We start from the raw sequence: 86,207 nt of genomic DNA on the forward strand, positions 1-86,207 counted from the left end.
TCGGGTTCCGGCAGCCTTCAGTGGTCTTTGCAGAGTTAAGACAGGCGGCTTAGCGTTGCACTTCGAACTTGAATCCGCCGACTGCCAGAGCGGATAATCCACCGAATGGGGCTCTTTTTCGTTGACGATAACGGGTAGCGTGCTGACCGTCAGCACGGCGGAATATCCCTTGTGATTAAAGAAAATGCGGTTATTACGCAGCTGCTGCGGGTTGAACTCAATTAAACCGGACGAACTTTTCTGGCCGATTTGCACCAGTCCAGAGTGGTTTTTATTTATTTCTGCCGCCAGCTCAGTAATCCATTGCCCATCGGCATTACTGGCGGTAATCGCTTTTCTGATGTTAACCAAATCGCTGCCGCTGGCTTCGCCCATTAAGCGAAAAATAACGTTATCTCCGGCCTGTACGCGTTGAGTCGCGGCAAATTTACTGTACTCAAACCATTCCACCGGCGTGGAGTCATCCTGATGATGTTCGTGCAGGGGGGGCGGAAGAATATTGCTGCCACGTTCACTAATCACGACATCACTGCAACCATAGAATCCTTCCGTTTCCGGGGCTGCGCGCTGCCAGCGGGAAAATATAACGGCACGCCCGGTTCGGTCTGCGGGGATGGCGATATTGTATTCATCGTAGGCGGTATAAGGGGGTTTCATGCCGGATATATCAACGGTTTCGACGGAGGACGCAACACTGGCGAGAAGCTCCACATCATCCCAGCCGATCACTTTTTTCGTCGGGTCGACATCTTTCTTCGTGATATAGAACTCAATCCAGGATGGCGCATGGGGCTGAGTATAACCGTAACGCATTCTGACTTTGCCGTGGGCATCGGGTTTGAGCCGCGTGGTTTTCCAGCTGGCGCTGGCCAGATTAAAACCCGAACCTTTGGTGGTGCCGCTGCAAATTAAATGGTCAGGTATGGCTTTTTTCGCCTCTTCCGCACGCTGAGCGCCGCCCACAAAGCCGGTTAACTCCTGCCAGGTATAAATGGACTGGCCTCTGTCATGGCTTTTCTCGCTGGCTTCTTTGCAGATGCCGCTCAGTGTTCCCTGCTGAAAGCAGAGAACCTGACGGGCTGGCGGGTCGACCAAGGCACCATGAGAAAACGCGAGTGAGCTGGCAGTCAGTCCTGAAACAGACAATATCAGAGCGAGCGTATTATTCCGTTGTAACGTCATATTTCACTATCCTTAATAAAATTTATTTCGTGAGTAGTCTCCGTGGGTTTTTGTCAGCAATAAATGAGAGTTTTCCCGCCATTTTTCAGGCTGTGACGTTGCCGAATGGAGATATTTCTTTCGTCGTTAAACGATGGGTGGCGGTGATATTTAAATTTGTGATGATGGGTTTTCAGGAGGGATATAAGAATAGTTTGCGCCAGGTTCAGTTTTTGATGTCCGTTTGTTGCACTGATATTCAACCCGGGTCATCGTCATTCTGCCTTTTTTTACTGTGTGTACCTTAAACAAAAATATCCGAGGGAATCAGATGATAACAACAAAGAGTAATAATAAACTAACGTTATTAGCCGGGGCGATAATTACCTCTCTTTTTTCTCCACTCGTTAGTGCAAATATTACCCAGCCCGATCTTGGTGTGAAGAATAAGCCGTTACTGCATATCGGTAGTCTGACATTTAAAGATCTCAATCAGGATGGCAGACTGAATCCCTATGAAGACTGGCGTTTAACGCCGCAACAGCGCGCGCAGGATTTGGTTAAACGTATGACGCGGGCAGAGAAAGCCGGCTTAATGATGCATGGCTCTGCGCCGTCGCCAGGCAGCGTAATTGGCGCGGGATCGGTATATGATTTACCCGCCGCACAAAAAATGATTGTGCAGGAACAGGTACGCAGCCTGATTACCCGTCTTTCCGGGCGTAATCCGCAGCAAATGGCGGAAGAAAATAATAAACTGCAGCAAATTGCCGAATCATCGCGGCTGGGTATTCCACTGACGATCAGTTCTGATCCGCGCAATTCGTTTGAATATCTGACAGGCGCGTCCGTGGATGCCGGATTATTCAGTAAATGGCCGGAAACGCTCGGTATTGCTGCGGTGGGGGATGAAAGTCTGGCACGTCAGTATGGCGATATTATTCGTCAGGAGTATCGTGCGGTAGGGATTAATGAAGCGCTGTCGCCACAGGCGGATATTGCCACTGAGCCGCGCTGGGCGCGAATTAACGGCACCTTTGGTGAAGATGCGGAACTGACCAAACGTATGGTGCGCGGCTATATCACCGGTATTCAGAAGGGGACTTCGGGTGTCGGTAACGACAGTGTGGCGGCAATCGTGAAACACTGGGTCGGTTACGGTGCGGCAAAAGATGGCTGGGACAGCCATAACGCCTACGGTAAATATGCGGCGTTTAGCGGTGATCATCTGGAACGCCATATTTATCCGTTTACCGGCGCGTTTGAGGCCGGTGTTGCCGGAGTGATGCCGACCTACTCTATCCTGCAGGGTGCCAGCTGGCAGGGCAAAGCCATCGAACCCGTCGCCGCAGGTTTTAACCATTTCCTGCTGACCGGTTTACTGCGTGGCCAGTATCACTTTAACGGCATTATTCTCAGTGACTGGCTGATCACCAGCGACTGTAATCAGGTGTGTGAACAGGGCGCGCCAGCCGGAGAAAAACCAGTGCCGGAAGGGATGCCGTGGGGCATGGAAAACGCCACCGTGCAGCAGCGCTTTGTTAAAGCGGTGCAGGCCGGGGTTGATCAGTTTGGCGGTGTTACTGACTCCGCGGTGATTGTTGCCGCGGTGCAGCAGGGAGAGATTGCGCAGGCGCGTATTGATGCTTCCGTAGAGAAGCTGCTGACGCAAACCTTCGCTCTGGGTCTGTTTGAACAACCGTATGTTGATGCCGCGCGCGCCGCGCAGGTGGTCGGCAATCCGGCAGCACAGCAGGCGGCTGATGAAGCGCAGGCGCGTTCACTGGTGCTGTTGCAAAATCAGGGCGTGCTGCCACTGCGTCAGGGGATGAAAATCTGGTTGTCCGGGGTCGATAAACAGGCAGCGCAGCAGGCCGGGCTGGTGGTGGTGGATGAGCCGCAACAGGCAGACATTGCGCTGGTGCGTACCTCTGCGCCTTTTGAGCAGCCGCATCGCAACTACTTCTTTGGCAGCCGCCATCATGAAGGTTCACTGGCGTTTAAAGACGATAATGCCGACTATCAGAAGATTCAGCAGGTCAGCCGCGTGGTGCCAACCATTGTGACGGTCTATCTCGATCGCCCGGCGATACTGACCAATGTGCAAACGCTGAGCAAAGGGTTGATCGCTAACTTTGGTGTCAGTGATACGGTGCTGCTGCAGAAAATGCTGAGCCTGGAGGCCTGGCGCGGCCGGCTGCCGTTTGAGCTACCTTCTTCTATGGACGCGGTGCTGAAGCAGCAGTCAGATGTGGCGGCAGACAGTGAAAAGCCGTTGTACCCGTTAGGCTTTGGTCTGGCGCGTTAATTGGCACGACGCCCGCCGACGCTGCGGGCGTGATAACCATAATAGCGGTAAAACGCCATGCTGAAATTATTCGCATGGCGATAGCCCACCTGCCAGCCCGCCTGTGCGACCTGGTAGCCCGCTTCCAGCAACTGGTGTGCCTGCGTCATACGCAGCTGTAACAGGAGCTGCCCCGGCGTCGTGTTAAAGCGGTGCTGAAACCCCAGCTTCAGTTTGTAGTCACTCAGGCCCACCGACATTGCCAGCGCAGACAGGGAAAACGGCTCGGCCAGATTCTCCTTCATCCACGCATATGCCTGCTCCAGCCGTTGTTCATCCTGCGGGTGCTGAGGCTTCTCTCTGGCGGGCTGCAGCAGATGGCGGTGTAGCGCCAGCAAATTGAGCATCTGTACCTGCTGCATCAGTGGATCATGACGATGCTGCTCCAGCTGCGTCAGTTGCCAGCACGTCGCCGGGCTGAAAGGCAGATAAGCGTGGCGGGTTAACGTCTGCTGGCGGAATAATCCTGCATAACTCTCTTCGCCCAGATAATGACGCACACAGTCAGCATTCAGCACCAGTCGCAGCTGGTGCAGGGTTTCGCCCGCGCGATAGTGGCGCTCGCCGTCGCTGCCCTGAAAGCTGGTAATAGTCAGATGTTGCCGGCTGAAGTGGATATCGCCTCCCTGTCCGCTGTTATCGCGATACCAGGAGTCGCCCTCAAGGGCGAAGGTGAGCACCAGCAGCGGTTGTGTCGCGGGCTGGCATGTCTCTTCGATGAGTGGCCGTATCGGCTGATAGTGAGTGCGCGCCAGCATCAGACCGTCTCTGGCACGGGTAAAAGCAGAACTGCATGCGCCCACCGTCGCCGGTAATGTCGCCCGATCATCCGTGAACTGAATATCCTGACGACGTACACGATAAGTCGGTGTGCCCTGGAATACCTGCACCATCTTGTTCACCGTTTCGCAGAGGAAATCCGCCGCTTCGCAGATAAATGAGGATAATTATCATTATTGTTTATCGCTACGATGATTACCAGTGTAACGAGTTCAATAATGAAGAAGGGTAATCCATGACATTCCCGGTAACGCTGTTAAATGAGTTGGCCAGTAGTGCAGTGGTGGCGGATGCGGTTCACCTCGCGCTACAGGCCGGGGTCTTTGAACATCTGCAACAGCCACGGCAGCCTCAACAGGTGGCCACCACGCTGGACTGGCAGGCGGAGAAAACCGCACATTTACTTGAGCTGTTATGGAGTGTGGGCTTACTGACGCGGGAACATGGGCTGTATCAGACGACTACGGAGACGCGCACCTTCTTTTGCCGTGATGGCGGACACTTTATTGGCGATGCCTGGTGTTTTCGCCTGGAAAACTTTCGTCGCTTTGGTCAGCAGCTGGCGACAATACTGCCGCAGCCGTCAGACGTGTTTAGCGAACAGCACGAGTATGACGCGGCGTGGGCCGACGCCGCCAGACGACAGATTGCGCAGGAGCAGCAGGCGCTGACCGCCACCCGCGCCTGTGAAATCGCCGCCACGCTGGTGCAGTTTGACCGGCCAGCCACGCTGCTGGATATGGGCGGCGGGCCAGGGCTGGTCAGCATCGCACTGGCACAGCGTTATCCTCAGTTACGTGGCATGCTGAACGATCTGCCACTGACGGCGCAGGTGGCGCAGCAGAATTTTGTCGCGGCGGGCATTGCGGATCGTTTTTCTGCGGTCAGCGCGATCCCGGATGAACAACGTTTTGATGTGATCTGGTGTTCATCATTTCTCTATTTTGTTGCCGATCCGGCACAGATGCTGGCGCGCTTTTTCCGCCTGCTGAATCCGGGCGGGGTGCTGATCAGTGTGCATGGCGAAGTGCCTGCACAGCCGCAGCGGGCGGCGCAGATGCTGCCCGCCCATTTGCCGCTGATGATGCGCGGCAAACATGTCACTCATGAAGGTGAAATGCGTGCGCGACTGGATACTGCGGGGTTCGATCGTGTGGAACACATGCCGGGAACCTGTGTCTTCCCAATGTCGCCGTTAAGCGTACATCTGGCGTTTCGCTCTGGTGGCTCGTAAGGTGGGGAGCAACGCGGATAACGCGCCATTTCTGCTGCGCGGCTGATTAAACCATACATATTTTACGGGTATCACCACGGCAGAACCCGCCGCCGTTCTGCCGCTGGCTTTTTTTGCCGCCTTTTCATACTGCGTCTGTCGTCACAAAACTGTCATATTACGTACATTTTACTGTCACCAAACTGTCCTATTTTGCCTCCAGCAGCAATCATTAACCTAAATAAAACGGCATTGAGCCTGACTTTATTACACTCCCCTGGAGAAAGAATATGACACTGATGCATAGCACCTTAGCACGAATCGTCGCAGCAACCGTTTCACTGAGCGCAGCTTCTGCGATGGCAGCGGCAAGCCTGACTGGTGCGGGTGCGACCTTCCCTGCGCCGGTGTATGCCAAGTGGGCGGATACCTATCAGAAAGAAACTGGTAACAAGATTAACTACCAGGGTATCGGCTCATCAGGTGGCGTAAAACAGATTATTGCAAAAACTGTTGATTTCGGTGCCTCTGATGCCCCTCTGGCTGACGACAAACTGGCTGCCGATGGCCTGTTCCAGTTCCCAACCGTGATCGGTGGTATCGTGCTGGCTATCAACCTGCCAGGCGTGAAATCCGGTGAACTGACGCTGGACGGCAAAACCCTGGGTGATATCTACCTCGGCAACATCAAAAAGTGGAATGATGCCGCTATCGCCAAACTGAACCCGGGCGTAAAACTGCCAGACACCAACATCAACGTGGTGCGCCGCGCTGACGGTTCCGGTACTTCTTTCGTCTTCACCAGCTACCTGGCGAAAGTGAACGAAGAGTGGAACAGCAAGATTGGTAAAGGTAACACCGTTAACTGGCCAACCGGTCTGGGCGGTAAAGGTAACGACGGTATCGCGGCATTCGTTCAGCGTCTGCCAGGTTCTATCGGCTATGTTGAGTATGCTTATGCTAAGCAGAACAACCTGGCGTACACCAAACTGATCAGCGCTGACGGTAAGCCAGTCAGCCCAACCGAGAAGAGCTTCAGCAACGCGGCGAAAGGCGCAGAGTGGAGCAAATCTTTCGCTCAGGACCTGACTAACCAGAAAGGTGATGATGCGTGGCCAATCACCTCTACCACCTTTATCCTGGTACACAAAGAGCAGAGCAACCCAGCGCAGGGCGCTGAAGTGCTGAAGTTCTTTGACTGGGCATACAAAAACGGCGGTAAAGAAGCTAACGCGCTGGATTACTCAACACTGCCAGATTCACTGGTACAGCAGATCCGCGCAGCATGGAAAACCAACGTAAAAGACAGTTCTGGTAAAGCACTGTACTAAGTTGTGACAGGGGGCGAATCACTTCGCCCTCTCCTGTGGGGCGGCACGGTTTACGTGCCGCCTGTGTAATTTTTAAATATCGAGAACGCTATGGCTGAATCCAGGCCGACATTTAAAGCTCCCGGTAAGCAGGGCGATGTTATTTTCAGTGCGCTGGTGAAACTGGCTGCGCTGATTGTGCTATTGATGCTGGGTGGCATTATTGTCTCTCTGATTTTCTCCTCCTGGCCGAGTATCAGTAAATTTGGTTTTTCCTTCCTGTGGAACAAAGAGTGGGATGCGCCAAATGAAACCTTCGGTGCACTGGTGCCGATTTACGGTACGCTGGTCACCTCTTTTATCGCGTTGCTGATTGCTGTCCCAGTCAGCTTCGGTATTGCGCTGTTTCTGACGGAACTGGCGCCAGGCTGGCTGCGCCGTCCGCTGGGGACCGCGATTGAACTGCTGGCGGCGATCCCCAGTATTGTTTACGGCATGTGGGGGCTGTTTATTTTCGCGCCGCTGTTTGCCGAATATTTCCAGACTCCGGTCGGTGGCGTACTGTCCGCTATCCCGTTTGTTGGCGCGTTATTTGATGGCCCGGCATTCGGTATCGGTATTCTGGCGGCAGGTGTGATCCTGGCCATTATGATTATTCCTTACATCGCTTCGGTAATGCGTGATGTGTTTGAGCAGACACCCGTGATGATGAAAGAGTCTGCTTACGGCATCGGCTGCACCACCTGGGAAGTGATCTGGCGCATCGTGCTGCCCTTTACCCACAACGGCGTGATTGGTGGTGTGATGCTCGGTCTTGGTCGCGCACTGGGTGAGACCATGGCGGTGACCTTTATCATCGGCAATACCTACCAGCTCGACAGCGCATCGCTGTTTATGCCGGGTAACAGTATTACCTCGGCACTGGCGAACGAATTCGCGGAAGCGGAATCCGGACTGCATACTGCCGCGCTGATGGAGCTGGGGCTGATTCTGTTTGTAATCACCTTTATCGTGCTGGCGATTTCGAAATACATGGTGATGCGTTTAGCGAAAAATGAAGGAGCGCGCACATGACAACGCTTGAGCTACAGGCGCGCGAAGAGCTGGAAGTATCACGTCGCAAAATGCAGGCGCGTCGCCGGACCAAAAACCGTATCGCGCTGACCCTGTCAATGCTGACCATGGCCTTTGGTCTGTTCTGGCTGATCTGGATCCTGTTTTCCACCATCACGCGTGGCATCGACGGGATGTCACTGGCGCTGTTCACTGAAAATACGCCGCCACCGAATACCGCGGGTGGTGGTCTGGCGAATGCGTTGGCCGGGAGTGGCCTGTTAATTCTGTGGGCGACCATTTTTGGTACGCCACTGGGGATTATGGCGGGTATCTACCTGGCGGAATATGGCCGTAAATCCTGGCTGGCGGAAGTGATTCGCTTTATTAACGATATCCTGCTGTCTGCACCGTCGATTGTCGTCGGTCTGTTTGTTTACACCATCGTGGTGGCACAGATGGAGCACTTCTCTGGCTGGGCGGGCGTGATTGCGCTGGCGCTGCTGCAGGTGCCGATTGTGATTCGTACCACCGAGAACATGCTGAAACTGGTGCCGGATGGCCTGCGTGAAGCGGCTTATGCCCTTGGCACACCGAAGTGGAAAATGATCTCCGCGATTACGCTGAAAGCCTCTGTCTCCGGGATTATCACCGGGGTGCTGCTGGCGGTGGCGCGTATTGCGGGTGAAACGGCGCCGCTGCTGTTTACCTCATTGTCGAACCAGTTCTGGAGTACCGACATGATGCAGCCGATCGCTAACCTGCCGGTGACCATCTTCAAATTCGCCATGAGCCCGTTTGCCGAGTGGCAAAGCCTGGCCTGGGCAGGTGTGCTGATTATTACGCTGTGTGTGCTGTTACTGAACATTGCCGCACGTGTCATCTTTGCCAAAGGCAAACATTAATTGAACAGCGCGGCTGAGGCGGCGCTGCAGAAGAGAGAATAAGCATGAGTATGGTGAAAAACGCTCCCGGCAAAATTCAGGTTCGCGATCTGAACTTCTATTACGGGAAATTCCATGCCCTGAAGAATATCAATCTGGATATTGCGAAAAACCAGGTAACAGCATTTATCGGTCCGTCTGGGTGTGGTAAATCCACCCTGCTGCGCACCTTTAACAAGATGTTTTCGCTCTATCCTGAGCAGCGTGCGGAAGGTGAAATTCTGCTGGATGGCGAGAACATTCTGACCGCCAGCCAGGATATCGCCTTGCTGCGCGCGCGCGTCGGCATGGTGTTCCAGAAGCCAACGCCATTCCCGATGTCGATTTACGACAATATCGCCTTTGGCGTGCGTCTGTTTGAAAAGCTGTCGCGTGCGGATATGGATGAGCGTGTGCAGTGGGCGCTGACCAAAGCAGCACTGTGGAATGAAACCAAAGACAAGCTGCACCAGAGTGGCTACAGCCTCTCCGGTGGTCAGCAGCAGCGTCTGTGTATCGCCCGCGGAATTGCGATTCGCCCGGAAGTGCTGTTGCTGGATGAGCCTTGCTCAGCACTCGACCCAATTTCAACCGGTCGTATCGAAGAGCTGATTACGGAACTGAAGCAGGATTACACCGTGGTCATCGTGACGCATAATATGCAGCAGGCGGCACGTTGTTCTGACCATACTGCCTTTATGTATCTTGGTGAACTGATCGAATTTAGCGATACGGATACCCTGTTTACCAAGCCGCATCAGAAACAGACTGAAGATTATATTACCGGACGCTACGGCTGATTTGCCTGGAGAACTTATGGATAATTTAAATCTGAACAAACATATCTCCGGCCAGTTTAACGCCGAGCTGGAGCACATCCGCACCCAGGTGATGATCATGGGCGGGCTGGTGGAGCAGCAACTCACCGATGCCATTACCGCGATGCATAATCAGGATGCGGAACTGGCGCAGCAGGTGATTGATGGCGACCATAAGGTCAATATGATGGAAGTGGAGATTGATGAAGCCTGTGTGCGCATCATCGCCAAACGTCAGCCGACCGCCAGCGATTTGCGCCTGGTGATGGCCATCATCAAAACCATCTCTGAGCTGGAGCGTATTGGTGATGTGGCGGAGAAGATCAGCCGCACAGCGCTGGAGAAATTCAGCCAGCAACATCTGCCGCTGCTGGTCAGCCTGGAGTCACTGGGCCACCATACCGTGCAGATGCTGCATGATGTGCTGGATGCCTTTGCACGTATGGATCTGAATGAAGCTATCCAGATCTATCGTGAAGATAAAAAGGTCGACCAGGAGTATGAGGGCATCGTGCGTCAGCTGATGACGTATATGATGGAAGATCCGCGCACTATCCCAAGTGTGCTGACCGCCCTGTTCTGCGCGCGTGCCATCGAGCGTATCGGCGACCGCTGCCAGAACATCTGCGAAATTATTTTCTATTTCGTCAAAGGTCAGGACTTCCGTCATGTCGGCGGCGACCAGCTTGATAAGCTGCTGGCTGGTGACAACGGCGGCAGTAACCCCGCGTAATTTCCCCCGAGGCCGGATATCCGGCCTCTGCTTTTTCCCCCGCAGTGCTGTTTGCTGGTTGGATTGTGATCGCCGTCATCTTTATACTTGGCGCACAATTTTTTCTGCAAGGCCCTGAGACATGACTACTTCCCCCCAGCCAAAGCAAAGCGCCACGCCGGGCAAAGCGATGCTCGCCGCCGTCAGTGGCTATGCCATGGACGGTTTTGATCTGTTGATCCTCGGTTTTATGTTACCGGCTATTAGTGCCTCGTTGCTGTTAACGCCATCGGAAGCGGGGTCGCTGGTGACCTGGACGCTGATCGGCGCGGTACTCGGCGGGATTATCTTCGGCAACCTGAGTGACCGTTTTGGCCGCATCCGTATGCTGACGGTGACTATCCTGATGTTTTCCGTGTTTACCGGTCTGTGTGCCGTGGCGCAGGGTTACTGGGATCTGCTGGCGTATCGCACGCTGGCGGGTGTCGGTCTGGGCGGTGAGTTCGGTATCGGCATGGCGCTGATTGCTGAAGCCTGGCCCGCGAATAAGCGTAACCGTGCTTCGGCGTGGGTGGGGATTGGCTGGCAGTTGGGTGTATTGCTGGCGGCATTTATCACTCCGCTGCTGCTGGGTGTGATTGGCTGGCGTGGGATGTTCCTCGTCGGTCTGTTGCCGGCACTGGTCTCTTTCCTGATCCGCCGCAGTATGGGCGAGCCGGAAGCTTTTACCCGCCAGGCCGCCACGATGCCGTCGCTCTCTTTTGCGGCTCGTCTGAAACTGCTGTTTAAGGATGCGCAGACCGCGAAAGCCAGTCTGGGCATTCTGATCCTTTGTTCGGTGCAGAACTTCGGTTATTACGGCCTGATGATCTGGATGCCAAGCTATCTCTCCTCTAACTTTGGCTTCTCGCTGACCAAATCCGGTCTGTGGACGGCTGTGACGGTGGTGGGGATGACCTTCGGCATCTGGCTGTTTGGCGTGCTGGCAGACCGTTTCGCGCGCTGGAAGATTTTCCTGCTGTATCAGTTTGGAGCGGTGGTAATGGTAGTGGTGTACGCCCAGCTGAGTGACCCGACGGTGATGTTGTTTACCGGGGCGCTGATGGGGATGTTTGTTAATGGCATGATTGGCGGCTACGGCGCGCTGATCTCCGATACTTACCCGGTGCAGGTGCGGGCAACGGCGCAAAACGTGTTGTTTAATCTGGGACGCGGCGTGGGTGGTTTTGGTCCGCTGGTGATTGGTCTGCTGGTGGCGCAATGGTCATTCGGTGCGGCGATTACTCTGCTGGCGCTGATCTATCTGCTGGATATTGTCGCTACGCTGTTCCTGCTGCCAAAGCGTCAGGGTAAAGAGGATGCGTTAGGGGCGATTGGTTAGGGCGGTGCCTGGCATTGTGCCTGCTCCTGGGGCCGCTTTTAGTATGGTGATTTATTCAGGGGCATCGCTTTTCCTCCGCTGACCGTATTCCCTGCGCCTTGAGCTTGTGTGTTGCTGTAAGGTTTCAGATGCGCTGTGTTTCGTGCTTTGAATAGGTCAGCTATCTTTGCTGTTTATGCCGTAATCGACCAGCCACGTGCGCGCCACAGCGCGGGTAGCTGCGCCATATCGTCAAACGTGGTGACCAGCGGGTGATCGATCGGTTTGTTATGGGCATCGGCGCAGTAGTAAAACACCGGTATTCCGGCGGCAATGCCCGCGCTGGCGCCAGCTTCGGAGTCATCCACCAGGATGCAGCGTTCCAGCGGGACACGCATCTGTTTTGCCGCGTGAACCATTAGTTCCGGATCCGGTTTCCAGCGCTGGATATCGTAGCCGCTGTACAACCGGTCATCAAAATAAGGCAGCAGTTGTGTCAGGCCCAGCGAGTGCTGCATTTTTTTCACCGTGCCGTTTGATACCACGCACATCGGTATCTGCACCTGCGCCAGCAATTCCGGCGCACCGGCAATAGGGTGCAGGTTCTCTTCGAACAGTCGTGCGACTTCCTGGCGATAGGCGCTTTCCAGTTCATCGACGGGCGCATCCAGCTGATGCCGGGCACAGACATCGGCCACGATATCGTACAGCTTCACGCCTTTGTATTTTTCAAACATCTCCTGCAGCGACAGCTCCACGCCGTATTGCGCAAAGGTGTTCACATAGCCCTGGGTACAGATCAGCTCACTGTCCACCAGCGTGCCGTCACAATCGAAAAAGACACACTCCACACTCATCGCGCTGGTCCTTTTAGTATTGAAAGATATGTTTGCAACTCTCGGTACACTTTAACTAACTGTGTCTGGATTGCGACCAGTTAATGTCAATTACTGTTAATGGCGGGGTAAATCGGCAAAAACAACGCAATCGGTTGCGAAAAATCATTGTGATCGGCATCAAAAATCGGAATTTTGGTATAGGATAGCCAGCGACAATATTTTCCTTTCCCTGGAATCCAATAATGAACAAACAAGGTTTACTCCAGCGCCTGTTTAAACTGCAGGAGCATGGCACTACAGTGCGCACTGAAGTCATTGCGGGTATCACGACCTTCCTGACGATGGTGTATATCGTTTTCGTTAACCCGCAGATCCTCGGCGTGGCCGGTATGGATACCCAGGCGGTGTTTGTCACCACCTGCCTGATTGCGGCGTTCGGCAGCATTCTGATGGGTCTGGTGGCTAACCTGCCGGTAGCGCTGGCACCAGCCATGGGCCTGAACGCGTTCTTCGCCTTTGTGGTGGTGGGTGCGATGGGCGTTTCCTGGCAGGTCGGTATGGGCGCGATTTTCTGGGGCGCCGTCGGTCTGCTGCTGCTGACCCTGTTCCGTGTGCGTTACTGGATAATTGCCAATATTCCGGTGAGCCTGCGTGTGGGTATCTCCAGCGGCATCGGCCTGCTGATTGCGATGATCGGCCTGAAAAATGCCGGCATTATCGTGCCAAACAAAGACACGCTGGTCGCGGTCGGCGATCTGACCTCGCACAGCGTGCTGCTGGGCGCGCTGGGCTTCTTTATTATCGCCATTCTGGCATCACGTAACGTGCATATTGCCGTGCTGGTGTCGATTGTCATCACCACGCTGATTGGTATGGCGCTGGGCGATGTGAAGTTCACAGGCGTGTTCTCTGCTCCACCATCCGTGACCTCGGTGATTGGTCAGGTGGACCTGGTGGGCGCGTTTAATATTGGTATGGCGGGGATTATCTTCTCGTTTATGCTGGTTAACCTGTTTGACTCCTCCGGCACCCTGACAGGTGTGACCGACAAAGCCGGTCTGGCGGATGAGAAAGGTCACTTCCCGCGCATGAAGCAGGCTCTGTTTGTTGACAGCGCCAGTTCGGTAGCGGGCTCCTTTATCGGCACCTCTTCGGTGACCGCGTATATCGAAAGCTCTTCTGGCGTGTCCATTGGCGGCCGTACTGGCCTGGTGGCTGTCGTCACCGGCATCCTGTTCCTGCTGGTGATCTTCCTGTCGCCTCTGGCGGCGATGGTGCCCGCTTATGCCGCAGCAGGCGCGCTGATTTACGTTGGTGTGCTGATGACCTCCAGCCTGGCGCGCGTGAAGTGGGATGACCTCACTGAAGCAGTTCCGGCGTTCGTCACTGCCGCGATGATGCCATTCAGCTTCTCCATCACTGAAGGTATCGCACTGGGCTTTATCGCGTACTGCGTGATGAAGGCGGGCACCGGACGCTGGCGTGAAATCAGCCCATGCGTGGTGGTGGTTGCCCTGCTGTTTGTGCTGAAGATTGTATTTATCGACGCCCACTAAGGCGTTGCAGGCGGCGTCAGGATGCTCCTGACGCCGTGCTTAGTGCTGCAGCTGGCGTTCCGCTGGCATGCTGGTTAGTCGCAGTGCCCGCGGCCCCATATTCGGTTTATTCACTTCCACATCGCGCAGCGCGTGCCAGTTCCTGTCCGCATCGATCTCCCACAGACGCAAACGCTGGGTGCCTGGCGATAGCGCGCATGACCACACCATTAGCGGTTCCACATCGCAAATCGCCTGAATGTCGGGAAACGCACCTGAACGCAGTCGGCCGGACGCGGGATGCAGCCGTAACGAGTCGATATCCTGGCGCGCTTCGCCAGTCAGTTTCAGCACGCTCTGGCGCAGTGTCCAGATTTGCGTGGCGGCTTCAATCGGGTCCTGCTGGGCATTGATCCACGCTTTTTCGCCGGAGGAGAGGCACATCAGCTGGTTTTCTACCGTCTGACGGCTGTGGGCGCGGACAATTTCCATATCCAGTCCGGCGCGGCCACCTTCTTCCGCCAGCAAAACGCCGACCAGGCTACCGGCATAGGCGATGCTGAAATCAGGCAGATCGGTATCGGCAAAACAGGGACGACCAGTGCTGGTGGTAATCAGGGCGGGGAGCTGCTGCATGCCATAGACGCGCAGCATCAGTTCAGCCAGCAGCACGCGAGCGGCAAGAAAGCGTGTACGACGGCGCTCGGGCAGATTCCAGGAATCTTCTATTACTTTCTCGGGTAGTCGCTGCAAATATGCCGGTGTCCGGGCATACGCCCAGCGTACAAAATGACTTGCCATCTGTCGCTCCGTGAAAATGGTCGGATAATCATCAAGGCTATTGTAAGAATTTTCTTAGTGGATTTCATCTGACTTCTCCCTGCCAGGGCAAAATTAGGATTTTTGACTAGCGTCTCAGCGTGGTGAAGAAATTATTTTACGTTGTACATCTTTTATCCGTTGTGGGTTTGTTGCACAATCATGTTGTGCATGGAGTGGTGTGCCGTATAAGGACGGTAAGTTATGGCTGTCGAATTCAGGGATGAATGGCTCGAATCATTCTATGTGGATGATCGTGGACACAAAAAAATTCCTTCAACCATTGAAGGTGCTTTGTTTCGAAAACTCCAGATTTTGGATGCAGCGACGCAAGAATCGGACCTGCGAGTGCCACCAGGGAATCGTTTTGAGCATCTGGAAGGAAAAATGGCAGGCTGGTGCTCTGTTCGCGTTAATAAGCAATATCGTTTGATTTTCAGATGGAGTGATGGCATTGCCCATGACACCTGGCTGGATCCTCATATTTACAGAGGTTGATGGAGAATAAGCCCATGAAGAATACAAAACGTCGCCCGGTAACGGTGGGTCAGATGCTGGTGACTGAGTTTCTGGAGCCGATGAATATCGAGATCACCGAACTGGCGCAAGCCATGGGCGTGCACCGGAATACGCTAAGCAGAATTGTGAACGATAAAGGAACGCTGACTGCGCCGATGGCGATAAAACTTGCCGCTGCTTTAGGTAACACACCGGAATTTTGGCTGAACATTCAGCATGCTGTTGAACTTTGGGATGTGCGTCATAATGCCTGGGAACGTGAAGCAAGAGATGTGAAAAGAGTTTACCCGCATACTGAAGGGAAGGTGTTGCTGACTGACCCGCAATAACGTCTCTGCTTCTGCAAGATGGCCGCAGAAAAAGATAATCCTGACAGCACACTCACAGCCCAACAGACTGTTGGGCTGTGAGTTGTCTGATTACTTGCCAATACAAAAACTGGAAAAAATCCGTCCCAGCAGGTCATCGGAAGTAAACTCGCCAGTTATCTCGCTCAGCGCCTGCTGTGCCAGCCGCAGTTCTTCCGCCAGCAGTTCACCGGCCCATGCGCCCAGCAGTTGCTGTTTACCCTGTTGCAGATGGGTGGCGGCCAGCTCCAGTGCCTGCAGATGACGGCGACGTGCCAGGAAGCCGCCTTCCATATTGCCGGCAAAGCCCATGCTCTGTTTCAGATGGTCGCGCAGCACGTCGACACCCTCACCGGTACGCGCCGACAGGCGAATAAGTGAGTGGTTATTCACTTCGCTGATGCCCAGTGTTTCACCCGTGACATCGGCTTTATTGCGTACCACGGTAATCGGCAGGCTGTCAAGCAGACGGGCGATAAAATCAGGCCAGATGGCGGCAGGTTCGGTGGCATCCGTGGTGGTGCCATCTACCATAAACAGTACGCGGTCTGCTTGTTCAATCTCTTTCCACGCACGTTCGATGCCAATGCGCTCCACTTCATCACTGGCTTCACGTAAACCCGCGGTATCAATGATATGCAGTGGCATACCGTCGATATGAATATGCTCGCGCAACACATCGCGCGTGGTGCCCGCGATATCGGTGACAATTGCTGCCTCGCGTCCTGCTAACGCATTGAGCAGGCTTGATTTTCCGGCATTCGGGCGACCGGCGATCACCACTTTCATCCCTTCGCGCAGCAGGCTGCCCTGACGTGCCTCGGCGCGCACCGCGTCGAGATCGGCCATCACCGTGAGCAGCTGGGCTTCAATTTTGCCGTCAGAGAGGAAGTCTATCTCTTCGTCCGGGAAATCAATCGCGGCTTCGACGTAGATGCGCAGGTGAGTAAGTGCTTCCACCAGATGATTGACGCGTGAGGAGAACGCCCCCTGCAGCGAATTGAGCGCCGAACGGGCTGCCTGCTCGGAACTGGCGTCAATCAGGTCAGCAATCGCTTCTGCCTGCGCTAAATCGAGCTTATCGTTGAGGAAGGCGCGCTCGGAGAATTCTCCTGGCTGGGCGATACGTACGCCTGGCAGCGCGACAATGCGCTTCAGCAGCAGGTCGAGGATCACCGGTCCGCCGTGTCCCTGCAATTCCAGCACATCTTCACCGGTAAAGGAGTTCGGCCCCGGGAACCATAGCGCGATGCCCTGATCGAGTGCACTACCGTCCGTATCCAGGAACGGCAGATAATCAGCGTAACGCGGTTTCGGCAGTTTACCCAGCAGTTGCTGCGCCACCTCTGCCGCTTTAGCGCCAGAAACACGCAGGATGCCGACGCCGCCACGTCCCGGAGGTGTCGCCTGTGCAACGATGGTATCGCTATGGCTCATGTTTCACTCTCTTTTGTACCCATAAAGCAAAGGGCGGCATAAATGCCGCCCTCACAGTATCAGCGAATTCGTGAAGAATTACGCTTTCTTATCGCGGCTGTGCAGTCCACGTTTTTCCAGCCCACGGTAAATCAGTTGCTGCTGGAGGATGGTCACCAGGTTGCTGACGATGTAGTACAGCACCAGACCTGACGGGAACCACAGGAAGAACACGGTGAAGATAACCGGCATGTAGGTCATGATCTTCTGCTGCATTGGATCGGTGACGGTGGTCGGTGACATCTTCTGAATAAAGAACATGGTCACACCCATCAGGATCGGCAGGATGTAGTACGGGTCCTGCGCAGACAGGTCATGGATCCACAGTGCGAACGGCGCATGACGCAGTTCTACTGAGCCCATCAGCATATAGTACAGTGCCAGGAAGATTGGCATCTGGATCAGCAGCGGGAAGCAGCCGCCCAGTGGATTCACCTTCTCAGCTTTGTACAGCGCCATCATTTCCTGGCTCATACGCTGCTTGTCATCGCCTAAACGCTCACGCATTGCCTGCATTTTTGGCTGCAGCATGCGCATTTTCGCCATCGAGGTGTACTGCGCTTTGGTCAGCGGGTACATGATGCCGCGCACGATAAAGGTGATAACGATAATGGAGAAGCCCCAGTTACCGATAAAGCCGTGCAGGAATTTCAGCAGTTTGAACAGCGGCTGAGAGATAAACCACAGCCAGCCGTAATCTACGGTCAGGTCGAGATGTGGCGCAACCGCCGCCATTTTGTCCTGAATTTCCGGGCCAACCCACAGGGTTGCCGCCAGATTCTGCTGTGCGCCAGGCGCAACGGTCACCGGAGAAGATTTATAACCGACAGCTGCCACGCCGTTACCCAGGTTACTGGTGTACAGCGTGTTGTTGCCCGCGGTCATTGGCACCCATGCGGTGGCAAAGTACTGCTGCAGCATCGCCACCCAGCCGTTGCTGGTGCTGGTGTTCAGGTTTTCGTTATCGGCAATTTTGTCGAACGCGTATTTCTCATACTTCTCTTCACTGGTGGAGTAAGCCGCACCACGGAAAGTATGTAACGCAAAGTTGTTGCTGCCGGTATCACGGTGTTTTGGCAGTTCAGCGGTTTGCTTCAGCTGGCCAAACATCGCCACTTCCAGCGGCTGCTGGCTGGCGTTGTTCACCTGATATTCGACGTTGATGGCATATTCGCCGCGTTTCAGCACAAAGGTCTTGGTATAGACAGCGCCGTTTTCTGCGGTGAAGGTCATCGGGATACGCAATTCGTTCTGGCCCTGTGCCAGTTCGAAGTGGTCCTGCTCAGTGGCAAACAGCGGGCGGCCATTGGCTGCGCTGTCCGGGCCATCACGACCAATCAGGCCGCTCTGTGCCTGATACAGGAAAGCAGGGGTGGTTTCCAGCAGCTGGAATGGCTGGGCAGAACCCAGTTTATCCGGGTAAGTCAGCAGCTGGGCTTGTTCGATATCACCACCACGGGTGTTGATGTTTAAAGACAGCACATCCGTCTTAACGGTGATCGTCTTGCCCTGACCGCTGGCGGGAACGCCCTGACTGGCCGCATCACCGGCTACGCTGGTCGTGCTCTGTGTGGTCTGGGTCTGCTGTGGCTGCGGAGCATTATCCGTCTGCCAGGCCTGCCAGATCATAAAAGACACGAACAGAAAAGCGATGAGAAAAAGATTGCGTTGCGAATCCATCGTTAATGTTCTCTGTTATCGTCGGTTTTTGGTGGTACCGGATCGTCACCACCCGGGTGTAAAGGGTGGCATTTTAATACGCGTTTCATCGTCAACCAACTGCCTTTTATCACGCCAAACCTGCGCAATGCCTCAATACCGTATTGAGAGCAGGTTGGCTGAAAGCGGCAGTGGGGTCCTAACAGCGGACTGATGACGCGTTGATAAACGCGAATCAGCGCAATCAGGAGCCGCGAGCCAGGCGACAGTGACGACGCCATAATTTCTCCAACGCTTCCGTCAGCGACCGGTTATCGAGGTCAGCAGCCCCTTTTTTCGCCACGACCACAAAATCCATTGCGGGGAGTTCGTGCTGGCGCAGGCGAAAGCTTTCGCGGGTCAATCGCTTGATCCGGTTACGCTCATGCGCACGCTTAACATTTTTTTTCGCGACGGTAAGACCGATACGGGGATGCCCCAGCGTATTAAGGCGGCCGAGAATGGTAATTTGCGGCATGCCAGCCCGTTGTGGCTGCTGGAAGACGAAAGTGAAATGAGCGGGAGTTAACAAACGTAACTCCCTGGGAAATGCGAGCTTAACCACTCAGGGTTAGCTTTATTACTTAGAAACGGTCAGACGAGCGCGGCCTTTAGCACGACGACGTGCCAGAACCTGACGACCATTTTTAGTAGCCATACGAGCACGGAAGCCGTGAGAACGGTTACGCTTCAGTACGGACGGTTGAAAAGTGCGTTTCATGGCGATTTCTACCTAAACTTGAAAAATTTCACTTGGTGACGCGTTTTATGAGTCGTAAAACGACCAACGCCTCAGTGTATCTACAATAAAGAGGCGGGATTGTAATAATTGTACAGTCCGGAGTCAATTTACTTCGCATCGCATCACGTATCTGGATACCCGGTTTGACCCATAAACCAGCCAAAACGGGCCAGAGCGGAACAGGTCGGGGCGAGAATTATACGGCCTCTGTATGAAAGCGCAAGGATCGCCGGGATCTTCTGATGATCGTTTGCAGTAAAATTTCGGCGATAACGTGATGTGCCCGGGAAATTTCATCTAATGCAGACGATCCTGAATGCCTTTTGAGCGGGTTGGCGTACACTTATCTGCGCTATTCTGCCCTGTGGATAAAATGGATCAAAACTGTGTAGAAAGTGAAGATCTCTGGCGCGCTTTGCGCTATGATCCGCCGTTCCGCGAACGATCCGCCTTAACGATCGTTCGCGGACTAACCGCAGATAGCGGTTCGCATACTGATCTAAGCTATGCGTCAACAATGATTAATGTATCGTTCCAGCGCTTTTTTTCTTATCGATTTTGTTCGAGTGGAGTCCGCCGTGTCACTTTCGCTTTGGCAACAGTGTCTTGCCCGCTTGCAGGATGAGCTACCTGCCACAGAATTCAGCATGTGGATACGCCCGTTACAGGCCGAACTCAATGACAACACACTGGCCTTGTATGCACCAAATCGGTTTGTACTCGACTGGGTTCGTGATAAGTATCTGAATAATATCAACGGACTGCTCAATGATTTTTGTGGCACGGACGCGCCATTATTACGTTTTGAAGTCGGCAGCAAGCCGGTCACCCAGACGATCAGTCAGCCGGTTGCCGCTGCCGCCAGCGTAAGCGCGCCGCCTGTGACTGCAGGTGTGCGTGCGGCTCCGTTGCGCCCAAGCTGGGACAATGTGCCCGCACCTGCAGAGCTGTCTTACCGCTCGAACGTCAATACTAAACATAACTTCGACAACTTTGTTGAAGGTAAATCCAACCAGCTGGCGCGCGCGGCGGCGCGTCAGGTTGCCGACAATCCTGGCGGTGCTTACAACCCGCTGTTCCTGTATGGCGGCACCGGTCTGGGTAAAACCCACCTGTTGCACGCGGTCGGCAACGGCATTATGGCGCGTAAACCGAATGCCAAAGTGGTGTATATGCACTCTGAGCGCTTCGTGCAGGATATGGTCAAGGCGCTGCAAAACAATGCTATCGAAGAGTTTAAGCGTTATTATCGTTCGGTCGATGCGCTGCTGATCGATGACATTCAGTTCTTCGCGAATAAAGAGCGTTCCCAGGAAGAGTTTTTCCACACCTTTAATGCCCTGCTGGAAGGTAATCAGCAGATCATTCTGACCTCCGATCGCTATCCAAAAGAGATCAATGGTGTGGAAGATCGTCTGAAATCCCGCTTTGGCTGGGGCCTGACGGTGGCGATCGAGCCGCCGGAACTGGAAACCCGCGTCGCGATCCTGATGAAAAAAGCAGATGAAAACGACATTCGCCTGCCAGGTGAAGTGGCGTTCTTTATTGCCAAGCGTCTGCGTTCCAATGTGCGTGAGCTGGAAGGCGCGCTGAACCGTGTGATTGCTAACGCCAATTTTACCGGCCGGGCGATTACCATTGATTTCGTGCGTGAGGCGCTGCGCGATCTGCTGGCGCTGCAGGAAAAGCTGGTCACCATCGACAATATTCAGAAGACGGTGGCGGAGTATTATAAAATCAAGGTGGCCGATCTGCTCTCTAAACGCCGTTCCCGCTCAGTGGCGCGTCCGCGTCAGATGGCGATGGCGATGGCAAAAGAGCTGACCAACCACAGTTTGCCGGAAATCGGTGATGCTTTCGGGGGTCGCGACCATACGACCGTGCTGCATGCCTGCCGTAAAATAGAGCAGCTACGTGAAGAAAGTCACGACATTAAAGAAGATTTCTCAAATCTAATCAGAACATTATCTTCCTGACGCTATGAAATTTATTGTAGAACGCGAGCATTTACTCAAACCGTTACAGCAAGTGAGCAGCCCGTTAGGTGGCCGCCCGACGCTGCCGATTCTTGGCAACCTGCTGCTGCAGGTCAATGAAGACAGCTTGCTGCTGACCGGCACCGATTTAGAAATGGAAATGGTTGCCCGTGTGGCGCTGACGCAGTCGTGTGAGCCGGGCGCCACCACCGTGCCGGCGCGCAAATTCTTTGATATCTGCCGTGGCCTGCCGGAAGGCGCAGAGATCAATGTGACGCTGGAAGGCGACAGAATGCTGGTGCGTTCTGGCCGCAGCCGTTTCTCTCTGTCGACGCTGCCCGCCAGCGATTTCCCGAATCTGGATGACTGGCAGAGCGAAGTCGAATTCACCCTGCCGCAGGCGACGCTGAAGCGCCTGATTGAAGCCACACAGTTTTCCATGGCGCATCAGGATGTTCGCTATTACCTGAACGGCATGCTGTTTGAAACCGAAGGTGAAGATCTGCGCACGGTCGCAACCGATGGTCACCGTCTGGCGGTCTGTTCGATGAATATTGGTCAGGCATTGCCGAACCATTCGGTGATCGTGCCACGTAAAGGCGTGATTGAGCTGGTGCGTCTGCTGGATGGCGGCGACACGCCGCTGCAGGTGCAGATTGGCAGCAGCAATATCCGTGCTCATGTGGGCGACTTTATTTTCACCTCGAAACTGGTCGATGGTCGTTTCCCGGATTACCGTCGCGTGTTGCCGAAAAACCCGGATAAAACCCTCGAAGCGGGTTGCGATATCCTCAAACAGGCCTTTTCCCGTGCGGCGATTCTTTCCAATGAGAAATTCCGTGGTGTGCGCCTGTATATCAGTGAAAATCAGCTGAAAATCACCGCCAATAACCCGGAACAGGAAGAGGCGGAAGAGATTCTGGATGTCACATACGGCGGCGGTACTGAGCTGGAAATTGGCTTTAACGTCAGTTACGTGCTGGATGTGCTGAATGCGCTGAAATGCGAAAATGTGCGTCTGCTGCTGACGGATTCGGTGTCCAGTGTGCAGATTGAAGATGCAGCAAGTACATCTGCCGCCTACGTCGTCATGCCCATGCGTTTGTAGTGGGTGGAATATATCGGGCTAGCTCACTTGCCATTTTGCGTCCGGGCAGTGCTCGCAATCCTCACGTACTGATGTACGCTGCGGTTGCTGCGCGCTGGTCGTCCGCAAACTGGCTGCGCCGCTGACGCCCTGGATCGAGGGGCGGCTGATTCACCTGTCGAGTTTGTGGAATATCTTCATCTATGGCTTTAACCCGCCTTCTTATCAAAGACTTTCGTAATATCGAAGATGCCGATCTCGCGCTGGCGCCGGGGTTTAACTTTTTGGTGGGCGCGAACGGCAGCGGCAAGACCAGCGTGCTGGAAGCGATTTATACACTCGGCCATGGCCGGGCATTTCGCAGTCTGCAGGCCGGGCGCGTAATCCGTCACGATCAGGACGCGTTTGTGCTGCATGGTCGTATCGATGGTGCAGAGCGCGAAATGTCGGTCGGTTTAACCAAAAACCGTCAGGGCGACAGGAAAGTGCGCATCGATGGCAGTGACGGCCATAAAGTGGCGGAACTGGCGCAGCTGTTGCCAATGCAGCTGATCACCCCGGAAGGTTTTACGCTGCTGAATGGCGGCCCTAAGTATCGTCGTGCTTATATCGACTGGGGCTGTTTCCATAACGAACCCGGCTTCTTTAACGCCTGGAGCAACCTGCGTCGTCTGCTGAAACAGCGCAACGCGGCACTGCGCCAGGTGTCACGCTATCAGCAGGTCCGTGCATGGGATCTGGAGCTGGCACCGCTGGCGGAACAAATCAGCCAGTGGCGGGCAGAGTACAGCGAGGCGATTGCCGCGGATATCACCACCACCTGCGCCCAGTTTTTACCTGAGTTTGAACTCAGTTTCTCGTTCCAGCGCGGCTGGGATAAAGAGAGTGACTATGCCGAGCTGCTGGAACGGCAGTTCGAACGCGATCGGGCGCTAACCTACACCGCCAGCGGCCCGCACAAAGCGGATTTCCGTATTCGTGCCGAGGGCACGCCGGTGGAAGATTTGCTGTCGCGCGGGCAGTTAAAGCTGCTGATGTGTGCTTTACGCCTCGCGCAGGGTGAGTTTCTCACCCGCCAGAACGGGCGACGTTGCCTGTATCTGATAGATGATTTTGCCTCTGAGCTGGACGAGAGTCGCCGCCGCCTGCTGGCGACGCGGCTGAAGGCCACACAGGCCCAGGTTTTTGTCAGTGCCATCGGTGCAGAGCACGTTATCGATATGGATGATGAAAAGGGCAAGATGTTCCGCGTAGAACAGGGTAAAATAGCTGTTCAACCTGAAGATTAAATGAGCGAGAAACGTTGATGTCGAATTCTTATGACTCCTCAAGTATCAAAGTTCTGAAAGGGCTTGATGCGGTACGCAAACGCCCGGGTATGTATATCGGCGATACGGATGACGGCACCGGTCTGCATCACATGGTATTCGAGGTTGTGGATAACGCCATTGACGAAGCACTTGCCGGGCACTGTAAAGACATTATCGTGACCATTCATGCGGATAACTCAGTTTCCGTACAGGATGATGGCCGTGGTATTCCGACCGGCATTCACCCGGAAGAGGGTGTCTCTGCGGCGGAAGTGATCATGACGGTACTGCACGCTGGCGGTAAGTTCGATGATAACTCGTATAAAGTTTCCGGTGGTCTGCACGGCGTGGGTGTTTCCGTGGTTAACGCCCTGTCGCAAAAACTGGAACTGACCATCCGCCGTGAAGGCAAAGTACACCAGCAGATTTATGTGCACGGTGAGCCGCAGGCACCACTGGCGGTCACCGGTGAAACCGAAGCGACCGGTACTCGCGTACGTTTCTGGCCGAGCCACGAAACTTTTACCAACGTCACTGAATTCGAATATGAAATTCTGGCGAAGCGTCTGCGTGAACTGTCCTTCCTGAACTCCGGCGTCTCTATTCGCCTGGAAGATAAACGCGACGGTAAAAACGATCACTACCACTACGAAGGCGGCATCAAAGCGTTCGTGGAGTATCTGAACAAGAACAAAACGCCAATTCACCCGAATGTGTTCTATTTCAGCACGGAAAAAGACGGTATTGGCGTGGAAGTGGCGCTGCAGTGGAACGACGGTTTCCAGGAAAACATCTACTGCTTTACCAACAACATTCCACAGCGCGATGGTGGTACTCACCTCGCGGGCTTCCGTGCGGCGATGACCCGTACGCTGAACGCCTATATGGATAAAGAAGGTTACAGCAAAAAAGCCAAAGTCAGCGCCACCGGCGACGATGCGCGTGAAGGCCTGATTGCAGTGGTTTCGGTAAAAGTGCCGGACCCGAAATTCTCTTCTCAGACCAAAGACAAACTGGTGTCGTCCGAAGTGAAATCGGCGGTAGAGCAGCAGATGAACGAACTGCTGGCAGAATACCTGCTGGAAAATCCGAACGATGCGAAAATCGTTGTCGGCAAAATCATTGATGCGGCACGTGCCCGTGAAGCGGCGCGTCGCGCGCGTGAAATGACCCGTCGTAAAGGCGCGCTGGATCTGGCGGGTCTGCCAGGTAAGCTGGCGGATTGTCAGGAACGCGACCCGGCACTGTCTGAAATCTACCTGGTGGAAGGGGACTCTGCGGGCGGTTCCGCCAAGCAGGGCCGTAACCGTAAAAACCAGGCGATTCTGCCGCTGAAAGGTAAAATCCTTAACGTTGAGAAAGCACGCTTCGACAAGATGCTCTCTTCGCAGGAAGTGGCCACGCTGATCACCGCGCTGGGCTGCGGCATTGGCCGTGACGAATACAACCCGGATAAACTGCGTTATCACAGCATCATCATCATGACCGATGCGGACGTCGACGGCTCGCACATTCGTACTCTGCTGTTGACCTTCTTCTATCGCCAGATGCCGGAAATTGTGGAGCGCGGTCATGTCTACATTGCTCAGCCGCCGCTGTACAAAGTGAAAAAAGGTAAGCAGGAACAGTACATTAAAGACGACGAAGCGATGGATCAGTATCAGATTGCCATCGCGCTCGACGGTGCGACCCTGCATACCAACGCGGAAGCGCCTGCCATGGGGGGTAAACCACTGGAAGATCTGGTGGCGGAATACAACAGCACGCAGAAAATGCTCAAGCGTATGGAACGTCGCTTCCCGCTGGCATTGCTGAATGCGCTGATTTACCACCCAACGCTGAGCGACCTGAGCAGTCAGTCGGCGGTGCAGCAGTGGATTGAGACGCTGGTGGCGTACCTCAATGAGCGTGAACAGCACGGCAGCACCTACAATGCGCTGGTGCGTGAAAACCGCGAGCTGAACCAGTTCGAACCTGTGCTGCGCGTGCGTACTCACGGTGTTGACAGCGACTACCCGCTGGATAACGAGTTTGTGCTGGGTGGCGAATATCGCAAGATCTGTGCGCTGGGCGAGAAACTGCGCGGCCTGATCGAGCAGGATGCCTTTATCGAACGCGGCGAGCGCCGTCAGCCGGTTGCCAGCTTCGAGCAGGCGCTGGAGTGGCTGGTGAAAGAGTCACGTCGTGGCCTGTCAGTTCAGCGTTATAAAGGTCTGGGCGAAATGAACCCGGAACAGCTGTGGGAAACCACCATGGACCCGGACAGCCGCCGCATGATGCGCGTTACTGTTAAAGATGCGATTGCTGCCGATCAGCTGTTCACCACCCTGATGGGTGATGCGGTTGAACCACGTCGCGCCTTTATCGAAGAGAATGCGCTGAAAGCAGCGAATATCGATATCTAAGCGATCTGTTCTGCTCCGGTAAACGGGGCGACACAGAGTGTAAGCCCGGTGAGCGTGATGCCACCGGGCTTTTCTTTGCGCGCAAAAGAGGAATCAAACCGCGCACTTCTGCCCTCCTTTCCCTCTGACTCTTTTACTGTTTTTTGAGCGGAATCGCGTTAGCATGGCATCAGACTCATTTAAACCGGGGATCTCATGGCTATTAAACTTATCGCAATCGACATGGATGGCACCCTGCTGCTGCCAGACCACACCATTTCTCCAGCCGTTAAAAACGCTATCGCTGCCGCCCGTGCAAAGGGTGTCAACGTGGTACTGACGACAGGCCGCCCGTATGCTGGCGTTCATCGCTATCTGAAAGAACTGCATATGGAGCAGGAAGGGGATTACTGCATCACCTATAACGGTGCGCTGGTGCAGAAAGCGGGTGACGGCAGCACGGTGGCGCAAACGGCGCTGAGTTATGACGATTACCGGTTCCTGGAAAACCTGTCGCGCGAAGTGGGTTCGCACTTCCATGCCCTCGATCGCAATACGCTGTACACCGCTAACCGCGATATCAGCTACTACACCGTGCATGAATCCTACGTTGCCACGATTCCTCTGGTGTTCTGCGAAGCTGAGAAAATGGACCCGGCAACCCAGTTCCTGAAAGTGATGATGATTGATGAGCCTGCCATTCTGGATAAAGCCATCGCCCGCATCCCGGCAGAAGTGAAAGAGCAATACACCGTACTGAAAAGTGCGCCGTACTTCCTTGAAATCCTTGATAAACGCGTCAACAAAGGCACGGGTGTGAAATCACTGGCGGATGTGCTGGGGATCAAAGCGGAAGAGATTATGACCATCGGCGATCAGGAAAATGATATCGCGATGCTGGAATACGCAGGTGTCGGGGTGGCGATGGATAACGCCATTCCGTCGGTGAAAGAAGTGGCGAATTTCGTCACCAAATCCAACCTGGAAGATGGCGTGGCTTACGCCATTGAGAAGTTCGTACTGCAATAACCGCCTCACCATCTCCAGCCAGCCCCGGTCATCAGCCGGGGCTTTTTTTTATCTTCTGATTAACCAATTGTTCTTTTTGTGATCTTGATTGTAGTACAACACATTTAAATTGTACTACATTGATGCCGTGAAAATGGCGGATGAGATCATTTTTGTACTGCAAAAATGAAGCGAAATTCGGCGGTCGCGGTAAAGTAGTGATGGACACTCAGAGCACAAGGACTCTCCATGATTCTTAATAAAACCGATCGCATCGTCATCACGCTGGGCAATCAGATTGTCAGCGGCAAGTACGTACCGGGTTCGCCGCTGCCAGCAGAGGCTGAGCTGTGCGACGAGTTTGCCACTTCGCGCAATATCATCCGCGAAGTCTTCCGTTCGCTGATGGCGAAGCGGTTGATTGAAATGAAGCGTTACCGCGGCGCGTTTGTGGCACCGCGCAGCCAGTGGAACTACCTCGATACCGATGTACTGCAATGGGTACTGGAAAACGATGATGACCCGCGGCTGATCGGCGCGATGAGCGAGGTACGAAATCTGGTGGAACCGGCCATTGCCCGCTGGGCGGCAGAGCGCGCGACGTCAGGTGATCTGGCGCAGATTGAAGCGGCGCTGAATGACATGGTAGCCAACAACCAGAACCGGGATGCGTTTAACGAAGCGGACATTCGCTATCACGAAGCGGTGTTGCAGTCAGTGCATAACCCGGTATTACAACAGCTTAGCGTGGCAATCAGCTCGCTACAGCGGGTGGTATTTGAACGTACCTGGATGGGGGATGAGGCCAACATGCCGAAGACACTCCAGGAACATAAAGCGCTGTTCGATGCGATACGACATCAGGACGGCGATGCGGCAGAGCAGGCGGCGCTCACCATGATCGCCAGCTCAACACGAAGGCTAAAGGAAATTACATGACATCTCGCTACATCGCTATTGACTGGGGATCGACCAATTTGCGCGCCTGGCTGTATCAGGGCGACAAATGCCTGGAGAGCAGGCAATCAGAAGCAGGCGTGACGCGTCTGAACGGTAAATCCCCCGCAGCGGTATTAGCGGAAGTGACACACAACTGGCGCGAAGGCGCTACCCCGGTAGTGATGGCGGGCATGGTCGGCAGCAATGTGGGCTGGAAAGTGGCGCCCTATCTGCCGGTTCCTGCGCATTTTACTGCCATTGGCGAGCAGTTAACCTCCGTTGGCGACAATATCTGGATCATTCCCGGCTTATCTGTCTCGCGGGATGATAACCACAACGTGATGCGTGGCGAAGAGACACAGCTGCTCGGCGCGCGCACGCTTTCCCCCGCTTCTGTCTATGTGATGCCCGGCACTCACTGCAAATGGGTGCAGGCCGATGCTGAACAAATCCACGATTTTCGCACCGTGATGACCGGCGAACTGCACCATCTGCTGCTGCGTCATTCGCTGGTGGGTGCGGGCCTGCCGGAGCAGGAAAACGCGGAAACGGCGTTTGCCGCCGGGTTTGAGCGCGGTCTCGCCTCGCCTGCCGTTCTGTCGCAACTTTTTGAGGTTCGCGCCTCACACGTACTGGGCACGCTGCCACGTGAGCAGGTGAGCGAATTTCTCTCTGGTCTGCTGATTGGCGCGGAAGTCGCCAGCATGAGCGAATACCTCGCAGGTAAGCAGGCCATCACCCTTGTCGCCGGTTCGGCGTTAACCACACGTTACCAGCAGGCGTTCCACGCCATAGGGCGCGAGGTTGCCACGGTGGCAGGCGACACGGCATTTCAGGCAGGCATAAGGAGCATCGCTCATGCAGTGGCAAACTAATCTTCCGCTGATCGCAATCTTGCGCGGCATCACCCCGGATGAGGCGCTGGCGCATGTCGCGGCGGTGATTGACGCCGGTTTTGACGCGGTTGAGATCCCGCTTAACTCTCCGCAGTGGGAGAAAAGTATTCCGGCGGTGGTCGACGCCTTTGGCGATAAAGCGTTAATTGGCGCGGGCACCGTCCTGCAACCGGAGCAGGTGGACCAGCTCGCCAGCATGGGTTGCAAACTGATCGTTACGCCGAACATTCAGCCCGAGGTGATTCGCCGCGCGGTGGCTCACGGCATGACCGTTTGCCCAGGCTGCGCCACGGCGACGGAAGCCTTTAGCGCGCTCGACGCGGGCGCACAGGCGCTGAAAATTTTCCCGTCATCGGCATTTGGCCCGGACTATATCAAAGCACTGAAAGCGGTGCTGCCGGCCAGCGTACCGGTGTTTTCCGTCGGCGGAGTGACGCCGGAAAACCTGGCGCAATGGATTCAGGCAGGGTGCGTGGGCACCGGATTGGGCAGCGATCTCTATCGCGCCGGACAATCCGTTGAACGTACTGCGCAGCAGGCTGCGGCATTTGTTAAGGCGTATCGAGAGGCAGTGAAATGAAAATAACCAAACTCACCACGTACCGTTTACCTCCGCGTTGGATGTTCCTGAAAATCGAAACCGATGAAGGCGTGGTTGGCTGGGGCGAACCGGTGATTGAAGGGCGTGCACGCACCGTGGAAGCCGCCGTGCATGAACTGGGCGAATACCTGATTGGTCAGGACCCGGCGCGTATCAACGACCTGTGGCAGGTGATGTACCGCGCGGGCTTTTACCGTGGCGGCCCGATTCTGATGAGCGCCATTGCCGGTATTGACCAGGCGCTGTGGGATATCAAAGGTAAAGTGCTGAATGCGCCCGTCTGGCAGCTGATGGGAGGCCTGGTGCGCGACAAAATCAAAGCGTACAGCTGGGTAGGCGGCGACCGTCCGGCAGAAGTGATCGACGGCATTAAAAAACTGCGTGGCATCGGTTTTGATACCTTCAAGCTGAATGGCTGCGAAGAGATGGGCGTGATTGATAATTCACGTGCCGTGGATGCGGCGGTCAATACCGTGGCGCAAATTCGCGAAGCATTCGGCAATGAGATTGAGTTTGGTCTCGACTTCCATGGTCGTGTCAGTGCGCCGATGGCCAAAGTGCTGATTAAAGAGCTTGAGCAGTATCGTCCGCTGTTTATTGAAGAGCCGGTGCTGGCGGAACAGGCCGAGTACTATCCTAAGCTGGCGGCGCAGACGCATATTCCAATTGCCGCCGGTGAGCGCATGTTCTCGCGCTTTGAGTTCAAACGCGTGCTGGAAGCGGGCGGCCTGGCGATTCTGCAGCCGGATCTGTCGCACGCGGGCGGCATCACTGAGTGCTACAAAATCGCCGGCATGGCGGAAGCGTATGATGTGGCGCTGGCGCCGCACTGCCCGCTGGGGCCGGTGGCGCTGGCGGCGTGTCTGCATGTGGATTTCGTCTCACGTAATGCGGTCTTCCAGGAGCAGAGCATGGGCATCCACTATAACAAGGGCGCGGAACTGCTCGACTTCGTGAAAAATAAAGAAGACTTCAATATGGAAGGCGGCTTCTTTAAACCGTTAATGAAACCGGGTCTCGGCGTGGATATCGACGAAGCGAAGGTAATTGAACTCAGTAAAAATGCGCCGGACTGGCGTAACCCGCTGTGGCGACATGCCGACGGCTCGGTTGCTGAGTGGTAATACCTGCCCTGTTTGCGCGGCAGGTATTCTCGCGGCGATGGTTTTCCCCTGTTGCTTAATGGCTTACGTGCCAGGGGATTAAACATCCTGCTGCTGTCCTGTATCACGAATAATTCAGGGCAGTTTTATTAATAAAAAACAAATGACACACCCTCTGTAAATTACAGGGCATGGTGAGCGGCTTCGCTATGCCCAAAATCTGGGGACAGATTGCGATGGATATCTCAGTTACTACTGCAAAACCAGGGCGTCGCCGTTATCTGACGCTGATTATGATCTTTATTACCGTGGTCATCTGTTATGTTGACCGCGCCAACCTTGCCGTGGCATCGGCACATATTCAGGAAGAATTTGGTATCACCAAAGCGGAAATGGGTTACGTGTTCTCTGCGTTTGCCTGGCTGTATACGCTGTGCCAGATCCCCGGCGGCTGGTTCCTCGACCGTGTCGGGTCACGGCTGACCTACTTTATCGCTATTTTCGGCTGGTCAGTGGCGACGCTGTTGCAGGGTTTTGCTACCGGACTCATGTCGCTGATTGGCCTGCGGGCGATCACCGGCATTTTTGAAGCACCGGCTTTCCCGACCAATAACCGGATGGTCACCAGCTGGTTCCCGGAACATGAGCGTGCGTCTGCGGTAGGCTTCTACACCTCCGGGCAGTTTGTCGGTCTGGCGTTCCTCACGCCACTGCTGATCTGGATTCAGGAACTGCTGAGCTGGCACTGGGTGTTTATCGTCACTGGCGGTATTGGGATTGTCTGGTCCTTCATCTGGATCAAGGTCTATCAACCGCCACGTTTGACGAAGGGCATCAGCAAAGCCGAACTGGATTATATTCGTGACGGTGGTGGTCTGGTGGATGGCGACGCGCCAGTGAAGAAAGAGGCGCGCCAGCCGATGAGCAAAGCCGACTGGAAACTGGTGTTCCATCGCAAGCTGGTGGGTGTGTATCTGGGACAGTTCGCGGTGACCTCCACGCTGTGGTTCTTCCTGACGTGGTTCCCGAACTACCTGACGCAGGAAAAAGGCATCACCGCGCTGAAGGCCGGTTTTATGACCACGGTGCCGTTCCTCGCGGCTTTTGTGGGGGTGCTGCTCTCCGGCTGGCTGGCGGATAAGCTGGTGAAAAAAGGCTATTCGCTGGGCGCGGCGCGTAAAACGCCGATTATCTGCGGTCTGCTGATTTCCACCTGCATTATGGGCGCGAACTATACCAACGACCCGGTGTGGATTATGACGCTGATGGCGGTGGCGTTCTTCGGTAACGGCTTTGCGTCTATCACCTGGTCACTGGTGTCGTCGCTGGCGCCGATGCGGCTGATTGGTTTGACGGGTGGCGTGTTTAACTTCGTCGGCGGGCTGGGCGGTATCACGGTGCCACTGGTGATCGGCTATCTGGCGCAGGATTATGGCTTTGGTCCGGCGCTGGTCTATATTTCCGCGGTGGCGCTGATTGGCGCGCTCTCCTACATCCTGCTGGTCGGCGATGTGAAACGAGTAGGCTAATTTCCCGCGATGCTATACCCTGATGCGAACGCCGCGCATCAGGGTCTCTTCATGAAACAAATCACGTTCGCTCCCCGTAACCACCAGCTCACCAATATCAATATCTGGACGGCAGACAGCCAGTGGCTGGTGTACGATGTGCGCCCGTCCGGCGCCTCCTTCACCAGCCTGACCATCGAGCGGGTGAATGTGGTCAGCGGGGCGACGGAAGTGCTGTATCTGGCAAGCGACGGCGCGCATGTTGGCGTGGTGACCGCCAGCCCGGACTTACCGCCGCGTTATGTCTGCATCCATGGCCCGGAACATCCCGACAGCAGCTGGCAGTATGATTTCCATCATCGTCGCGGCGTGATTGTGCAGAACGGCGTGGCGGAAAACCTTGATGCCTGCGATATCACTCCCCCTTTTACCCCCGGCGCACTGCGCGGCGGCTCTCATGTGCATGTGTTCAGTCCGGATGGTTCACGTCTGAGTTTTACTTATAACGATCATGTGATGCATGAGTGGGATATGGCGCAGGATCTGCGCAATGTCGGTGTCGCGGTGCCGCTGCATGCGGTGTGCCCGGTGAAACAGCATCCGCGTGAATACGATGGCAGCCATTTCTGCGTGCTGGTCAGCCAGACCACCGCCACGCCAGCGCCCGGCAGCGATGAGATCAATCGCGCTTATGAAGAGGGCTGGGTGGGGAATCAGGGCTATGGTAAGCCTGATGGGTCGTGGCAGCGCTGGGCGCTGGCCTTTATTGGCGACACGCTGAACAGTGAGGGTGGGAAAGTGCCGGAAGTGTTTATCGTCGATCTGCCGGAGAAGCTGCGCGATTACGCCCAGGAAGGCGACCAGCCGTTGGCGGGCAGTGAGACGCGCTTACCCGCGCCGCCGCGCGGCGTGCAGCAGCGGCGGCTGACCTTTACGACGGATCGGCGCTATCCTGGTCTGGTGAATCAGCCGCGCCACTGGCTGCGTGCATCACCCGATGGCAGCGCCATTGCGTTTCTGATGAAGGACGATCACGGCATTGTTCAGCTGTGGACGGTATCGCCGAACGGGGGCGCGGTACGGCAGATTACCCGCAGTGACAGCGATATTCAGTCCGCGTTTAGCTGGCATCCGGCGGGTCATGCGCTGGCATTTATCTGTGATAACAGTGTGATGTTGTGTGATGTGGCCAGTGGCCGGTTACGGCGCTTAACCGCACCAACGGCGATCGCACCGAGTGGCGATGCCGTCGTGATTTCACCCGATGGGCTGGAGGTCGCGTATATGCGCGATATTGATGGTTATCGCCAGATCTTTACGGCTGCGCTGAATTAACCGCCAGCGGCTCGGCGCTGTGAATACTGTCAAAAGGGCGTGACATGGCCTCACTCTGGCGTACCCGTTCGCGTGGTGAGTCGGGTGCTTTGTCCTTGTCAGCACGCAGGTAATCCCACGGCAGCAGAATGGTGTCCATCACAGCGGAGAACGGCAGGTCTATCGCTGCCAGCGGTTTCATTACCCAGTTGCTGTTATCGTCAGTGATAATCGCCGCACTGGCGCGGGTTCCGGGATAATAACCCTGGCCTGGGCCGGTATGGGACATCACACTTGAGCAGCCTGAAGCGCCTGCCAGCATGCAGCTGGCGAATAAACCGGCAACATGGTAAGTCTTCAATGCTTTCATCATCTGGTTCCTTTCAGTCAAGGTCATCGCCTGGCTGAGTGTATTCGCCGCGGGGCTGGGAGAGGCTCCCGGTTACTCTGTGGTAACTGCCGCCCGAACGCCGATGGGTTCCTGCTGAGTGTAAGCCATTCACAGCAAGATGGATCAAAAAATTACATTCCGGCTCTTGAAAGCGCTGGCACCATCCCCATTTTGATAACAGGTCAGAAAGCATACGCCGACAGGGTATGACCTTGCTGACCACCAGCCTGTCCATTGGGGAAGGTTGTGTTAATGACTCGCTGAAAATCAGGAGCTGTTTATTATGCGTAACTTTGATCTCTCTCCGCTTTACCGTTCATCTATTGGTTTCGACCGTCTGATTAACCTGCTGGAATCCGGCCAGGGTCAGAGCAACGGCGGATACCCTCCTTATAATGTTGAGCTGGTAGCAGAAAATCATTATCGAATTACGATTGCCGTGGCGGGGTTTGCTCAGAATGAGCTTGAAATCACCTCTCACGACAATCTGCTGGTGGTGCGTGGTGCCCACCCTGAAGAACAAGCCGAACGCCAGTATCTGTACCAGGGGATCGCCGAGCGCAACTTTGAGCGCAAATTCCAGCTGGCCGAGCATGTCCATGTGCGTGATGCGCGTTTAGAAAACGGCCTGCTGTATATCGATCTGGAACGCGTGGTGCCGGAAGCGATGAAACCACGCCGTATCGACATCCTTAGCTAACGGCAGCACCGGCGGGGTCAGCAGAAGCTGACCCCGCTCTGTTATTGCGCCTGCTGGCGTGTCTGGCGCGTCAGCTTCAGTAAACCGCCAAACACATTCAGCAGTAAGCCGACAATAATGATGGCTGCCCCGGTGAGCTGCAGCAGCGACAGCCTTTCTCCCAGCAGCAGCGCGGCACTGAGTATCCCCACCACCGGCACCAGCAGCGTCAGCGGCGCCACCCGCCAGGTCTCATAACGCTTGAGCAAATATCCCCAGATGGCATAGCCTAAAACCGTGGCGATAAACGCAAGGTAAATCAGCGACATAATTGTCACCGGCTTAATATTGATCAGGCTCATCACAATGGCATGGGAACCTTCAAACAGCCATGAAAAGAGGAAAAAGGGCACCACCGGGATCAGTGCGCTCCAGATCACCAGCGACATCACCGGAGTGGGATAGCGGCGCACAATCACTTTATTGCTGATATTGCCCAGCGCCCAGGAGAAGGCTGCGCCCAGCGTCAGCAGCAGGGTGACCAGCGTAATACCGCCAGCGCTCTGATCTTCCATACCTGCTTCCGCCAGCAGCACCATGCCCAGCGCCGCAATCACCACGCCGGTAATATGGTGCCAGCGCAACTGTTCACTCAGCATCACCGCGCCCAGCAGAATGGTGAAAAAGGCCTGTGCCTGCAGCACCAGCGATGCAATCCCGGCGGGCATGCCCAGTTTGATCGCCAGAAACAGAAAGGCGAACTGACCGAAACTGATGGTCATGCCATACACCACCAGCCAGCGCAGGGGGACTTTTGGCGGTTTGATAAAAAAGATCGCGGGCAGCGCGACCAGCGCGAAACGTAAACCGGCCAGTAAAAACGGCGGCATATCGTGCAGGCCCACTTTAATCACAACAAAATTCACCCCCCAGGCGATAACCACACAGAGCGCGAGTAACATATCTTTGACCGACATAGCTCTTTCCTTTCTCTGGCGCAGCTCAGACAGCGGATAATGAAATCTCGCCGCAATGGCCTGCACCGGTCACACGGAAATAGTCATCGACGTTGAGCGCGATGGACTTATCCAGTTCTCCGGCATTAAAAAACAGCGTCCCTGCGTTGCCGATGCGTTCATCCACCAGCAGAGTCAGTTGCGGGTGAAAGCTGAAGGGCGGTACAGCGCCCATGACGCAGCCGGTGAGATCCTGCGCCACTTCGGGCGGGGCAAAACTCGATTTTTTGCCGTCCATTAACCGCGCGACGGCTTTGAAATTAATCTTGCTGTCGCCGGGAATAATCGCCAGCACGTAGCGTACCGGCTGGGCACTGGTGATCACCTGCAGTACCATCGCTTTCGCCGCCTGCTCCGGTGCATTACCGCGGATGGCGCTGATCACGTCCGTGCGTCCTTCCGGTGGATGTTCGATCACCCGAAAATCGGCCTGCTGTTCGTTCAGTAAGGCGACAATTTTTTCAAACGTACTCATAGACAACTCCCTCATTTTGGACGGCAAAATGCCGCCAGCGAATGGGCGGCATAGATTCCGCCCTGCGCCAGCAGAAGGCCATGAATGGCTCCTGCTTAGCTAATAGCTAACTCCAGGCAATGGCATGCTTCATTTTTTTGTCGGTTAAACCAAAGAAGAAGCCCATCGTGATACGGGTATCGCCGGATACCCGGTCGATTTCGTGGTAGTAGGTCGGATTGAACAGGTAGATATCGCCGCGACGCGGGCTGAATTCGCAGGTTTCACACTGATGCACCACCCCATCCTGATAGCCCAGCTCGCCCGGGGTTTTGAACTGCTCATCATCTGCCTGCCATTTTTTGTTGTAGACCCGCAGTTCACCGCCGTCGTCGCACTCCTGCAGGCACACCACACAGCTGAGCTGATGCAGGATCTGGGTGACCGCCAGGCCGCTGCCCGCGGCATCACGCACGATATGGTCGTTATGCAGCGGATTGGCGACGCCATCGGCATGGAAACGCACAATCGCGGCAGAATAGGGACCAAGCTCGGGTTCCTGCGCGGTTTGCAGGCTCTCCAGCTTGAGCACTTTCTGCACCCACCAGTACACCTGCTCGCGCAGCGTCAGCAGGGTATCCGGCAGCAGTGGCTGGATATCACGCATCTCAGTGAAGTAGTTCTCGGGGGCGGAGGTGTATTTCGCCAGATAGGGGCCAAGGGTGGTTAACGCGCCATTAGGATAGTGGGATACCCGCACTTGTTTGCGGCATTGAGTGAGATCCGCCACCACGGCATCGCTGACTTCCGCGGTGAGAAAGCCGCGCAGAACAAGGATAGGTATACGCGCGGTCACGATATCGTCGAGCCAGGTGGACTCAACAAACATGCTGGGATTAATAACGCGAATCTGATTAAAAATGGCCATGATTTACTCCGCAAAATTGAATTCATGAAGGTCATGATTGTTCATCTGACACCAGTCAGAGGCAGCGCCAAGTGCAGGAATAACTTCAGAGGAGATGTAGTGTGTGTGTTTGTCCTGATAACGGTTAAGCGTGAAGTAATGTGGGAAGAGGGTATCTTCGGGATACCATTGCCACGCCCAGGCTTTCTCCTGTGTCACAAAGAAAGCATTGCCGGAACTGCCGCCTGGCGCAACCCGCGCCATCTTTTCCTGCAAATAATCCCGGGTCAGATCGGCTGGCGTAATCTGATCGGCGATATAGTGCAAATACTCTGCAGAATCGAAATGCGATGCGGTGAGGCCCAGTTGCTGATACACCGTTGGCAGAAAGCCGTTATGCATCATGAACCACTCTGTCTCAGCGCTGGTATGGTGCAGCGGATGGGAAAACTGCACGCCGCTGTTTTTGCTTAGCGTGGCATGGCGGACATGGACGGCGAGAAACGAACCGCGAATCTCGTCAATGGCGATATCCGGCAGCGCCTCTGCAAAGGTGCCCGCACCATGCAGGGTGCGGATTTCGCCGTTGTCGTGCCACAGGATGCCCCAGCCATTGGGGTGCTGGCGGATCGGCCCGTCATGCTGCGCGGTTTCGCCACAGCTCATCGCGCGCGCGGCATCAAGCACCGCCGCGACGGAAAAATCTCCCTGGGCCATAATCATCCTGCACATGGCAAGTCCTCCTGTCGCGGCAACGTGTTGGTGGCGACGATAGCGTTGAATACAGCCAGAATCTGCTCAGTATCTGCGGCAGCAAGACGCAGCGTGCCGAGAATGCCGGCGTGTCGGGTGACGTCGGCGTACAGCGGCGAATGGCGTGCAGCACTGACTGGTGGCAGCTTCAGCGGCGGCAGCACCTTACTCTGCGGATGACTGCGCACCCATAACTCGGCCGCCGCCAGCTGGGCAGGCTGGCGCATACGCAGTTGTCCCAGTGCCTGCGCCTGTGCATCCGGCGGCAGGCCGTGGAAGGGTTTGCCCTCCTCAAGATGAAACGTCACTTCCGCCCAGTCCTGGCCTGTTATACCGTTGACCAGGCTGACCACGCCCATACCTGAGAGACGAAAACCCATCTCAAGAAAATATGGCACGTTATCAAGCAAAATAAAGTCGATGTGAAATGCGCCCTGACGATAGTCGAAGGTGGTACAACAGGTTTGCATCAGTGACTGAAAGGCGGCGGGCAGCTGTTGCGCGGACTCAGCGACATGGCCTGATTCATAAAAACTGATGGCGCCATCGGCACTTTTCACCTGTTCAGTCAGCTTCTGGCAACAGGTCAGCGCATGCGCCACGCCATCGCACACCACGCCCTGCAGGGAATACTCAACGCCCGGCAGCCAGCGCTCGACGATATAGCCGGTAAAGCGGCGACCGCCATAATTCAGGGTATTCACCAGCTTATCGACGGTTTTATCCAGTTCATGCGCTGACTTCACCAGCCAGACTCCCAGTCCGCCGCCGCCATCGACCGGTGTGATCACGCAGGGATAGATCAGGGCATCGCGTGCATCGCGAATACTGAGCACTGAAGCGAAGAAACGGAACTCCGGCTGCGCCACGCCAGTCTGCGCTTTGCTCAGCGCCATACGCTGCGCGTATTTATCCAGCGGAATAAAGCTGTGGTGCTCATCTGATGCGGCAAGCATTTCTCGCACGCGTCCGGCACACGGGTTATAGGCTTCAAAGCCTGCCAGCACCACCTGCGGATGCTCCAGCAGCCCGGCATTGAAATAGGCCTGCATCACCTGCTGCGGGTTTTCCGGTTTGCTGATGCGCAAAATCAGGTCGAACGGCAGTTCGAGGCACTGTGACTGGTAATCAACAAACTCCGCCATCTCCGCCAGCACGGTAAAATATCCCTCACGCTGTGCCACCGCGCAGTACGGGTTTTGTCCGTCCCGGGTGGCGCCAATCTGCAAAAATATTTTCTTCATAACCGGGTCCTTAGCGGCTTAACGGCCGGAAATCACTTCGCTGATACTGTCCTGCAACGTGCCATGCCTGACCGGGATCACCGCCTTATGCGGGTCGTAACGCAGAATGCGTGACAGCGGGTCCGGCGATCGCGGTTCCAGCAAGGTATTGACCGCCGGGCTGCGCCAGCACTGACGCAGCTGTGGCAGTGTCAGGCCGGAAAGGGTTTCCAGCTCACGGCATAACAGCGGGTCTGATGCAGCATCGTCACGGAGTAACGCCCTGATGGCACTGGCGGACAGCGGGATATGTTGCTGCTGCAGGTAGTGTTCCAGCTGATTGCCACCTGCGGTAAAGGGCGAGTAAATCATGCAGATCAGCTGGCCGGTCGTCAGCCCAAAGGCATCCTGCGCAAACTGTTCAGCATGCTGGCGCTGGCGGGCGATAGCGGCGGTATCCTGGTAGCGTGCCGTCATCGCGGCAATCAGTGACGGCGGAAAATCTTTCTGCCGCATCAGCCCAAGGGCAAAGCGCGCATACTCGCTCACACCTTCGTCATAGCTGCGCTGCAGCAGGGTTTCCGCGCGCAGGCCACGAAGATGCGCCATCAGCGTCGGATTGCCGCAGTCGGATTCGGAAAAACTGAACATCAGTTCATCGAACTGAAAGCCCATAAAGTCGCTCAGCAGCGCCCAGTGTGCCCCGGCTTCATACGCGGTGTCCTGATAGATATTGAAAAACAACGGGTCGCGCGGCAGCTGCCAGGTGATGCGGTGCGCGGGCGTGACGTCGCCTTCGCCGTAAATATGGCTGAAATAGCGCTCTGAGACGCCATCGAGTGTCTGCAGGAAGCCGGAAAAACCCTGGTCTTTTGCTACCTGGGGAGCGGCGAACAGGCGCGCCAGGTGGCGTGCCCAGGCGAGATAAGCGGTCTGTTCCTGTGGCGAATCACCGGTGATAATCACATCCACGCCGCCGTCATAGTAGGCGGCGAGACCAAAGGCATTGACCATACTGAGATTGCAGGCGTTGCAGAAAGTGGAGCGGGCATCGGCGCGAAAACGGTGGCCATTCATCAGCACATCGGTGCGATTCTGCTGGCGTACGGTAGCGGGAAAGGGCAAATGGCGCTGAAAGGGGCGAATCAGTAATCCATCGATAACCAGGCACTCAACGGTGTCGTCACCCTCAATCGCCAGTGCCCGGTAGACGCGAGCAATATTCGCCATCACCTGGTCATTCATGCCGGCATGACGGTTGGTGCAAATGCGCAGCTGAAATGTCGCGCCTTTTTCCAGCCACAGCAGCCCCTGAATATAACGCACCCAGGCGACCATATAGCTGCTGTCTTTACCGCCGCCATAGGCGAGCAGTATTTTGTTACGGCTGATATGGTGGGGATCGGGTAACGATGAAATTAAACGTTTGGCACACAGCGTGGCGGACTGAATCATGGCGGCAGAAAAATAAGCCGTCATCGCGTTCATCATGGTGGGAAGCTTATTCATTTGACACTTTCCTCTGGCAAATAAATAACAAATGACCGTTACGGGATAAGCAACAGGGTTTTTTCCCGACCCGCGCGCCATGCAAATCACATCACCATACCCGGTAAAAATTTCATTACGGTTAACCACTTGATAGTCAAACTACTCTCAAAGTAATCTCATTAATATGCACAGATCAGATCGATATGGGGTGGCACAGATGTCGGTGGCGGGATCAGATAAGGAAAACCAGGGGAGTCGTTACCGTCAGATTGCCGGGCAGATTAAGCAGGCAATAGATGATGGCACACTGCTGCCTGATACGCGTTTGCCCTCCGTGCGCACCCTGGCGACGCAGTACCGTGTCAGCATGACCACCGCGCTGAAAACCCTGCGTTCACTGGAAGATGATCACTATGCCGTCGCCAGGCCGAAGTCCGGTTTTTTTGTTGCGCCGTTAAGCCGTCCGCAACGCGCACAGCCGCTGGTGATCGAGCCGTCGCGCCAGATCGCGCCGCTGGATGAGCAGACGGAGCTGCATCTGGCGATGGTAGGCACTGATTGCCGGGTGCGGCTCGATCTGGCGAATGGCGCCAGGTCGCTATATCCGGTGAAAAAGGTCGGTTTGCTGATGCGTCAGCTGGGTTACAGCAAACCGTTTTTGCTTGGCGATACCGTAAAAGGCACCGGTTATGCGCCGCTGAAAGCGGAAATCGCCCGGCGGGCTATCGATTATGGCTGCAATATCAACCCGGATGATATTTTAATTACCAATGGCTGTATTGAAGCCATTTCGCTGTCCCTGCGCGCCACGGTAAAAGCCGGCGACGTGGTGGCCGTCGAGTCTCCCTGTTATTTCGTGCTGCTGCAGATGCTGCATAATTTAGACCTGCGCGTGATTGAAGTGGAAAATGGCCAGGAAGGTTATGTCCACGTCGGGAAATTAACCGCGCTGTTTCAGCGTAAAGCGGTGCAGGCTTATGTCACGCTGGCGAATATTAATAACCCATCGGGAAAGAGTATTCCCAATGAGCAGAAAGCGTATATTGCGCGCCAGGCAGATGAGCATGATGTGATGATTATCGAGGACGATATCTTTGGCGATACCGCATTTGGCGAGCGCCGCCCGTTCCCGATGCGCGCGTTTAGTCCGAATGCCATTCTGTGCAGCGGTTTTTCAAAAACCGTGGTGCCGGGGATTCGTATTGGCTGGGTGCACAGCAGCAACTATATGCGCAAAATCGCTTCGCTAAAATATACCTCGACCATGGGCACCTCCGTATTACCACAGGCGGCGATCACCGAATTGCTGCGCAGTGGCGGCTATGATGCCCATCTGCGTAAACTGCGACGCGAACTGGCCAGCCAGATTTGCCAGATGCGTGCCGCCGTGCTGCGTTATTTCCCGCCGGGCACCAGGGTGTCTGACCCGGAAGGCGGTTATGTGTTGTGGGTGGAGATGCCGCGTCAGGCGCTGAATGTGCGAACCCTGTTTATCATGGCGCGCAATGCCGGTATTGGGATCGCGCCGGGGCATATTTTTGCCACCGATGATCGTTACGACCACTGTTTCCGTCTTAATGCCGGATTTGGCTGGAATAAAGAGGTGGAGCAGGCGATTGAGCAGCTGGCGCTGTGGTGTCGGGAGTCACTGGCGGTACAGCCCCGCTGATGTAAAAGAGAGGCCCGTAAATACAGGCCTCAGATCGATGACAAACCCCAGACTCCGTAAGGATCGTTGCTGTCAGATTGCGGTCTGCGCAGGGAACACGTTCAGCTCCGGAAAGTCGCTTTTCGTCATCCATGACCGCTCGGCCCGCTCCGTCCATGGCGCGGGACGCTTTCCTCCGCTGACCGTGTTCCCTGCGCTCCTGGCTTATGCGTTGCTGCTTACGTTTCCAGCACACTGGGTTTGTCATCAATCTGCAAGGCCAGTCTTTACGGACCTCTGGCAGTAACGTTTATTTTTTCGCCGACAGCCAGTGATCGGCAATTTTCTGGTACTCGCCGGTCGCTTTCGCCAGATGCAGCCACTGATCGACATAAAGTTTCCAGCTGATGTCCTCGCCAGGCAACATATAGGCTTTCTCGCCGTACTGCATTGGCTTGTCCGGGTTCACCGCACAGAGTGTCGGGTGGAAGTTCTTCTGATACAGCGCTTCAGAGGCTTCGGTGATCATCACATCCGCTTTGTTATCCACCAGTTGCTGGAAGATGCCCTGGTTGTCATGGCTCAGCGTCAGGTTGCTCTGCGGCAGATAGGCGTGGGCAAACGCTTCGTTGGTGCCGCCAGCCGGTTCGATCAGACGTACTGAGGGTTTATTGATTTGCTCAATCGTCTGGTATTTGCTGACGTCGCTGCAACGTACCAGCGGGATTTTGCCATCAACATCCATTTTTTCCGTGAAAAAGACCTGCTTCTGACGTGCCAGAGTAACGGAAATACCACCCACGGCGATATCACACTTACCCGCCACCAAATCTGGCGTCAGGGTTTTCCAGCTGCTTTTCACCCATTGCACCTTCGCGCCCAGGCTGCTGGCGAGTGATTCCGCCATCGAGATATCAATGCCTTCATAACTGCCATCAGGCTTCTGGAAGCTGTAAGGCTTGTAATCGCCCGTAGTACAGACGGCCAGCGTGCCCTGCTGCATCACGCTATTCAGGTGGGACTGTGCGCTGGCGCTCCCGGCGGCTACCAGCAGAACTAAAGCGAATGCGACTCTCATCTTTCACCCTGATTAGTTATTGATATAATTGAAATTAAACAGCTTCCTGTACGGCAGACAGGTTCTTTTTCTTCTTCAGCTGATAACCGGCAGCCAGCGCCAGCAGCCACACCGGAATCAGCCAGACTGAGATCGCCATACCGGGCGTCAGCAGCATAATCACCAGCACACCGGCTAAAAACAGCAGGCAGATAATATTGGTCAGTGGATACCATGGGCTCTGGAAGCGCGTGGTCTGGTTGCTAAGACGCATGGCGCGGCGGAATTTCAGATGGGTAATACTGATCATCGCCCAGTTGATCACCAGCGCGGAAACCACCAGCGACATCAGCAGTTCAAAGGCTTTGCCGGGCATCAGGTAGTTAATTACCACGCACAGCGCGGTTGCCAGGGCTGACACCGCCAGCGCTTTCAGCGGAATACCGCGGCGGTTCACTTTCAGCAGTGCTGCCGGGGCGTTGCCCTGCTGCGCCAGGCCAAACAGCATGCGGCTGTTACAGAACACACAGCTGTTATAGACCGACAGCGCCGCTGACAGCACTACCAGGTTCAGCACGGTTGCCACCACATTGCTGTTCAGCGCGTGGAAGATCAGGACGAACGGGCTGCCACCTTCCACCACTTTCTGCCATGGATACAGTGACAGCAGCACCGCCAGTGCGCCGACATAGAACAGCAGGATGCGGTAAATCACCTGATTGGTGGCTTTAGGAATGCTTTTCGCCGGATTGTCGGCTTCTGCGGCAGTAATGCCGACCAGCTCGAGGCCTCCGAAGGAGAACATAATCACCGCCATCGCCATCAGCAGGCCACTGATGCCATTCGGGAAGAAACCACCGAACTGCCACAGGTTCGCCACACTGGCGTCCGGGCCGCCATTGCCGCTGGCTAACAGCCAGGCGCCAAAGGCGATCATGCTGAGGATGGCCGTGACTTTAATAATTGAAAACCAGAACTCCACCTCACCGTAGACTTTGACGTTGGTAAGGTTAATGGCATTGATGGCGACAAAAAACACCGCCGCGGAGACCCAGGTCGGGATTTCCGGCCACCAGTACTGTACATAGATACCGACAGCAGTCAGTTCCGCCATGCTCACCAGCACATACAGCACCCAGTAGTTCCAGCCAGACATAAAGCCGGCAAAGCCACCCCAGTATTTATTGGCAAAGTGGCTGAATGAACCGGCGACCGGCTCTTCCACGACCATCTCACCGAGCTGGCGCATAATAAAGAACGCAATCACACCGGCAATGGCGTAACCCAGCAGCACCGCGGGTCCGGCCATTTTAATCGTCTGGGCGATGCCAAGAAACAGGCCGGTGCCAATGGCGCCGCCTAAGGCAATCAGCTGTATGTGACGGTTTTTTAACCCTCTTTTTAACTGTTGTTCTGACTGATGCGTATCCATGAATGTTCCCAAAAAGTAGCCACAAAGGTCGCATCAGGAGCAGCAATAATCAGGCCAGTCTGTGGTCTGCAACAGGAGGGGAGAACTAACACATTGAAATGATGCTGAAATTAACCGGAAAGAGATATTCACGAATCGTGCATTAAATCGTAATTTATGTGAGCTTTGTGCTCAAATCACTGTTTTGGTGCGAAAACTGCGCGTCATTTCGCCATGCTATGCACTGTTTTGGTGCGAAATAACGCCCTCCCGTCAGCATCGGGGAGGGCGTGACGGTTTACTGCGCTTCGGCGTGGGCGCGCTCAATCTCTTCCGCCAGAATACGCACCCCTTTTTCAATGGTGGCGCTATCCGGCACATAATTCATGCGCATACACTGATGCGTATGCGGCCATTCATGTTCCAGTCCCGGGAAGAAGAAGTGCCCTGGCACCATCAGCACGCCGCGCTGCTTCAGGCGCTGATAGAGTATTTCAGTGCTAACCGGCAGATCCTTAAACCACAGCCAGAGGAAAATTGCCCCTTCCGGTTTATGAATCAGGCAGCGATCTTCCGGTAAATAGCGGCGAATAACGGCAATCGTCTGCTTAACGCGTTCAAGATAGAATGGTTTAATCACTTCTTCCGACAACCGCAACAGATCGCCGCGCTTAATCATCTCGGTGGCAATTGCCGGGCCGATACTACCTGGCGCCAGGCTGATAATACCGTTCATATTGCCAATCGCGGAGATCACTTTCTCATCGGCGATAATAATGCCGCAGCGTGACCCTGGCAGGCCGAGTTTCGACAGGCTCATGCACAGGATGATATTCGGGTTCCACAGCGGACGGACGTCACTGAAGATAATGCCCGGGAACGGTACGCCGTAGGCGTTATCGATCAACAGCGGAATATCGTGCTGCTGCGCCAGCGCGTCGAGTTTGATCAGCTCGTCGTCGGTGATCACATTCCCGGTGGGATTGGTCGGGCGTGAGACGCAGATTAAGCCGGTATCGTCGGTGATCTGCAGGTGCTCAAAATCGACGTGATATTTAAACTGTCCTTCCGGCAGCAGCTCAATATTTGGTTTCGCCGAGACAAACAGATCTTCATCAAGACCGGCATCGGCGTAGCCCAGATATTCCGGTGCCAGCGGGAACAGCACACGCTTTTTACTGCCGTCGGCGCGATGCCCGGCATACAGGTTAAACAGGTAGAAAAAGGCGCTCTGACTGCCATTGGTGAGCGCGATATTTTGTGGGTGGATGTCCCAGCCCAGCTCATCGCGCAGCATTTGTGCCAGCGCGTCCAGCAGCACCGCCTTGCCGCGCGGGCCGTCGTAGTTGCACAGTGCATCGGTCAGCTTGCCTTCCTCATGCATCTGTTGAAGCAACTGCTGGAAATAGTCGTTCATCGCCGGGATTTGCGCCGGATTGCCGCCGCCCAGCATCACCGCGCCGGGAGTCCGTAAACCTTCGCCCATATCTTCCATCAGGCGGGTAATGCCTGAATGGCGGGTAAATTTGTCACCAAAAGCAGAAAAGCTCATAACCTGTAAATCATTTGTTATCGCATAGGGGCGTCCACGATAGCGCCAGGTTAACAGCGGTGCAATGGCTAAGCCGTTACAGAGGGTGATTTTTACAACGGGTCGCCGGACAGCGACCCGCAGGAGGGTTAACGATCAAGCAATTGCGGGTTAACGCAGTTTTTCTCCACCTTGCCGCTTAGGGCTGCAATCAGGTTATCTACCGCGTCTTTTGCCATGCCGTAACGGGTTTCGTGCGTGGCGGAACCGATATGCGGCACGGCGACCACATTTGGCAGCTTCAGCAGCGGTGAACTGACCGGCAGTGGCTCCTGCTCGAACACATCCAGCCCGGCGGCATGAATCGTGCCGTCCTGCAGTGCGCGAATCAGCGCCTGTTCGTCGACCACGGCGCCACGTCCGGCGTTGATCAGAATAGCGCTCTGCTTCATTTTTGCCAGCTGCTCACGGCCAATCAGGTGGTGTGTCTGTTCGGTCAGCGGCAGGATGATGCAGAGGAAATCGGACTCTTTCAGCAGGGTATCGAGATCGCAATATTGCGCATTAAAGCGCTCTTCTGCCTGCGGATGGTGTTTGCGCGCGTTATACAGAATCGGCATGCCGAAACCAAAATGCGCCCGTTGCGCCAGTGCCAGACCAATACGGCCCATGCCGAGGATGCCCATTTTTTTATGGTGCACATCGATACCAAACCAGTCCGGGCCAACACCGCTTTTCCATTCACCCGCTTTCACCCGCTCCGCCACTTCCACCACGCGACGCGCAGAAGCCAGCACCAGCGCCATCAGGGTATCGGCAACGGTTTCCGTCAGCACGGTGGGGGTATGCATCAGCAGCACGCCGCGCTGGTTCATGGCGTCGACATCGAAGGTGTCATATCCCACTGAAATGGTCGATGCCGCGCGTAATTTTGGCGCCTGGGCCAGAAACTCTGCGTCCACTTTGCCGCCGGAACCGAGCAGCCCTTCCGCCTGCCGGAACACATCGGCGTAGCGGGTGAGATTTTCCGGCGTCAGGCCGTTGATTTCGGTAACGGTAAAGTGCTCATCAAGGCGTTGACGTAAATCGTCAGGTATCGACTTATACAGAACTACGGCAGGATTCATACGTGTCTCCCTGTGAAAGCTGACTGGGCGGCAGGATTGCCGCAGCGGATGATAGTGAGTCTCGGGCTACTAACATCAACGGTTTGTGACGGATGTGTTTGACGATAAATGTTAACCATAATCGCCTGACGAAAAAAAACCAGCGGGCATCCGCCCAAAAAATGGCAGATGCCGCTTGTTTTCCGTGACTCAGAAGTCGCCCAGTTCGCTGCGCGTCGGCAGACCTTCGCTGTCGCCGGGCACCTGAATGGCCAGTGAGCCGATTTTATTGCCGCGCTTGATTGCCTGCGGCAGTGTCTTGCCTTCCAGCAGGGCGCTGATCACGCCAACGGCAAAACCATCGCCTGCGCCGACGGTATCCACCACGTTTTCCACGCGGATTGCCGCCACCTGGCCTTTTTCGCCCTCTGCGGTTTTATACCAGGCGCCGTCGCTGCCGGTTTTGATAATCACCGCTTTAACGCCTTTATCCAGCCAGAAATCGGCCATCGCTTCCGGCTGGCTGTAACCGGTGAGGATTTTGCCCTCTTTTTCGCCCGGCAACACCCAGTCAGCATATTCTGCCAGCTGATTCAGTTGCTTCACCATCTCCTGCTCGCTTGGCCACAGCACCGGGCGCAGATTCGGGTCGAAGGAGATGGTTTTACCCAGCGCGCGCATCTCTTTCGCGGCGTGTTTTGACAGTTCCAGTGAACTGGCTGAGATGGCAGCCGAAACACCGCTGAGGTGCAGATGGCGCGCCGAGCCGAAGTAGTCGCGGTTAAAATCGTCTACTGACAGATGGCTGGCGGCAGAACCTTTGCGGAAATACTCCACCTGCGGGTCCGAGCCATCTTCCACTTTTGCTTTCAGCTGGAAGCCGGTGCGGTAACGGTTATCAACGGTGACCTGGCGATGGTCCACACCCTCTTTCGCCAGCTGTTGCAGGGTGTAGCGGCCAAAGGAGTCATCGCCGACGCGGCTGACCCAGCCCACTTTCAGGCCCAGCCGGGCGAGGCCAATCGCCACATTCAGTTCTGCGCCGGCGATGCGTTTGATAAAGCTTTCCGCCGCCGCCAGATCGCCCGTTTCCCGGGCAATAAACAGCGCCATGGCTTCGCCGATCGTGACCGCGTCCAGCGCGTTCTGTGCATGTGTTGTCATTGACTTCAGGCCTCGCGAACCAGGTTAACGTAGTGACGGGTAACGGCCACCAGGTCGTCACCCTCTAAAGGAAATTCGATACCGCGCGGCGCACCGGCAGGCAGCCGTTTAATCAGGCCGCGCCAGTCGTTGCCCGCTTCGTCGAGGGCGATGGCGCGGAAACTTTGCTGATGCGGTGCAGCGGTTTTCACGTGGACATAGCTGACGTAGCGCCCCAGCTGGGCGGCAGCGGCAAAGGCGTCGTCACCCACCCACAGCCAGTTCGCCAGATCGAAGGTCATAAAGCAGGGATCGGCTGTTGCCGCGCAATCCGTAAAGAATTCCTGCAAGCGTGATATGGCGCCGTATTCCGTCTGATCGTTTTCCACCACCACCTGCACCGGATAGTCGCTGAGACGCTGTTGCAGCGCCTGGCAGTCGAAGCCGTGCTGATAGTTGCCCAGTGAGAATTTCACCAGCCGGGCATTCAGTTGCTGCGCTTCGGCGACCAGCTGATCCAGCTGCGGATTAACGGCGCCATCGGCCATAAACAGCGCTTCCGGCACCGAGTAAAAGGCAAACAGTCGCTGTTCCGCGATCGCCGCGGCCAGCTGCGGCAGCTGTTGCAGTTCATTTTCACTCAGCAGTTCACGGCGAATTTCCACGCCATCAGCGCCCGCGCGGGCAATGATCGGCAACAGCGCCTGCTGTCCGCCCAGTTCGGCTATTTTTTGATGACCGTACGCGGCGGTCACTACTATCACTTCCCGTTTCATCGCGTTCTCCGGCTAAATAAGCTGTTATTCTGGCTAAAACGGTAAATGGAACCGGTTCCAAAGAAAAGCGAAAGTCGACGAATTTATGATCACGCTCACGATGCGCGGGATTTTTCGTTACTTCAGCGCGGATGAAGCGCTGTCGAACCGCGCACAATCAGTTCGCCAGTAAATAACTGTTCGTTTAAAGGTTCATCGCTGCCTTCAATGCGGCGGATGACCTGCTCCAGCGCGGCATAACCGATCTGCCGGGTCGGTTGTTTGACGGTGGTAATGCCAACGCCCGCCAGCTCCGTCCACTCCAGTTCATCGAAGCCGAGCAGGCCAATATCCGGCCCCCAGTGCAGCCCCAGGCGGCGCAATGAGCGTGCCACCTGCAGCGTCATCGCACCGTTGGCGACCAGCAGCGCACAGCGCTGTGACTGATGGCGCTGGCAGAAATCGCGCAGGATGGCATCGAGTTTTTCTCCCTGCGCCAGCGCTACTTCGGCCTGTTCTGCCTGCACTGACGGGTGACGGCTGGCGGTGCTCTGAAAGGTCTGCCAGCGCTCGCGGCGGGTATTGACCATCCCCAGCGGCTCACTGACAAACAACAGCGCCTGATAACCGTTCGCCAGCAGATGCTCCGTCGCGCGGGTGGTAGCGTCGATATTATTCAGGCCGACCACATCACAGGGAAAATCAGGAATTTTGCGGTCAATCAGCACCATCGGCAGCATGGACTGCTGCAGCCGGTTCAGCGCTTCTTCGCGCATGCCTACGGCATTGACCACGATGCCCTCTACCTGATAGCTGCTCAGCAGCTGCAGATAATGGCTCTCCTGATCCACTTCGTTATTGGTATTGCACACCAGTAAGGTAAAACCCTGTGCACGGCAGGCTTCTTCCATCCCGGAGAGCACTTCCACCGAGTAGGGGTTGGTAATATCGGCAATGATCAGGCCTATCAGGCGGGTGCGGCCACGTTTCAGGCCGCGCGCCATCTGGCTGGGACGGTAATCGAGCGCGGCGATAGCCGTTTCAATGCGCTGTTTCAGATCGGCGGATAAGGCGTGCTGTTCACCGTTGAGGTAACGGGAAACACTGGTTTTACCGGTCTTTGCCGCTCTGGCGACATCGCTGATAGTGGCTCGTGCGGCCGTGCGCTTCATGGCTGTCCTTTGGCATACAGATTGAGCCAGAGACTAGCACAGCTGCCGGGATTTTACAGGAGCCAGTAAGGCCCCTCAGGCTGCTGCAAAGTCCAGGCATGGTAAATCTGGCAGCCACTCATCAAACCAGGGCGCAGGGAACAGGGTCAGAAGAGGAAAGCGTCCCGCGCCACGGACGGCGCGGGCCGAGCTGCCAGGGTGACCGTGTTCTCTGCGCAGGCTCGGTGTCACAGCAACGAGCCCTTAGGTAATCTGGAGGGGGTCATCCATCTCAGGAGCCAGTATGGAGCCCCTGGCGGATAACAGAGTTACAGCGGGCTAAGGGTAATCTCTACGCGACGGTTTTGCGCTTTCCCGGCTTCGTTGCTGTTGCTGGCGACGGGCTGATCCGGGCCAACACCTGTGGTGCGAATGCGGTTAGCGGCGACGCCCTGGGTGATCAGTGCGCTGCCGACGGTATCGGCGCGCTGCTGCGACAGGCGCATATTCAGTGCGCGGGTGCCGGTACTGTCGGTGTGGCCGACAATATTCACCGCGGTTTTCTCATACTCTTTCAGCACCATCGCCACGCCGGTCAGGGTGTTCGCGCCTGCCGGTTTCAGATTGCTGCTGCTGGAGTCAAAGGTGACATTATTCGGCATATTGAGAATGATATTGTCGCCATTACGCGTCACGCTGACGCCGGTGCCGCGCATTTTCTCACGCAGTTTGGCTTCCTGCACATCCATGTAATAGCCCGCGCCACCACCCAGCGCCGCACCGGCTGCTGCACCAATCAGTGCGCCTTTGCCGCGATCTTTTTTCGATGATGACAGCATGCCGATGCCCGCGCCTAATGCCGCGCCCAGCCCGGCACCGATGCCCGCTTTACCGGCCTGAGATTCGCCGGTATAGGGATTGGTGGTACAACCGGACAGGGCAACGGTGCCGCTCAGCAACAAGGAGATGGCGATAATGCTTTTTTTCATGGGTTTTCCCTCATATTTTTCTACAGATGAAATGCATCCATAAACGGCACGATTATGCCGTTAAAATATGGGAGAAAAATCTGAGTTTCTGTCTGTAATTGTAAATCTCAGCGACTAAAGGTTGTCCGGGTGGCAAAAACAGTCAACGACATGATCGTTCACCAGCCCGCAGGCCTGCATAAAGGCGTAACAGATGGTGGAACCGACAAATTTAAAGCCGCGTTTTTTCAGCGCTTTTGACATGGCATCAGACACCTCGGTTTTACTTTGCGCCTCCGCCAGGCTTTGCAGATGATTAATCTGCGGCTGATGATTAACAAAGTTCCAGATAAACGGGCCGAACGGCTCGCCGCTGGCCTCCATCGCCAGATACGCCCGTGCGTTGCCGACGATGGCGGTCAGTTTGCCACGATGGCGAATCAGCCCGCTGTCCTGCATCAGGGCATCGATATCGTCTTCGCTCATCCGCGCCACTGCCTGCGGGTCAAAATCGTGAAACGCGCGGCGGTAATTTTCACGCTTTTTCAGCACCGTGATCCACGACAGTCCCGCCTGTTGTCCCTCCAGGCACAGCATCGCGAACAGCGCCTTACTGTCCGTTTGCGGGATGCCCCACTCACGGTCGTGATATTCAATATAGAGGGGATCCTGTGTTACCCAGCCGCATCGTTGCATCGTAAAGTCCCTTAGCCATGAAAGCGAAAAATCTGAGATAAAATCATACACATCAATGCGGCAATCGCCGACTGATTGTCGCTATTGCACGCCGTTGCGGCGGATTTATGCGATCTCTCTCGCTAAAATTGTTAGAATCAAAGCAGTTATTACCTGCATCAATCTTAACCAGAGACTGCATCATGTCTGTCAAAATTTTAACCTCCACCATTATCGGCCTTGAGGCGTTTCGCCAGCAGCCGCTGGCTGCGCTGGCGTCAGCGGAGCAGGGCGCGGTTGCCGTATTCGATAATAATGCGCCTGTGATGTATGCGGTGACGCCGGAGCGGCTGGCCGAATTGCTGGCGATTGAAGCCGCGGCGCAGCAGACGCGTTCTGATGTGGCACTGGAGGAGAGCCTGTTTGACGACGATCTGGCGCATCCCGAGGCGATTCCTGTCCCGGCAGGCAAGTTCGCGATGTATCAGGGCTGGCAACCGGATGCGGATTTTGTCCGGCTGGCGGCTGTCTGGGGTGTGGCGCTGACCGCGCCGGTGACACCAGCAGAACTGGCGTCATTTGTTGCCTACTGGCAGGCAGAAGGGCGCGTGTTCCACCATGTGCAGTGGCAGCAGAAGCTGGCGCGCAGTATCCAGCAGAGCCGCGTATCCGGCGCAGGCCAGCAGAAACGAGATATCAACCATTTCCCTGAACCTGACCAGTCCATTCCCGATGGCTTCCGAGGTTAGCGATGAAAAACAGTGCCGATTTGCTGAAAAGACTGCAACGCATAGTGCCTGCGCACATTAAGCCGAAATTTACTAACGGTGAGGAGTTGCTGGCATGGAATCAACAACAGGGGCTGGAACGTTCGCAGGCGATTGATCGCGAAAACCGCGCGATGAAGATGCAGCGTATTCTTGGCCGTTCCGGCATTCGCGAGCTGCACATCAACTGTTCGTTTGATAACTATCGTGTCGAGTGTGAAGGCCAGCGGGTGGCGCTGGAACATGCGCGGCAGTATGCGGCGGAATTTGATCACAGCATCGCCAGTTTTGTGTTTTCCGGTAAATCTGGCACTGGCAAGAATCATCTGGCGGCAGCGATTGGTAATGAGCTGATTTTACGCGGCAAAAGTGTGCTGGTGGTGACAGTTGCTGACCTGATGTCGAATATGAAAGGCACCTTCAGTGGCAACAGCGGCACCACCGAAGAGAGTCTGCTGCAGGATCTCAGCACTGTCGACCTGCTGGTGATTGATGAAATCGGTATGCAGACCGAATCGCGCTACGAAAAAGTGATTATCAACCAGATTGTGGATCGCCGCTCCTCGTCGAAACGCCCAACCGGCATGCTGTCTAACCTGGATATTGCCGGCATGAATACGCTGCTGGGCGAGCGTGTCATGGACCGTATGCGGCTCGGCAAAAGCCTGTGGGTGCGCTTCACCTGGGACAGCTACCGCAGCCGGGTAAATGGGGATGAGTATTGATATGATATCATAAAGTGATATCATTTCTGTCACTCCTGGCGGAGGAAAAACACGGTATGGACACCCGGTTATATGAAAACATTAAGCGCCAGACACAGCAAAACCCTGCACACTATCTTTGCCACACCGACGTCAAACACGCTGGAGTGGCGAAAGATTGAAAGTCTTTTCATTGCATTAGGGGCAATCACTACGGAAGGGAACGGTTCGCGCGTTCGGTTTGAAATCAATCAGGTTGTGGCATCATTTCATCGGCCGCACCCGGAAAAAGAAGCAAAAGCTTACCAGGTCCGCGATGCCCGAGATTTTCTTATCGCAATAGAGGTCATCCCCAATGAATACCATGACATATAAAGGCTATTCCGCCAGAATCGAGTATAGCGATGAAGACCAGTGTCTTAATGGCCGTGTGGCGGGTATTCGCGATGTGATTGGTTTCCATGCAGATAATGTCGCGGAACTGCGTAAAGCATTTGAAGAAGCCGTTGATGACTATCTGGCTTATTGTGCTGAACGCGGGCGTGAACCTCTGCGTCCGGCCAGCGGTAAAATCAGTTTGCGTATCCAGCCTGAAGTACATTCTGCCATTAATATCGCAGCAGAAGTGGCGGGAAAAAGTGTGAATCAATGGATTAATGATGCCCTGATAAAAGCGGCACACAGTTAGCTTCACATCATAAAGCGCCCCTTTTCGGGGCGTTTTTTTGTCAGGTTTAGGACTCAACCCGCCCGATTCCCCACCAGTTCCGCCAGCAGATTGTTGACCCCGTCGCTCATGGGGGTAAACCGGCTCAGTGGTGAACGGGCAACCACCACAAACACCCCCACGTTGTATTGCGGCACCATCGCCATATAGGTGATAAAGCCACCGCCGCCGCCGGTTTTCTGAATAATGCCCGGCAGGCCGTTTTTCGGCTCCATATACACCCAGCCGAGACCCAGCGCATCCGCTTTACCGGGTACATCCATGCCATCGACTTTGCTTAACTGACTGCGGCGATAGATCAGCGTTTGCAGGCGGTCAGCATGGGCTGTGCGGTGATAGACATCAGACGACAGGAACTGCTGCATCCAGCGTCCCATATCATCCGGCGTGGAGTAGACGCCGCCGCTGCCAATGGCTGCCAGTGTGTTATTGCATGGGCTGGCGCCTTTTTCCGGCACCATCATTCGTCCGCATTGCTCGGGCGACGGCGTGAAGGTGGTGTCTTTCATCCCTAACGGGCGGGTGATTTTGCTGTTCAGCAGTGCCGGATAAGGCATGCCGGAGGCGCGTGCCAGCGCATCGCCCAGCAGGTCGTAAGCCAGGTTGGAATATCCGGCGCGTGAGCCTGGCGTGGCGGTCAGTTTGGCGGTTTGCAGCCAGTTCCAGCGTTGATCGCGGGTGGGCCAGACAAACACCGGACGCTGCGCTTTGCCGCCAGGTTGCTCGCGCGGCAGGCCGCTGGTATGTGTCGCCAGATTCAGCAGCGTAATCGGCTGTCCGGCATAGGCTGGCACACGGCTGCCTGCGGGCGCGTATTTGCTCAGTGGGTCGTCAAGGCGTACCCGCCCCTCTTCGGACAGTTTTACCAGCAGTTCGCTGGTCATCAGTTTGCTGAGCGAGGCGATGCGAATCAGTGAATCTTTCTGAGGCCGCACATTGTTGCCAGGGCGGGTTTCGCCAAAACTGGCGAATACACGCTGGTTGCCATCAATCGCCACCATTGCCATGCCGGTCGCGGCAGTGCCATAGAAAATATGTTCGGCATAACGATCAACAATTTGTGAAGCCAGCAGCGGGTCAGGGGAGCTGTTCGCCAGTGTGCGCAGTGGCAGGGCGGCAGCCATCAGCGCCAGCAAAAAAGAGAGGGGCGATTTCAATGGCAGTGTGTCCAGAATGAGTTAACGGAGAATAATCAGCATAGTAGTGATTTCTGTTATGACTGGCACTTATTTTTGTCAGCAATCATCTGCCAGTCAGCGCCGTTAGCGGCCTATAACGTCACCTCACCAAAGCGTTCGCGATACTCCCCCGGCGTGCTGGCGTAGCTTTTCTTAAACACGGAGTAGAAGTATTGCAGCGACGGATAGCCGCACATCTGGGAAATTTCGTTAATCGACATCGATGAGGTGACCAGTAAAGTGCGGGCTTTTTCCAGCTTTTCGCTGTGGATCAGCGCATGAATGGTTTCGCCGGTCTCGTCTTTAAAGCGTTTTTCCAGATTGGATCGCGACATGCCGACTGCATCCAGCACCTGTTCCACCTTAATCCCCTTGCAGGCATTAAAGCGGATGTAGTGCATCGCCTGAATCACCGCCGGGTCGTGCAGCGAACGGTAATCCGTCGAGCGGCGTTCAATCACTTTCACCGGCGGTACCAGGATGCGTTGCAGCGGCAGCACCTGCTTATCCAGCAATCGATGCAGCAGTTTCGCCGCCTGGTAACCCATCTGCCGCGAACCCTGCGCCACTGACGACAGCGCCACCCGCGACAGATAGCGCGTCAGCTCTTCGTTATCGATGCCGATCACACACAGTTTTTCCGGCACCGGGATTTTCAGATGTTCACAGACCTGTAGCAGATGGCGTGCCCGCGCGTCCGTCACCGCGATAATGCCGGTCTGCGGTGGCAGGGTCTGGATCCAGTCTGCCAGCCGGTTCTGTGCGTGCTGCCAGTTTTCCGGCGCGGTCTCCATGCCCTGATACACCACCCCCTGATAACGCTCCTGCGCCACCAGTTGCCGAAAGGCACGTTCCCGCTCCTGTGCCCAGCGCTTGCCGCCCGACAGCGGCAGACCGTAAAAGGCAAAACGGTGTAAGCCCTTCTCTTTCAGGTGCATAAAGGCGCTGTGCACCAGCGCGGCGTTATCGGTGGCGATATAGTGCACCGACGGATAGTCCTGCGCACGATGGTAGGAACCGCCGACGCCGACAATCGGCACATTGACCTGTTGCAGCAGCAGTTCAATTTGCTTGTCGTCGTAGTCGGCAATCACACCATCACCCAGCCATTCGCGAATATTATCGATGCGGCAGCGAAAATCCTCTTCGATAAAGATGTCCCAGTCGGTTTGCGACGCCTGTAAATATTCGCCCACGCCCTCCACCACCTGGCGGTCATAGACTTTATTGGCATTGAACAGCAGGGTGATGCGAAAACGTTTTTCAGTCATGGCGATTTTCCCCCGGGATCAGCATGTCATTTCAATAACACGCGGCGGGATCGGGCAGAAAAATTTCAGCGCGCCCTGTGATCGGCATCGAGGATCAGACGCGGCGTTTCGTCGCGGAGTCCATCCACACTGCCAGCAGCAGAATTGCGCCTTTGACGATGTACTGCCAGAAGGTGGGCACATCCATCATGCTCATGCCGTTATCCAGCGAGGCCATAATAAACGCCCCCATGACCGCGCCCGCCACACTGCCGATACCGCCCGCCAGGCTGGTGCCGCCAATCACACAGGCGGCGATGGCGTCCAGTTCGGCGATATTCCCCGCGGAAGGGGAACCGGCACCGAGGCGCGAACTGAGGATCAGCCCGGCAATCGCCACCATCAGGCCGTTAATGGCAAACACCGCCAGCTTGGTACGCGCGACATTGATGCCGGACAGCCGTGCCGCGTCAAGGTTGCCGCCAATGGCGTAAATACGGCGGCCGAAGGCTGTGCGCGTCGCCATAAACATACCGCCCAGCAGCAACAGCGCCAGAATCAGCACCGGTGTTGGTACGCCACGATAGTCATTCAGCATCCAGATCGCGCCCAGCACGATGACGGCGGTCAGCGCCTGGCGTGCCACCGACGCGCTGGCAGAAGAGGACTGTGGCAGCCCCATGCTCTGGCGGCGCAGCCGCAGTCGCCACTGCCAGACCATAAACAGCAGCAGGCCGAGAAAGCCAAAGGCGAAGCCGATGCCGTCCGGCAGATAACTCTGGCCGATTTGCGACATGGCCGGGCTGGTGGGCGCGACGGTGGTGCCGTTCGTGATGCCGACCAGCACGCCGCGAAACGCCAGCATCCCGGCCAGCGTGACGATAAATGACGGTACTTTGCGATAGGCGACCCACCAGCCGTTCCATGCGCCGAGCAGCAGGCCGAGCACCAGTGTCACCACAATAGTCAGCGGCAGCGGCCAGCCGAGCCAGACGTCAAAAATCGCCGCCACGCCGCCGAGCAGGCCCATCATCGACCCGACCGAGAGGTCGATTTCGGCGGAGATAATGACAAACACCATCCCCACCGCCAGGATGCCGGTGATCGCCGTCTGGCGCAGCAGGTTGGAGATATTACGGGCGCTGAGGTAGGCACCGTCAGTCATCCAGGTGAAAAACAGCATAATCACCAGGATGGCGGCCAGCATGACCAGTACCTGTAAGTTCAGCAGGCGCAGTTTGCCCGTGGAAGCGCTGGCTGCGGGGGACAGCAGACTGCGCGATGTCGGATTGGTGTTAAGCATAGTGTTCACTCCTCAGCGCGGCTTCCATTACCTGTTCTTGTGTCAGGTTGCGGTTAACCAGGTCGGCTTTGATCTGTCCCTGGTGCATCACCAGCACGCGATCGCTTAATCCCAGCACCTCCGGCAGTTCGGAGGAGATGACGATAATCGCGATGCCCTGTTGCACCAGCTGGTTGATCAGTTTGTAGATTTCATATTTCGCACCGATATCGATGCCGCGTGTGGGCTCATCGAGGATCAGGATGCGCGGGTTAAGCAGCAGACATTTCGCCAGCACCGCTTTTTGCTGGTTGCCGCCGCTGAGACGGCCAATCGCCAGCTCTGGCGAAGACGTTTTCACTTTCAGCCGCGCCAGCGATTGCTGAATCGCCTGTTGTTCGCCACTGTCGTTCAGGGTGGAGAGCGCGCCGCTAAACTGGTCGAGCGCGGCGAGGGTGATGTTTTTCCCCACCGCCATCACCGGCACGATGCCATCTTTCTTGCGATCTTCCGGCACCATGGCGATGCCCTGTGCCAGCGCCTGCTGGCAGTCGTGAATCTCTACCGGTTGCCCGTCAATCAGCACTTTGCCCTGCCAGCGTCCAGGCCAGACGCCAAACAGGCACTGTACGGTTTCGGTACGCCCGGCGCCCACCAGTCCGGCAATTCCGAGGATTTCACCGCGGTGCAGGTTAAAGGAGACATCATTGACCCGTTTGATCTGGCGGTTGACCGGGTGCCAGGCGGTCAGGTTTTCCACGCGCAGAATTTCGCTGCCGACCTGGTGAGGTTCACTGGGGTAGAGTGCAGTCAGCTCGCGCCCCACCATCATGGTGATGATGTCGTCCTCACTCATTCCTGATGCCGCGCGGGAGCCAATATGTTTCCCGTCGCGGATCACGCAGATGGTGTCGGAAATGGCTTTTACTTCGTTCAGTTTGTGCGAGATATAGATGCAGGCGATGCCGTGTTCGCGCAGGTTATTGACGATGGCCAGCAGCACTTCGGTTTCCTGTTCGGTCAGCGAAGCGGTGGGTTCATCGAGGATCAGCAGTCGCACCTGCTTGTTGAGCGCGCGGGCGATCTCCACCAGTTGCTGCTGGCCGAGCCCCAGTTCGCCGACGCGCGTGTGTGGTGAGACATCAAGTTTCACCTGTGCCAGCAGTTTCTGGCAGCGCAGCGTCATGGTTTCATAATCCACCACGCCGTAACGGGTCAGTTCCGCACCCAGGAAGATGTTTTCCAGCACCGTCAGCTGACGTACCAGCGCCAGTTCCTGGTGAATGATGACAATGCCTTTGCGTTCGGTGTCGCGGATGCCGCTGACCTGCAGTTCGTCGCCGGCAAACAGGATGCTGCCCTGATAGTCGCCAGCGGGATACAGTCCGCACAGCACTTTCATCAGTGTCGATTTACCTGAGCCGTTCTCGCCGCACAGCGAGAGCACTTCTCCGGCTTCCAGGCGCAGGCTGACATCATCGACGGCTTTTACCGCGCCGAACATCTTGCTGATGTTTTTCATTTCCAGCAGCGTGGTCACTGTTACCTCCGGATAAAAGCCCCTGCCAGGCAGGCGGCAGAGTGGTGTTGTTAGGCGTTTTGCTTTGGATCCTTTGTCTGCTCAGGGGGGCGCTTTTAGTTCGGCGCCCGCTCAGGGAACACGGTCAGCTACGGAAAGTCGCTTTTCGCCATCCATGGCCACTCGGCCCGCGCCGTCCATGGCGCGGGACGCTTTCCTCCGCTGACCGTGTTCCCTGCGCCCTGAGCTTGTGAGTGGCTGTCTGGCTTATCAGGCATCATGCCCCTTGCTTTGCCTTTATTCACAGGCTGACGGACTGGGCGTCAGAGTTCACTTTTCTTATGAAAACCGTCGGCGACCACGGTGCTGTCGACATTGGTTTTATTCACCGCAATCGGCTCCAGCAGCCAGGCAGGCACGTCTTTGAGGCCGTTGTTCAGCGCGGCGTTAGACTGTGGTTGCTTGCCATCGCCCAGTTCTACCGCGATTTTGGCGGCTTCATTGGCTAATTTGGTGATCGGTTTATACACCGTCATGGTCTGGGTGCCGTTGTTGATGCGTTTGATGGCGGCAAGGTCGGCATCCTGGCCGGAGATCGCCACTTTACCCGCCAGACCCTGTGCGCTGAGCGCCTGGATAGCACCGCCCGCCGTGGCATCATTGGAGGCCACGACCGCATCAATTTTATTGCCGTTAGCCGTCAGGGCGTTTTCCATGATTTTTAACGCATTTTCCGGCAGCCAGGCATCGACCCACTGATCGCCGACCACTTTGATTTTGCCGCTGTCGATCAGTGGTTTCAGCACTTTCATCTGTCCGGCGCGGAACAGATGGGCATTGTTATCGACCGGCGAACCGCCCATCAGGAAATAGTTGCCCTGCGGGACGCGATCGACAATGCTTTGCGCCTGCATTTCGCCGACTTTTTCATTATCGAAGGAGATATAGAAATCGATATCGGCATTATTAATCATGCGGTCATAAGCTAATACTTTAATGCCTTCACGTTTTGCTTCGGCAATCACGTTACTTAATACTTGTCCGTTGTAGGGAATAATGACCAGTACATCAACGCCGCGGTTAATCATATTTTCGATTTGCGACATTTGTGTTTCTTCATTGCCGTTGGCTGACTGAACAAATACTTTCGCACCCAGCGATTCAGCCTGTTTAACAAATATATCGCGGTCCTTTTGCCAGCGTTCCAGACGCAGGTCATCGATCGCCATACCAATTTTCACTTCTTTTGCGAGGCCAGCATGGCTGACCAGCGCCAGCGCCGCACATACCGCCAGTAAAGCTTGTTTCATCTTCATCGTCGTCACCTTGAGGGTTGGCTGCTTTTGACATTCGCTCTGTCAGGCGGATGAATTGTTATCAAGCTGTAAGCGAACGGCAATTACAGATTTTCCTCCTGCCGTTATGTTTTTTGGTTTATTTGCGAAACTATGACATTGATCTGATTTTCCCACGTGGCGTGCCGTTGGGTTTATTTTGCGAGCTGGCGCACATTTAATAATTATCTTAACGCAGGTGTGAAATAACATAATTGAGCTGCCCGCAATGACGATCCCACAATCAGCGCACACTGATTTCTGTTTATTCCCTGGCAACGTTAAGGAGCCTGCTATGCACGCTTATTTTGATCAGCTTGAGGGTGTTCGCTATGAAGGGCCGAACACGCGCAATCCGCTGGCGTTTCGTCACTATAATCCCGATGAGATGATTCTCGGTAAACGGATGGCCGATCACCTGCGTTTTGCCGTCTGCTACTGGCACAGTTTCTGCTGGAATGGCGCGGATATGTTTGGTGTCGGTGCGTTTCAGCGTCCGTGGCAGCAGTCAGGTGATGCGCTGGAGCTGGCAAAACGCAAAGCGGATGTCGCCTTTGAATTTTTCCGCAAGCTGAATGTGCCTTACTACTGCTTCCATGACGTCGACGTGTCACCGGAGGGCGACTCGCTGCGCAGCTATCTGCATAATTTCGCCGTGATGACCGAGGTGCTGCAGGAGAAACAGCAGCAGAGTGGCGTGAAACTGCTGTGGGGCACCGCCAACTGCTTTACGCATCCGCGTTATGGTGCCGGTGCGGCCACCAGTCCGGATCCGGAAGTGTTTGCCTGGGCCGCCACGCAGGTCAACAGCGCGATGCATGCCACGCATCAGCTGGGCGGTGAGAACTATGTGTTGTGGGGCGGACGCGAAGGTTATGAAACCCTGCTGAATACCGATCTGCGCCAGGAGCGCGAGCAGATTGGTCGCTTTATGCAGATGGTGGTGGAGCATAAACATAAAATCGGTTTCCAGGGCACGCTGCTGATTGAACCGAAACCGCAGGAGCCGACGAAACATCAGTATGATTATGATGTGGCGACGGTTTATGGCTTCCTGAAACAGTTTGGTCTGGAAAAAGAGATTAAGGTGAATGTGGAGGCGAATCACGCCACTCTGGCCGGGCATTCGTTCCATCATGAGATTGCCACGGCGATCGCGCTGGGGATTTTTGGCTCCGTCGATGCCAATCGTGGCGATCCGCAGCTGGGCTGGGATACCGACCAGTTCCCCAATAGCGTCGAAGAGAACGCGCTGGTGCTGTATGAAATCATCAAAGCGGGCGGATTTACCACCGGCGGTTTAAACTTTGACGCCAAAGTGCGCCGGCAAAGCACGGATAAGTATGATTTGTTCTACGGCCATATTGGCGCAATGGATACCCTGGCGCTGGCGCTGAAAGTGGCGGCACGTATGATTGAAGCGGGCGAGCTGGATAACCGGGTGGCACAGCGCTATCGCGGCTGGAATGCGGATTTTGGTCAGCAGATTCTGAAAGGCGAGTTCACGCTGGCATCACTGGCGCAGCACGCACAGCAGCAGCAGTTCAGCCCGCAGCATCAAAGTGGACGGCAGGAGCAGCTGGAGAATCTGGTGAATCACTATCTGTTTGATCGCTCCTGAGTGATCGCCGTGGCGGGCGAACCCATGCGCTCGCCGCCACGGCGTGATAACAGGCATTTAACCCCCTGAGAGGCAAATGGCATGGTCATTGGCATTGATTTAGGCACTTCGGGCGTCAAAGTAGTATTGCTGGATGCACAGGGGCAGGTGCTTGCCAGTCAAACCGCACCGCTCAGCGTGTCACGGCCTAATCCGCTGTGGAGCGAGCAGGACCCGCACAGCTGGTGGCAGGCCACTGACCAGGCGTTACAGGCGCTGGCGGCGGAACAGGATCTGAGCCAGGTGCAGGCAATTGGCCTCACCGGGCAGATGCATGGCGCAACGCTGCTGGATGCGCAGGGGCAGGTGCTGCGTCCGGCGATTTTGTGGAATGATGGCCGTAGTGCGCAGCAGTGCCGCGAGCTGGAGCAACAGGTGGCGGATGCCCGCCAGATCACCGGCAACCTGATGATGCCGGGTTTTACCGCGCCGAAGCTGTTATGGGTGCAGCAGCATGAACCTGACATTTTCGCCCGGGTGGCAAAGGTGCTGCTGCCGAAAGATTATCTGCGCTGGAGACTGACAGGCGAGTTCGCCAGTGATATGTCGGATGCTGCCGGGACGATGTGGCTGAATGTCGCAACGCGCGACTGGGATGATCGCCTGCTTACTGCCTGTGGTTTGAGCCGTGCGCAGATGCCGCAATTGTTTGAAGGTAACCAGATCACCGGCCATCTGCAGGCTGACCTCGCGCAGCGCTGGGGCATGAAGGCGGTGCCGGTGGTGGCGGGCGGAGGGGATAATGCTGCTGGCGCGATTGGCGTGGGTATGTTCCGGCCGGGGCAGGCGATGCTGTCGCTCGGCACATCGGGCGTCTATTTTGTGGTCAGCGATGGTTTCCGCAGTAATCCAGCCAGCGCGGTGCACAGTTTTTGTCATGCACTGCCGGATCGCTGGCATCTGATGTCGGTGATGCTGAGTGCTGCCTCCTGTCTCGACTGGGCGGCGCAGCTCAGTGGTTGTGAGGATGTGCCGCAGCTGCTGGCGGAAGCAGAGCGTGCGCGCCGCGATCTGCCGCCGGTATGGTTTTTGCCTTATCTCTCCGGCGAGCGCACGCCGCATAATAATCCGGCGGCAAAGGGCGTCTTTTTCGGCTTTACGCACCAGCATGGTCGCCCGGAACTTGCGTGCGCAGTGCTGGAAGGGGTGGGCTTTGCGCTGGCGCAGGGAATGGATGTGCTGCATGCCACAGGCGTTACGCCCGAGACCATTATGCTGATTGGTGGTGGTGCTCGCAGCGCTTTCTGGCGGCAGATGCTGGCGGATATTACGGGGCAGACGCTGGACTACTGTCGTGGCGGGGATGTTGGCCCGGCGCTTGGCGCGGCGCGGCTGGCACGGCTGGCGTTGCAGCCGGAAACACCGTTGGCAGAACTGTTACCAGCGCTGCCGCTGGAACAACGCCATCAGCCGGATGCGGCACGGCATCAGCAGTATCAGGCGCAGCGTGAGACCTTTGTCCGCTTGTATCAGCAACTGGAGCCGCTGATGGTGGAGTGATAGCTGAGCGAGCCGTGTAACTCTTTAACTCACCAAATGCCACTTATCCACCCGCCGCAGCGCCAGCAGCAAGCTACCACCCAGCGTAATCGTGAACACCAGCGGAATATCCAGCAGTGGCTGGCTGGTGTGATCGAGATGGTGGGTGCGCATATAGTGGATAAACAGCGCATGGAAACCGTAAATCGGTAACGAATTACGTGAAATGGTCGCTAACACCGGCAAAGGACGCTGGTTCAGGCGGTTCTTAAACAGCACCAGCAGACTGATTGCGGCGACAAATACCAGCGGTCCGCAGTACAGATACCAGGTATCGGAAAATGCGCCATTAATATGCAGCTCTTTTTTGGTGCCAATCGAAATACCGACCACACAGGCGGCAAACGCGATCCCCGCCAGCCAGCTGACCCGCGGCTTATCCGTTTCCATGATGCCAATCGCCCGGCCCAGCAGGGCGTACAACACGTAATAAAAAGTATCGCCGCCAATATAGAGGTTGATCGGCAGCCAGTGGAATGGCCCGATGGACTGGTCGACAGTATTCGGATTCGCCACCACCGCGACAACCAGCACCAGCACCGCCACGTAGCGGGCGCTGACGCTTTTCACCTGAATCAGCGGTGACAGCAGGTAAACCACCATAATCGCGAAGAAAAAACACAGGTGATAGAAAACCGGTTTTTGCAGCAGATGCTTAAGCGACTGGATTTCATTAATCGGCGTCATCAGCGTGATATAGGCCAGCGCCACCGCGCTGTAAAACAGCAGGCACAGCACTATACGCAGGAAATGGCGCGACTGCGCACTGCGCTCACCAAAGAACAGGTAGCCGGAGATCATAAAGAAAATCGGTACACAGACGCGGGAAGCGGAGTTGAGCAGATTGGCGAGGTCCCAGTGGTGTTCAGCCACCTTTGGGTTGTTGGTGATAAACCAGGTGGTGGTGTGGATCATAATCACCATCAGACAGGCGACACCACGTAAATTATCTATCCAGCCAATCTTTTGCGACATTTCGTCCTCTGTTTTGCTTTCCTTTCACTGCGTAACAGAGGTTAGCCAGGAGAAGTGGGTTCAACAACCTGAGTTTTCAGGAATCGGAATCCACTGAATGGTGGCGATGTTATGTCGCTATATATCGACGAATCAATATCACGGGCTGCATAAATGGCGGTCAAAGGGTATACTGGCGCACACTTTTTTTCATCCACCCGTATCGCGTGCGAATTCATCATGCAAAAGTTTGATACTAAGACCTTTCAGGGCCTGATCCTGACCTTGCAGGATTACTGGGCGCGCCAGGGCTGCACCATTGTTCAACCACTGGACATGGAAGTCGGCGCTGGTACTTCTCACCCTATGACCTGCCTGCGTGCGTTAGGGCCAGAGCCGATTGCCGCTGCCTACGTGCAGCCGTCACGCCGTCCGACTGACGGTCGTTATGGCGAAAACCCAAACCGTTTACAGCACTACTATCAGTTCCAGGTGATCATCAAGCCATCGCCGGACAATATTCAGGAGCTGTACCTTGGGTCGCTGAAAGAGCTGGGTATGGATCCGACCATCCACGATATTCGCTTCGTTGAAGATAACTGGGAAAACCCGACGCTGGGTGCCTGGGGTCTCGGCTGGGAAGTGTGGCTGAACGGGATGGAAGTGACTCAGTTCACCTACTTCCAGCAGGTTGGCGGTCTGGAGTGCAAACCGGTGACCGGTGAGATCACTTACGGTCTGGAGCGTCTGGCGATGTATATCCAGGGCGTCGACAGCGTTTACGACCTGGTGTGGAGCGATGGCCCGCTGGGCACCACCACCTATGGCGACGTGTTCCATCAGAACGAAGTGGAGCAGTCCACCTATAACTTTGAATACGCCGACGTCGATTTCCTGTTTACCTGCTTTGAGCAGTACGAGAAAGAGGCGCAGAGCCTGCTGGCGCTGGAAAAACCGCTGCCGTTGCCGGCTTATGAGCGCATTCTGAAAGCCGCGCACAGCTTTAACCTGCTGGACGCGCGCAAGGCCATTTCGGTGACCGAACGTCAGCGCTATATCCTGCGCATCCGCACCCTGACCAAAGCGGTGGCGGAAGCCTATTATGCGTCGCGTGAGGCGCTGGGCTTCCCGATGTGCAATAACAAGAAATAAGAGGCAGCCATGACTGAGAAAACTTTCCTGGTGGAAATTGGCACCGAAGAGCTGCCACCAAAAGCCCTGCGCAATCTGGCTGAATCTTTTGCCGCGAACTTTACTGCTGAACTGGATGCGGCCGACCTGGCGCACGGTGACGTCAGCTGGTTTGCTGCGCCGCGCCGTCTGGCGCTGAAAGTCGCTAACCTGAGCGCTGCGCAGCCCGATCGCGAAGTAGAAAAACGCGGCCCGGCGATTGCTGCGGCGTTTGATGCTAACGGCGTGGCCACCAAGGCTGCTGAAGGCTGGGCGCGGGGTTGTGGTATCACCGTGGATCAGGCTGAGCGTCTGAGCACCGACAAAGGTGAATGGCTGCTGTACCGTGCGCAGAGCAAAGGCGAAAGCACGCAAAAGCTGCTGCCCGCGATGGTTGCTAACGCGCTGGCGAAGCTGCCAATCCCGAAACTGATGCGCTGGGGCGCGAACGAGACGCAGTTTGTGCGTCCGGTGCATACCGTAACCCTGCTGCTGGGTGATGAGTCGATTCCGGCCACTATCCTGGGCATTGAATCCGCGCGTACCATCCGTGGCCACCGCTTTATGGGCGAGCCCGAGTTCACCATCGACAACGCCGATCAGTATCCGCAGATTCTGCTGGAGCGCGGTAAAGTGCTGGCGGATTACGATGCGCGTAAAGCAAAAATTAAAGCCGATGCCGAAGAAGCAGCGCGTAAGATTGGCGGCAATGCCGATCTGAGCGACAGCCTGCTGGAAGAAGTGACCTCGCTGGTCGAGTGGCCAGTGGTGCTGACCGCCACCTTCGAAGAGAAATTCCTCGCGGTGCCAGCCGAAGCGCTGGTGTACACCATGAAGGGCGATCAGAAGTACTTCCCGGTGTATGGCAACGACGGCAAACTGCTGCCGAACTTTATTTTCGTCAGCAACATCGAGTCGAAAGACCCGCAGCAGATTATCTCCGGTAACGAGAAAGTGGTGCGCCCGCGTCTCGCCGATGCCGAGTTCTTCTTTAACACTGACCGTAAAAAGCGTCTGGAAGATCACCTGCCGCGTCTGGAAACCGTACTGTTCCAGAAAGAGCTGGGTACGCTGCGCGATAAAACGGACCGTATTCAGGCGCTGGCGGGCTGGGTTGCCGGACAGATCGGTGCTGACGTCACGCATGCAACCCGTGCGGGTCTGCTGTCGAAGTGCGACCTGATGACCAACATGGTGTTCGAATTTACCGACACCCAGGGTGTGATGGGGATGCACTACGCGCGCCACGATGGCGAAGCGGAAGACGTTGCGGTTGCACTGAACGAGCAGTATCAGCCGCGTTACGCCGGTGACGAGCTGCCGTCTAATCCGGTTGCCTGTGCGCTGGCGATTGCCGATAAGATGGACACCCTGGCCGGTATTTTCGGTATTGGTCAGCATCCGAAAGGCGATAAAGACCCGTTCGCACTGCGCCGTGCTGCGCTGGGCGTGCTGCGTATTCTCGTGGAGAAAAACCTGCCGCTCGATCTGCAGACACTCACCGAAGAAGCCGTGCGTCTGTATGGCAGCAAGCTGAGCAATCAGCAGGTTGTTGATGACGTGATCGACTTTATGCTCGGTCGTTTCCGCAGCTGGTATCAGGAAGAGGGCCACAGCGTGGATACGCTGCAGGCGGTACTGGCGCGTCGTCCAACCCGTCCGGCGGACTTTGATGCGCGTATGAAGGCGGTGTCGCACTTCCGTACGCTGCCAGAAGCCGCGGCGCTGGCAGCGGCCAACAAGCGTGTGTCAAATATCCTGGCGAAATCTACCGAAACGCTGAATGACAGCGTGCAGGCGTCGCTGCTGAAGGAGAACGAAGAGATCCAACTGGCGACCTTCGTCACCGCGCTGAGCAGCAAACTGCAGCCGTACTTTGCGGAAGGCCGTTATCAGGATGCGTTAATCGAACTGGCGCAGCTGCGCGAGTCGGTGGACAACTTCTTCGATAAAGTGATGGTAAACGCTGACGATCAGGCGGTGCGCATTAACCGTCTGACTCTGCTGGCGAAACTGCGCGAGCTGTTCCTGCAGGTGGCGGATATTTCGCTGCTGCAGTAAGGGTCTGAAAGGGAGCCGTACCCGGCTCCTGATGTCTGATACACCGTGCAGGCCTAGGGAACACGGGCCGATCGGAAAGTCGCTATTCGTCATCCTGACCGCTCGGCCCGCGCCATCCCTGGCGCGGGACGCTTTCCTCTTCTGCCCGTGTTCTCTGGGCGTTGGTCTTCTCAGTCGCCTGAGGTTCTGTTCCAGCGGCACTTATGCCGTCGGCGGCACCGTGCGGGCAAAACTCTCGCGCTGAAACATCTTCTCCGCCAGTTTGATTAGCGCCGGGCGATCAACACACCAGTTCGGCACCACGCGGCGAAAGTTCAGATAACCAATGGTGCAGGCAGTGGCGATATCCGCCAGCGTCAGCGCTTCCCCGTTCAGCCATTTCCCCTGTGCCGCATGCCGTTCCAGCTCATCCAGCCCGCGCAAAATCTTTCCGCGCTGGCGCAGTAATTCTGCTTCCGACTGCTGCTCCGGTGGCAGCATCTGGTGGCGCACAATCACCAGCGCCGCATCACAAACACCGTCTGCCAGCTTCTCAAGCTGCCGTACCTGCAGCGAGGCGAGAGGGTCGCGCGGGATCAATACCGGGTCAATGTTCAGATGCTCAAGATACACGGCAATAATCGACGAGTCATACCAGATTTCATCGGCACTGACCGCCAGCGCGGGCACTTTTCCCAGCGGGTTATAGTGCGGAACATGGCTCCCTTCATGCCATGGCGACTCATTGACGAATTCGAACGTAATGCCTTTTTCCAGCATGATGACGGAAATTTTACGCACATAAGGGCTGGTGTAATTGCCGATCAGTTTCATTACGCTCCTCCATTGCTGATGATGATACGGGAATGCATCCTTCACCCGTCAGGCTATTCACCCGGGAACAGAAACGGGTTAAGGCTGCTGCGGGCAAAGCCCTCCTGCTCCATGCGTGCATCCAGCACCAGTGAGGCCAGGTCGTCGGCGACGGCTTCCAGCGCCGGGTCCTGCTGCTGGTACAGCAGTTTGACGTAGGTGCCGCAATCGCCACAGCTTTCGGCTTTTACCCGCCCGCTGGTGCTGTCCAGTGACCAGTAATGCAAATCGCGTTTCTGCTCGCAGTTGCTGCAGCTATCCGTGGCGACATGCCATTCGCTTTCGCACAGATTACAGTGAAGATAGCGCAGATCCTGCTGTCCGGCGCTGATCGGCACCACACAGCTGACCGGCACGCTGCCACATACCGGGCAAAACTGGCGTTGTGAACCGGCTTCGGTGCGTGCGTTACCGGGGATCAGTGCTGCCATTTGCGCCCAGTAAATCGACAGCGCCGCCCAGATAAAGGGCGCTTTATCACTGCTGACCTGGGCAAATTCGTGGCTGAGCATGGCGCTGGCCATCGCTTCCAGCTCCGGTGCGGAGGCTTTTTCCAGATTTTCCAGTACCGCCAGTGCCTGCCCGCTCATTTCCGGTTTCATTTCGGCAATCAGCGAATGCAGCAGACGCTGCCAGTGCGCATCGCGCGGCAGGGTGTGGATATCGAGCGGTGGCTTACCACTGGCGGCAGTCGCGACCAGCCGGGCATGCAGATCCATCTTCAGCGGATGGTCATACAGCACAATTTCCTGCGCTTCGGCGATCACCGCAGCAAAGCGCAGATAGTCGCCCAGCGGGTTTTTCGCTGCCAGGTCGCGCAGACGCGCAGCCCGGCGGCGGTACAAACTTTTCAGCCTGGGGAACAGCAGCGGCGGAATGCTTTCCACTGCGGGCTGTCCGCTCTCTTCTGCCGCCCGTTGCGGGATGATGCGAATACTCATCAGTGTTTTCCTGTGGTTTGACGCGCGATACACGCAGGAGGCGTAGTGGCTGATGATAGCAGCCATACTGCTGCATTTCTGCTCAAAATTTTAGCAATTGCGTCTGTGGGGGGATCGGTTCAGAATTGCCGGCGTGGGCGCAACGTGGCACTGAAGGTGATCTAAAAGTGAAAAATAAGCAGGCGAAGGCCGCAGAAAATCTGCCCGGCATGAGTGCCGTGCAGGTGTGGCAAAAGGCGGATTTACAACAGCCGCAGGCCGACTGGCTGGCCGACGAAGTGCCGGTGGCGCTGGTGTATAACGGTATCTCACATGTGGTGATGATGGCGTCGCCGAAAGATCTGGAAGCGTTTGCTATCGGTTTTTCGCTCTCGGAAGGAATTATTGCCGCGCCCGGCGATATTTTTGGCATTGATATTGTTAACGGCTGCAACGGGATTGAGGTGCAGGTGGAGCTGTCCAGCCGGCGCTTTATGGGGTTGAAAGAGCAGCGCCGGGCGATGGCGGGACGTACCGGTTGTGGCGTCTGCGGCGTCGAGCAGTTGGCGGAAATCGGTAAACCGGTGCAGCCGCTGCCGTTTAGTCAGACGTTTGCGCTGGCGCAGCTGGATTGTGCACTTGGCCAGTTGCGTGACTATCAGCCGCTGGGCGAGTTTACCGGCTGCACGCATGCTGCGGCCTGGGTACTGCCAGACGGGCAGCTGGCGGGTGGCTGTGAAGATGTCGGGCGTCATGTGGCGCTGGATAAACTGCTGGGTTACCGCAGCCAGCAGCAGTGGGGGCCGGGTGCGGTGCTGGTTTCCAGCCGCGCCAGCTATGAGATGGTGCAGAAAGCGGCAATGTGCGGCGTCGAAATTCTGTTTGCTGTTTCTGCGGCCACCCGACTGGCAGTAGAGGTGGCAGAACGCAGTAATCTGACGCTGGTTGGCTTCAGTAAGCCGGGCCGCGCCACCGTCTATACCCATCCACAACGGCTGGTTTAAGCCAGCAAAATCTCCGGCAGCTTGTGCTGCAGTGCGGTAAACGCCGCCTGTCTGGGCGCTTCGCTGTCGGTCACCAGCAGGCTGATTTCGCTGCTGGTGGCGTATATCCGGCGGCTGGTAACGCCCAGCTTGCTGTGATCGGCCAGCAGGATCAACTGTTTAGCCTGCTGCGTCATCGCGCGGGCAATGGCGGCCTCATACGGATGAAAGCTGCTGGCACCGTTGTGACTGTCGACACCGACGGGCGATAACAGCGCCACATCCGCGCGCCAGCGGGTAATCTCGGCAATTGTCAGTTCACCGCGCGTTTGCTGCGCCCCGGCCATCATGCTGCCGCCAAGCAGGATCACCTCATTATTCAGCGTCTCATGCTCTTCCCCGGCACTCAGCCGCAGCGCCGCCTGCAGGCTGTTGGTGATAATGGTTAAGCCGGACATCGAACGCAGCTCATCCGCCAGCATAGTGGTGGTGCTGCCGGCATCGAGGAACAGGGTCTGGCCGGACTGTAAGCGCTGTGCGGCTGCGCGGGCGATGGCGCGTTTCTCGCGTGCCATCACCGTGCTGCGTACGGTCAGTGGTGGTTCCGGTACGCTGTCGGTTGCCACCAGGCCACCATGTACCCGGCGCGCCAGTCCCTGTGCTTCCAGTTCAATGATATCGCGCCGTGCGGTTTCACGTGAAATACCTAACTCTTTGATAATTCTCTCGGTACTGACCTGATTCAGCGTGCTCAGCAACGCGCGGATGCGATGTAAACGGGTTTCCTGCAGCATGATATTGGGTTCCCTGCCAGTGAATCACTCCAGCTTACCTGACAACGCGTCTCTCTGCATATGTGTATTTTATTGTATTTGTGTATTTGGTTGCATTTTGGCAAAAATGCGCCATGATAGGTCACAGGTTGTGCAGAAGAATGACTTTGCGCCGTCAGGCAACACTACATTTCGCAACGGGAGTTATCATGGCTACACGTTCGACCATCATGGATACCAACAGTTTTCGCGCAGAACACGCCGATGGCCTCGATGCCGATGTGCGCAAGCTGACCGATAAACGCAGCAAAGTGCTCGGTGAATCGTATCGTCTGTTTTATCGCAAGCCCGTGCATCTGGTACGCGGTAAAGGCCAGTATCTGTGGGATGCGGCCGGAGATAAGTACCTTGATGTGTATAACAATGTCGCCAGTATTGGTCACTGTCACCCGGCAGTGATAGAGGCGGTGCATCAGCAGATGGGGATGCTGAATACCCATACCCGCTATCTGCATGAAGCCATTCTCGACTATTCAGAGCAGCTGCTGGCGACTATGCCGGGCGAAATCGACCGGGCAATGTATATGTGCACCGGTTCGGAAGCGAATGACCTGGCGATTCGTGTAGCGCGTGCTTACAGCGGCGGCACCGGCATTATTGTCAGCCAGGAAGCGTATCATGGCACCAGCGACCTGACGTCTGGCGCCTCACCGGCACTGGGCACTGGCCAGGCGCTGGCTGCCACTACCCGCCTGGTGCCGCCGCCGGATCGCTACCGGGTGAATGCGCCGGATCTCGGCGCCTGGTTCGCTGCGGAAATTCAGAAGCAAATTGATGATATGGCGGCGCATGGCATTAAGTTCGCCGGTTTCCTGGCTGATTCGATTTTCTCCTCAGATGGCGTATTGCCGGGGCCGAAGGGTTTTCTGCAGCAGGCGATTGAGGTGGTGCACAACAATGGCGGCATCTTTATCGCTGATGAAGTGCAGCCGGGTTTTGCCCGTACCGGCGACGCATTCTGGGGCTTTGCACGCCATGGCGTGGTGCCGGATGTGGTGACCACTGGCAAACCGATGGGCAATGGTATTCCAGTTTCCGCGCTGCTGGCGAAAAGCGATGTACTTGCGGCATTCAGTGATGAAATTCCGTATTTCAACACCTTTGGTGGCAATCCGGTGGCGATGGCGGCGGCGCAGGCGGTACTGAAAGTGATTAAAGAGGAAGGGCTACAGGAACACAGCCGGGTTGTGGGTGATAAGCTGCTGACGGCACTGAAGACGCTGATGGATAAATATGAGTGTGTCGGTGATGTGCGCGGCGCCGGGCTGTTTATCGGCTTTGAGCTGGTCAAAGATCGCGCCAGTAAAACGCCGGATAAAGCCCTGGCGCTGGATGTGATTGAGAAACTGCGTGAGCACCATGTGCTGACTTCCGTCGCGGGTCCGTATGGCAACGTGCTGAAGCTGCGTCCACCGCTGGCGTTCCAGGAGAGCGATATTGACTGGCTGGTGAGTGCGCTGGATAAATCGCTGGCAGCGCTGGTGCGATAAAATTAGCGAAATCACGTAAAAATGACGGCTTCTGCCGTCATTCTGTTATGAAAAACGCTCTTTTCCTTTTTGGTCGCTGACCTGTGGAATGTGGCTGGTTATTATTTCACCCACTCAATGTCGGGTTAGCCACCAGAGAGGAGAGCAAGATGAGTGACATGGATAGCCAGTTAGTGCCCTGTACTCCCACCACCAGGGCGCTGACGTTTGATCAGTCTCAGCCACCCGCCCTGAATGCCAGTAGCCTGCATGGCAACGTCGCCTTAGTGGGGAATACGCCTGCACAGTTTAACCTCACCACACCTGAGCCTGTGGTTGGTTCATCATGGATGTCAGCAGAACATGTGGCGTCTCAGCATCAGGAAATGCCATCTGCCTGCGGTTTCCCGGCGTTTAATCAGTCACTGAGGCAGGTGCAGACATCGCCTGGACCGCTTAATGCGCTGACCAGTATGGTGAATGATTTCTTCCGTGAGACGCCAGTCGCTGGCAGGCGCCCGGCCGGGCAGTCTGGATCTGTTTCGCACCCGACGTATACTTTTTCCGCTGAACATGTTGTCGGTTTAGTGGGAAGCATGGTCTATGGATCACAAACGGATACCCCATTTCAACGTGACGAGCTGCTTGAGGCATCACAGCATCTTCGCCGTTTGCTGGCGGGTAACAAACAGCAGCTTAAGATTATGATCCCTGAGCCTTTTCCGAGGCCGCTGGAGGAAGTTGCTGCGGCATTTGAGATCTTATCTGGCTGGGGATTATTCCGTGTTAACAGCGCAGATGCGACGGGCACGGCGGTGGACATCGATGTCCGGCAGGAGAAACTGCACAGGCTGCGACAAACAATCAGCGAACGGGTGATTATCGGTATTCATCGCAAGCAGCTGAGCATCTCCAGCCCGGCAAACCTGCAACAACAGCAATTTGTTGAGATTGTAGCAAGGGTCTACCAGGGGGAGAAGGCGCAGGAATTAGCGCAACTCAATGCCACAGTGCCGCCGCCAAATGCAGGCTGGCTCAGATTTAGCCACCGTAGCACACGGGCAATGCGTGATCATACCGATCCAAATACTTCCCGGGCGCAGATTACGCTTAATGTGCAGTGTGGCGAACTGGTTGCACTGACTTATGCGATGTTATTGCGTCCGAGGCCCAATCCTGTGAATCCAGAGCAACTGCTGATGATCACCTTTAACTGGCAGCAAGATAATCACTCCGTTCTGTTATATGCCATTTCGCCGGATTGCCAGTTCCATGAGCTGGGTGGCGACAGTGGCAACCTGCGGGCGGAGATACCCGTTGCGCAGTTTCTTGGCTGGCTGTTTGATTACCGGCAGCACCTGCTAATTCTGAATCCTGGCTCAGAAGACAACGTCATGGGGATGCCCGTCAGAAGCGTGGCGCATAATTACCTCGAGACCAATAAGTGCATTACGGTTTCCACCTGCCAGTCCGTTGCTGAGGTCACGAAAACGATCACTGAATTGTTAGTATCATCCGGTGTCAGGCTGGAGACGGTCACCGTATCGATTGATCACCCGCTGGCGGAAGTGCATCAAAGCGCACTTGAGGGCAGCTCAGATGACACTGACAGTGATCACGATAGTGATGACAGTGATGACCCATCCGATGATATGGCAATGGCATCTGAGGCGTGGAGCTGAATTTCCCTATGTGTAATAACCATATAAAATAAAAGGCATTGATTACGCTTTTCGAGATCATTTATTTAACTATAATGATCCGACTGCTTACGCGGTGCTAACCCAAAACTCAGAGCGCCGCCCAACATTAATGGAGATGATGAACATGAGCTATTCACTGCCATCCCTGCCTTACGCATACGACGCACTGGAACCGCATTTTGACAAGCAGACGATGGAAATCCATCACACCAAACACCACCAGACCTATGTCAACAACGCCAACGCGGCGCTGGAAGGCACTGAGTTCGCTAACCTGCCGGTTGATGAACTGATCACCAAACTGGATCAGGTGCCTGCTGATAAGAAAACTGTGCTGCGTAATAACGCAGGTGGTCACTCTAACCACAGCTTCTTCTGGAAAGGTCTGAAAAAAGGCACCACCCTGCAGGGTGATCTGAAAGCCGCAATCGAAGCCGAGTTCGGCAGCGTGGACGCGTTCAAAGAAGCCTTTGAAAAAGCAGCGGCAACCCGTTTCGGTTCTGGCTGGGCGTGGCTGGTTAAGCAGAACGGCAAACTGGCGGTAGTATCTACTGCTAACCAGGACAGCCCGCTGATGGGTGAAGCGATCTCCGGTACTTCAGGCTTCCCAATCATTGGCCTGGATGTGTGGGAACACGCTTACTACCTGAAATATCAGAACAAACGTCCTGACTACATCAAAGCTTTCTGGGATGTGGTGAACTGGGACGAAGCGGCGGCACGTTTCGCGTCTGCTAAGTAATCCGTTGCTCCTTCCCCCATCTCATGGGGGAAGGAACAAGCTCAGTGATCCCCGCCACATCCATCTTCGAACGACACCATCAATGCAGGCAGCACTGCTTATACTTTTTGCCGCTACCGCATGGGCAGGGATCGTTACGTCCTGGTTTGGCATCCAGCACCACCGGTTGCTGCGGGGATGGAACGGCCTCCGGCTGCGTCAGCCAGTAGTCATGCAGCGCCAGCGCCGCCGGGCGAATCGCGGCGATACTCTCTTCCATCTCGTCCGCATCCAGTTGATCCAGCTTTTCCGCACCGTCTTCGGTGCCGTGCAGGGCAATGGCATCCAGCGCCGGTTGCAGTGATGCAGGCAGGGCTGACCAGTCGCTCAGCGCCACACCACGCATATAGCCAAAGCACCACTCCTCAGCGACGACAAACTCCTGACCTTCCATTTCACGCACGCCAAACAGCGGGTCAAACTGGTCGGGGAAATCCGCCAGACGATCGGCAATATCATTCAGATGCTGGAAGCAGAGATCCATAAAGCGGTTCATCTCACGTTCATTCTTCCACTTCGGCACACGCTTTTCACCGCCCCACACTGCCACCAGCCACTGGCTGGGTTCCACCGCCGTTGGGCCGGAAAGCACTGCCGTCAGCAGACCATCCAGTTCAGCGACATCCAGTATCGAGTCGTCGTTGCCATATTCTTCCAGCAGCGTCTCAAGCCATTGCAGCTCTTTGTCGGTCAATGGGCCTTCATTCATACTGTTGCCTCCTGAGGCGAAAAAGTGATTACCAGCGAAAACCGCAGCAGTGTAACCCCGTCTGCGCTAATTCGGTTAATGGCAGCGCTGAATTTGTTATTTTTTCTCACCGTTAAGCGCAGCGCAATCACTGCCAGCAGATCCTTTTGCTCTTCTGCAGCTAAGGACGCGATTCATTCTGCTAATCAGCACCTTTATTGCGTGATCTCTCTGTTATGTCTGGATGTCTGGATGGCTAATAACATTTTGTGTTAGCTTATGCACTTTCATTCGTTGCCGATGGAAATCATTCCGATAAGAATGCGACGAATTCATCACAGACAGCCGAGAGCAAAAATCCCAATGACTGCGTTAAATCGCCTTGAAATGCACAACATTTCCATCGCTTTTGGCGGTTTTGCTGCGCTGACGCAGGTGGATTTTACCCTTGAAGGTGGCTCGATCCATGCCCTGACCGGAGCGAATGGTGCGGGGAAATCGACGCTGATGGCAGTTCTTTCGGGCGCGCATAACCACTATCAGGGTGACATTCTGCTCGACGGTCAGCCGGTGGCGATCAACTCGCCGCGCGATGCCAAACGGCTGGGTATTCACCTGGTGCAGCAGGAAGTGGATGTGGCGCTAGTGCCAACGCTCAGCGTGGCGGAAAACATTATGCTGGACCTGCTGGCGGAAAACGGCCAGCTGTATAACTGGAGTGCGATCCGCCGTCAGGCGCGCGAGCTGCTGGCGCAGCTGGATGTGCAGATGGATGTGCGTCGCCGTATTGATCAGTGTTCACTGGCGGAGAAACAGCAAATCCTGCTGGCGCGTGCGCTGTCGCACCACTGCCGCTTTCTGATCCTCGATGAACCTACCGCACCGCTCGATCAGCATGAAAGTGAACGCCTGTTCGCGGTCGTACGTCGCCTGCAGCAGAACGGCATTGGTGTGGTGTTTATCTCCCACCGTATTCACGAACTGAAAGCGATTTGCGACCAGCTGACGGTACTGCGCGATGGCCGCCTGATTGAGACCGGGCCAATGCAGCATCTGACCGGTGAGCAAATCGTGGAAAAAATGCTCGGTCATCAGCTGGATGATATCTATCCGCCGCGCCGTGCCGCCTGCAACGGTGAGACGCTGCTGAGCATCGAAGGGCTGCACGATGACGCCCTGCTGCATGATATTTCGCTGTCGCTGCGCAAAGGGGAAATCCTCGGTATTGCCGGTCTGGCGGGCGCGGGCAAAACGGAACTGTGTAAGGCACTGTTTGGCGCCAGCCGCAGTCAGGTACGTGCCGGTCAGCTGCACGGCAAAGCCTGGAAACCGTCGTCACCCCATGATTCTGTCGAGAAAGGGGTGGCGCTGGTGCCGGAAGAGCGGCGCAAAGAAGGCATTTTTATCGAAGAGCCGGTCAGTATGAACCTGAGCATCACCGCTGATAACAGCTTCTCGCGCCTCAGTTTTTTCAATCGCCGTAAAGCGTGGCGCTGGGCGGAAGAGGTGATCGCGCGGCTCGGTGTGCGTACCACTGGTCCGCAGCAGATACTGCGTCGCCTGTCGGGCGGTAATCAGCAGAAAGTGGCGATTGGCAAATGGCTGCGCAATAACGCGGATGTGCTGATTTTTGATGAGCCGACCAAAGGCGTTGATGTTAAAGCCAAAACAGATTTATTTGTGCTGATCGATCAGCTGGCACGCGAAGGCAAAGGGGTGATTTATGCCTCGGGTGAATTCGCCGAACTGGTCGGTCTGTGTGATCGCATTTGCGTGCTGTGGGATGGCCGTATTGTGGCGGAAATGGACGCGCGTACCGCTGACGAAGAGACGCTTTTACTTTATTCCACCGGAGGAACACCTGCGTGAGCAGCAAAGATATTTCCCTGAAAGGTGCGCCAGCCGGGCGTCACCAGGTTTTTGAATTTCTCTATAAGTGGGGAATGTTGCTGACGGTAGTGGCGCTGATCGCAGGCTTTGGCCTGGCATCGGAGAGCTTCCTCGACCCGAACAATATCATCAACATTCTGCGCTCCATCGCCATTGTGACGGTTATTGCCATTGGCGTGTCGATCTCGCTGACGATTGGCGGCTTTGACCTGTCGGTCGGGTCGACGGCGTCGCTGGCGAACTCGCTGGTGATTTCACTGTTTGTCTGGTACGGCTACGGTTCGACCTCGGCGATTGCCCTGACGTTGCTGCTGTGCTGTCTGGTCGGGCTGTTTAACGCCTTTATGATCGTGGTGCTGCGCATTCCCGATATGCTGGCGACACTGGCCAGTCTGTTTGTGGTGCAGGGCGTGGCGATGACCTACAGCTTTGGCGGCTCGATTACCGAAAACATGGTGCTGCCGAGCGGTGATATGGCGGAAGGGACCATTCCGGCGGAATTCTCCCTGCTGGGTCAGGTGCCGACCATCGTGATTATTATGCTGGTGGTCACCGTGGTGGCGCAGCTGGGGCTGTCGCTGACCAAGCATGGTCGCCGTATGTATGCCATTGGCGGCAACCCGGAGGCGGCGCGCCTTTCCGGTATTCGTACCACGCGCTATCGTGTGGCCGCTTATGTGCTGGCATCGCTGCTGGCGGGGCTGGGCGGCATTCTGCTGGCATCGCGTATCGGTTCCTCGCAGGTGAATGCGGGCGGCGGTTATCTGATGGATGCCGTGGCCGCGGCATGGATTGGGCTGTCGCTGGCGGGCGCGGGTAAACCGAATGCACTGGGGACGCTGCTGGGTGCGGTGATCCTGGGCGTGCTGCAAAATGGTCTGGTGATGCTATCCGTGCCTTACTATGCGATGGATATTATTAAAGGGCTGGTGCTGGCGGTCGCGCTGGCGATCACTTACGTGCAGCGCCGTTAAGCGCGCTTTTTCCTGCAAAAAAGCATCGGTTTCCGGTGCTTTTTTTTCGTCCGATGACGGGTTGCATGACTCCGTCTGAATGGCATGGTCGACGGCTGCACTCAACAGCGCAGCGCGTTCGCGCCGGATATTGCTTTTCTGCTGGTATTCATCAAGCACGCTGTAGTCGCGGATAACCGTTTTCAGCGCCCGCTCAGGATAGCTGGGATCTTTGCTGATGTTTCGCATGGCTTTCATGACAAACACGCCACAGCCGTTAGGTGCGTTATCCTGCAGATTCTGTTCAACCCAGACAGGCTTTGCCGAACCACACATCTTCGCCATACCATTGAGAGCGGTTTTTTTTCAGCAGACAATGTCGCCAGACTGTCAAAGAATAGCGATCCACGCTTTCCATCATCGTTCGTGAATATGACCCACAGCAGCCAGTGTTCCCCGATTATCAGCGGGATAGCATCCACCTGCTGGCGGTCCGGCGCAAATAATACCGTCAGTTCACTCTGGTTCTGTGATGCGGAACGGGCTGGGTGAAAAGTGGTCAGGCTGGCGACGGGGGAATTTAGTATTTTAGCCATCGCATTCAGCTCGCTGTTGGTGACGCAGCGGTTCGTGTTAAACATTGTTGAGTCGGCTGGCTGTTCCATCTGCACCATCGTTTTAAGAAAGTGATGATTTGCCTGTAAGCGGTCGAGCACTTTGGCACGCTCATCTGAATCGCTTTGCGTTTCAAATCCCCCCATTAACAGCAGCTTTGCCGGAATATCGATTGGGTTGTGTGCTATTTTGAACACCAGCTGGCACAGATTTAACGCTTTTTCAGCCAGCTGTTCTCTGAAGCATTCCCCCTGGAGAGGCGCTTCCTGGCCGCTATATAAATCGAAGAGAAAGGCAGCTGCGGCTTCCCGGTTCGGATTATCCTGTTCCAGTGCCATGGTAAACAGGCAGTCGATACTGAATGCATCATTACAGCGTGCAGCGTCTTTCAGATCCTTCGTCAAATGCAGTATCGACTGAATATAGGGACCGTCGGAAGTGAGGAATGCTCCGGTAGCGTCGACCATATCTTGCCCTCTTCGGGATACCGATGATAAGCAAGGACGTTAATGGCGAAGCGCAAATGAGACTACAAGATAGCGCCGCAGTTAGCACAGAGGCGTGGCCCGGCAATGGGTGTGTATCGCCGGGCAGAAGAGGTCTTAAAACGCTTTTTTCGCGAAGCCAGTCATCTCTTTCAGGCCCATTTCGCGGCCCAGCGCAGTCATCGGGTGCACCACCACAATGCCGCGTACGGATTTTTTCAGACCACCGAGATCCGCCTGCTCTTTCTTGGTAATCGCGCGGCTGAACGGCAGCTGCTGCAGTTTCTGCGCTTCTTTGCTCAGCTTCTGGTCACGTACGCCACGCAGACGTTCGATTTCGGTCACCAGCTTATCTTTTTCTTTCAGCAATTCACCGAGCTTCTCGGCGTCGCCGGATTCCAGCAGGGCTGGCTCTTTGTGATTCAGGGCGTCGAGCTGATCGCTCAGACGTTTAATTTCGGCTTTTTCCTGCACTTTCATGATAAATACCTGCGTAATTGATGCTATGGGCGCAAGGATACACGAAAACGGCTGTGGGGTGGCGTTACTTTTTAAACGCCTGCTTCAGGCTGATACGGGAAATCAGATCGGTCAGGGACAACACCATCGTGGAGCGGACGACCTGCTGATAACGCTGACGCTGCATGGTGCGTAACGCTTCATCTTCGCTGGCGAATTGTGGCGGCGGCGGCAGCGCGGCGACACAGTGCAGTTCGCCAAACGGGCCGAGAATTTCATCGTCGGTAAAACGGTATTCGGTGCTGTCGTCATTCAGCTCTTCGCGCAACGCCATTAACAGTTCGCAGTCTTCATATTCACTGCGGCTGATCACGCCAAGGCCGTAGATCAGCTTCAGGCGTACCGACAGTTCGCCGAGCGGGCCATCGCCCAGCAACAGCGGCTCGACGGCATATTTCACGGCGTAGTCATCCTTGCGAAACACCTGCAATACCAGCAGGTTAACGGCTTCTGCCAATAGCTCTACGGCGGCGATCAAAAAGTTTCTCACCGAACGGCCGGCATTCAGGCGTTCAAGCACCCGATTTTCAAAAGCCTGCTTCTCTTCCATTATTGCCTGCATATCTGTCATTGCTCCCGGAGGCACAGCGGTACTGCGCCCTGGAGGGGGATCGAGGGTGTGCGAAAGTGCGCGCATTATGGCATAAACCCTTATGACGTGAAGCAGTAACTGTGTCGGTGATGACTCCTTCACCACCGGCACAGTGCTTCAGTCACAATCAGGCGTTATACGCCTTAACTGCCGCGGCCACGACATCGCTGTTGGCGTCGAGGCCAGAGATTTGCGCCAGCGTTGCCTGTGGACCGAGTTTCTCCAGCAGCGCCACCAGTTCCTGCGCCTGCGGGTCCTGCTCACTGCGGTAGTGCATCGCAGCGGCGATACCGATCACCAGATTGTCGTGTGGTAAGCCATACTCCAGCGTGCCGAGTGTGGGCTTGATCAGACGATCGCCCGCGCTCAGTTTACGCAGCGGCTGACGACCCACGCGCTCAACGTCATCTTTCAGATACGGGTTTTCGAAACGGCCGAGAATTTTCTCGATGTACGCGGCATGTTTGGCGGCGTCAAAACCATAACGTTTGATCAGTACTGCACCACTCTCCTGCATTGCCCCTTTCACCACCTGACGTACCTTGTCATCAAGGATCGCATCACGGATGGTCTGGTGACCGGCCATCTGGCCGAGGTAGGCGGTGATGGCATGACCGGTATTCAGCGTAAACAGTTTACGCTCAACGAAGGCCATCAGATTGTCGGTCAGTTCCATGCCTGGGATAGCAGGCAGATCGCCTTTGAACTGGGTCTGGTCGACAATCCACTCGCTGAAGGTTTCCACGGTCACTTCCAGCACATCGCTGCCACCGGCTTCGGTTGGCGGCACAATGCGGTCCACGGCGGAATCGACAAAGCCGACATGCTGTTCAACCCAGGCGTGATACTGCTCAGACAGTGCCGCCAGCACATGTTGTTTCAGCTGGCTGGTGCCACGCACCATGTTTTCACAGGCAATGATATTTAACGGACGGGTATTACCGCTATCACTGCGTTTGGCCAGTCCGCGCGCCACGCTACCCGCGATGCGTTCAAGGATCTGTGGACCAACCGCCGTGGTAACGATATCAACCTCAACAATCAGCGCAATGATATCTTCGCTGGTGCTGTTGACGGAGCTGACGCCTTTAACGATCTCAACCTTGGCGTTCTCGCCTACCACGTGGACCGGATATTCGTGACGCGCATTCAGCGCATCCAGCACGGCCTGATTCACATCGGCGAAAACCAGTTCGATACCGGCATCCGCCAGCAATTTCCCAATAAAACCGCGGCCAATATTACCTGCGCCAAAATGTAAAGCTTTCATGCTGTTACCCATATATAAGACGAAGGGCCAGGCATGCCTGGCCCGGGAAAGGGGCTGGGCATGCTCAGCCCCTGGGAACGACCTGTTAACCTGTTAATCAGGCGGATTTGTTACCGGACAGCAGATCGAGAACTTCCTGCACGCTGGTGGTATTCGCCAGCTTCTCAATCACGCTGTCATCATCCAGCGCGTTGGTTAGGCTGGTGATCACCTGGATGTGCTCGTTGTTACGTGCCGCGATACCGATCACCAGACGGGCGATATCGTCCTCGTCTTCACCGAAATGCACACCCTGCGGATACTGACAGAACACGACGCCGGTTTTCAGCACGCGATCTTTCGCTTCCACAGTACCGTGTGGTACGGCGATGGATTCACCGAGATACGTTGGCGTTAACTTCTCACGCTCCAGCATCGCTTCAACATACTCTGGCTGCACGTAGCCGCCTTTCACCAGCTGCTCACCGGCGAAGCGAATCGCCTGCTCTTTATCTGCTGCCTGCAGACCGAGGAAGACATTGCCTTCGCCCAGCTTGAACAGATGATCCTTGCCTTCGTCGAAGCTGTCATTGAGCGTGGTCATCACTTTGTCGTGATGCTCTTCGCTGCGATGTGCGGCAGCCAGACGAGCAGTCAGATCGCTGTACAGGCCGCTGTCGAGGAAGTTGCTCAGTGAGATATGCTGCGCATGTGGCGCCTGACGCATCGCACGCTCAGTCAGATCGCGGTGGGTAATCACCACATCGACGTCGCCCGGCAGGCTGTTAATTGCGCTGTTGGTCACGGAGATGTTGGTCAGACCGGCATCGCTCACTTTCTTACGCAGTACACCTGCGCCCATCGCACTGGAACCCATACCGGCATCACAGGCAACGATGATTTTACGTACGTGGCTCAGATCGCCCAGCGCATCGACAGTCGACACGGCAGCGGCGCCGCCCTGGCCTTTAGACTGCGCTTTCATCTCCTGCACACGACGGGTCGCGGCTTCGATATCGTCATCTTCTTTCACTTTGCTGGTTTTCAGCAGGATAGCGGAGATCACGAAGGAGACGGCGAAGGCTGCGGCAATCGCCGCGATATTGGCGAAGTAAGCGCCTTTTGGCGTCATCGCCAGTACCGCCAGGATAGAACCCGGAGAGGCTGGAGATACCAGGCCGCCGTTCAGTACGGTCAGGGTGAACACGCCAGTCATACCACCGAGGATTACCGCCAGCAGCAGACGTGGGTTCATCAGCACGTACGGGAAGTAAATCTCGTGGATACCACCGAGGAAGTGGATAATCGCTGCACCGCCCGCAGACTGCTTGGCATTACCACGACCAAAGAAGATGTAAGCCATCAGCACGCCCATACCTGGACCCGGGTTCGCTTCGATCAGGAAGAAGATCGATTTGCCCGCTTCGCTGGCCTGCTGGATACCCAGTGGCGAGAAGATGCCGTGGTTGATAGCGTTGTTGAGGAACAGGATTTTCGCTGGCTCAACAAAGATGGAGGTCAGTGGCAGCAGGTTGTTCTGCACCATCACGTTTACACCGGCTGCGAGCAGGTGTGACAGCGATTCAACCAGTGGACCAATGGCGACGAAGCAGAGCAGGGCCAACAACATACCGATGATACCGGCAGAGAAGTTGTTAACCAGCATTTCGAAGCCGCTTTTGATTTTACCGTCAACCGCACGGTCAAAGCGTTTAATCGCCCAGCCGCCGAGAGGACCGGCAATCATTGCACCGAGGAACATCGGCATATCGGCACCGACAATCACACCCATGGTGGTGATTGCGCCGACCACGCCACCGCGGTCGCCACCCACCAGACGACCACCGGTATAACCGATCAGCAGTGGCAGCAGGAAAGTGATCATTGGGCCAACCAGTTTGGCGAACGTTTCGTTCGGCCACCAGCCAGTTGGAATAAACAGCGCGGTGATAATACCCCAGGCGATAAACGCCCCGATATTTGGCATCACCATGTTACTCAGGAAGCGACCAAAGCTCTGAACCTTGATCTTAAAGTCTGCTGAGGACATAAACACACCCCTTATTGGTACGCGCTGACAAATAAGAGAGCGCGTTGATTTTTGTATTAGACAGGCACGGCGGGGAGCCGTCGGTGTTACACAATTACTGTATGCACGCGGACTCTAGCACGCGAATATGACGCTGCGTAGTAACCGGGGTGATGTGTGATCTGCGTCACGCTACAGGCAGGGCTTTAGGGGTTGTTTTGGTGATCTTTGTCACAGAATTGTTGTGTAAAAAAAAGACGATGGCGAATATTTAAACGATGCTGTCAACATAATGTGACTTAAGTCACTAAATGGTGAGGAAAGTTTGTTGTTGAATTGTGATGAGTATCACAATTTATTTTCAGGTGAAATTGCTCGCGATCACAAACTGCGGGGCGGACGCGCGTCTTAAATGAGACAAGTGTAAGAAAATTACGCCAATTCTCAGGGGGTTTAATGCTCCTTCCCCCGTGGAACGGGGGAAGGCTGGGATGGGGGAGCAAACGACTCCGATGCTGAGTTGCCAGCTCCCCCTCCCTGACCCTCCCCCACGAGGTTGTACGGTCCGGGGACATTGCAGACAGGTGTTCGGGGACATGGTGAACACTTTTTAACATCCTTTACCCATGGTGATCGACTTTTTCTTCAGGTCGATCACCCCCACTTTCGTGCTGTACCACCACACTTCATAACTGCCGTCTTCCGCTGTCTCCTTCAGTCCCACCCGCTCACCCCTGAACGCCTTGCCTGCCCTCAGGCAGATACCTTTTACCCGCAGCTTCCCGCTGGTATCCACCTTCCTGACCAGAACACTGTCGTCGTATTCCGGCGGGATTACACTGCTGCTGTACTGCCGCGCAGACGGCTGATATCGCGAGGCGGGGACTGCCATATTAAGTGCCTCATGCGGACGTTCAAGGTTATAGACCGTGCGCCAGTGGTCGAAGGCCCGCTGCAGTTCACCCCTGTCCGCGAACCATCTGCCCTGCAGCACTTCCGCCTTCAGGCTGCGGTGAAAACGTTCCAGCTTGCCCTGCGTCTGTGGATGATAAGGCCGGGAATGACCCACCCGGATACCCAGGCGCATCAGCCACAGCTCCAGCGCGGTCCAGACGCCGGTGGTGTCGCCCCACGGCGAGCCGTTATCCATCGTCATCCGGTCCGGCAGACCGTAGCGTTCAAACACACTGACCAGCTGCTGCTGCACGGTCTCACGCCGTTCATCGGTGCAGGGTGCCAGACACAGGGAAAAGCGGGAATGGTCGTCCAGGAGAGTCAGCGGATGGCAGCGACCGCCGCCAAAGGGGAAGTGGCCTTTAAAATCTATCTGCCACAGCCTGTTCGGGGCGTTGTGTTCAAAACGC

At 55.8% G+C, this 86,207-nt stretch carries 78 protein-coding genes and 1 pseudogene; 38 read left to right on the forward strand and 41 right to left on the reverse strand.

The genetic code is table 11. From position 1 onward, the window contains the following. Positions 1-1,182: lytic polysaccharide monooxygenase (locus ACSZO1_RS01480; protein ID WP_437608810.1), on the reverse strand; the 1,182-nt coding region annotated here is incomplete at its 3' end. A gap of 310 nt (positions 1,183-1,492) precedes the next feature. On the opposite strand from ACSZO1_RS01480, the gene ACSZO1_RS01485 reads away from it, so the two are divergent. Continuing rightward, entirely contained in the window at positions 1,493-3,469 is a 1,977-nt protein-coding gene (locus tag ACSZO1_RS01485; protein WP_437608812.1) for a glycoside hydrolase family 3 protein, read from the forward strand. Here the strand turns inward: ACSZO1_RS01485 and ACSZO1_RS01490 are convergent. Then, a complete protein-coding gene (locus ACSZO1_RS01490; protein ID WP_437608814.1) occupies positions 3,466-4,401 on the reverse strand; it encodes a helix-turn-helix transcriptional regulator in 936 nt (311 codons plus the stop codon). The two genes, ACSZO1_RS01485 and ACSZO1_RS01490, sit on opposite strands and share 4 nt — an antisense overlap. A 122-nt stretch (positions 4,402-4,523) precedes the next feature. Between ACSZO1_RS01490 and ACSZO1_RS01495 the strand changes: the two genes are divergently transcribed. The 7 genes from ACSZO1_RS01495 to ACSZO1_RS01525 all read left to right on the forward strand — a co-directional run bounded on the left by ACSZO1_RS01495 (position 4,524) and on the right by ACSZO1_RS01525 (position 11,698). After that, positions 4,524-5,522 (forward strand): class I SAM-dependent methyltransferase, encoded by a 999-nt coding sequence (locus ACSZO1_RS01495; RefSeq protein WP_437608816.1) that lies wholly within the window; start codon positions 4,524-4,526, stop codon positions 5,520-5,522. A 269-nt stretch (positions 5,523-5,791) separates the two neighbouring features. Continuing rightward, positions 5,792-6,832 carry a phosphate ABC transporter substrate-binding protein PstS gene (pstS, locus tag ACSZO1_RS01500; protein ID WP_437608818.1) on the forward strand — a complete coding sequence of 347 codons (1,041 nt, stop codon included), beginning with the start codon at positions 5,792-5,794 and terminating at the stop codon, positions 6,830-6,832. Between the two features lie 90 nt (positions 6,833-6,922). Then, positions 6,923-7,885: a phosphate ABC transporter permease PstC gene (gene pstC, locus ACSZO1_RS01505; RefSeq protein WP_437608820.1), complete on the forward strand. Its 963-nt coding sequence runs from the start codon at positions 6,923-6,925 to the stop codon at positions 7,883-7,885. Then, positions 7,882-8,769: a phosphate ABC transporter permease PstA gene (gene pstA / locus ACSZO1_RS01510; protein WP_437608822.1), complete on the forward strand. Its 888-nt coding sequence runs from the start codon at positions 7,882-7,884 to the stop codon at positions 8,767-8,769. Before pstC ends, pstA begins: the two co-directional genes overlap by 4 nt. Before the next feature lie 44 nt (positions 8,770-8,813). Next, positions 8,814-9,587 carry a phosphate ABC transporter ATP-binding protein PstB gene (gene pstB, locus ACSZO1_RS01515; RefSeq protein WP_437608824.1) on the forward strand — a complete coding sequence of 258 codons (774 nt, stop codon included), beginning with the start codon at positions 8,814-8,816 and terminating at the stop codon, positions 9,585-9,587. A 16-nt stretch (positions 9,588-9,603) separates the two neighbouring features. After that, positions 9,604-10,338, forward strand: a complete 735-nt coding sequence (phoU, locus tag ACSZO1_RS01520) for a phosphate signaling complex protein PhoU (protein ID WP_437608826.1) — start codon at positions 9,604-9,606, stop codon at positions 10,336-10,338. Between the two features lie 121 nt (positions 10,339-10,459). Continuing rightward, a complete protein-coding gene (locus ACSZO1_RS01525) occupies positions 10,460-11,698 on the forward strand; it encodes an MFS transporter (RefSeq protein ID WP_437608828.1) in 1,239 nt (412 codons plus the stop codon). 173 nt (positions 11,699-11,871) lie between these two features. Here ACSZO1_RS01525 and yieH read toward each other — a convergent pair whose 3' ends face one another. Continuing rightward, positions 11,872-12,534 carry a 6-phosphogluconate phosphatase gene (gene yieH, locus ACSZO1_RS01530; protein WP_437608830.1) on the reverse strand — a complete coding sequence of 221 codons (663 nt, stop codon included), beginning with the start codon at positions 12,532-12,534 and terminating at the stop codon, positions 11,872-11,874. 224 nt (positions 12,535-12,758) lie between these two features. Here yieH and ACSZO1_RS01535 point away from each other — a divergent pair, with 224 nt between their 5' ends. Further along, the gene (locus tag ACSZO1_RS01535) at positions 12,759-14,072 is read left to right on the forward strand and encodes an NCS2 family permease (RefSeq protein WP_437608832.1); all 1,314 of its coding nucleotides are present in this window, start codon (positions 12,759-12,761) and stop codon (positions 14,070-14,072) included. A gap of 39 nt (positions 14,073-14,111) precedes the next feature. Here ACSZO1_RS01535 and ACSZO1_RS01540 read toward each other — a convergent pair whose 3' ends face one another. Next, a complete protein-coding gene (locus ACSZO1_RS01540; RefSeq protein WP_437608834.1) occupies positions 14,112-14,852 on the reverse strand; it encodes a 4'-phosphopantetheinyl transferase family protein in 741 nt (246 codons plus the stop codon). 222 nt (positions 14,853-15,074) lie between these two features. Here ACSZO1_RS01540 and ACSZO1_RS01545 point away from each other — a divergent pair, with 222 nt between their 5' ends. Together ACSZO1_RS01545 and ACSZO1_RS01550 are read left to right on the forward strand one after the other, a co-directional pair. After that, entirely contained in the window at positions 15,075-15,368 is a 294-nt protein-coding gene (locus tag ACSZO1_RS01545; protein ID WP_437608835.1) for a type II toxin-antitoxin system RelE/ParE family toxin, read from the forward strand. A 14-nt stretch (positions 15,369-15,382) separates the two neighbouring features. Then, positions 15,383-15,718, forward strand: a complete 336-nt coding sequence (locus ACSZO1_RS01550; RefSeq protein ID WP_437608950.1) for a HigA family addiction module antitoxin — start codon at positions 15,383-15,385, stop codon at positions 15,716-15,718. A gap of 90 nt (positions 15,719-15,808) precedes the next feature. Here ACSZO1_RS01550 and mnmE read toward each other — a convergent pair whose 3' ends face one another. The 5 genes from mnmE to rpmH form a co-directional block, all read right to left on the reverse strand. Beyond that, a complete protein-coding gene (gene mnmE, locus ACSZO1_RS01555; protein ID WP_437608837.1) occupies positions 15,809-17,173 on the reverse strand; it encodes a tRNA uridine-5-carboxymethylaminomethyl(34) synthesis GTPase MnmE in 1,365 nt (454 codons plus the stop codon). A gap of 78 nt (positions 17,174-17,251) precedes the next feature. Continuing rightward, entirely contained in the window at positions 17,252-18,892 is a 1,641-nt protein-coding gene (gene yidC / locus ACSZO1_RS01560; RefSeq protein ID WP_437608839.1) for a membrane protein insertase YidC, read from the reverse strand. A gap of 2 nt (positions 18,893-18,894) precedes the next feature. Then, the gene (gene yidD, locus ACSZO1_RS01565; RefSeq protein WP_437608840.1) at positions 18,895-19,152 is read right to left on the reverse strand and encodes a membrane protein insertion efficiency factor YidD; all 258 of its coding nucleotides are present in this window, start codon (positions 19,150-19,152) and stop codon (positions 18,895-18,897) included. After that, positions 19,116-19,475 carry a ribonuclease P protein component gene (gene rnpA, locus ACSZO1_RS01570; RefSeq protein WP_437608842.1) on the reverse strand — a complete coding sequence of 120 codons (360 nt, stop codon included), beginning with the start codon at positions 19,473-19,475 and terminating at the stop codon, positions 19,116-19,118. Before rnpA ends, yidD begins: the two co-directional genes overlap by 37 nt. 15 nt (positions 19,476-19,490) lie before the next feature. After that, positions 19,491-19,631 (reverse strand): 50S ribosomal protein L34, encoded by a 141-nt coding sequence (gene rpmH, locus ACSZO1_RS01575; RefSeq protein ID WP_000831330.1) that lies wholly within the window; start codon positions 19,629-19,631, stop codon positions 19,491-19,493. A 599-nt stretch (positions 19,632-20,230) separates the two neighbouring features. Here rpmH and dnaA point away from each other — a divergent pair. The 11 genes from dnaA (at position 20,231) to ACSZO1_RS01630 (ending at position 33,799) form a co-directional block, all read left to right on the forward strand. Further along, complete coding sequence (dnaA, locus tag ACSZO1_RS01580; protein ID WP_437608844.1) at positions 20,231-21,628, forward strand: chromosomal replication initiator protein DnaA; 1,398 nt, start codon at positions 20,231-20,233, stop codon at positions 21,626-21,628. A gap of 4 nt (positions 21,629-21,632) precedes the next feature. Beyond that, positions 21,633-22,736 (forward strand): DNA polymerase III subunit beta, encoded by a 1,104-nt coding sequence (gene dnaN, locus ACSZO1_RS01585; protein ID WP_437608846.1) that lies wholly within the window; start codon positions 21,633-21,635, stop codon positions 22,734-22,736. Between the two features lie 182 nt (positions 22,737-22,918). Beyond that, a complete protein-coding gene (gene recF / locus ACSZO1_RS01590) occupies positions 22,919-24,004 on the forward strand; it encodes a DNA replication/repair protein RecF (protein ID WP_437608848.1) in 1,086 nt (361 codons plus the stop codon). A 17-nt stretch (positions 24,005-24,021) separates the two neighbouring features. After that, positions 24,022-26,430 carry a DNA topoisomerase (ATP-hydrolyzing) subunit B gene (gene gyrB, locus ACSZO1_RS01595; RefSeq protein WP_437608850.1) on the forward strand — a complete coding sequence of 803 codons (2,409 nt, stop codon included), beginning with the start codon at positions 24,022-24,024 and terminating at the stop codon, positions 26,428-26,430. A gap of 195 nt (positions 26,431-26,625) precedes the next feature. Beyond that, entirely contained in the window at positions 26,626-27,438 is an 813-nt protein-coding gene (gene yidA / locus ACSZO1_RS01600; RefSeq protein WP_437608852.1) for a sugar-phosphatase, read from the forward strand. A gap of 228 nt (positions 27,439-27,666) precedes the next feature. After that, complete coding sequence (gene dgoR, locus ACSZO1_RS01605) at positions 27,667-28,356, forward strand: D-galactonate utilization transcriptional regulator DgoR (protein WP_437608854.1); 690 nt, start codon at positions 27,667-27,669, stop codon at positions 28,354-28,356. Next, positions 28,353-29,231 carry a 2-dehydro-3-deoxygalactonokinase gene (locus ACSZO1_RS01610; RefSeq protein WP_437608856.1) on the forward strand — a complete coding sequence of 293 codons (879 nt, stop codon included), beginning with the start codon at positions 28,353-28,355 and terminating at the stop codon, positions 29,229-29,231. Before dgoR ends, ACSZO1_RS01610 begins: the two co-directional genes overlap by 4 nt. Further along, complete coding sequence (locus ACSZO1_RS01615) at positions 29,215-29,832, forward strand: 2-dehydro-3-deoxy-6-phosphogalactonate aldolase (protein ID WP_437608858.1); 618 nt, start codon at positions 29,215-29,217, stop codon at positions 29,830-29,832. Before ACSZO1_RS01610 ends, ACSZO1_RS01615 begins: the two co-directional genes overlap by 17 nt. After that, complete coding sequence (gene dgoD / locus ACSZO1_RS01620; protein WP_437608860.1) at positions 29,829-30,977, forward strand: galactonate dehydratase; 1,149 nt, start codon at positions 29,829-29,831, stop codon at positions 30,975-30,977. Before ACSZO1_RS01615 ends, dgoD begins: the two co-directional genes overlap by 4 nt. 170 nt (positions 30,978-31,147) lie before the next feature. Further along, complete coding sequence (locus ACSZO1_RS01625; protein WP_437608862.1) at positions 31,148-32,485, forward strand: MFS transporter; 1,338 nt, start codon at positions 31,148-31,150, stop codon at positions 32,483-32,485. A 51-nt stretch (positions 32,486-32,536) separates the two neighbouring features. Next, positions 32,537-33,799 (forward strand): DUF3748 domain-containing protein, encoded by a 1,263-nt coding sequence (locus ACSZO1_RS01630; protein ID WP_437608863.1) that lies wholly within the window; start codon positions 32,537-32,539, stop codon positions 33,797-33,799. On the opposite strand, the gene ACSZO1_RS01635 is transcribed toward ACSZO1_RS01630, so the two are convergent. After that, the gene (locus ACSZO1_RS01635) at positions 33,780-34,148 is read right to left on the reverse strand and encodes a YceK/YidQ family lipoprotein (RefSeq protein WP_437608865.1); all 369 of its coding nucleotides are present in this window, start codon (positions 34,146-34,148) and stop codon (positions 33,780-33,782) included. The two genes, ACSZO1_RS01630 and ACSZO1_RS01635, sit on opposite strands and share 20 nt — an antisense overlap. 304 nt (positions 34,149-34,452) lie before the next feature. Between ACSZO1_RS01635 and ibpA the strand changes: the two genes are divergently transcribed. After that, the gene (gene ibpA, locus ACSZO1_RS01640) at positions 34,453-34,869 is read left to right on the forward strand and encodes a small heat shock chaperone IbpA (RefSeq protein WP_437608867.1); all 417 of its coding nucleotides are present in this window, start codon (positions 34,453-34,455) and stop codon (positions 34,867-34,869) included. Between the two features lie 41 nt (positions 34,870-34,910). Here ibpA and ACSZO1_RS01645 read toward each other — a convergent pair whose 3' ends face one another. The 6 genes from ACSZO1_RS01645 to ACSZO1_RS01670 form a co-directional block, all read right to left on the reverse strand. Next, entirely contained in the window at positions 34,911-35,825 is a 915-nt protein-coding gene (locus tag ACSZO1_RS01645; protein WP_437608869.1) for an EamA family transporter, read from the reverse strand. Between the two features lie 25 nt (positions 35,826-35,850). Beyond that, positions 35,851-36,339 carry a YbaK/EbsC family protein gene (locus ACSZO1_RS01650; protein WP_437608871.1) on the reverse strand — a complete coding sequence of 163 codons (489 nt, stop codon included), beginning with the start codon at positions 36,337-36,339 and terminating at the stop codon, positions 35,851-35,853. Positions 36,340-36,445: 106 nt separating this feature from the next. After that, the gene (locus tag ACSZO1_RS01655; RefSeq protein WP_437608873.1) at positions 36,446-37,246 is read right to left on the reverse strand and encodes a 2OG-Fe(II)-dependent halogenase WelO5 family protein; all 801 of its coding nucleotides are present in this window, start codon (positions 37,244-37,246) and stop codon (positions 36,446-36,448) included. A 3-nt stretch (positions 37,247-37,249) separates the two neighbouring features. Then, positions 37,250-37,948 carry a class II glutamine amidotransferase gene (locus ACSZO1_RS01660; RefSeq protein ID WP_437608952.1) on the reverse strand — a complete coding sequence of 233 codons (699 nt, stop codon included), beginning with the start codon at positions 37,946-37,948 and terminating at the stop codon, positions 37,250-37,252. Further along, the gene (locus ACSZO1_RS01665; RefSeq protein ID WP_437608875.1) at positions 37,945-39,222 is read right to left on the reverse strand and encodes an ATP-grasp domain-containing protein; all 1,278 of its coding nucleotides are present in this window, start codon (positions 39,220-39,222) and stop codon (positions 37,945-37,947) included. The genes ACSZO1_RS01660 and ACSZO1_RS01665 overlap by 4 nt, the downstream gene beginning before the upstream one ends. An 18-nt stretch (positions 39,223-39,240) precedes the next feature. Beyond that, a complete protein-coding gene (locus ACSZO1_RS01670; protein WP_437608877.1) occupies positions 39,241-40,710 on the reverse strand; it encodes a hypothetical protein in 1,470 nt (489 codons plus the stop codon). A 199-nt stretch (positions 40,711-40,909) separates the two neighbouring features. Between ACSZO1_RS01670 and ACSZO1_RS01675 the strand changes: the two genes are divergently transcribed. Then, positions 40,910-42,361: a PLP-dependent aminotransferase family protein gene (locus ACSZO1_RS01675; protein WP_437608879.1), complete on the forward strand. Its 1,452-nt coding sequence runs from the start codon at positions 40,910-40,912 to the stop codon at positions 42,359-42,361. A 289-nt stretch (positions 42,362-42,650) separates the two neighbouring features. Here the strand turns inward: ACSZO1_RS01675 and ACSZO1_RS01680 are convergent, their stop codons facing one another. The 9 genes from ACSZO1_RS01680 to ACSZO1_RS01720 all read right to left on the reverse strand — a co-directional run bounded on the left by ACSZO1_RS01680 (position 42,651) and on the right by ACSZO1_RS01720 (position 52,158). Further along, positions 42,651-43,418: a transporter substrate-binding domain-containing protein gene (locus ACSZO1_RS01680; RefSeq protein ID WP_437608881.1), complete on the reverse strand. Its 768-nt coding sequence runs from the start codon at positions 43,416-43,418 to the stop codon at positions 42,651-42,653. 34 nt (positions 43,419-43,452) lie between these two features. Further along, positions 43,453-44,829, reverse strand: coding sequence for an amino acid permease (locus ACSZO1_RS01685; RefSeq protein ID WP_437608883.1), 1,377 nt, complete (start codon positions 44,827-44,829; stop codon positions 43,453-43,455). A gap of 277 nt (positions 44,830-45,106) precedes the next feature. Further along, entirely contained in the window at positions 45,107-46,360 is a 1,254-nt protein-coding gene (locus ACSZO1_RS01690; protein WP_437608885.1) for a valine--pyruvate transaminase, read from the reverse strand. Between the two features lie 128 nt (positions 46,361-46,488). After that, positions 46,489-47,466, reverse strand: a complete 978-nt coding sequence (ghrB, locus tag ACSZO1_RS01695; protein WP_437608886.1) for a glyoxylate/hydroxypyruvate reductase GhrB — start codon at positions 47,464-47,466, stop codon at positions 46,489-46,491. 189 nt (positions 47,467-47,655) lie between these two features. Continuing rightward, entirely contained in the window at positions 47,656-48,609 is a 954-nt protein-coding gene (locus ACSZO1_RS01700) for a sugar kinase (protein ID WP_437608888.1), read from the reverse strand. Between the two features lie 5 nt (positions 48,610-48,614). Continuing rightward, positions 48,615-49,364, reverse strand: coding sequence for a sugar phosphate isomerase/epimerase family protein (locus ACSZO1_RS01705; protein ID WP_437608890.1), 750 nt, complete (start codon positions 49,362-49,364; stop codon positions 48,615-48,617). A gap of 122 nt (positions 49,365-49,486) precedes the next feature. Beyond that, positions 49,487-50,515, reverse strand: a complete 1,029-nt coding sequence (locus ACSZO1_RS01710) for a LacI family DNA-binding transcriptional regulator (protein ID WP_437608892.1) — start codon at positions 50,513-50,515, stop codon at positions 49,487-49,489. Positions 50,516-50,823: 308 nt separating this feature from the next. Further along, entirely contained in the window at positions 50,824-51,483 is a 660-nt protein-coding gene (locus ACSZO1_RS01715) for an OmpA family lipoprotein (protein ID WP_437608894.1), read from the reverse strand. A 114-nt stretch (positions 51,484-51,597) separates the two neighbouring features. After that, on the reverse strand, positions 51,598-52,158 hold the full coding sequence (locus ACSZO1_RS01720; RefSeq protein ID WP_437608896.1) for a DNA-3-methyladenine glycosylase I: 561 nt from the start codon (positions 52,156-52,158) through the stop codon (positions 51,598-51,600). A 182-nt stretch (positions 52,159-52,340) separates the two neighbouring features. On the opposite strand from ACSZO1_RS01720, the gene dnaT reads away from it, so the two are divergent. From dnaT to ACSZO1_RS01740, 4 genes are all read left to right on the forward strand, one after another. Continuing rightward, positions 52,341-52,886, forward strand: coding sequence for a primosomal protein DnaT (gene dnaT, locus ACSZO1_RS01725; protein ID WP_437608898.1), 546 nt, complete (start codon positions 52,341-52,343; stop codon positions 52,884-52,886). 2 nt (positions 52,887-52,888) lie between these two features. Continuing rightward, complete coding sequence (gene dnaC, locus ACSZO1_RS01730; RefSeq protein WP_437608900.1) at positions 52,889-53,629, forward strand: DNA replication protein DnaC; 741 nt, start codon at positions 52,889-52,891, stop codon at positions 53,627-53,629. 72 nt (positions 53,630-53,701) lie between these two features. Next, positions 53,702-53,983 (forward strand): type II toxin-antitoxin system HicA family toxin, encoded by a 282-nt coding sequence (locus ACSZO1_RS01735; protein ID WP_437608902.1) that lies wholly within the window; start codon positions 53,702-53,704, stop codon positions 53,981-53,983. Next, on the forward strand, positions 53,964-54,296 hold the full coding sequence (locus tag ACSZO1_RS01740; RefSeq protein WP_437608904.1) for a type II toxin-antitoxin system HicB family antitoxin: 333 nt from the start codon (positions 53,964-53,966) through the stop codon (positions 54,294-54,296). Before ACSZO1_RS01735 ends, ACSZO1_RS01740 begins: the two co-directional genes overlap by 20 nt. A 53-nt stretch (positions 54,297-54,349) precedes the next feature. On the opposite strand, the gene ampH is transcribed toward ACSZO1_RS01740, so the two are convergent. The 5 genes from ampH to xylF form a co-directional block, all read right to left on the reverse strand. Further along, positions 54,350-55,459, reverse strand: a complete 1,110-nt coding sequence (gene ampH, locus ACSZO1_RS01745) for a D-alanyl-D-alanine-carboxypeptidase/endopeptidase AmpH (RefSeq protein ID WP_437608953.1) — start codon at positions 55,457-55,459, stop codon at positions 54,350-54,352. Positions 55,460-55,605: 146 nt separating this feature from the next. Further along, complete coding sequence (gene xylR, locus ACSZO1_RS01750) at positions 55,606-56,784, reverse strand: D-xylose utilization transcriptional activator XylR (protein WP_437608906.1); 1,179 nt, start codon at positions 56,782-56,784, stop codon at positions 55,606-55,608. A 94-nt stretch (positions 56,785-56,878) separates the two neighbouring features. Beyond that, the gene (gene xylH / locus ACSZO1_RS01755) at positions 56,879-58,066 is read right to left on the reverse strand and encodes a xylose ABC transporter permease XylH (protein ID WP_437608908.1); all 1,188 of its coding nucleotides are present in this window, start codon (positions 58,064-58,066) and stop codon (positions 56,879-56,881) included. Continuing rightward, entirely contained in the window at positions 58,059-59,585 is a 1,527-nt protein-coding gene (locus tag ACSZO1_RS01760) for a xylose ABC transporter ATP-binding protein (RefSeq protein WP_437608910.1), read from the reverse strand. The genes xylH and ACSZO1_RS01760 overlap by 8 nt, the downstream gene beginning before the upstream one ends. A 302-nt stretch (positions 59,586-59,887) precedes the next feature. Then, a complete protein-coding gene (gene xylF, locus ACSZO1_RS01765) occupies positions 59,888-60,880 on the reverse strand; it encodes a D-xylose ABC transporter substrate-binding protein (protein ID WP_437608912.1) in 993 nt (330 codons plus the stop codon). Between the two features lie 313 nt (positions 60,881-61,193). Here xylF and xylA point away from each other — a divergent pair, with 313 nt between their 5' ends. Together xylA and xylB are read left to right on the forward strand one after the other, a co-directional pair. Then, positions 61,194-62,519 (forward strand): xylose isomerase, encoded by a 1,326-nt coding sequence (gene xylA / locus ACSZO1_RS01770; protein ID WP_437608914.1) that lies wholly within the window; start codon positions 61,194-61,196, stop codon positions 62,517-62,519. Between the two features lie 81 nt (positions 62,520-62,600). Then, positions 62,601-64,058 (forward strand): xylulokinase, encoded by a 1,458-nt coding sequence (gene xylB / locus ACSZO1_RS01775; protein ID WP_437608916.1) that lies wholly within the window; start codon positions 62,601-62,603, stop codon positions 64,056-64,058. A 24-nt stretch (positions 64,059-64,082) separates the two neighbouring features. Here the strand turns inward: xylB and ACSZO1_RS01780 are convergent, their stop codons facing one another. Further along, positions 64,083-65,072, reverse strand: a complete 990-nt coding sequence (locus ACSZO1_RS01780; RefSeq protein WP_437608918.1) for an acyltransferase — start codon at positions 65,070-65,072, stop codon at positions 64,083-64,085. Between the two features lie 219 nt (positions 65,073-65,291). Between ACSZO1_RS01780 and glyQ the strand changes: the two genes are divergently transcribed. Together glyQ and glyS are read left to right on the forward strand one after the other, a co-directional pair. Beyond that, positions 65,292-66,203 carry a glycine--tRNA ligase subunit alpha gene (gene glyQ, locus ACSZO1_RS01785; RefSeq protein WP_437608920.1) on the forward strand — a complete coding sequence of 304 codons (912 nt, stop codon included), beginning with the start codon at positions 65,292-65,294 and terminating at the stop codon, positions 66,201-66,203. 9 nt (positions 66,204-66,212) lie between these two features. Next, the gene (glyS, locus tag ACSZO1_RS01790) at positions 66,213-68,282 is read left to right on the forward strand and encodes a glycine--tRNA ligase subunit beta (protein WP_437608922.1); all 2,070 of its coding nucleotides are present in this window, start codon (positions 66,213-66,215) and stop codon (positions 68,280-68,282) included. Between the two features lie 201 nt (positions 68,283-68,483). Here the strand turns inward: glyS and ACSZO1_RS01795 are convergent, their stop codons facing one another. Beyond that, positions 68,484-69,095 carry a glutathione S-transferase gene (locus ACSZO1_RS01795; protein WP_437608924.1) on the reverse strand — a complete coding sequence of 204 codons (612 nt, stop codon included), beginning with the start codon at positions 69,093-69,095 and terminating at the stop codon, positions 68,484-68,486. A 53-nt stretch (positions 69,096-69,148) separates the two neighbouring features. After that, positions 69,149-70,075 (reverse strand): formate dehydrogenase accessory protein FdhE, encoded by a 927-nt coding sequence (gene fdhE, locus ACSZO1_RS01800; RefSeq protein ID WP_437608926.1) that lies wholly within the window; start codon positions 70,073-70,075, stop codon positions 69,149-69,151. Positions 70,076-70,284: 209 nt separating this feature from the next. Here fdhE and fdhD point away from each other — a divergent pair, with 209 nt between their 5' ends. Further along, positions 70,285-71,058 (forward strand): formate dehydrogenase accessory sulfurtransferase FdhD, encoded by a 774-nt coding sequence (fdhD, locus tag ACSZO1_RS01805; RefSeq protein WP_437608955.1) that lies wholly within the window; start codon positions 70,285-70,287, stop codon positions 71,056-71,058. Here the strand turns inward: fdhD and ACSZO1_RS01810 are convergent. Further along, positions 71,055-71,831, reverse strand: a complete 777-nt coding sequence (locus ACSZO1_RS01810) for a DeoR/GlpR family DNA-binding transcription regulator (RefSeq protein ID WP_437608928.1) — start codon at positions 71,829-71,831, stop codon at positions 71,055-71,057. The two genes, fdhD and ACSZO1_RS01810, sit on opposite strands and share 4 nt — an antisense overlap. A 188-nt stretch (positions 71,832-72,019) precedes the next feature. Here ACSZO1_RS01810 and ACSZO1_RS01815 point away from each other — a divergent pair, with 188 nt between their 5' ends. The 3 genes from ACSZO1_RS01815 to sodA all read left to right on the forward strand — a co-directional run bounded on the left by ACSZO1_RS01815 (position 72,020) and on the right by sodA (position 75,784). Then, on the forward strand, positions 72,020-73,360 hold the full coding sequence (locus ACSZO1_RS01815; protein ID WP_437608930.1) for an aspartate aminotransferase family protein: 1,341 nt from the start codon (positions 72,020-72,022) through the stop codon (positions 73,358-73,360). 149 nt (positions 73,361-73,509) lie between these two features. Next, positions 73,510-75,021 carry a hypothetical protein gene (locus ACSZO1_RS01820; protein ID WP_437608932.1) on the forward strand — a complete coding sequence of 504 codons (1,512 nt, stop codon included), beginning with the start codon at positions 73,510-73,512 and terminating at the stop codon, positions 75,019-75,021. Between the two features lie 145 nt (positions 75,022-75,166). Continuing rightward, entirely contained in the window at positions 75,167-75,784 is a 618-nt protein-coding gene (gene sodA / locus ACSZO1_RS01825; protein WP_437608934.1) for a superoxide dismutase [Mn], read from the forward strand. A 79-nt stretch (positions 75,785-75,863) separates the two neighbouring features. Here the strand turns inward: sodA and ACSZO1_RS01830 are convergent, their stop codons facing one another. Then, complete coding sequence (locus tag ACSZO1_RS01830; RefSeq protein ID WP_437608936.1) at positions 75,864-76,532, reverse strand: YecA family protein; 669 nt, start codon at positions 76,530-76,532, stop codon at positions 75,864-75,866. Between the two features lie 342 nt (positions 76,533-76,874). Between ACSZO1_RS01830 and ACSZO1_RS01835 the strand changes: the two genes are divergently transcribed. Continuing rightward, on the forward strand, positions 76,875-78,380 hold the full coding sequence (locus tag ACSZO1_RS01835) for a sugar ABC transporter ATP-binding protein (protein ID WP_437608938.1): 1,506 nt from the start codon (positions 76,875-76,877) through the stop codon (positions 78,378-78,380). Beyond that, entirely contained in the window at positions 78,377-79,375 is a 999-nt protein-coding gene (locus ACSZO1_RS01840; protein WP_437608940.1) for an ABC transporter permease, read from the forward strand. Before ACSZO1_RS01835 ends, ACSZO1_RS01840 begins: the two co-directional genes overlap by 4 nt. Here the strand turns inward: ACSZO1_RS01840 and ACSZO1_RS01845 are convergent. The 6 genes and pseudogenes from ACSZO1_RS01845 to ACSZO1_RS01870 form a co-directional block, all read right to left on the reverse strand. After that, positions 79,289-80,436, reverse strand: a pseudogene (locus ACSZO1_RS01845) (hypothetical protein). The gene ACSZO1_RS01840 and the pseudogene ACSZO1_RS01845 sit on opposite strands and share 87 nt — an antisense overlap. A gap of 135 nt (positions 80,437-80,571) precedes the next feature. Next, a complete protein-coding gene (locus ACSZO1_RS01850; protein ID WP_437608942.1) occupies positions 80,572-80,934 on the reverse strand; it encodes a YibL family ribosome-associated protein in 363 nt (120 codons plus the stop codon). Between the two features lie 64 nt (positions 80,935-80,998). After that, positions 80,999-81,544 carry a mannitol operon repressor MtlR gene (mtlR, locus tag ACSZO1_RS01855; protein WP_437608956.1) on the reverse strand — a complete coding sequence of 182 codons (546 nt, stop codon included), beginning with the start codon at positions 81,542-81,544 and terminating at the stop codon, positions 80,999-81,001. Positions 81,545-81,692: 148 nt separating this feature from the next. Then, positions 81,693-82,835: a mannitol-1-phosphate 5-dehydrogenase gene (mtlD, locus tag ACSZO1_RS01860; protein ID WP_437608944.1), complete on the reverse strand. Its 1,143-nt coding sequence runs from the start codon at positions 82,833-82,835 to the stop codon at positions 81,693-81,695. A 97-nt stretch (positions 82,836-82,932) separates the two neighbouring features. Next, entirely contained in the window at positions 82,933-84,864 is a 1,932-nt protein-coding gene (locus ACSZO1_RS01865; protein WP_437608946.1) for a PTS mannitol transporter subunit IICBA, read from the reverse strand. A gap of 589 nt (positions 84,865-85,453) precedes the next feature. After that, on the reverse strand, positions 85,454-86,207 hold a 754-nt coding region (locus tag ACSZO1_RS01870; RefSeq protein ID WP_437608948.1), incomplete at its 5' end, for a DDE-type integrase/transposase/recombinase.

It is taken from the genome of Erwinia sp. V71 (genome assembly GCF_965644245.1).
Taxonomy (GTDB): domain Bacteria; phylum Pseudomonadota; class Gammaproteobacteria; order Enterobacterales; family Enterobacteriaceae; genus Erwinia.

Coding starts and splice junctions, on each gene's coding strand:
- ACSZO1_RS01630 (WP_437608863.1), top strand. CDS start 32,537: ATGAAACAAATCACGTTCGCTCCCCGTAACCACCAGCTCACCAATATC.
- ACSZO1_RS01705 (WP_437608890.1), bottom strand. CDS start 49,364: ATGAAACGGGAAGTGATAGTAGTGACCGCCGCGTACGGTCATCAAAAA.
- xylA (WP_437608914.1), top strand. CDS start 61,194: ATGCACGCTTATTTTGATCAGCTTGAGGGTGTTCGCTATGAAGGGCCG.
- pstS (WP_437608818.1), top strand. CDS start 5,792: ATGACACTGATGCATAGCACCTTAGCACGAATCGTCGCAGCAACCGTT.
- ACSZO1_RS01865 (WP_437608946.1), bottom strand. CDS start 84,864: ATGTCCTCAGCAGACTTTAAGATCAAGGTTCAGAGCTTTGGTCGCTTC.
- ACSZO1_RS01685 (WP_437608883.1), bottom strand. CDS start 44,829: ATGGATACGCATCAGTCAGAACAACAGTTAAAAAGAGGGTTAAAAAAC.
- xylF (WP_437608912.1), bottom strand. CDS start 60,880: ATGAAGATGAAACAAGCTTTACTGGCGGTATGTGCGGCGCTGGCGCTG.
- yidA (WP_437608852.1), top strand. CDS start 26,626: ATGGCTATTAAACTTATCGCAATCGACATGGATGGCACCCTGCTGCTG.
- ACSZO1_RS01715 (WP_437608894.1), bottom strand. CDS start 51,483: ATGAAAAAAAGCATTATCGCCATCTCCTTGTTGCTGAGCGGCACCGTT.
- ACSZO1_RS01615 (WP_437608858.1), top strand. CDS start 29,215: ATGCAGTGGCAAACTAATCTTCCGCTGATCGCAATCTTGCGCGGCATC.
- dgoR (WP_437608854.1), top strand. CDS start 27,667: ATGATTCTTAATAAAACCGATCGCATCGTCATCACGCTGGGCAATCAG.
- pstC (WP_437608820.1), top strand. CDS start 6,923: ATGGCTGAATCCAGGCCGACATTTAAAGCTCCCGGTAAGCAGGGCGAT.
- ACSZO1_RS01540 (WP_437608834.1), bottom strand. CDS start 14,852: ATGGCAAGTCATTTTGTACGCTGGGCGTATGCCCGGACACCGGCATAT.
- phoU (WP_437608826.1), top strand. CDS start 9,604: ATGGATAATTTAAATCTGAACAAACATATCTCCGGCCAGTTTAACGCC.
- ACSZO1_RS01720 (WP_437608896.1), bottom strand. CDS start 52,158: ATGCAACGATGCGGCTGGGTAACACAGGATCCCCTCTATATTGAATAT.
- yieH (WP_437608830.1), bottom strand. CDS start 12,534: ATGAGTGTGGAGTGTGTCTTTTTCGATTGTGACGGCACGCTGGTGGAC.
- rpmH (WP_000831330.1), bottom strand. CDS start 19,631: ATGAAACGCACTTTTCAACCGTCCGTACTGAAGCGTAACCGTTCTCAC.
- ampH (WP_437608953.1), bottom strand. CDS start 55,459: ATGGCTGCCGCCCTGCCACTGCGCACACTGGCGAACAGCTCCCCTGAC.
- xylR (WP_437608906.1), bottom strand. CDS start 56,784: ATGACTGAAAAACGTTTTCGCATCACCCTGCTGTTCAATGCCAATAAA.
- ACSZO1_RS01495 (WP_437608816.1), top strand. CDS start 4,524: ATGACATTCCCGGTAACGCTGTTAAATGAGTTGGCCAGTAGTGCAGTG.
- mtlD (WP_437608944.1), bottom strand. CDS start 82,835: ATGAAAGCTTTACATTTTGGCGCAGGTAATATTGGCCGCGGTTTTATT.
- glyS (WP_437608922.1), top strand. CDS start 66,213: ATGACTGAGAAAACTTTCCTGGTGGAAATTGGCACCGAAGAGCTGCCA.
- sodA (WP_437608934.1), top strand. CDS start 75,167: ATGAGCTATTCACTGCCATCCCTGCCTTACGCATACGACGCACTGGAA.
- ACSZO1_RS01535 (WP_437608832.1), top strand. CDS start 12,759: ATGAACAAACAAGGTTTACTCCAGCGCCTGTTTAAACTGCAGGAGCAT.
- ACSZO1_RS01690 (WP_437608885.1), bottom strand. CDS start 46,360: ATGAGCTTTTCTGCTTTTGGTGACAAATTTACCCGCCATTCAGGCATT.
- ACSZO1_RS01525 (WP_437608828.1), top strand. CDS start 10,460: ATGACTACTTCCCCCCAGCCAAAGCAAAGCGCCACGCCGGGCAAAGCG.
- mtlR (WP_437608956.1), bottom strand. CDS start 81,544: ATGACAGATATGCAGGCAATAATGGAAGAGAAGCAGGCTTTTGAAAAT.
- ACSZO1_RS01625 (WP_437608862.1), top strand. CDS start 31,148: ATGGTGAGCGGCTTCGCTATGCCCAAAATCTGGGGACAGATTGCGATG.
- ACSZO1_RS01635 (WP_437608865.1), bottom strand. CDS start 34,148: ATGAAAGCATTGAAGACTTACCATGTTGCCGGTTTATTCGCCAGCTGC.
- ACSZO1_RS01710 (WP_437608892.1), bottom strand. CDS start 50,515: ATGAAGCGCACGGCCGCACGAGCCACTATCAGCGATGTCGCCAGAGCG.
- ACSZO1_RS01490 (WP_437608814.1), bottom strand. CDS start 4,401: ATGGTGCAGGTATTCCAGGGCACACCGACTTATCGTGTACGTCGTCAG.
- dnaN (WP_437608846.1), top strand. CDS start 21,633: ATGAAATTTATTGTAGAACGCGAGCATTTACTCAAACCGTTACAGCAA.
- ACSZO1_RS01650 (WP_437608871.1), bottom strand. CDS start 36,339: ATGAGTACGTTTGAAAAAATTGTCGCCTTACTGAACGAACAGCAGGCC.
- fdhE (WP_437608926.1), bottom strand. CDS start 70,075: ATGAGTATTCGCATCATCCCGCAACGGGCGGCAGAAGAGAGCGGACAG.
- ACSZO1_RS01670 (WP_437608877.1), bottom strand. CDS start 40,710: ATGAATAAGCTTCCCACCATGATGAACGCGATGACGGCTTATTTTTCT.
- yidC (WP_437608839.1), bottom strand. CDS start 18,892: ATGGATTCGCAACGCAATCTTTTTCTCATCGCTTTTCTGTTCGTGTCT.
- ACSZO1_RS01485 (WP_437608812.1), top strand. CDS start 1,493: ATGATAACAACAAAGAGTAATAATAAACTAACGTTATTAGCCGGGGCG.
- dnaC (WP_437608900.1), top strand. CDS start 52,889: ATGAAAAACAGTGCCGATTTGCTGAAAAGACTGCAACGCATAGTGCCT.
- fdhD (WP_437608955.1), top strand. CDS start 70,285: ATGAGTGCCGTGCAGGTGTGGCAAAAGGCGGATTTACAACAGCCGCAG.
- ACSZO1_RS01550 (WP_437608950.1), top strand. CDS start 15,383: ATGAAGAATACAAAACGTCGCCCGGTAACGGTGGGTCAGATGCTGGTG.
- xylB (WP_437608916.1), top strand. CDS start 62,601: ATGGTCATTGGCATTGATTTAGGCACTTCGGGCGTCAAAGTAGTATTG.
- ACSZO1_RS01700 (WP_437608888.1), bottom strand. CDS start 48,609: ATGACAACACATGCACAGAACGCGCTGGACGCGGTCACGATCGGCGAA.
- ibpA (WP_437608867.1), top strand. CDS start 34,453: ATGCGTAACTTTGATCTCTCTCCGCTTTACCGTTCATCTATTGGTTTC.
- ACSZO1_RS01645 (WP_437608869.1), bottom strand. CDS start 35,825: ATGTCGGTCAAAGATATGTTACTCGCGCTCTGTGTGGTTATCGCCTGG.
- ghrB (WP_437608886.1), bottom strand. CDS start 47,466: ATGAATCCTGCCGTAGTTCTGTATAAGTCGATACCTGACGATTTACGT.
- ACSZO1_RS01655 (WP_437608873.1), bottom strand. CDS start 37,246: ATGGCCATTTTTAATCAGATTCGCGTTATTAATCCCAGCATGTTTGTT.
- dnaT (WP_437608898.1), top strand. CDS start 52,341: ATGTCTGTCAAAATTTTAACCTCCACCATTATCGGCCTTGAGGCGTTT.
- ACSZO1_RS01665 (WP_437608875.1), bottom strand. CDS start 39,222: ATGAAGAAAATATTTTTGCAGATTGGCGCCACCCGGGACGGACAAAAC.
- mnmE (WP_437608837.1), bottom strand. CDS start 17,173: ATGAGCCATAGCGATACCATCGTTGCACAGGCGACACCTCCGGGACGT.
- ACSZO1_RS01680 (WP_437608881.1), bottom strand. CDS start 43,418: ATGAGAGTCGCATTCGCTTTAGTTCTGCTGGTAGCCGCCGGGAGCGCC.
- ACSZO1_RS01850 (WP_437608942.1), bottom strand. CDS start 80,934: ATGAAAGTGCAGGAAAAAGCCGAAATTAAACGTCTGAGCGATCAGCTC.
- ACSZO1_RS01545 (WP_437608835.1), top strand. CDS start 15,075: ATGGCTGTCGAATTCAGGGATGAATGGCTCGAATCATTCTATGTGGAT.
- glyQ (WP_437608920.1), top strand. CDS start 65,292: ATGCAAAAGTTTGATACTAAGACCTTTCAGGGCCTGATCCTGACCTTG.
- recF (WP_437608848.1), top strand. CDS start 22,919: ATGGCTTTAACCCGCCTTCTTATCAAAGACTTTCGTAATATCGAAGAT.
- ACSZO1_RS01675 (WP_437608879.1), top strand. CDS start 40,910: ATGTCGGTGGCGGGATCAGATAAGGAAAACCAGGGGAGTCGTTACCGT.
- ACSZO1_RS01795 (WP_437608924.1), bottom strand. CDS start 69,095: ATGAAACTGATCGGCAATTACACCAGCCCTTATGTGCGTAAAATTTCC.
- ACSZO1_RS01830 (WP_437608936.1), bottom strand. CDS start 76,532: ATGAATGAAGGCCCATTGACCGACAAAGAGCTGCAATGGCTTGAGACG.
- pstB (WP_437608824.1), top strand. CDS start 8,814: ATGAGTATGGTGAAAAACGCTCCCGGCAAAATTCAGGTTCGCGATCTG.
- ACSZO1_RS01660 (WP_437608952.1), bottom strand. CDS start 37,948: ATGATTATGGCCCAGGGAGATTTTTCCGTCGCGGCGGTGCTTGATGCC.
- ACSZO1_RS01610 (WP_437608856.1), top strand. CDS start 28,353: ATGACATCTCGCTACATCGCTATTGACTGGGGATCGACCAATTTGCGC.
- dgoD (WP_437608860.1), top strand. CDS start 29,829: ATGAAAATAACCAAACTCACCACGTACCGTTTACCTCCGCGTTGGATG.
- ACSZO1_RS01835 (WP_437608938.1), top strand. CDS start 76,875: ATGACTGCGTTAAATCGCCTTGAAATGCACAACATTTCCATCGCTTTT.
- ACSZO1_RS01740 (WP_437608904.1), top strand. CDS start 53,964: ATGAATACCATGACATATAAAGGCTATTCCGCCAGAATCGAGTATAGC.
- ACSZO1_RS01810 (WP_437608928.1), bottom strand. CDS start 71,831: ATGCTGCAGGAAACCCGTTTACATCGCATCCGCGCGTTGCTGAGCACG.
- pstA (WP_437608822.1), top strand. CDS start 7,882: ATGACAACGCTTGAGCTACAGGCGCGCGAAGAGCTGGAAGTATCACGT.
- ACSZO1_RS01815 (WP_437608930.1), top strand. CDS start 72,020: ATGGCTACACGTTCGACCATCATGGATACCAACAGTTTTCGCGCAGAA.
- yidD (WP_437608840.1), bottom strand. CDS start 19,152: ATGGCGTCGTCACTGTCGCCTGGCTCGCGGCTCCTGATTGCGCTGATT.
- ACSZO1_RS01735 (WP_437608902.1), top strand. CDS start 53,702: ATGAAAACATTAAGCGCCAGACACAGCAAAACCCTGCACACTATCTTT.
- xylH (WP_437608908.1), bottom strand. CDS start 58,066: ATGCTTAACACCAATCCGACATCGCGCAGTCTGCTGTCCCCCGCAGCC.
- ACSZO1_RS01780 (WP_437608918.1), bottom strand. CDS start 65,072: ATGTCGCAAAAGATTGGCTGGATAGATAATTTACGTGGTGTCGCCTGT.
- ACSZO1_RS01820 (WP_437608932.1), top strand. CDS start 73,510: ATGAGTGACATGGATAGCCAGTTAGTGCCCTGTACTCCCACCACCAGG.
- gyrB (WP_437608850.1), top strand. CDS start 24,022: ATGTCGAATTCTTATGACTCCTCAAGTATCAAAGTTCTGAAAGGGCTT.